This window comes from Bradyrhizobium sp. 172 (genome assembly GCF_023101065.1).
Classification (GTDB): Bacteria; Pseudomonadota; Alphaproteobacteria; order Rhizobiales; family Xanthobacteraceae; genus Bradyrhizobium; species Bradyrhizobium canariense_D.
In genome coordinates, this window is sequence record NZ_CP064701.1 from 7,993,557 (window position 1) to 8,106,830 (window position 113,274).

Annotated in this window: 103 protein-coding genes, 2 tRNA genes and 2 pseudogenes (2 of these 107 running past the window's edge); 57 read left to right on the plus strand and 50 right to left on the minus strand. The window is 64.4% G+C overall.

What is annotated here, in order from left to right; translation table 11 throughout:
• The 8 genes from rimP to pnp all read left to right on the plus strand — a co-directional run.
• Positions 1–596, plus strand: partial view of a ribosome maturation factor RimP gene (rimP, locus tag IVB07_RS37785; RefSeq protein ID WP_018455800.1) — the 3' portion only. It extends 184 nt beyond the left edge of the window; the window shows 596 of its 780 coding nt (coding positions 185–780); the start codon falls outside the window, past its left edge; it ends in the stop codon at positions 594–596.
• 2 nt (positions 597–598) lie between these two features.
• Positions 599–2,209 (plus strand): transcription termination factor NusA, encoded by a 1,611-nt coding sequence (gene nusA / locus IVB07_RS37790; RefSeq protein WP_007603900.1) that lies wholly within the window; start codon positions 599–601, stop codon positions 2,207–2,209.
• A gap of 22 nt (positions 2,210–2,231) precedes the next feature.
• A complete protein-coding gene (locus IVB07_RS37795) occupies positions 2,232–2,915 on the plus strand; it encodes an RNA-binding protein (RefSeq protein WP_018455799.1) in 684 nt (227 codons plus the stop codon).
• 70 nt (positions 2,916–2,985) lie between these two features.
• Positions 2,986–5,688 (plus strand): translation initiation factor IF-2, encoded by a 2,703-nt coding sequence (gene infB / locus IVB07_RS37800; protein ID WP_018455798.1) that lies wholly within the window; start codon positions 2,986–2,988, stop codon positions 5,686–5,688.
• 156 nt (positions 5,689–5,844) lie between these two features.
• Positions 5,845–6,276, plus strand: coding sequence for a 30S ribosome-binding factor RbfA (gene rbfA / locus IVB07_RS37805; RefSeq protein ID WP_026233028.1), 432 nt, complete (start codon positions 5,845–5,847; stop codon positions 6,274–6,276).
• Complete coding sequence (gene truB, locus IVB07_RS37810; RefSeq protein WP_018455796.1) at positions 6,273–7,391, plus strand: tRNA pseudouridine(55) synthase TruB; 1,119 nt, start codon at positions 6,273–6,275, stop codon at positions 7,389–7,391. The genes rbfA and truB overlap by 4 nt, the downstream gene beginning before the upstream one ends.
• Positions 7,392–7,393: 2 nt before the next feature.
• On the plus strand, positions 7,394–7,663 hold the full coding sequence (rpsO, locus tag IVB07_RS37815) for a 30S ribosomal protein S15 (RefSeq protein WP_007598346.1): 270 nt from the start codon (positions 7,394–7,396) through the stop codon (positions 7,661–7,663).
• Between the two features lie 376 nt (positions 7,664–8,039).
• Positions 8,040–10,193, plus strand: coding sequence for a polyribonucleotide nucleotidyltransferase (gene pnp, locus IVB07_RS37820; protein ID WP_018455795.1), 2,154 nt, complete (start codon positions 8,040–8,042; stop codon positions 10,191–10,193).
• A 76-nt stretch (positions 10,194–10,269) separates the two neighbouring features.
• Here pnp and katG read toward each other — a convergent pair whose 3' ends face one another.
• Positions 10,270–12,438 (minus strand): catalase/peroxidase HPI, encoded by a 2,169-nt coding sequence (gene katG, locus IVB07_RS37825; RefSeq protein WP_247767428.1) that lies wholly within the window; start codon positions 12,436–12,438, stop codon positions 10,270–10,272.
• 114 nt (positions 12,439–12,552) lie between these two features.
• Between katG and IVB07_RS37830 the strand changes: the two genes are divergently transcribed.
• The 4 genes from IVB07_RS37830 (at position 12,553) to IVB07_RS37845 (ending at position 15,840) form a co-directional block, all read left to right on the plus strand.
• A complete protein-coding gene (locus tag IVB07_RS37830; RefSeq protein ID WP_018455793.1) occupies positions 12,553–13,479 on the plus strand; it encodes a hydrogen peroxide-inducible genes activator in 927 nt (308 codons plus the stop codon).
• A gap of 7 nt (positions 13,480–13,486) precedes the next feature.
• Complete coding sequence (locus IVB07_RS37835; RefSeq protein WP_018455792.1) at positions 13,487–13,951, plus strand: GNAT family N-acetyltransferase; 465 nt, start codon at positions 13,487–13,489, stop codon at positions 13,949–13,951.
• Positions 13,924–14,880: a hypothetical protein gene (locus IVB07_RS37840; RefSeq protein ID WP_231189580.1), complete on the plus strand. Its 957-nt coding sequence runs from the start codon at positions 13,924–13,926 to the stop codon at positions 14,878–14,880. Before IVB07_RS37835 ends, IVB07_RS37840 begins: the two co-directional genes overlap by 28 nt.
• A 72-nt stretch (positions 14,881–14,952) precedes the next feature.
• Positions 14,953–15,840, plus strand: coding sequence for a hypothetical protein (locus IVB07_RS37845; RefSeq protein ID WP_240550533.1), 888 nt, complete (start codon positions 14,953–14,955; stop codon positions 15,838–15,840).
• 88 nt (positions 15,841–15,928) lie between these two features.
• Here the strand turns inward: IVB07_RS37845 and fabI are convergent, their stop codons facing one another.
• From fabI to fabA, 3 genes are all read right to left on the minus strand, one after another.
• A complete protein-coding gene (gene fabI / locus IVB07_RS37850; protein ID WP_026233026.1) occupies positions 15,929–16,729 on the minus strand; it encodes an enoyl-ACP reductase FabI in 801 nt (266 codons plus the stop codon).
• Between the two features lie 155 nt (positions 16,730–16,884).
• Positions 16,885–18,108: a beta-ketoacyl-ACP synthase I gene (fabB, locus tag IVB07_RS37855; RefSeq protein WP_247767429.1), complete on the minus strand. Its 1,224-nt coding sequence runs from the start codon at positions 18,106–18,108 to the stop codon at positions 16,885–16,887.
• Positions 18,109–18,147: 39 nt separating this feature from the next.
• A complete protein-coding gene (gene fabA / locus IVB07_RS37860; protein WP_007603915.1) occupies positions 18,148–18,669 on the minus strand; it encodes a bifunctional 3-hydroxydecanoyl-ACP dehydratase/trans-2-decenoyl-ACP isomerase in 522 nt (173 codons plus the stop codon).
• Positions 18,670–19,024: 355 nt separating this feature from the next.
• Between fabA and irrA the strand changes: the two genes are divergently transcribed.
• Positions 19,025–19,516 (plus strand): iron response transcriptional regulator IrrA, encoded by a 492-nt coding sequence (gene irrA, locus IVB07_RS37865; protein ID WP_018455787.1) that lies wholly within the window; start codon positions 19,025–19,027, stop codon positions 19,514–19,516.
• A 133-nt stretch (positions 19,517–19,649) separates the two neighbouring features.
• On the opposite strand, the gene IVB07_RS37870 is transcribed toward irrA, so the two are convergent.
• Positions 19,650–20,180, minus strand: a complete 531-nt coding sequence (locus IVB07_RS37870; protein WP_026233024.1) for an SH3 domain-containing protein — start codon at positions 20,178–20,180, stop codon at positions 19,650–19,652.
• A 326-nt stretch (positions 20,181–20,506) separates the two neighbouring features.
• Here IVB07_RS37870 and IVB07_RS37875 point away from each other — a divergent pair, with 326 nt between their 5' ends.
• Positions 20,507–21,508: a D-glycerate dehydrogenase gene (locus tag IVB07_RS37875; RefSeq protein ID WP_018455785.1), complete on the plus strand. Its 1,002-nt coding sequence runs from the start codon at positions 20,507–20,509 to the stop codon at positions 21,506–21,508.
• A 3-nt stretch (positions 21,509–21,511) separates the two neighbouring features.
• Here IVB07_RS37875 and IVB07_RS37880 read toward each other — a convergent pair whose 3' ends face one another.
• Positions 21,512–22,423 carry a LysR family transcriptional regulator gene (locus IVB07_RS37880; RefSeq protein ID WP_247295885.1) on the minus strand — a complete coding sequence of 304 codons (912 nt, stop codon included), beginning with the start codon at positions 22,421–22,423 and terminating at the stop codon, positions 21,512–21,514.
• A gap of 115 nt (positions 22,424–22,538) precedes the next feature.
• Between IVB07_RS37880 and IVB07_RS37885 the strand changes: the two genes are divergently transcribed.
• On the plus strand, positions 22,539–23,546 hold the full coding sequence (locus tag IVB07_RS37885; RefSeq protein WP_018455783.1) for an aldo/keto reductase: 1,008 nt from the start codon (positions 22,539–22,541) through the stop codon (positions 23,544–23,546).
• Positions 23,547–23,555: 9 nt separating this feature from the next.
• Here the strand turns inward: IVB07_RS37885 and moeB are convergent, their stop codons facing one another.
• Positions 23,556–24,359 carry a molybdopterin-synthase adenylyltransferase MoeB gene (moeB, locus tag IVB07_RS37890; RefSeq protein WP_018455782.1) on the minus strand — a complete coding sequence of 268 codons (804 nt, stop codon included), beginning with the start codon at positions 24,357–24,359 and terminating at the stop codon, positions 23,556–23,558.
• A 229-nt stretch (positions 24,360–24,588) separates the two neighbouring features.
• Here moeB and IVB07_RS37895 point away from each other — a divergent pair, with 229 nt between their 5' ends.
• The gene (locus IVB07_RS37895) at positions 24,589–25,947 is read left to right on the plus strand and encodes a serine protease (protein WP_026233023.1); all 1,359 of its coding nucleotides are present in this window, start codon (positions 24,589–24,591) and stop codon (positions 25,945–25,947) included.
• A gap of 77 nt (positions 25,948–26,024) precedes the next feature.
• On the opposite strand, the pseudogene ggt reads toward IVB07_RS37895, so the two are convergent.
• Positions 26,025–27,705: pseudogene (gene ggt, locus IVB07_RS37900) on the minus strand (gamma-glutamyltransferase).
• A 239-nt stretch (positions 27,706–27,944) separates the two neighbouring features.
• Here ggt and IVB07_RS37905 point away from each other — a divergent pair.
• Complete coding sequence (locus IVB07_RS37905) at positions 27,945–28,688, plus strand: ParA family protein (protein ID WP_085362015.1); 744 nt, start codon at positions 27,945–27,947, stop codon at positions 28,686–28,688.
• A gap of 270 nt (positions 28,689–28,958) precedes the next feature.
• Here IVB07_RS37905 and mutM read toward each other — a convergent pair whose 3' ends face one another.
• Positions 28,959–29,864: a bifunctional DNA-formamidopyrimidine glycosylase/DNA-(apurinic or apyrimidinic site) lyase gene (mutM, locus tag IVB07_RS37910; protein WP_018455778.1), complete on the minus strand. Its 906-nt coding sequence runs from the start codon at positions 29,862–29,864 to the stop codon at positions 28,959–28,961.
• A gap of 81 nt (positions 29,865–29,945) precedes the next feature.
• Between mutM and ubiE the strand changes: the two genes are divergently transcribed.
• From ubiE to IVB07_RS37970, 12 genes are all read left to right on the plus strand, one after another.
• A complete protein-coding gene (gene ubiE, locus IVB07_RS37915; RefSeq protein WP_247295877.1) occupies positions 29,946–30,707 on the plus strand; it encodes a bifunctional demethylmenaquinone methyltransferase/2-methoxy-6-polyprenyl-1,4-benzoquinol methylase UbiE in 762 nt (253 codons plus the stop codon).
• The gene (gene ubiB / locus IVB07_RS37920; RefSeq protein ID WP_026233022.1) at positions 30,704–32,278 is read left to right on the plus strand and encodes a 2-polyprenylphenol 6-hydroxylase; all 1,575 of its coding nucleotides are present in this window, start codon (positions 30,704–30,706) and stop codon (positions 32,276–32,278) included. Before ubiE ends, ubiB begins: the two co-directional genes overlap by 4 nt.
• A gap of 56 nt (positions 32,279–32,334) precedes the next feature.
• A complete protein-coding gene (coaBC, locus tag IVB07_RS37925; RefSeq protein WP_018455775.1) occupies positions 32,335–33,795 on the plus strand; it encodes a bifunctional phosphopantothenoylcysteine decarboxylase/phosphopantothenate--cysteine ligase CoaBC in 1,461 nt (486 codons plus the stop codon).
• Positions 33,792–34,250 carry a dUTP diphosphatase gene (gene dut / locus IVB07_RS37930; protein WP_018455774.1) on the plus strand — a complete coding sequence of 153 codons (459 nt, stop codon included), beginning with the start codon at positions 33,792–33,794 and terminating at the stop codon, positions 34,248–34,250. The genes coaBC and dut overlap by 4 nt, the downstream gene beginning before the upstream one ends.
• Before the next feature lie 178 nt (positions 34,251–34,428).
• A complete protein-coding gene (locus IVB07_RS37935; protein ID WP_018455773.1) occupies positions 34,429–36,933 on the plus strand; it encodes a PAS domain-containing sensor histidine kinase in 2,505 nt (834 codons plus the stop codon).
• Positions 36,930–38,474 (plus strand): bifunctional tRNA (adenosine(37)-N6)-threonylcarbamoyltransferase complex ATPase subunit type 1 TsaE/phosphotransferase, encoded by a 1,545-nt coding sequence (locus IVB07_RS37940; protein WP_018455772.1) that lies wholly within the window; start codon positions 36,930–36,932, stop codon positions 38,472–38,474. Before IVB07_RS37935 ends, IVB07_RS37940 begins: the two co-directional genes overlap by 4 nt.
• Positions 38,475–38,603: 129 nt before the next feature.
• Positions 38,604–38,921, plus strand: coding sequence for a PilZ domain-containing protein (locus IVB07_RS37945; protein WP_018455771.1), 318 nt, complete (start codon positions 38,604–38,606; stop codon positions 38,919–38,921).
• Positions 38,922–39,045: 124 nt separating this feature from the next.
• Entirely contained in the window at positions 39,046–39,768 is a 723-nt protein-coding gene (locus tag IVB07_RS37950; RefSeq protein WP_018455770.1) for a nucleotidyltransferase family protein, read from the plus strand.
• 127 nt (positions 39,769–39,895) lie between these two features.
• Entirely contained in the window at positions 39,896–43,042 is a 3,147-nt protein-coding gene (gene addB / locus IVB07_RS37955; RefSeq protein WP_247295872.1) for a double-strand break repair protein AddB, read from the plus strand.
• Positions 43,036–46,545, plus strand: a complete 3,510-nt coding sequence (addA, locus tag IVB07_RS37960) for a double-strand break repair helicase AddA (RefSeq protein WP_247364368.1) — start codon at positions 43,036–43,038, stop codon at positions 46,543–46,545. The genes addB and addA overlap by 7 nt, the downstream gene beginning before the upstream one ends.
• Before the next feature lie 62 nt (positions 46,546–46,607).
• On the plus strand, positions 46,608–46,928 hold the full coding sequence (trxA, locus tag IVB07_RS37965; RefSeq protein ID WP_007598398.1) for a thioredoxin: 321 nt from the start codon (positions 46,608–46,610) through the stop codon (positions 46,926–46,928).
• Positions 46,929–47,073: 145 nt separating this feature from the next.
• Positions 47,074–48,087 (plus strand): ATP-dependent DNA ligase, encoded by a 1,014-nt coding sequence (locus IVB07_RS37970; RefSeq protein ID WP_018455767.1) that lies wholly within the window; start codon positions 47,074–47,076, stop codon positions 48,085–48,087.
• A 9-nt stretch (positions 48,088–48,096) separates the two neighbouring features.
• Here IVB07_RS37970 and IVB07_RS37975 read toward each other — a convergent pair whose 3' ends face one another.
• The 12 genes from IVB07_RS37975 to aroA all read right to left on the minus strand — a co-directional run bounded on the left by IVB07_RS37975 (position 48,097) and on the right by aroA (position 60,208).
• Positions 48,097–48,837: a metallophosphoesterase family protein gene (locus IVB07_RS37975; RefSeq protein WP_083926409.1), complete on the minus strand. Its 741-nt coding sequence runs from the start codon at positions 48,835–48,837 to the stop codon at positions 48,097–48,099.
• Between the two features lie 31 nt (positions 48,838–48,868).
• Positions 48,869–50,212 carry a folylpolyglutamate synthase/dihydrofolate synthase family protein gene (locus IVB07_RS37980; RefSeq protein ID WP_204513029.1) on the minus strand — a complete coding sequence of 448 codons (1,344 nt, stop codon included), beginning with the start codon at positions 50,210–50,212 and terminating at the stop codon, positions 48,869–48,871.
• Positions 50,209–51,150: an acetyl-CoA carboxylase, carboxyltransferase subunit beta gene (gene accD, locus IVB07_RS37985; RefSeq protein WP_018455765.1), complete on the minus strand. Its 942-nt coding sequence runs from the start codon at positions 51,148–51,150 to the stop codon at positions 50,209–50,211. The genes IVB07_RS37980 and accD overlap by 4 nt, the downstream gene beginning before the upstream one ends.
• Before the next feature lie 124 nt (positions 51,151–51,274).
• Positions 51,275–52,111: a tryptophan synthase subunit alpha gene (gene trpA, locus IVB07_RS37990; RefSeq protein ID WP_018455764.1), complete on the minus strand. Its 837-nt coding sequence runs from the start codon at positions 52,109–52,111 to the stop codon at positions 51,275–51,277.
• Entirely contained in the window at positions 52,108–53,325 is a 1,218-nt protein-coding gene (trpB, locus tag IVB07_RS37995; protein WP_018455763.1) for a tryptophan synthase subunit beta, read from the minus strand. Before trpB ends, trpA begins: the two co-directional genes overlap by 4 nt.
• Positions 53,322–53,993: a phosphoribosylanthranilate isomerase gene (locus IVB07_RS38000; protein WP_018455762.1), complete on the minus strand. Its 672-nt coding sequence runs from the start codon at positions 53,991–53,993 to the stop codon at positions 53,322–53,324. The genes trpB and IVB07_RS38000 overlap by 4 nt, the downstream gene beginning before the upstream one ends.
• 82 nt (positions 53,994–54,075) lie before the next feature.
• Entirely contained in the window at positions 54,076–54,468 is a 393-nt protein-coding gene (locus IVB07_RS38005) for a lipopolysaccharide assembly protein LapA domain-containing protein (protein ID WP_204513028.1), read from the minus strand.
• A gap of 71 nt (positions 54,469–54,539) precedes the next feature.
• A complete protein-coding gene (locus IVB07_RS38010) occupies positions 54,540–54,845 on the minus strand; it encodes an integration host factor subunit beta (protein WP_007598410.1) in 306 nt (101 codons plus the stop codon).
• A 172-nt stretch (positions 54,846–55,017) separates the two neighbouring features.
• On the minus strand, positions 55,018–55,998 hold the full coding sequence (gene sppA / locus IVB07_RS38015) for a signal peptide peptidase SppA (RefSeq protein ID WP_018455760.1): 981 nt from the start codon (positions 55,996–55,998) through the stop codon (positions 55,018–55,020).
• Between the two features lie 263 nt (positions 55,999–56,261).
• Complete coding sequence (rpsA, locus tag IVB07_RS38020) at positions 56,262–57,968, minus strand: 30S ribosomal protein S1 (protein ID WP_027566167.1); 1,707 nt, start codon at positions 57,966–57,968, stop codon at positions 56,262–56,264.
• Between the two features lie 267 nt (positions 57,969–58,235).
• Positions 58,236–58,874, minus strand: a complete 639-nt coding sequence (gene cmk, locus IVB07_RS38025; protein ID WP_018455758.1) for a (d)CMP kinase — start codon at positions 58,872–58,874, stop codon at positions 58,236–58,238.
• The gene (aroA, locus tag IVB07_RS38030) at positions 58,871–60,208 is read right to left on the minus strand and encodes a 3-phosphoshikimate 1-carboxyvinyltransferase (RefSeq protein WP_247364369.1); all 1,338 of its coding nucleotides are present in this window, start codon (positions 60,206–60,208) and stop codon (positions 58,871–58,873) included. The genes cmk and aroA overlap by 4 nt, the downstream gene beginning before the upstream one ends.
• Before the next feature lie 172 nt (positions 60,209–60,380).
• Between aroA and IVB07_RS38035 the strand changes: the two genes are divergently transcribed.
• The 3 genes from IVB07_RS38035 (at position 60,381) to IVB07_RS38045 (ending at position 61,311) form a co-directional block, all read left to right on the plus strand.
• Positions 60,381–60,791: a TIGR02300 family protein gene (locus IVB07_RS38035; RefSeq protein ID WP_007598417.1), complete on the plus strand. Its 411-nt coding sequence runs from the start codon at positions 60,381–60,383 to the stop codon at positions 60,789–60,791.
• Between the two features lie 66 nt (positions 60,792–60,857).
• Positions 60,858–60,933 (plus strand) — tRNA-Ala (locus tag IVB07_RS38040).
• Between the two features lie 135 nt (positions 60,934–61,068).
• Positions 61,069–61,311: a GIY-YIG nuclease family protein gene (locus tag IVB07_RS38045; protein WP_018455755.1), complete on the plus strand. Its 243-nt coding sequence runs from the start codon at positions 61,069–61,071 to the stop codon at positions 61,309–61,311.
• Between the two features lie 16 nt (positions 61,312–61,327).
• On the opposite strand, the gene IVB07_RS38050 is transcribed toward IVB07_RS38045, so the two are convergent.
• Positions 61,328–61,789 (minus strand): MarR family transcriptional regulator, encoded by a 462-nt coding sequence (locus IVB07_RS38050; RefSeq protein ID WP_018455754.1) that lies wholly within the window; start codon positions 61,787–61,789, stop codon positions 61,328–61,330.
• A 155-nt stretch (positions 61,790–61,944) separates the two neighbouring features.
• Between IVB07_RS38050 and IVB07_RS38055 the strand changes: the two genes are divergently transcribed.
• The 8 genes from IVB07_RS38055 (at position 61,945) to IVB07_RS38090 (ending at position 69,195) form a co-directional block, all read left to right on the plus strand.
• Complete coding sequence (locus tag IVB07_RS38055; protein WP_007598424.1) at positions 61,945–62,370, plus strand: organic hydroperoxide resistance protein; 426 nt, start codon at positions 61,945–61,947, stop codon at positions 62,368–62,370.
• A gap of 176 nt (positions 62,371–62,546) precedes the next feature.
• Complete coding sequence (locus tag IVB07_RS38060) at positions 62,547–63,764, plus strand: CaiB/BaiF CoA-transferase family protein (protein WP_026233020.1); 1,218 nt, start codon at positions 62,547–62,549, stop codon at positions 63,762–63,764.
• Positions 63,765–63,984: 220 nt separating this feature from the next.
• Complete coding sequence (gene ugpB / locus IVB07_RS38065) at positions 63,985–65,301, plus strand: sn-glycerol-3-phosphate ABC transporter substrate-binding protein UgpB (protein WP_026233019.1); 1,317 nt, start codon at positions 63,985–63,987, stop codon at positions 65,299–65,301.
• Between the two features lie 47 nt (positions 65,302–65,348).
• Positions 65,349–66,230, plus strand: a complete 882-nt coding sequence (ugpA, locus tag IVB07_RS38070) for a sn-glycerol-3-phosphate ABC transporter permease UgpA (RefSeq protein ID WP_018455751.1) — start codon at positions 65,349–65,351, stop codon at positions 66,228–66,230.
• Positions 66,230–67,078, plus strand: a complete 849-nt coding sequence (gene ugpE / locus IVB07_RS38075; RefSeq protein ID WP_018455750.1) for a sn-glycerol-3-phosphate ABC transporter permease UgpE — start codon at positions 66,230–66,232, stop codon at positions 67,076–67,078. The genes ugpA and ugpE overlap by 1 nt, the downstream gene beginning before the upstream one ends.
• Positions 67,079–67,083: 5 nt before the next feature.
• Positions 67,084–68,163 carry a sn-glycerol-3-phosphate import ATP-binding protein UgpC gene (locus IVB07_RS38080; protein ID WP_018455749.1) on the plus strand — a complete coding sequence of 360 codons (1,080 nt, stop codon included), beginning with the start codon at positions 67,084–67,086 and terminating at the stop codon, positions 68,161–68,163.
• 282 nt (positions 68,164–68,445) lie between these two features.
• On the plus strand, positions 68,446–68,871 hold the full coding sequence (locus IVB07_RS38085; RefSeq protein WP_026233018.1) for an Hsp20 family protein: 426 nt from the start codon (positions 68,446–68,448) through the stop codon (positions 68,869–68,871).
• Between the two features lie 51 nt (positions 68,872–68,922).
• Complete coding sequence (locus IVB07_RS38090; RefSeq protein WP_007598581.1) at positions 68,923–69,195, plus strand: DUF1150 domain-containing protein; 273 nt, start codon at positions 68,923–68,925, stop codon at positions 69,193–69,195.
• 165 nt (positions 69,196–69,360) lie between these two features.
• Here the strand turns inward: IVB07_RS38090 and IVB07_RS38095 are convergent, their stop codons facing one another.
• The 10 genes from IVB07_RS38095 to IVB07_RS38140 all read right to left on the minus strand — a co-directional run bounded on the left by IVB07_RS38095 (position 69,361) and on the right by IVB07_RS38140 (position 80,205).
• The gene (locus IVB07_RS38095) at positions 69,361–70,383 is read right to left on the minus strand and encodes a glycoside hydrolase family 5 protein (protein ID WP_247295991.1); all 1,023 of its coding nucleotides are present in this window, start codon (positions 70,381–70,383) and stop codon (positions 69,361–69,363) included.
• Positions 70,380–71,780, minus strand: coding sequence for an O-antigen ligase family protein (locus tag IVB07_RS38100; protein WP_026233017.1), 1,401 nt, complete (start codon positions 71,778–71,780; stop codon positions 70,380–70,382). The genes IVB07_RS38095 and IVB07_RS38100 overlap by 4 nt, the downstream gene beginning before the upstream one ends.
• A gap of 182 nt (positions 71,781–71,962) precedes the next feature.
• Positions 71,963–72,424: a PTS IIA-like nitrogen regulatory protein PtsN gene (gene ptsN / locus IVB07_RS38105; RefSeq protein WP_018455745.1), complete on the minus strand. Its 462-nt coding sequence runs from the start codon at positions 72,422–72,424 to the stop codon at positions 71,963–71,965.
• Between the two features lie 238 nt (positions 72,425–72,662).
• Positions 72,663–73,280, minus strand: coding sequence for a ribosome-associated translation inhibitor RaiA (gene raiA, locus IVB07_RS38110; protein ID WP_026233016.1), 618 nt, complete (start codon positions 73,278–73,280; stop codon positions 72,663–72,665).
• 81 nt (positions 73,281–73,361) lie between these two features.
• Positions 73,362–74,975 (minus strand): RNA polymerase factor sigma-54, encoded by a 1,614-nt coding sequence (gene rpoN / locus IVB07_RS38115; RefSeq protein ID WP_247295847.1) that lies wholly within the window; start codon positions 74,973–74,975, stop codon positions 73,362–73,364.
• A 90-nt stretch (positions 74,976–75,065) separates the two neighbouring features.
• The gene (gene lptB / locus IVB07_RS38120; protein WP_018455742.1) at positions 75,066–76,064 is read right to left on the minus strand and encodes an LPS export ABC transporter ATP-binding protein; all 999 of its coding nucleotides are present in this window, start codon (positions 76,062–76,064) and stop codon (positions 75,066–75,068) included.
• A gap of 266 nt (positions 76,065–76,330) precedes the next feature.
• On the minus strand, positions 76,331–77,041 hold the full coding sequence (locus tag IVB07_RS38125; protein ID WP_026233014.1) for an LptA/OstA family protein: 711 nt from the start codon (positions 77,039–77,041) through the stop codon (positions 76,331–76,333).
• Positions 77,042–77,046: 5 nt separating this feature from the next.
• Positions 77,047–77,775 carry an LPS export ABC transporter periplasmic protein LptC gene (lptC, locus tag IVB07_RS38130; protein WP_018455740.1) on the minus strand — a complete coding sequence of 243 codons (729 nt, stop codon included), beginning with the start codon at positions 77,773–77,775 and terminating at the stop codon, positions 77,047–77,049.
• Positions 77,776–77,919: 144 nt separating this feature from the next.
• Entirely contained in the window at positions 77,920–78,534 is a 615-nt protein-coding gene (locus tag IVB07_RS38135; RefSeq protein WP_007598566.1) for a ribonuclease D, read from the minus strand.
• 147 nt (positions 78,535–78,681) lie between these two features.
• Positions 78,682–80,205 carry a hypothetical protein gene (locus IVB07_RS38140; protein WP_018455739.1) on the minus strand — a complete coding sequence of 508 codons (1,524 nt, stop codon included), beginning with the start codon at positions 80,203–80,205 and terminating at the stop codon, positions 78,682–78,684.
• Positions 80,206–81,073: 868 nt separating this feature from the next.
• Between IVB07_RS38140 and IVB07_RS38145 the strand changes: the two genes are divergently transcribed.
• On the plus strand, positions 81,074–81,466 hold the full coding sequence (locus IVB07_RS38145) for a lysozyme inhibitor LprI family protein (RefSeq protein WP_247767430.1): 393 nt from the start codon (positions 81,074–81,076) through the stop codon (positions 81,464–81,466).
• Here the strand turns inward: IVB07_RS38145 and IVB07_RS38150 are convergent.
• Positions 81,453–81,638: a hypothetical protein gene (locus tag IVB07_RS38150; protein WP_157642950.1), complete on the minus strand. Its 186-nt coding sequence runs from the start codon at positions 81,636–81,638 to the stop codon at positions 81,453–81,455. The genes IVB07_RS38145 and IVB07_RS38150 overlap by 14 nt on opposite strands.
• A gap of 44 nt (positions 81,639–81,682) precedes the next feature.
• Positions 81,683–81,769: transfer RNA gene (locus IVB07_RS38155), tRNA-Leu, on the minus strand.
• A 163-nt stretch (positions 81,770–81,932) separates the two neighbouring features.
• On the opposite strand from IVB07_RS38155, the gene IVB07_RS38160 reads away from it, so the two are divergent.
• Entirely contained in the window at positions 81,933–82,898 is a 966-nt protein-coding gene (locus IVB07_RS38160) for a complex I NDUFA9 subunit family protein (protein WP_018455737.1), read from the plus strand.
• Between the two features lie 33 nt (positions 82,899–82,931).
• Here IVB07_RS38160 and IVB07_RS38165 read toward each other — a convergent pair whose 3' ends face one another.
• Positions 82,932–83,738, minus strand: a complete 807-nt coding sequence (locus IVB07_RS38165; RefSeq protein ID WP_026233013.1) for an undecaprenyl-diphosphate phosphatase — start codon at positions 83,736–83,738, stop codon at positions 82,932–82,934.
• 170 nt (positions 83,739–83,908) lie between these two features.
• Here IVB07_RS38165 and IVB07_RS38170 point away from each other — a divergent pair, with 170 nt between their 5' ends.
• From IVB07_RS38170 to IVB07_RS38180, 3 genes are all read left to right on the plus strand, one after another.
• On the plus strand, positions 83,909–84,601 hold the full coding sequence (locus IVB07_RS38170) for a glutathione S-transferase family protein (protein WP_018455735.1): 693 nt from the start codon (positions 83,909–83,911) through the stop codon (positions 84,599–84,601).
• A complete protein-coding gene (gene queG / locus IVB07_RS38175; RefSeq protein ID WP_247364384.1) occupies positions 84,550–85,740 on the plus strand; it encodes a tRNA epoxyqueuosine(34) reductase QueG in 1,191 nt (396 codons plus the stop codon). Before IVB07_RS38170 ends, queG begins: the two co-directional genes overlap by 52 nt.
• Positions 85,741–85,940: 200 nt before the next feature.
• Positions 85,941–86,738 carry an acyl-CoA thioesterase domain-containing protein gene (locus IVB07_RS38180; protein ID WP_018455733.1) on the plus strand — a complete coding sequence of 266 codons (798 nt, stop codon included), beginning with the start codon at positions 85,941–85,943 and terminating at the stop codon, positions 86,736–86,738.
• Between the two features lie 17 nt (positions 86,739–86,755).
• Here IVB07_RS38180 and IVB07_RS38185 read toward each other — a convergent pair whose 3' ends face one another.
• Together IVB07_RS38185 and IVB07_RS38190 are read right to left on the minus strand one after the other, a co-directional pair.
• Entirely contained in the window at positions 86,756–87,223 is a 468-nt protein-coding gene (locus IVB07_RS38185; RefSeq protein ID WP_018455732.1) for a nuclear transport factor 2 family protein, read from the minus strand.
• Between the two features lie 144 nt (positions 87,224–87,367).
• On the minus strand, positions 87,368–88,180 hold the full coding sequence (locus IVB07_RS38190; protein ID WP_018455731.1) for an alpha/beta hydrolase: 813 nt from the start codon (positions 88,178–88,180) through the stop codon (positions 87,368–87,370).
• A 249-nt stretch (positions 88,181–88,429) separates the two neighbouring features.
• On the opposite strand from IVB07_RS38190, the gene infC reads away from it, so the two are divergent.
• The gene (gene infC, locus IVB07_RS38195; RefSeq protein ID WP_085349942.1) at positions 88,430–88,969 is read left to right on the plus strand and encodes a translation initiation factor IF-3; all 540 of its coding nucleotides are present in this window, start codon (positions 88,430–88,432) and stop codon (positions 88,967–88,969) included.
• A 117-nt stretch (positions 88,970–89,086) separates the two neighbouring features.
• On the opposite strand, the gene IVB07_RS38200 is transcribed toward infC, so the two are convergent.
• Complete coding sequence (locus IVB07_RS38200; RefSeq protein WP_026233012.1) at positions 89,087–89,491, minus strand: hypothetical protein; 405 nt, start codon at positions 89,489–89,491, stop codon at positions 89,087–89,089.
• Between the two features lie 270 nt (positions 89,492–89,761).
• Between IVB07_RS38200 and rpmI the strand changes: the two genes are divergently transcribed.
• Positions 89,762–89,962 (plus strand): 50S ribosomal protein L35, encoded by a 201-nt coding sequence (rpmI, locus tag IVB07_RS38205; RefSeq protein WP_007598540.1) that lies wholly within the window; start codon positions 89,762–89,764, stop codon positions 89,960–89,962.
• Between the two features lie 81 nt (positions 89,963–90,043).
• The gene (gene rplT, locus IVB07_RS38210; protein ID WP_007598538.1) at positions 90,044–90,403 is read left to right on the plus strand and encodes a 50S ribosomal protein L20; all 360 of its coding nucleotides are present in this window, start codon (positions 90,044–90,046) and stop codon (positions 90,401–90,403) included.
• Position 90,404: 1 nt separating this feature from the next.
• Here rplT and IVB07_RS38215 read toward each other — a convergent pair whose 3' ends face one another.
• Positions 90,405–90,815: a hypothetical protein gene (locus IVB07_RS38215; RefSeq protein WP_026233011.1), complete on the minus strand. Its 411-nt coding sequence runs from the start codon at positions 90,813–90,815 to the stop codon at positions 90,405–90,407.
• A gap of 151 nt (positions 90,816–90,966) precedes the next feature.
• Between IVB07_RS38215 and pheS the strand changes: the two genes are divergently transcribed.
• From pheS to IVB07_RS38230, 3 genes are read left to right on the plus strand one after another with little or no spacing between them, the layout of a single operon-like run.
• Positions 90,967–92,049 (plus strand): phenylalanine--tRNA ligase subunit alpha, encoded by a 1,083-nt coding sequence (pheS, locus tag IVB07_RS38220; RefSeq protein WP_026233010.1) that lies wholly within the window; start codon positions 90,967–90,969, stop codon positions 92,047–92,049.
• Complete coding sequence (pheT, locus tag IVB07_RS38225; RefSeq protein WP_018455727.1) at positions 92,046–94,454, plus strand: phenylalanine--tRNA ligase subunit beta; 2,409 nt, start codon at positions 92,046–92,048, stop codon at positions 94,452–94,454. The genes pheS and pheT overlap by 4 nt, the downstream gene beginning before the upstream one ends.
• Before the next feature lie 22 nt (positions 94,455–94,476).
• Complete coding sequence (locus tag IVB07_RS38230) at positions 94,477–95,247, plus strand: sulfite exporter TauE/SafE family protein (protein ID WP_018455726.1); 771 nt, start codon at positions 94,477–94,479, stop codon at positions 95,245–95,247.
• Positions 95,248–95,410: 163 nt separating this feature from the next.
• On the opposite strand, the pseudogene IVB07_RS38235 reads toward IVB07_RS38230, so the two are convergent.
• Positions 95,411–96,271: pseudogene (locus IVB07_RS38235) on the minus strand (IS30 family transposase); the annotation flags it as partial.
• A 158-nt stretch (positions 96,272–96,429) separates the two neighbouring features.
• Positions 96,430–97,818 carry an FAD-dependent oxidoreductase gene (locus tag IVB07_RS38240; protein ID WP_247295839.1) on the minus strand — a complete coding sequence of 463 codons (1,389 nt, stop codon included), beginning with the start codon at positions 97,816–97,818 and terminating at the stop codon, positions 96,430–96,432.
• 192 nt (positions 97,819–98,010) lie between these two features.
• On the opposite strand from IVB07_RS38240, the gene IVB07_RS38245 reads away from it, so the two are divergent.
• A complete protein-coding gene (locus IVB07_RS38245) occupies positions 98,011–98,988 on the plus strand; it encodes a YiiX/YebB-like N1pC/P60 family cysteine hydrolase (protein WP_018459587.1) in 978 nt (325 codons plus the stop codon).
• A 103-nt stretch (positions 98,989–99,091) separates the two neighbouring features.
• Here IVB07_RS38245 and IVB07_RS38250 read toward each other — a convergent pair whose 3' ends face one another.
• Positions 99,092–99,367, minus strand: coding sequence for a metal-sensitive transcriptional regulator (locus IVB07_RS38250; RefSeq protein WP_007598521.1), 276 nt, complete (start codon positions 99,365–99,367; stop codon positions 99,092–99,094).
• A gap of 50 nt (positions 99,368–99,417) precedes the next feature.
• Here IVB07_RS38250 and IVB07_RS38255 point away from each other — a divergent pair, with 50 nt between their 5' ends.
• Positions 99,418–101,853, plus strand: coding sequence for a heavy metal translocating P-type ATPase (locus IVB07_RS38255; RefSeq protein WP_247295837.1), 2,436 nt, complete (start codon positions 99,418–99,420; stop codon positions 101,851–101,853).
• Between the two features lie 300 nt (positions 101,854–102,153).
• Here IVB07_RS38255 and IVB07_RS38260 read toward each other — a convergent pair whose 3' ends face one another.
• Both IVB07_RS38260 and IVB07_RS38265 read right to left on the minus strand, forming a co-directional pair.
• Positions 102,154–103,101 (minus strand): hydroxymethylglutaryl-CoA lyase, encoded by a 948-nt coding sequence (locus tag IVB07_RS38260; protein ID WP_018459589.1) that lies wholly within the window; start codon positions 103,099–103,101, stop codon positions 102,154–102,156.
• Positions 103,098–104,291, minus strand: coding sequence for a CoA transferase (locus IVB07_RS38265; protein ID WP_018459590.1), 1,194 nt, complete (start codon positions 104,289–104,291; stop codon positions 103,098–103,100). The genes IVB07_RS38260 and IVB07_RS38265 overlap by 4 nt, the downstream gene beginning before the upstream one ends.
• A 192-nt stretch (positions 104,292–104,483) precedes the next feature.
• Here IVB07_RS38265 and IVB07_RS38270 point away from each other — a divergent pair, with 192 nt between their 5' ends.
• Positions 104,484–105,224 carry a sulfate transporter family protein gene (locus IVB07_RS38270; protein ID WP_018459591.1) on the plus strand — a complete coding sequence of 247 codons (741 nt, stop codon included), beginning with the start codon at positions 104,484–104,486 and terminating at the stop codon, positions 105,222–105,224.
• 219 nt (positions 105,225–105,443) lie between these two features.
• Positions 105,444–106,235, plus strand: a complete 792-nt coding sequence (locus IVB07_RS38275) for a phytanoyl-CoA dioxygenase family protein (RefSeq protein WP_018459592.1) — start codon at positions 105,444–105,446, stop codon at positions 106,233–106,235.
• Between the two features lie 52 nt (positions 106,236–106,287).
• Here the strand turns inward: IVB07_RS38275 and IVB07_RS38280 are convergent, their stop codons facing one another.
• The 3 genes from IVB07_RS38280 to nth are packed head-to-tail and all read right to left on the minus strand — an operon-like array spanning position 106,288 to position 109,826.
• Positions 106,288–107,916 carry an MFS transporter gene (locus IVB07_RS38280; protein WP_018459593.1) on the minus strand — a complete coding sequence of 543 codons (1,629 nt, stop codon included), beginning with the start codon at positions 107,914–107,916 and terminating at the stop codon, positions 106,288–106,290.
• Positions 107,903–109,039: an HlyD family secretion protein gene (locus IVB07_RS38285; RefSeq protein ID WP_026233848.1), complete on the minus strand. Its 1,137-nt coding sequence runs from the start codon at positions 109,037–109,039 to the stop codon at positions 107,903–107,905. The genes IVB07_RS38280 and IVB07_RS38285 overlap by 14 nt, the downstream gene beginning before the upstream one ends.
• Positions 109,040–109,073: 34 nt before the next feature.
• A complete protein-coding gene (gene nth, locus IVB07_RS38290; RefSeq protein WP_026233849.1) occupies positions 109,074–109,826 on the minus strand; it encodes an endonuclease III in 753 nt (250 codons plus the stop codon).
• Between the two features lie 22 nt (positions 109,827–109,848).
• Between nth and IVB07_RS38295 the strand changes: the two genes are divergently transcribed.
• Both IVB07_RS38295 and IVB07_RS38300 read left to right on the plus strand, forming a co-directional pair.
• On the plus strand, positions 109,849–110,382 hold the full coding sequence (locus tag IVB07_RS38295) for a DUF2244 domain-containing protein (protein WP_018459597.1): 534 nt from the start codon (positions 109,849–109,851) through the stop codon (positions 110,380–110,382).
• Between the two features lie 56 nt (positions 110,383–110,438).
• Positions 110,439–111,335, plus strand: coding sequence for a bifunctional helix-turn-helix domain-containing protein/methylated-DNA--[protein]-cysteine S-methyltransferase (locus IVB07_RS38300; protein ID WP_018459598.1), 897 nt, complete (start codon positions 110,439–110,441; stop codon positions 111,333–111,335).
• A 94-nt stretch (positions 111,336–111,429) separates the two neighbouring features.
• Here the strand turns inward: IVB07_RS38300 and IVB07_RS38305 are convergent, their stop codons facing one another.
• The 3 genes from IVB07_RS38305 to IVB07_RS38315 form a co-directional block, all read right to left on the minus strand.
• Entirely contained in the window at positions 111,430–112,053 is a 624-nt protein-coding gene (locus IVB07_RS38305) for a 2,3-bisphosphoglycerate-dependent phosphoglycerate mutase (protein ID WP_018459599.1), read from the minus strand.
• 81 nt (positions 112,054–112,134) lie between these two features.
• Complete coding sequence (gene dapB, locus IVB07_RS38310) at positions 112,135–112,950, minus strand: 4-hydroxy-tetrahydrodipicolinate reductase (RefSeq protein ID WP_247364388.1); 816 nt, start codon at positions 112,948–112,950, stop codon at positions 112,135–112,137.
• A gap of 258 nt (positions 112,951–113,208) precedes the next feature.
• Positions 113,209–113,274: the 3' portion of a DUF1330 domain-containing protein gene (locus IVB07_RS38315; protein ID WP_018459601.1), read on the minus strand. 246 nt of this gene lie beyond the right edge of the window; 66 of the gene's 312 nt are visible here — the last part of the coding sequence; the start codon falls outside the window, past its right edge; it ends in the stop codon at positions 113,209–113,211.

A 113,274-nucleotide genomic window follows, 5' to 3' on the forward strand; every position in this document is an offset into this window, starting at 1 on the left:
AGCGGCCGGACGGCTCGATGCAGATCGAGGATTGCGAGGCGATCTCGCGGGCACTGTCGCCCGTGCTCGACGTCGCCGATCCCGTCGATCGCGCCTATCGGCTGGAAATCTCCTCACCGGGGATCGACCGCCCGCTGGTGCGCCGCTCCGATTTCGAGCGTTATGCCGGCCATCTGGTGAAGGTCGAAATGGCTGTCGCCCATGAGGGGCGGAAGCGGTTCCGCGGCACGATCGGCCCCGTCGAAGGCGACCGCGTGCATCTGCATCGCGACGACATCAAGGCGGGCGAGGCTGCCGACGTTCTCCTGACGATGGAAGACATCGCCGAGGCACGGCTGGTGCTGACGGACGAGCTGATCGCGGAATCCATGCGCCGCGGCAAGGCCCAGGCCCGCGAAATGCGCCGCAATCTCGGCCTCGAGCCGCCGGCGGCGCCGCACGCCAGCATCAGCGAAAAAACGACCAAGAACACCAAGCCGACTAAGAAACCGACGCCGGCCGCGACGAAGAAGCCGGCTCCGACCAATACCAAGAAACATCGCCTGGCCGCCGAACGCGCGCGACGGGGCGAAATCGATCCTGACGAAGGAGACTAGCCATGGCAGTCAGCGCCAATCGACTTGAATTGCTTCAGATCGCCGACGCCGTTGCGCGCGAGAAATCGATCGACCGCGGCATCGTCATCGCGGCGATGGAGGATGCCATCGCCAAGGCGGCGCGGGCCCGCTACGGCAGCGAGACCGACGTTCACGCCGAGATCGACCCGAAGAAGGGCGAGCTGCGGCTGTCGCGCCACATGCTGGTGGTCGAGACGGTCGAAAACCATTCCAACCAGATTTCGCTGGTGGATGCGCAGCGCGCCAATCCCGGTGCCCAGGTCGGCGACACCATCGCCGACACCCTGCCGCCGCTGGAATATGGCCGCATCGCCGCGCAATCCGCCAAGCAGGTGATCGTGCAAAAGGTGCGCGAAGCCGAGCGCGACCGGCAATATATGGAATTCAAGGACCGCATCGGCGACATCGTCAACGGCGTCGTCAAGCGCGTCGAATATGGCAGTGTGATCGTCGATCTCGGCCGCGGCGAGGCCATCATCCGCCGCGACGAGATGCTGCCGCGCGAAGTGTTCCGCAACGGCGACCGCGTCCGCGCCTACATCTTCGATGTCCGCCGCGAGACCCGCGGGCCGCAGATCTTCCTCTCCCGCACCCATCCGCAGTTCATGGCAAAGCTGTTCGCGCAGGAAGTGCCCGAGATCTATGACGGCATCGTCGAGATCAAGGCGGTCGCCCGCGATCCCGGCTCGCGCGCAAAAATCGGCGTGATTTCTCGTGATTCCTCGGTCGATCCGGTCGGCGCCTGCGTCGGTATGCGCGGTTCGCGCGTGCAGGCGGTGGTGAACGAATTGCAGGGCGAGAAGATCGACATCATCCCCTGGTCGCCCGACATCGCGACCTTCGTGGTCAACGCGCTGGCGCCGGCCGAAGTCTCCAAGGTCGTCATCGACGAAGACCGCGAGCGCATCGAGGTCGTCGTGCCCGACACCAACAACCAGCTCTCGCTGGCGATCGGCCGCCGCGGCCAGAATGTGCGTCTGGCCTCGCAGCTCACCGGCTGGGACATCGACATCCTGACCGAGCAGGAGGAATCGGAGCGCCGCCAGGCCGACTTCGAGAACTCCACCCGCGTCTTCATGGAATCGCTCAATGTCGACGAAGTGGTCGGCCAGTTGCTGGCGTCCGAAGGCTTCACGTCGGTCGAGGAACTCGCGATGGTGGACGTCAAGGAACTCGCCGGCATCGAAGGTTTCGACGAGGAGACCGCGCAGGAACTCCAGAACCGCGCCCGGGAATATCTCGAACAGCTGGAAGCCGAGCTCGAGGCCAGGCGCAAGGAACTCGGCGTCGAGGACGCCGTGAAGGACGTGCCCGGCGTCACCTCGAAGATGCTGGTGAAGTTCGGCGAGAACGACATCAAGACGGTCGACGACCTCGCCGGTTGCGCCACGGACGATCTGGTCGGCTGGACCGAGCGCAAGGAAGGCGGCGAGCAGACCAAATATCCGGGCGCGCTCGATGGCCTGGAGATCTCCCGTGACGATGCTGAAGCGATGATCATGCAGGCCCGCGTCAAGGCCGGATGGATCACCGAGGCCGATCTCGCCAAGCCTGCTGAAGAGGCCGAGGCGACCGAAGATCAGCCGGCTTAGGGCGAAGGAGGATGTCACCCGGATGCTCGCCGATACTGACCCCGAACTCGACCATGGACCGCGGACCGAAAGGTCCGCGACCGTGCGGATGTGTGCGGTCAGCCGCGAGGTCCGGCCGATCGACGAGCTGATCCGCTTCGTCGTCTCGCCGCAAGGGCACATAGTTCCCGATCTCAAGCGCAAGCTGCCCGGACGCGGCATGTGGGTCACCGCCTCGCGCGAGGTGGTTGCGGAAGCCGTTCGGCGTCACCATTTTACGAAAGCCTTCAAGCGCGAGCTGCGCATCCCTCAGACGTTTCCCGCCGACCTCGAGGCGCTCCTGGTCCGGAGCGTGGTCGAAGCCCTTGGGATTGCGGCCAAGGCGCGCCAGATCGTCGCCGGTTTCGGCAAGGTCGAAAGCGCGCTTCGGGAGGGTACGGTCGAGGTCCTGATCCATGCCAGCGACGGGGCCGCGGACGGAATCCGCAAATTGGACATGCTGGCGCGTCAAAATGAGGGAAATCGCGGCGCCAAGCCGGAGATTCCCGTCGTCACTGCACTAAAATCGACAGAATTGGATTTGGCACTTACCCGGTCAAATGTGATACATGCTGCCCTGCTCGCGGGCCCGGCGAGCAAGTCATTCCTGTCACGTAGCCAGATGCTGGTCCGATACCGGATGGCGGACGCTGACAGGACTGCCGAAAAGCCCGGCCAGGATTTCTGAGAGACAACGACCACCCGATAGCACGGTGCGGCAACGCACAAGACAACAAGATCAGGATTAGGACTGCTTAATGGTTGATACCAAGACCCCTGGCGACAAGAAGCTGAGCGTTCCGAGCAAGACGCTATCGCTCAAGCCGCGCGTCGAAACGGGCACCGTGCGCCAGAGCTTCAGTCATGGCCGTAGCAAGCAGGTCGTGGTCGAGAAGCGTGGCAAGCGCCGTGTCGACGGCAGCCCTGAACCGCAGGTGGCCGAAGTGGCGAAGCCCGCGCCGGCCGCCGCGCCCAAGCCTGCCCCGGCACGCCCCGCGCCGCCGCGCAACGCCGGCTCCGGCGTGGTGCTGCGCACGCTGACCGAGGACGAACGTTCCGCCCGCGCCAGCGCGCTGGCCGATGCCAAGGTGCGCGAAGTCGAAGAGCGCCGCCATGCCGAGGAAGAGGCCCAGCGCCGCGCGGTCCGCGAAAGCGCCGAGCGTGCTGATCGTGAGGCCGCCGAAGCCCGCCGCAAGGCCGAGGAGGAGCGTCATCGTCACGAGGAGGAAGCCAAGCGGAAGGCCGAAACCGAGGCCAAGAAGCGTTTTGGCGAAGGCGAGCAGCCGCAATCTGTGGCGCGCCCTGCAACGGGGACCTCGGCCGCTCCTGCAGCGCGGCCCGGAGCGCCGATGGCGCGACCCGGCACAACCACCACGGCACGCCCGGGAACAACGACCGCGCGACCCGGAACGACCACGCAGCGGCCGGGAGGCCCGGTGGGCCGCGCCCCCGCCGTCGCAGCCGGACCGGACGAGGACGACGGTCCGCGCCAGATCCGTCGCGGCCCCGGCGGCGCTGCGCGGCCTGTGGTCGCTCCCAAGCCCACCCACAAGCCCGGCCCGCAGAAGGAGCGCGGCCGCCTGACGGTCGTCACCGCCTTCAATGCCGACGACGTCCGCGAGCGCTCGATCGCCTCGTTCCGCCGCCGCACCCAGCGCCTGAAGGGCCATGCCGCGAACGAGCCGAAGGAAAAGCTCATCCGCGAGGTGGTCATTCCGGAAGCGATCACCATCCAGGAGCTCGCCAACCGCATGTCGGAGCGCGCGGTGGAAATCATCCGCATGCTGATGAAGCAGGGCGCGATCCACAAGATCACCGACGTGATCGATGCCGACACTGCGCAGCTGATCGCCGAGGAGCTTGGTCACACCGTCAAGCGCGTTGCCGCGTCCGACGTTGAAGAAGGCCTGTTCGACGCCATCGACGATTCGACCGACACCGAGCCGCGCTCGCCGGTGGTGACGGTGATGGGTCACGTCGACCACGGCAAGACCTCGCTGCTCGATGCGCTTCGTCATGCCAACGTGGTCTCCGGCGAAGCCGGCGGCATCACCCAGCATATCGGCGCCTATCAGGTGCTGTCGCCCGAAAGCGGCAAGAAGATCACCTTCATCGACACGCCCGGCCACGCCGCGTTCACCGCGATGCGCGCGCGCGGCGCCAAGGTGACCGACATCGTCGTGCTGGTGGTTGCGGCCGACGACGGCGTGATGCCGCAGACGATCGAAGCCATCAACCACGCCAAGGCGGCGCGGGTGCCGATCATTGTTGCCATCAACAAGATCGACAAGCCCGACGCCAAGCCCGAGCGCGTGCGCACCGAGCTGCTCCAGCACGAGGTGCAGGTCGAATCCTTCGGCGGCGAAGTCGTCGATGTCGAAGTGTCGGCGAAGAACAAGACGAATCTCGACAAGCTGCTCGAGATGATCGCGCTCCAGGCCGACATCCTCGACCTCAAGACCAATTCGGATCGTCCGGCCGAAGGCACCGTGATCGAAGCCAAGCTCGATCGTGGCCGCGGTCCGGTCGCGACCGTTCTGGTCCAGCGCGGCACGCTCCGTGTCGGTGACATCATCGTCGCCGGCGCCGAAATGGGCCGCGTCCGCGCGCTGATCTCGGATCAGGGCGAGACGGTGCAGGAGGCAGGTCCATCCGTGCCGGTCGAGGTGCTCGGCTTCAACGGTCCGCCGGAAGCCGGCGATCGTCTCGCCGTGGTCGAGAACGAAGCCCGCGCCCGCCAGGTCACCAGCTACCGCGCGCACCAGAAGCGCGAGAACGCGGCTGCCTCGATCTCCGGCATGCGCGGCTCGCTCGAGCAGATGATGTCGCAGTTGAAGACGGCGGGCCGCAAGGAATTCCCGCTGATCATCAAGGCCGACGTGCAGGGCTCGCTGGAAGCGATCCTCGGCTCGCTGGAGAAGCTCGGCACCGACGAAGTCGCCGCGCGCATCCTGCATGCGGGTGTCGGCGGCATCTCGGAATCGGACGTGACGCTCGCGGAGGGCTTCAACGCCGCGATCATCGGCTTCTCGGTTCGTGCGAACAAGGAGGCCGCTGCGGCCGCCAAGCGCAACGGCATCGAGATCCGCTACTACAACATCATCTACGACCTCGTGGACGACGTGAAGAAGGCCATGAGCGGCCTGCTCGCGCCGACCCTGCGGGAAACCATGCTCGGCAATGCCGCGATCCTGGAGATCTTCAACATCTCCAAGGTCGGCAAGGTCGCCGGCTGCCGCGTCACCGACGGCACCGTGGAACGCGGCGCCAACGTGCGCCTGATCCGCGACAACGTCGTCGTGCACGAAGGCAAGCTGTCGACGCTGAAGCGCTTCAAGGACGAAGTGAAGGAAGTCCAGTCCGGTCAGGAATGCGGCATGGCCTTCGAGAACTATCACGACATGCGCGCCGGTGACGTCATCGAGTGTTACCGCGTGGAGACGATCCAGCGCTCCCTGTAAGTCCAAATCTTACCGAAGCGCCTGGATCTTTTTTGAACTGAATTGCGGGAGTACGATGGCCGGATTTTTTCCGGCCATCCACCCCTCTTCGTTTCAGCAAGACAAATGACAATGCCCGTGTCCCAAAAGCGGGCATGACGAGGTGATTTTCAGACCATGCCCCGCCATCATCAAAAAAAGAGTTCCGCGTCTGGCGGCTCGCAACGTCAGTTGCGGGTCGGCGAGCAGGTTCGCCATGCGATAGCCGAGATTCTGGCGCAAGGCAGCGTGCATGATGCTGACCTCGAAGGTCACATCATCACCGTGCCGGAGGTGCGGATGTCGCCCGACCTGAAGCTCGCAACAGTCTACGTGATGCCGCTCGGTGGCCGCGACACCGAGATCGTCCTCGCTGCGCTCGAGCGCAACAAGAAATTCCTGCGCGGCGAGGTCGCGCGGCGCGTTAACTTGAAATTTGCACCTGACCTTCGCTTCCGCGTCGACGAACGATTCGACGAAGCGGAACGGATCGAGAAGCTTTTGCGAACACCCGCGGTGCAGAAGGACCTGGAACAGGATCCGGATACGGATCGGGAAGAAGAACGATGACGATGGACCCGGCTCACGGCACGATCGGCGGCGAAGAGGCCGATCAGCTCGACGTGCAGAAGAATAATTTTGCGGACATGAGCGGCAATTCTCAGCCCGCTCAAGAGCCGCGCCGCGTCAACAACGATCCGCGCGCCAACAAGCAGAAGGGCAACCAGCCGCGCCGCGACCGTCGCGACGTCCACGGCTGGGTCGTGCTCGACAAGCCGATCGGCATGACCTCGACGCAGGCCGTTGCCGTGCTCAAGCGCCTGTTCAACGCCAAACGCGCCGGCCATGCCGGCACGCTAGATCCGCTGGCCTCCGGCGGCCTGCCGATCGCGCTCGGCGAGGCCACCAAGACCGTCCCCTTCGTCATGGACGGCCGCAAGCGCTACCGGTTCACGGTGTGCTGGGGCGAGGAGCGCGACACCGACGACATCGAGGGCCGGGCGACCGCAACCTCGGACCAGCGCCCGACTCGGGAGGCCATCGAGGCCCTGCTGCCCCGTTTCACCGGGGTGATCCAGCAGATCCCGCCGCGCTATTCCGCGATCAAGGTCCAGGGCGAGCGCGCCTACGACCTCGCCCGCGACGGCGAGATCGTGGAACTGGCCTCGCGCCCGGTCGAGATTCACCGATTAAGCCTTGTAGATCAACCGGATAGCGACCGGGCCGTGTTCGAGGCCGAGTGCGGCAAGGGCACCTATGTCCGCGCGCTGGCCCGCGATATGGGCCGGATTCTCGGCACTTACGGCCATATCTGCGCACTGCGGCGGACCCTGGTCGGCCCATTTGGCGAGAACGACATGATTCCGCTGGATCAGCTGGAGGCTTTGTGCGATAGAGCCGCGTCCGGCGAGGGTAGCCTCGCCGACGCGCTTATGCCCGTTGAGACCGCGCTGGACGACATCCCGGCACTGGCCGTCACTCGGGCTGATGCGGCAAGGCTCCATCGGGGCCAGGCCGTTTTGTTGCGCGGACGGGATGCGCCCACTTGTAGCGGCACAGTCTATGTCACGGTGGCAGGCCGGCTTCTCGCGCTTGCCGAAGTCGGCAATGGCGAAATCATCCCCAAGCGTGTGTTCAACCTGACCGGCCTGACTGCCAGCGCCGATCGCAACGAGAGAAATTGACGATGTCGATTGCCGCAGAACGCAAAGCGGAAGTCATCAAGACGAATGCCAACAAGGCCGGCGATACCGGCTCGCCAGAGGTTCAGGTCGCGATCCTGTCGGAACGCATCGCCAACCTCACCAACCATTTCAAGACCCACGTGAAGGACAATCATTCGCGTCGCGGTCTCTTGAAGCTGGTCTCGACCCGCCGCTCGCTCCTCGACTATGTGAAGAAGAAGGACGAGGCGCGCTACAAGGCGCTGCTCGAGAAGCACAACATTCGTCGTTAAGAGTTCTTGCGCGCGCCAACCGGCGCGCGTTTTCGCGCGTGATTTCGAACGAAAGCGTTTGTTTAAAGGTTTTTCGTCGAGGCTGCGTGCGCGTCGGATGCGAGCCGTTGACGGCGAGCATCCGGGCATGATGGGCGAACACCGCGCTTCGGTGTTCGCGTTCGTGCCGACTGACAGTCCAGCAGCAATCCGGCGGCTGGGCACAACGGGCAAGGCGCCCGTATGACCCGAAGGGATGGACGCCATCCGAAATCCAAAAACCATGGCAGGATCGCAGGACGCTGATCGCCCGCTTCGATCAACGTCCCGCAATCTTGCGCATGGTTTTTGTTTTTCGACCCGTCCTTCTTTCGAGAACCCATGAAAGAAGACCTCTATGTTCAATAAGCATTCAGTCGAGATCGACTGGGGTGGACGCCCTCTCAAGCTTGAAACCGGCAAGATCGCCCGCCAGGCCGACGGCGCCGTCGTCGCGACCTACGGCGAGACCGTGGTGCTCGCCACCGTCGTTGCCGCGAAGTCACCGCGTGAAGGCGTCGACTTCCTGCCACTGACCGTCGACTACCAGGAGAAGACCTACGCAGCCGGCCGCATTCCCGGTGGCTATTTCAAGCGCGAGGGTCGTCCGACCGAGAAGGAAACGCTGGTCTCCCGCCTGATCGACCGTCCGATCCGTCCGCTGTTCGTCGACGGCTGGCGCAACGAGACCCAGGTGATCGTGACCGTGCTCTCGCACGATATGGAGAACGATCCCGATATCGTCGCGCTGGTGGCCTCATCGGCTGCGCTGACCCTGTCGGGCGCTCCCTTCAAGGGCCCGATCGGCGCCGCGCGCGTCGGCTTCGCCAATGACGAGTTCATCCTCAACCCGACGCTCGACGAGATGGTCGACACTCAGCTCGACCTCGTCGTCGCCGGCACTGCGGACGCCGTGCTGATGGTGGAATCGGAAGCCAAGGAGCTGAACGAAGAGATCATGCTCGGCGCCGTGATGTTCGGTCACCGCCACTTCCAGCCGGTGATCAACGCGATCATCGAGCTCGCCGAAAAGGCCGCGAAGGAGCCGCGCGAGGTCACCGCGATCGACAATTCGGCGCTCGAAAAGGAAATGCTCGGCATGGTCGAGCAGGAACTGCGCGCCGCCTACGCCATTCCGGTCAAGCAGGATCGCTACGCCGCGGTCGGCAAGGTCAAGGAAAAGGTGATCGCGCACTACTTCCCGGAAGGCCAAGAGCCGAAATACGACAAGCTGCGCATCGGCGGCGTGTTCAAGGAGCTCGAAGCCAAGATCGTTCGCTGGAACATTCTCGACACCGGCAAGCGCATCGACGGCCGCGATTCCAAGACCGTGCGCAACATCGTCGCCGAAGTCGGCGTGCTGCCCCGCGCCCACGGTTCGGCGCTGTTCACCCGCGGCGAGACCCAGGCGCTGGTCGTGACCACGCTCGGCACCGGCGAGGACGAGCAGTACATCGACGCGCTGTCGGGAACGTACAAAGAGACGTTCCTGCTGCACTACAATTTCCCTCCCTACTCGGTCGGTGAGACCGGCCGCCTCGGCGGTACCAAGCGCCGCGAGATCGGCCACGGCAAGCTCGCCTGGCGTGCGATCCACCCGGTGCTGCCGCCGCACCACGAATTCCCCTACACCACGCGCGTGGTGTCGGAGATCACCGAATCCAACGGCTCCTCGTCGATGGCATCGGTCTGCGGCGCCTCGCTCGCGCTGATGGACGCCGGCGTGCCGTTGAAGCGGCCGACCGCGGGCATCGCAATGGGCCTGATCCTCGAAGACAAGCGCTTCGCGGTTCTCTCGGACATCCTCGGTGACGAGGACCATCTCGGCGACATGGACTTCAAGGTCGCCGGTACCGAGCAGGGCATCACCTCGCTCCAGATGGACATCAAGATCGAGGGCATCACCGAGGAGATCATGAAGGTCGCGCTCGGTCAGGCTAAGGATGGGCGTATCTACATCCTCGGCGAGATGTCGAAGGCGCTCACCAACGCCCGCGCCGAGCTCGGCGAATACGCGCCGCGCATCGAGACCTTCAAGATCGCCACCGACAAGATCCGCGAAGTGATCGGCACCGGCGGCAAGGTGATCCGCGAGATCGTCGAGAAGACCGGCGCCAAGGTCAACATCGAGGACGACGGCACCGTGAAGGTCGCCTCCAGCGACGGCGAGGCGATGAAGGCCGCGATCAAGTGGATCAAGTCGATCGCCTCCGATCCGGAAGTCGGCCAGATCTATGACGGCACCGTCGTCAAGGTGATGGAGTTCGGCGCTTTCGTGAACTTCTTCGGCTCCAAGGACGGCCTTGTCCACATCAGCCAGCTCGCCTCGGCGCGAGTGCAGAAGACCTCCGACGTCGTCAAGGAAGGCGACAAGGTCAAGGTCAAGCTGCTCGGCTTCGACGACCGCGGCAAGACCCGCCTGTCGATGAAGGTGGTCGACCAGGAGACCGGCGAAGACCTCGAGGGCAAGGGCGAGAGCCAGCAGCCCGCGCGCGAAGCGGCCGGCGAGTAAATCTCGCTACCTGCCAGAAACACGAAGGGCGGCCTCGCGGCCGCCCTTTTTGTTTGTCGCTTGCCGAACTTTGGAATCAGGCCGCGATGTCGTAGCGATCGAGGTTCATCACCTTGGTCCAGGCCTTGGCGAAGTCCTTGACGAACTGCTCTTTGGAATCCGACGTGGCATAGACCTCTGCGTAGGCGCGAAGCTGCGAGTGTGCGCCGAAGATCAGGTCGACGCGCGTGCCGGTCCACTTGACCGCGTTGGTCTTGCGGTCGCGGGCCTCATAGGTGCCGTCGGTGCCGGCCGGCGTCCACTGCGTGCTCATGTCGAGCAGGTTGACGAAGAAGTCGTTGCTCAGCGTTCCCACCTTCGAGGTGAGGACGCCGTTCTTCGAACCGTTCGCATTGGCACCGAGCACGCGCAGACCGCCGACGAGCACCGTCATCTCCGGGCCGGTAAGCCGGAGCAGCTGCGCACGATCGACCAGAGCCTCCTCGGGCATCATGAACTGCTGCCGCTTGCCGATGAAGTTGCGGAAGCCATCGGCCCGCGGCTCCAGCGGAGCAAACGAAGCGGCGTCGGTCTGCTCCTGCGAGGCATCCATGCGGCCCGGCGTGAAGCCGACCTTGACGTCGACGCCGGCATCCTTGGCGGCCTTCTCGACCGCGGCGGTGCCGCCGAGCACGATGAGGTCCGCCAGCGAGACCTTCTTCGCACCGGATGACGCGTTGAAGTCCTTCTGGATCGCTTCGAGCTTGCCCAGGACCTTCGAGAGCTGAGCCGGCTCGTTCACTTCCCAATCCTTCTGCGGGGCGAGGCGGATACGCGCGCCGTTGGCGCCGCCGCGCTTGTCCGAGCCGCGGAACGTCGAGGCCGACGCCCAGGCGGTCGAGACCAGCTCCGAGACCGACAGACCCGAGGCCAGGATCTTGGTCTTCAGCGAGGCGATATCCTGCTCGCTGGCCAGCTCGTGATTCACAGCAGGGATCGGATCCTGCCAGATCAGGGTTTCCTTCGGCACCAGCGGACCGAGATAGCGCACCACCGGACCCATGTCGCGATGGGTGAGCTTGAACCAGGCACGGGCGAAGGCGTCCGCGAACTGATCGGGATTCTCGAGGAAGCGGCGCGAGATCTTCTCATAGGCCGGATCCATACGCAGCGAGAGGTCGGTCGTCAGCATCGTCGGCCGATGCTTCTTGGACTTGTCGAAGGCATCGGGAATGATCGCCTCGGCGCCCTTGGCCGTCCACTGCTGCGCACCGCCCGGGCTCTTAGTCAGCTCCCATTCGTACTTGAACAGGTTCTCGAAGAAGTTGTTGCTCCACTTCGTCGGCGTCGTGGTCCAGGTCACCTCGAGACCGCTGGTGATGGAATCGCCGCCAATGCCCGACGCGTGCTTGCTCTTCCAGCCGAGGCCCTGATCTTCGAGCGCGCCCGCTTCCGGCTCCGGTCCGACCAGCGACGGATCGCCGGCGCCGTGGGTCTTGCCGAAGGTGTGGCCGCCGGCGATCAGTGCGACGGTTTCCTCGTCGTTCATCGCCATGCGGAAAAAGGTCTCGCGAATGTCCTTGGCCGCGGCGATCGGATCCGGCTTGCCGTTCGGGCCTTCCGGATTGACGTAGATGAGGCCCATCTGCACCGCGCCGAGCGGCTCGGCGAGCTGGCGTTCGCCGCTGTAGCGCTCATCGCCCAGCCAGGTGCCTTCCGGACCCCAATAGAGCTCTTCCGGCTCCCAGACGTCGACGCGGCCGCCGGCAAAGCCAAAGGTCTTGAAGCCCATCGACTCCAGCGCGACGTTGCCCGCCAGCACCATCAGATCGGCCCAGGAAATCTTGCGGCCGTATTTCTGCTTGATCGGCCAGAGCAGACGGCGTGCCTTGTCGAGATTTGCGTTATCGGGCCAGCTGTTGAGCGGCGCGAAACGCTGCTGTCCGGCGCCGGCGCCACCGCGACCGTCGGTGGTGCGGTAGGTGCCCGCGCTGTGCCAGGCCATGCGGATCATGAGGCCGCCGTAGTGACCGAAGTCGGCGGGCCACCATTCCTGCGATTCCGTCATCAGAGCGGTCAGGTCCTTGGTGACCGCGTTCAGGTCGAGCGACTTGAATTCCTTGGCGTAGTCGAAGTCCTTGTCCATCGGGTCGGACTTGGCGGAATTCTTGTGCAGCATCTCGATGCTGAGCTGGGTCGGCCACCAATCGCGGTTCGCCGGCACACGTTTTCCACCCGAAAACGGGCACTTTGAAGTGTCGTCCATGAATACCTCCTCTGGTGGCGTCGAACTCGCGCCTTTGACCAGGTAGAAACACTCTAAGCTTCACGTTCGATCAGGGGAAGTTGACTTTAATGATCGCAGCGATAAGATTTTCTGATGCTAAACCTCACGCTGCGCCAGCTCCGGTATTTCGACGCCCTGGCCCGTCACAGTCATTTCGGCCGCGCGGCTGAGTCCTGCTCGATCTCGCAGCCTGCCCTGTCGATGCAGATCAAGGAGCTGGAGGAGGCGCTCGGCGGTCTGCTGCTGGAGCGCAGCGCCCGGCAGGTGGCGCTGACCCGATTTGGCGAGGAGCTCGCGCAGCGCGTCCGCGACATCTTGCGCTCGGTCGACGAGCTCGGCGATTTCGCCCGCGCCTCGCAGGACCGGTTCTCCGGACGGCTGCGCATCGGCATGATTCCGACGATCGCGCCCTATCTGCTGCCGACGATCACCAAGAATCTGACGCGCATGCATCCGGAGCTCGACATCCGCGTGCGCGAGACGATGACGCCGCGGCTGATTCAGGAACTGGTGGAGGGTCGGCTCGATACCGCCATCGTGGCGCTGCCGGTGTCCGAGCCCTCGCTCACCGAGGTCGCCCTGTTCGAGGAAAAATTCCTGCTGGTGCGGCCGAGTGCGGATGAGGGAACGCCGGCACCGTCGCGGGAGATGATGCGCGAGATGCGGCTGCTGTTGCTCGAAGAGGGGCACTGCTTCCGCGATCAGGCGCTGTCATTCTGCAACATGCAATCGGCGCCGCCACGCGAGATGCTGGATGCCAATTCGCTGTCGACGCTGGTCCAGATGGTCAGCGCCGGCATCGGCGTCACGTTGATCCCCGAGATGGCGGTGTCAGTTGAGACGCGATCGGCCTCGGTCTCGCTCGCGCGCTTCCGCGACCCGCAGCCGTCGCGCACCATCGGCATGGTCTGGCGCAAGACCAGCCCGCTGGCGCGGCAACTCCTGCAAATCTCCGAGGTGGTGTGCCTGTCGGCGGGCAAGGTGCGCGCACGTCCATCCGTGCGCAGCAAGCCAACCTGAGGCCTCGATGTCGCATCCCATCATTCGCCCAGCCCGCGCGGACGAATACGACGAGATCGGCCGTATCTGGATGGAGAGCTGGGTCTCGACCGGCCTCGGCGAGACGAGCGACTTCCTGCTGGCAAACCTGCGTGCACGGATCCGGCGCGAGACCGAGGACGGCTGGAGCCTGTTCGTCGCCGACGACGACGGCACGATCGCCGCGATGCTGGCGCTGCATTTGCCAAAACTCTATCTCGACATGCTGTTCGTCGCGCCCGCCTATCAGGGCCAATCGCTCGGCCGCCAATTGCTTGGCTTCACGCGCACACAAATGCCCGACGAGATGTCTCTGCGCTGCATCCGCGAGAACGAAAAAGCCTGGCGCTGGTACGAGCGCGAGGGCTTTGTGTTCGAGAAAGAAGAGGTCGAGCCGTCGAACGGATTCATGATGAAGTATTATCGGTGGCGGCGGCAGCGACCCGCCGGATAGGCAGTGGTCGCCTGGTGCAGCTTGCGGTTGTCACGGTTCCAATTTACTGTGGCGTATCCGCCGTCCTCCTGCCCCCTGATCTCCCGGAATCGATGCTTCGAATTGCTGTCTCGCTGATCGCGTTGCTGTCCCTGCTCACCACGGCAGCCGCGCAAACCCCTCCCGCAACCACCGCGCCTCCCGCTCAGACGGCGGCGCCAGCCAAGAAGGCAGTCAAGAAGGCGGCGCCGAAGGCCAAACCGGCTGCACAACAGCCAGTTGCGGCGGAGAGCGGCCCCTGTCAGATCGGCGTCATTTCCGCGATCGGAGACCAGTTCTCGGTGCAACATGTCGGCCTCACGATGTTCGGCAACGAGTATATGGAGGCGCCGATCGAGACGTGGGGTATCGATGATCTGTTCGTCGCGAGGGTTCGCGCCACGGCTCCCGGCACGGCTGTCCGAAAGGTCGCTTACGCAAGCGGAGCCTTCAGGCCGTACTATCATCCGGAAGCGAAACTGTTCCGCAATGACCGCGACGACCTGACGGCGCTGGTGCGGCAGATCGCCGGAGCTGCAAATTGCGAACGCTACGTCGTAGCCACGAAAGCCCGCGTTTCGGTGGATGGCACCAATCAATCAATCGAGGGCCTCGGGGTCTACAAGAATTGGGCGAGCCCTTCCGGGCGCGGCGTCGTGGTTTCCTATTTCCGCATAAACGTTTTTGACGGACGGACTTTCGACATCCATCGGGCGCCTACCCGCAGCTTCGGCGATGTGATTGCTTCGAGTTTCTCCAACAAGAACGACAATATGCAAATCCTCAACAATCTCGAATTTCCCAAGACCCCTGAACAGGTGACCAGCAGTGCATTGCTGCGTGACAGCACACGCAGCCTGCTCACGGCCCAGCTGGACAGGTATCTACCCGCGTATATCAAGGGCGAGTAAGCGCCTTTGCCGAGGGGACGCGACAAAGACTATCGCTCGTCCGCTTCCTGCGGCTGGGCTGCATTTGACGTTTTGGCCCGGCTCGTCGTCCTTGCGGCCGTCGCGTGGTGCTTTTCGACATCTGCTTGGGCGCAGACCAAATTGGTACCACCAGGGGCGGAAACGGCAGGATCAGCCGTCAAGCAAAGCAACAACAAGACGACCACGCGGCGTGAAGCGACGGGCAAACCCGCTCCCGTGGTCGGCGGCCCGTGCGACTTCGGTGTCGTCGTCACCACCGGCGATGAGTTCACCGTGCTGACGACCGGCCTGACCGTATTTCAGCACAAGAAGACGGTCGTCCCGATCCCGGGCTGGGGACTCAATGATCTGATCTTCGCGCGGATTCGCGCCACGATCCCTGCCGGCGTGTCCGTTCTGAGAATCCCCTACAACCCGGCGAAATTTCCTCCCCGCGATGAGTCCAAGGACACATTGAAGGACAGGTTGTTCCGCGATCTCAATGCGGAGCTGGCCCAATACATGCGCGACGTCGTGAAAGGAACGAATTGCCGGCACTACATCCAGATCCTCAATTCAATCAGCCCTTTCGGGTCATCCAACTATACGGTCCGCGGCTTCGGCATCCTCAACCATGATGTGGTGCTCGGGCGTCGCATCTATCTCTACGCCCTGGCGTTTGTCCGCATCTTCGATGGGCGCGACTTCTCCGTTGTCAGACAGAGTTCTGCGCTGATCAACACGCATCATTCCCTTATGGTGCAGAGGCTCCTGGGCGTGCAAATCGGCGGCCCCTATCGCGAACTACCCGCAGAATCGTTTCCAACCCGCCCTGAAGATGCCGCCGACAATCCCGCACTGCGCGACGACGTGCGTGCCATGCTGACGGAAAGCCTCGACAAGACGCTGCCGCTGCTGATCGGGGTTCAACGAGCGGCGCGCAACAGCGACGCGCGCTGATCGACACGTCCTTCGCAGCAGGAACTGGTCTCGATTATTGAGAAATCGTGGGCACGTCGCTTGCGCGCCTTTGCCCACTCTACGAGAGCTAATCCTGCGCCTTCAAATCGTCCGGCCGCGGCATCAGGACGGTGTTGTAGCCGGAATCGACATAGTGGATCTCGCCGGTCACGCCGCCGGAGAGATCCGACAACAGATACAGCGCCGAGCCGCCGAGCTCGTCGAGCGTCACGCCCCGGCGGAGCGGCGAATGTTTTTGCATGAAGGCGAACATCGCGCGCGCCTCGCCGATGCCGGAGCCGGCGAGCGTGCGGATCGGGCCGGCGGAGATCGCGTTGACGCGGATGCCGCGCGGTCCGAAATCCGAGGCGAGATAGCGCACCGAGGCTTCCAGCGCCGCCTTGGCCACGCCCATCACGTTGTAGTTCGGCATCGCGCGTTCCGAGGCGCCGAAGGTCAGCGTGATCATGCTGCCGCCCTCCGTCATCAGCTCGGCGGCGCGTTTTGCCACTTCCGTGAAGGAGAAGCAGGAGATCACCATGGTGCGCGAAAAATTCTCGCGGCTGGTGTCGGCGTAGCGACCCTTGAGCTCGTTCTTGTCGGCGAAGCCGATCGCGTGGATCACGAAATCCAGCCGGCCCCACTTTTCGCGCAAGGCCGTGAATGTGGCGTCGACGCTGGCGATGTCCTCGACGTCGCAGGGCAGCACCATGTCGACGCCAAGCTGCTCCGCCAGCGGCTTAACACGCTTGCCCAGCGCCTCGCCCTGGAAGGTGAAGGCAAGCTCGGCGCCGTGGGCATGCAGCGTCTTCGCCATGCCCCAGGCGATCGAATGATCATTGGCGATGCCCATGATCAGACCGCGCTTGCCTTTCATTAAACCTTCCATTGCCTGATAGCTCCCATTATTCCGGCGTCATCGCCCGCCTTGCGCGCACTTGCGCACTGGGGCAGGCGATCCAGTATTTCGAGGCGATTACTGCAAATCGAGAAGTTGCGGCGTGCTGGATGCCCGCCTTCGCGGGGCATGACAGCGTGCCAAAATTACGCATCCAGCCGGCTGAACACCAGCGTGGCGTTGGTGCCGCCGAAGCCGAAGGAGTTCGACAGCACGGTGCCGATTTTGACGTTGTCGATGCGCTTGCGCACGATCGGCATGTCGGCGAACACGGGGTCGAGCTCCTGGATGTGGGCGCTCTCGCAGATGAAACCATTGTTCATCATCAGCAGCGAATAGATCGCTTCCTGCACGCCGGTTGCGCCCAGGGAGTGACCGGTCAGCGCCTTGGTCGCCGAGATCGGCGGGCACTTCTCGCCGCTTCCGAACACCCTGCGGAGTGCGTCGATCTCCGGCGGATCGCCGGCCGGGGTCGATGTCGCGTGCGGATTGATGTAGTCGACCTTGGTCTTCACGGTCGACATCGCCATGCGCATGCAGCGCTCGGCGCCCTCACCTGATGGTGCGACCATGTCGTGGCCGTCGGACGTCGCGCCATAGCCGACGATCTCGCCGTAAATGCGTGCGCCCCGCGCCTTGGCATGCTCGAGCTCTTCCAGCACCAGCACGCCGGCTCCGCCGGCAATCACGAAGCCGTCGCGGTTGACGTCGTAGGGACGGGAGGCCGTCGCAGGCGTGTCGTTGTACTTCGAGGACATCGCGCCCATGGCGTCGAACAGCACCGACAGCGACCAGTCCAGCTCCTCGCAGCCGCCGGCGAAGATGACGTCCTGCTTGCCGATCTGGATCGTTTCATAGGCATTGCCGACGCAATGGTTCGACGTCGCGCAGGCCGACGAGATAGAATAGTTCACGCCCTTGATCTTGAACCAGGTCGCAAGCGTTGCGGAGGCCGTGGAGGACATCGCCTTCGGCACTGCAAACGGCCCGACACGCTTCGGTCCCTTGGTGCGGGTGATGTCGGCGGCTTCGACGATGGTGCGCGCCGACGGACCGCCGGAGCCCATGATGATGCCGGTGCGAATATTGGAAATTTCGTCGGGCGAAAGACCGGAATCCTGGATCGCCTGTTCCATCGCGACGTGATTCCACGCCGCGCCCTGACCGAGGAAACGCATGGCGCGGCGGTCGACCACCGTCGAAGGATCGAGCGTCGGCGCACCCTGCACCTGGGAGCGGAAGCCGAGCTCGGCATATTTTTCAGCCCGCGAAATGCCCGACTTCGCCTCGTGAAGGCTCGCAAGCACCTCCTGGGTGTTGTTTCCGATGGAGGAGACAATGCCCATCCCGGTGACCACAACCCGCCTCATGACAGCCTCGCCTCAATCGTTGTCTTCGTGGTGATGCGCTCAGCCCAGGCTCGTGCCCTGCTTGAACAGGCCGACCTTCAAATCCTTTGCGCGATAGATAATCTGGTCATCCACCGAAAGCCATCCGTCGGCGATACCGAGCACCAGCTTTGAACGCATCACGCGCTTGATATCGATGTTGTACACAACCTTGCGGGCCTCCGGCAGCACCTGGCCGCTGAACTTCAGCTCGTTCAGGCCAAGCGCGCGACCGCGACCTTCACCGCCGCTCCAGCCCAGATAAAAGCCGACCATTTGCCACAGCGCATCGAGCCCGAGGCAGCCGGGCATCACCGGATCGTTCTTGAAGTGGCAGCCGAAGAACCAGAGGTCGGGCTTCACGTCGAGCTCGGCGCGCACCACCCCCTTGCCGAATTCGCCGCCGGTCTCGCTGATGTCCGTGATGCGGTCGAACATCAGCATCGGCGGCAGCGGCAATTGCGCATTGCCAGGGCCGAACATCTCGCCGCGGGCACATGCCAGCAGATCTTCATATTCGTAACCGTTGCGCCTGTTCAGCATGCGGAAGCCTTTGTGTTCAAACCCCGATTGAGCGGCGTTTCCGGCGAAAATGGGCCCCATCCTGTTCGAAAGGCGACATCTGTTGCCATTGTCAGACGAGAATACCGAAGGACCCTGGATGGATAGCGAGCGGCCCTCAATGCCGGGTCGCGCCAAAATGGGTTAAGCGGAACCGCGGGCTCTCTAACACAGGCCATTTCGGGTAGCAAAGCGCTCTCATGAAGGTAAAATGACGGGCCGCCACCCCGGTTCCCTGCCTGATTAGAACCGCTCTAGTTGCGAGAAACTTGCATCTGCATCTATCTCTCCATATATGTTGGGCAACGACAGTGTTCACGCGTGCCCGAAGCTGGAAATGAACGAAAATAACGCGCCCCATCGCGACGAAGAGGCCCATGCGGCGGCTCTTATGTCCGGCCGCCAGCCGGCGTTGACCGGCTGCCCGTGGCACGACGTCAACGAAATGCTCCAGTCCGCAGGGCTTCGCCCCACGCGCCAGCGCATGGCGCTCGGCTGGCTCCTGTTCGGCAAGGGTGCACGTCACCTCACGGCTGAAATGCTTTACGAGGAAGCGACGCTGGCCAAGGTGCCGGTCTCGCTGGCGACCGTCTACAACACGCTGAACCAGCTCACCGATGCCGGTCTGCTGCGTCAGGTCAGCGTCGACGGCACCAAGACCTATTTCGACACCAACGTCACGACCCACCATCACTACTACCTCGAGAACAGCCATGAGCTGGTCGACATCGAGGATCCGCATCTGGCGCTGTCCAAGATGCCTGAGGTGCCCGCGGGTTACGAGATCGCCCGCATCGACATGGTCGTACGGTTGCGCAAGAAGCGCTGAGATCTATCCTGAACTGCTGATTTGATCGTCATGGCCGGGCTTGTCCCGGCTATCCACGTTATTCGGTCAGGCGTCGAAAAATGCGTGGATGCCCGGGCATGACGGTGGAGCAACAGTTCCGCTCCCGCCCAGATCAATTCACCTGCTCGTCCGAGTAGACGCCCCAGAGGCGCTCCTGCTGGATCCAGCCGTCAAAGCCGTTACCGCTGACGCGGCACCAGTTTGCAGTGCACTTCTTCACCTGGGTGACGACACCGGCCTGGAGCCTGGCCGCAACCGCGCTCTCGGGATCGGCGCGGTCGTAGATCGGCGCGAGCTCGTCCTTGTGCTTCATGGTGACGACAGCAGTACGGCGGCCCGACAGCAGCGAGTGATAGACCCAACCCTCGGCGCCCTCGGAATCGCGGACCCGGCGCCAGTTCTCGAACTCGGCGGTGATTTCGACCGGCAGGCCGGAACGGGTGTAGACCCAGGCGACGTCGTTGTCCTTGGTCGGGCCGGCGCGGACGTTGACGTGATCCGATTTCAGGCTGACGTAGCGCGGCACCGGGAGGCCTGAGGCCGTCTGAGGGGTGTTGTCCTTTGCCGAATGCCCGGGACTGACCGAAGCGCTCAACCAGGTGCAAACGAGCGCCATCACCGAACAAAAACGCCCCAACGCCATCAACCCGTCTCCTGTCGAAGGTCCGGCCGAGCCGGTCCCTCGCCCTAAATTCCCAAACCAGGCCGCTGTCGCCCCTGACCCCGCCCCACGCGGGTGTTCCCGAGCCCTTTACCCGTGGTTCTTGTCTTGGCCCGGCCTTCTGCTAGAGAGGACGGACATCTGAACAACCGGTTTGTCCCGATTTTCCGGCCGGAAATGTCGGGAGAGCTTGAAGGAAACGCCGGGGACGACACGGCAAGCGCAGTGTCGAACAACCGGGTTAATGAGGCCTCAACGGCCGGCCTTTGGCGACAGAGGCGGCTCGCAACGCCTCATGAGGGCAGGACATGTCGGTGAAGAAAAAGCCCCTCGTCGTGGTGACGCGCAAGCTTCCGGATTCGATCGAGACCCGGATGCGCGAGCTGTTCGACGCGCGGATCAATCTCGACGACACGCCGATGTCGCCCGAGCAGATCGCGGAAGCCGCCCGTACCGCCGACGTGCTGGTCCCAACCGTGACCGACCACATCTCCGCCGACATCGTCAACCAGCCCGACTGCAGGTTGAAACTGATCGCGAATTTCGGCAACGGCGTCGACAACATCGATGTCGAGGCCGCGCATGCCCGCGGCATCACCGTCACCAACACGCCGAAAGTTCTGACCGAAGACACCGCCGACATGACCATGGCGCTGATCCTCGCCGTGCCCAGGCGGATGATCGAAGGCGCCTCGATCCTGACGGAAGGAAAACCCTGGCCGGGCTGGTCGCCGACCTGGATGCTCGGCCATCGCATCGGCGGAAAGCGCCTTGGCATCATCGGCATGGGCCGCATCGGCCAGGCGGTCGCACGCCGCGCCCGCGCCTTCGGCTTGCAGATCCACTACCACAATCGTCGGCCGGTGGCGCCGAAGATCGCCGAAGAGCTGGGCGCGACCTATTGGGAAAGCCTCGACCAGATGCTGGCACGGATGGACATCATCTCGGTGAACTGTCCGCACACGCCGGCGACCTACCATCTGCTGTCGGCGCGCCGGCTGAAGCTTATTCGCAAGGACGCCTACATCGTCAACACCGCGCGCGGCGGGGTCACCGACGAGGACACGCTGATCAAGCTGATCGAAGGCGGCGAGATCGGCGGCGCCGGCCTCGATGTCTATGAGCACGAGCCCGCGGTGAACCCGAAGCTGGTGCGGCTCGCCAAGGCCGGCAAGGTGACGTTGCTGCCGCATATGGGCTCGGCCACGATCGAGGGCCGCGTCGAGATGGGCGAGAAGGTGATCATCAACATCCGAACCTTCCTCGATGCGCACAAGCCGCCGGATCGCGTGCTGCCGAGCATGCTGTGAGGTCTATTTGCTGCGTGTTTCGCGCTTGCGCCAGTCGGCAACGAAATCGATAAAGGCCCGCAGCGCCGGCGGCGTTTGTCGCCGGCTTGGATAGTACAGGAACGGCCCGGGAAACGGCTCGCACCAATCCTGAATCAGACTGACGAGCGCGCCGGACTTCAGGGCTTCGCCGACATAACCATCAAGCGTCGCCCAGATGCCGGCGCCGTCGAGCGCGGCGCGCATGGAAAGGCCCATGTTGGTCGAGATCAGCTTTGCCGGCGGATCGACCTTCACCAGCTGGCCGGCCTTCTCGAACTCCCAATCGTGCATGACACCGCTGGAGTAGCGGGCGCGGATGCAATTATGGTCGAGCAGATCCTTCGGATGCTCCGGCTTGCCGCGGCGCGCGAGGTAATCGGGCGAAGCGACTACGACATAGCTCTGCGGGCCGCTGAGCGAGATCGCCACCATGTCCTGCGCGAGATGCTCGCCATAACGTACGCCGGCATCGAAGCCCGCGCTGACGATATCGACAAACCCGCTCTCGGAAACGATCTCGAGGTCGACCTGCGGATAGGCCTTAAGGAACGGCCCGATCATGGGGGCCAGCACGAGATCGACCGCGGGTGGCGGCGCGTTAATGCGCAGCCGGCCCGAGGCCATCTCGCGCAGGCCCCGGACCTGATCGAGGGCCTCGCCGACATCGCGCAGCGCCGGAGCCACGCGCGACAGCAGCAGCTCGCCCGCCTCGGTCAGGGCGACGCTGCGGGTGGTGCGGTTCATCAGGCGGACGCCGAGGCGCTCCTCCAGGTCCCGCAATCGCTGGCTAAGGCTCGACACCGACACGCGAATATCGATCGCCGCGCGCCGGAAATTGCGGGTGCGGGCGACCGCCATGAAGACGTCGAGATCACGCAGGTCGGGCTCAGCCATTGTTCGTTAATGTGAACAAGCCATTCTCGATTGTCCAGCTTATCGGCGCAATCGATCAAGCGCATATCAGGCCTCGTCACGCGGCGCAGTCAGCGCCTTTTCGAGGAGAGCCATCATGGAACAGCGCAAACTCGGTTCGACCGGTCCCACCGTCTCCGCTCTCGGTCTCGGGTGCATGGGCATGTCCGAGGTCTACGGCCCCGCCGATCGCGGCGAGAGCATCGCCACGATCCACGCCGCACTGGATGCCGGCATTACCCTGGTCGACACCGGCGATTTCTACGCCATGGGCCACAATGAAATGCTGGTGCGCGAAGCGCTCAAGGAGGTGCCGCGCGACAAGGTGCAGATCAGTGTCAAGTTCGGTGCGCTGCGCGGTCCTGCCGGCGAATTCACCGGCATGGACACGAGGCCGGCCGCAACGAGGAACTTCCTAGCCTATTCGCTGCAGCGGCTCGGCACCGACTACATCGACGTCTACCGTCCGGCGCGGCTCGATCCCAACATTCCGATCGAGGAGACCATCGGCGGCATCGCCGATCTCGTGAAGGCCGGCTACATCAAACATATCGGCCTGTCCGAGGTCGGCTCCGCCACCATCCGCCGCGCGCATGCCGTGCACCCGATCGCCGATCTCCAGATCGAATATTCGCTGATCGAGCGTGGCATCGAACGCGACATCCTGACGACCTGCCGCGAGCTCGGCATCGGCATCACGGCTTACGGCGTGTTGGCGCGCGGCCTCATCAGCGGCCATTGGTCGAAGGACTCCGGCAAGACAGGCAAGGACTACCGGCTGATGACGCCGCGCTTCCAGGGATCGAATCTCGATGCCAATCTCGCATTGGTGGAGCAGCTGCGCGCCATCTCCGCTGAGATTGGCGCGACGCCGGCACAGGTCGCGATCGCCTGGGTGGCGGCGCAAGGCAAGCAGATCGTGCCGCTGGTCGGCGCCCGCACCCGCAACCGCCTCACCGAAGCACTCGGCGCGGCCAAGGTCACGCTGACGCCGGCTCATCTCGCCGTGCTGGCAACGGCCTTCCCGCCCGATGTCGCTGCCGGCACGCGTTACGCCGCTGAGCAGATGGCGCATCTCGACAGCGAGAAGCCGGCCACAGCATAACGTCTGCAATCAAGTGCGATGGGCGCTGAGATCGGTGATCACAGGCCCATCGCCATTGAGCGGATTGGCGGGATCGCGCGCGTAACGCAGCGTCTCGAAGCGCATCGCGCGCGCATCGATCATCAGGAGGCGGCCGACGAGGCCGTCGCCAAAGCCGACGATCTCGCGGATCGCCTCCAGCGCCATCATCGAGCCCATCACGCCCGCGAGCGCGCCCATGACGCCGGCTTCCGCGCACGCCGGCACGGTCCCGGGCGGCGGCGCTTCCGGGAATAGGCAGCGATAGGTCGGATTGAATTCGCCCTGCTCGTTTGTCTCATGCGCGCGGATGGTGGTCAGCGAGCCATCGAAGGTGCCGAGCGCCGCCGTGATCAGCGGCCTCTTGGCGAAGAAGCAGGCGTCCGAGGCCAGATAGCGGGTCGAGAAATTGTCGGAGCCGTCGAGCACGAGGTCATAGTCCCCGATCAGCGACAGCGCATTGTCGGCATTGAGCCAGGTGGCGTGACCGACGAAGCGGACATGCGGGTTGAGCGCCGAGATCCGTTCGGCCGCGCTCTCGACCTTGTGCCGGCCGATATCGGGCGTGGTGTGAATGACCTGGCGCTGGAGGTTCGACAGCGACACCACGTCGTCATCGACCACGCCGAGCGTACCGATGCCGGCGGCCGCCAGATACATCAAAGCGGGCGCACCGAGCCCGCCGGCGCCGATCACCAGCACGGAGGCCCGCTTCAGCGCAGCCTGGCCGGGGCCACCGACATCGCGCAGCACGATATGGCGGGCATAACGTTCGAGTTCGTCCGGGCTCAGCATCGTTATCCTTCCAGATCCTCTCCTCATGGTGAGGAGGCGCGAAGCGCCGTCTCGAACCATGCAGGCCCCGCTGCGGCTGCACGGCCTTCATCCTTCGAGACGCCGCTTACGCGGCTCCTCAGGATGAGGAGCTAGACCTCTCCTGCCGGTCTGAACCACCGCAACATTGTTCGCGACCAACGAGATGTGCTTCAATGGCATTGCGTTCAATGGGCGGGCTGGATTTGTCATGAGATCGATGCTTGCGGCAACACTGATGTTTGCGGCTGCGACAGGCGCGAACGCCCAGATGACGACACCGCAGCTTCCCGGCACCAAGCCGAAGCCGGTCCAGACCGTTCCGATCCGGCCTCCTGCATTGCAGACGCCGGCTGCGACGGCCGATGCCATGGCGCAGGCGGAGCGGCTGTCGCTGCAGTCCGACCTCGCCTGGGTCGGCCAGTATAACGGCGCCATCACCGGCGACGTCAGCGCGCGCCTGGTCGAGGCCATCAAGGAGTATCAGAAGGCCAAGGGCGGCAAGGCGACCGGCGTGCTCAATCCGCAGGAACGCGCAGCGCTCGCCGAGACCGCGCGCCGCAAACAGGACAGCGTCGGCTGGAAGATCGTGACGGAAATGACCAGCGGCGCGCGGCTCGGCATTCCCTCAAAGCTGGTGCCGCAGCAGGCGACCGACGCCAACGGCTCGAAATGGACCTCGCCCACTGGCACGGTGCAGGTTCTGCTCAGCCGCCGCAAGGAGGCGAACCCGACCACAGCCAAGCTTGCCGAAGCGGAGAAGAAAGAGCCGGGTCGCAAGGTCGACTACACCGTGGTAAAGCCCGACTTCTTCGTGCTGTCGGGTCTGCAGGGCCTGAAGAAATTCTATTTGCGCGGCACCTCCAGGGGTGACGAGGTCCGCATCATGACGATCCTCTACGATCAGGCGACCGAGAACACGGTCGAGCCGGTCGTGATCGCGATGTCGAGCGCCTTCAACGCGTTTCCGTCGGGGCCACAGGCGGGGCCGCCGCCACGCAAGACCGTCGAATATGGCACCGGCATTGTCGTCAGCGACGATGGCGCGATCCTCACGGACCGCCTCGTCACTGATAGCTGCCTCGCGATCACGATCGCCGGCTATGGCAGCGCCGACCGTCTCGCCGAGGACCGGGAACACGACCTCGCGCTGCTGCATATTTACGGCGCCCGCGGCCTGGAGCCCCTCAACCTCGCGGCCGGCGCAGCGAAGACGAGTGTCGATGTCATCGGTATCGCGGATCCGCAGAGCCAGGGCGGAGCCGCGGGTGTGTCGAGCCTCAAGGCTACGCTGGCATCCGTCGGTGGTGGCGATTCCCCACTCTCACCGCCACCGTCTGTCGGCTTCTCCGGCAGCCCCGCCATCGACGGCGACGGCAAGTTCGCCGGCATCGCACTATTGAAGCCGGCGATGGTTGCGGGCCCCGCGACGTCGGTGCCGGCGTCGCAGGCGGTGATGGTCTCCGCGGAGACGGTGCGCGATTTCCTGAAGGCGAACGGTGTCGCGGCGAACGGAACGTCCACAGATGCGAAAGCCGCTGTCGTGCGCGTGATCTGCGTGCGCAAGTAGCTCTCGTGTCCCGGGCGCGGTGCGGCATGAAATGCGCGCCGCTGAAGAAGCGCTGCGCTGCGTCCGGGGCATGAGACCTAGCTCAGCCTGAACCTGATCCCGGCCTTCGCAAGACCACCCGAGATCCCGACCGGCGTGCCGTCCGCACGCCAGCAAGCGGCGCCACTCATGGTGCCGTCGTCGTGGAAGGCGATACCATTCATGCCGCCGGCGACTGCCGCGACAGGCTGCACCTTGTGGCCGAGCTCCGCGAGCTTCGCGCGCACGCTCTCCGGCACCCTCTGCTCGACCTCAAGCGCATTGCCTTCGGTCCAGACCCGCGGCGCCTCGACTGCTTCCTGCAAGCTCATACCGTGGTCGATCAGATTGAGCAGCGCCTGCATCGCGCTCGGGAAGATTCGTTTTCCGCCGGGCAAGCCGAGGCGCATAGCGCAACTTTCCATCACGGAGTGCCATCATCGGCGACATCGAGGTCGTCACCCGCTTGCCCGGCGCCAGCGACAGGGCGTGGCCTGGACGCGGATCGAACAGGTTCATGTAGTTGTTGGCGATGGCGCCCAGGCCCGGGATCATGATCTTGGCGCCGAACAGATTGTTGATGGTCTGCGTGGTCGCAACCACGTTGCCGAACGCATCCGCCGCCGTCATGTGCGTGGTGTGAGCGCCTTCAAGCTGCGACACGCCGGCGCCCCAGCTCTGCGCCCGTGCCGGATCGATCGCAGCGCGGCGCTCCTCGGCGTAGGCCTTCGAGGTCAGCCGCTCCACGGGGACGCCGACATAATCAGGATCGCCGCTGGCCGCGGCGCGGTCGGCGAATGCGATCTTCAGGACCTCGGCAAGATAGTGGATGGTCTCGGGCGTACCGAAGCCGAGGCCTTGGATGTCGTAGCCTTCCAGGATGTTCAGCATCTGTGCGATATGCACGCCGGAAGCCGCGGGCGGCGGCGGGCCAAAGATAGTCCAGCCGCGGTAATCGGCGCGGATCGGCTGCCGTTCGACGGTCTTGTAGCTGGTGAGATCGTTGCGCCGGATGAAGCCGCCGGCCTTTTCCATATAGTCGACCAGGATATCGCCAAGCGGCCCCTCATAGAGCGCCTTTTCGCCGTGGTCGGCGATATGCCGCAACGTCTCGGCATACTCGGCCTGTACCACGCGCTCGCCGACCTTGAGCGGCTCGCCGTCTGGCAGATAGATCGCCGCGATCGGCTTGTCCTTGCGCATCTCGGCGGCGCTCTCGGTGATGCATTCGTGCAGATAGGGTGTCGTCGCATAGCCGCGCGCGGCGTGCTTGATCGCGGGCTGCATGACGTCGGCAAGGCTCATGGTGCCGAAGCAGCGCAGCGTCTCGCACCAGGCTTTCAGCGAGCCCGGCGTGGCGACCGCCTTTGGTCCGTTGAGATTTTCATTGCCGACGGTGTCGAACACATCATGCGCGGAACCCGGCGTGGGGGTGTAGCTGGTGTCAAGCACCGCCGCGGGCACGGTGCTCTGTCCGTCGATGAAACGGTGGCTGCCGTCGGCGAGCCGGATGTGCGCCATGCCACCGCCGATGATGCCCACCATCATCGGCTCGACCACGGTCAGCGTGAACAGGGTCGCTATCGCGGCGTCGATGGCGTTGCCGCCGGCGGCCAGCATCTCCGCGCCGGCGCTGGAGGCCAGTGGATGGTTGCTGACCACCATGCCGCGGCTCGATACCGCCGGCATCTTCTGGCATTCGAAATTCGTCGCCGTCCGGTCGCGCCAGTTTCCGCCCATGCCGCTTGTCCTTATTATTCACGGCTGCAAGCACAGCACACGGACGAGTACGGGTCCAGTAATGGTACGGATTCGTTGGCATTCCCGATTCCGCCATCATCGTGACTGCTGATTCGGACCTCCGCGATCCCCTTTGGATCGGGCCGGCACGTCCTGAGCGAGAAGAGCTCAGCATCGAGATCGATGCACGTTCGCGTGGCGTTTCCCGAGACCCAAGCACTCCAAAGGATTGATCTTCAATGCACACGATCGCACTGGCCACCCAAAAGGGTGGCAGCGGCAAGAGCACGCTCGCCATCGGCCTCGCGCTGGCAGCCAAGCAGGCCGGCTTCACCGTTCGCCTGATCGAAACCGACCCGCAGGGCACACTGTCGAACTGGCAGCGCCGCCGCACCACCGATGATCTCGTCGTCGAGCCGATCTATCACGCCGCCGATATCGAGCCGCGCCTGAAGATGCTCGCCGACGGCGGTCTCCAGATTGCGATCGTCGATACCGCCGCCGGCCTCAGCGCCGCGACCACCGCCGCGATCCGCCATTCCGACCTCTGCCTGATCCCGGCACGCCCGAGCGTCGCCGACATCGAAGCGACCGTTTCGACGCTGAGCGTCGCGCGCGCCTGGAAGCGGCCTTACAGCTTCGTGCTGAACCAAACCCCGATCCGCGGCCAGCGCATCGACAACGCCGCCAACACGCTCGCCGAGGAAGCAGCGCTTGATCTCGCCGAGGTGCTCGCGCGTCCCCTGATCGTGATGCGCAACGATCACCAGGACTCGCTCGCCAGCGGCCTTGCGGTGAGCGAATTCGCGCCGAACGGCAAGTCGACCGAGGAGATCCGCGGCCTCTGGCATTGGATTGAGACCCGGCTCGAGCTCGACGTCACGACCAATGTCTTGATCGACCAGGTCATCGCGGCCGCGGACGGAATGTTGCACGTCGCCGCCGAGCTGGCCGCCGATGAAACTACGATACTGGCGTCCTGAGCGGGGGTATCGCTCGGATGGCAGCCGGACCTTCACCATCCGGAAGGGCCTTAGCGACGAAGCAATCCGGCCACCAGCCCGGCCGGATTGCTTCGCTTCGCGTTTTTGGGAAACTCTATCTCCGCTGTCATTGCGAGGAGCTTTGCGACGAAGCAATCCAGACTGCTTCGTTGGAAAGCTTCTGGATTGCTTCGCTGCGCTCGCAATGACGGTCGTGGTGGGCTCGTCACCGCCGCTGAACTTACGACCTCTCGGATACGAGCCTGATTTTCACTTCTGACATTTCGGACACCAGAAGGTCGACCGGCCGTTCTGCGTAAAACGCTTGACGATGCCGCCACATCGCGGCGTGGTGCATTTCTCGCCCTCGCGATCGTAGACCTTGAACGAGTGCTGGAAATAGCCGAGCTCGCCCGAGGTCTGGCGATGATCGCGCAAGCTGGAGCCGCCGGCCTTGATGGCGTCGTTCAGCACGGTGTGGATCGCGCCGACCAATCGCTTTGCATGGTCGGTCGGCTCGCCCCCGGCAACGCCCTTGCGTTGTCCGGCCTTGGTCGACAACGTCGCGGCGATCCGGCGCGGCGACAGATGCGAACGATGCAGGGCTTCGCAGACATAGATATTGCCGAGCCCGGCGACCACGCGCTGATCGAGCAGCGCGGCTTTCAGGCTCGTGGTCTTGCCGGCGCAGGATCGCGCCAGCATCGCGGCGTCAAATTCGTTGCCAAGCGGCTCGGGCCCGAGCCCGCGCAGCAGCGGCTCCTCGTCGAGCGCGCTGCGCGCGATCACTTTCATGTAACCGAAGCGGCGCGGATCGTTGAAGATGATGTCGGCGCCGGAGGACATCCGAAACAGCACGTGATCGTGCGCGGAGTCCTTGGCTCGCGGATAGTGAAACTCGCCCGGCGCCGCCTCGTTGTCCGGCTTGATGACGCGAAACGAACCCGACATGCCCAGATGCATCAACAGCACGTCGCCGGAGGTGAGATCGGCCATGAGATATTTTGCACGGCGGCCGAGCCCCGTGACGACCTGCCCCTTCAGTCGGGCCACGAAGTCCGGCTGGAAAGGAAAGCGCAAATCAGGCCTGCGGGTCTCCGCGACCAGGATTTTCGCACCCTCCATGACAGGCTGAAGGCCGCGGCGGACGGTCTCGACTTCGGGCAATTCGGGCATGGTCAGGCATTCACCTTATGAGAGCGGTGTGATAGCGCCATTGCGGCGGGCGCGCTATGGTCCGCCTCGTGGAGTAGAGTAATGGATCGGCCGGGCGAAACCACGCATTTTGGCTTCAGGGACGTCCCCCTGGGCGACAAGCAGACGCTGGTGAACGATGTGTTTCACAGCGTGGCGTCGCGCTATGATTTGATGAACGATTTGATGTCCGGTGGCCTGCATCGGGTCTGGAAGGACATCATGATCACCGCGCTCGACCCGCCGCGAGGCGACCGGCGGTTCGCGCTGCTCGACGTTGCCGGCGGCACCGGCGACATCTCGTTCCGCGCCGCCAAGGCCGCAGGCCCCGGCTTCCATGCCACCGTCTGCGACATCAATTCCGGGATGCTGGAGGTAGGCCGCGAGCGCGCCGCAAAGCGGCATCTCAAGACCCAGGTCGATTTCGTCGAGGGCAATGCGGAAGCGCTCTCCTTCGCCGACCGCAGCTTCGACGCATATACGATCGCTTTCGGCATTCGCAACGTGCCTCGGATCGATCTCGCGCTGGCCGAGGCCTATCGCGTGCTCAAGCCAGGCAGCCGCTTCCTCTGTCTGGAATTCTCCACCGTCGAGATGCCCGGACTCGATCGTCTTTATGACCTGTTCTCGTTCAAGGTCATCCCGCCGCTCGGCCGCATGATCACGGGTGACGCCGAGTCCTACCAATATTTGGTCGAGTCGATCCGCAAGTTCCCAAGACCCAACGCCTTCGCCGATATGATCCGTAATGCCGGCTTCGCCCGCGTGAACTGGCAGATATTGTCCGGCGGCATCGTCGCACTGCATTCGGGCTGGCGTTTGTGATCTCTGCCATAACCCATAGTGCGCGCCTGATGCGCGCCGCGTTCGTATTCGCGCGCGAGGGCGTGTTCGGCGCCGTCGATCCCAGCCTGGTGCCGCCGCCCGGACAGCTCGCGCTGAAGCTTGCGCGCATCGTCGAACGGGGCGGCCCTAAGGACGGGCCTCGGCTGTCGCGCGCGCTGACCCGGATGGGCCCGGCCTATCTCAAGCTCGGGCAATTTCTGGCGACGCGCCCCGATGTGGTCGGCGTTGCCATGGCGCGCGATCTGGAAAGCCTGCAGGATCGCCTGCCGCCGTTTTCGCAAGTCGAAGCGGAAGCCGTGATCGCGACGTCGCTGGAGCGTCCGCTGACGGACGTATTCGCGAGCCTCAGTGCGCCGGTCGCAGCGGCCTCGATCGCACAGGTGCATCGCGGCGAAGTCTTGCGCGATGGCATCCGCAAGGCGGTCGCCGTGAAAGTGCTGCGCCCCAACGTGGCCGCACGCTTCCGCCGCGACCTCTCCGACTTCTTCTTCGTCGCATACAAGGCCGAGTCCTATTCGTCCGAGGCGCGGCGCCTGCGTCTCATCGAGGTCATCAACACCATGTCGCGCTCGGTCGCGATGGAGATGGACCTGCGCCTCGAGGCCGCGGCGCTGTCGGAGATGGCGGAGAACACGCGCGACGATCCTGATTTCCGCGTACCGACCGTGGACTGGGACCGCACCACGCACAACGTGCTGACGATGGAGTGGATCGACGGCATCGCGCTGAACGATCACAAGCGCCTGGCCGAGTCGCAGGTCGACCTGCCCGATCTCGGCCGCAAGGTGATTCAGAGTTTCCTGCGCCACGCGCTGCGCGACGGCTTCTTCCACGCCGACATGCATCCGGGCAATCTGTTCCTGGATGACGCCGGTCGCCTCGTCGCGGTTGATTTCGGCATCATGGGCCGGCTCGGCATGAAGGAGCGGCGCTTCCTTGCCGAAATCCTGCTCGGCTTCATCACCCGCGACTATCGTCGTGTCGCGGAAGTGCATTTCGAGGCAGGCTACGTCCCGGCGCATCACTCGGTCGAGAACTTCGCGCAAGCGATCCGCGCCATCGGCGAGCCCATTCATAACCGCACGGCGGAAGAGATCTCGATGGCGCGGCTGCTGACGCTGCTGCTCGAGGTCACCGGCCTGTTCGACATGACCACGCGGCCCGAGCTGATCCTGCTCCAGAAAACAATGGTGGTGGTCGAGGGCGTGGCACGCGGCTTCGATCCCAAGCTCGACATCTGGAAGGTCGCCGACCCCGTGGTGCGGGAATGGATCGAGCGCAATCTCGGTCCGATCGGCCGGGTCCAGGGCGCGATCTCCGGCACCGGCGATCTCGCGCGCATCCTGATGCGCCTGCCTGATATCGCCGCGCGCTCGGTTACGGTGCTCGAACAGCTGGAGACCATGACCCGGGAGGGCATCCGGCTGTCGCCGGAGAGCATCGCGGCGATGGGCCGCAGCGAAGGCCGCAAGAACCGTTGGCGCACCGTGGCGCTCTGGATCATCGCCGCGACCTTCATCGGCATCCTGATCGCCGTCCGGAATCTTTGATTGCAGTGCAATCATGCGAATGATAGCATCGCCATCATTTGTGCTGGAGGGGTGTCATGGCGAGCCTGACCATTCGCAAGCTCGATGAAGGCATCAAAACTTACCTTAGGCTGCGCTCGGCCAGGAACCGCAGGTCGGTCGAGGAAGAGGTCCGGGTCATCCTCGGCGAGCTGATCGAGGGCCGCGAGGAGCCCCTGACGCCGTTCACGGCGCCGCCCGCGGCTTCCGCCACCCCCACGCCCCAGCGCAGCGGCGCCCTCCCCGAGGCCAACGTCACCCTGATCATCGGCGGCGGGATCGCGGCCTACAAATCGCTCGACCTGATCCGCAGGCTCAAGGAGCGGCGGATCGAGGTCCGCTGCGTGCTGACCAAGGCGGCGCAACAATTCGTCACGGCATTGGCCGTGAGCGCGCTCTCGCATGAGCGCGTCCACACCGACCTGTTCGATCCCGAGAGCGAGTTCGACGCCGGTCATATCCGGCTGGCGCGCGAGTGCGACCTGATCGTGGTGGCGCCTGCGACCGCGGATTTGATGGCCAAGATGGCCAACGGCCATGCCGACGATCTCGCCAGCGCCATCCTGCTTGCGACCAACCGCAAGGTCCTGCTCGCGCCGGCGATGAACCCGCTGATGTGGAACAACGCGGCGACGCGGCGCAACGTCGCGCAACTTCAACGCGACGGCGTGATGCTGATCGGGCCGAATTCCGGCGAGATGGCGGAAGCCGGTGAAGCCGGCATCGGTCGCATGTCCGAGGCGATCGAAATTGCGGCTGCCACCGAGCGACTGCTGCGGCCGCCGTTGCCGCGCCCCCTCGCCGGCAAGCGCGTGCTGATCACGGCTGGTCCGACCCACGAGCCGATCGATCCGGTGCGCTACATCGCCAACCGATCCTCCGGTAAGCAGGGCTTTGCGATCGCCGCCGCGGCACAGGCCGCGGGCGCCGAGGTAATCCTGGTCAGCGGCCCGGTCGATCTCAGCGATCCCCAGGGCGTGACAGTCAAGCATGTGGAATCGGCACGGCAGATGCTGGAGCAGGTGCAGGCCGCGCTCCCCGCTGACATCGCGATCTTCGCCGCCGCCGTCGCCGACTGGCGGGTCGCCAATGAAGGCGAGCAGAAGCTGAAGAAGACTTCGGCCGGCATGCCGCCGCTCCAGCTGGTCGAAAACCCCGACATCCTCGCGACGATCTCCAAGCTGACCGACCAGCGGCCGCCACTGGTGATCGGCTTTGCCGCCGAGACCGAGCACCTCATCGACAACGCCAAGTCGAAGCTTGCCCGCAAGGGCTGCGACTGGATTGTCGCCAACGACGTCTCCCCCGCAACCGGGGTGATGGGCGGAGACCGCAACACCGTGCACCTCATCAGCAAGAGCGGTGAGAAGAACGATGAGAAGGATGGCGACATTGCAGTTGATTCCTGGCCGGCGATGACCAAGGAACAGGTCGCCATTCGATTGGTCGCGCATATCGCAAAGAGCGTGACCGGCAAATCCCGGGAGCCCGCATCTTGAGCACCAAAGTCACCGTCGAACTGCAACGCCTGCCCCATGCGGAGGGGCTGCCGCTGCCGGCCTATCAGACCAATGATGCCGCCGGTCTCGACCTGATGGCGGCGGTGCCCGAGAACGAGCCGCTGACGCTCGCGTCCGGCCAATACGCGCTGGTGCCGACGGGACTCGCGATCGCGTTGCCGCCCGGCTACGAGGCGCAGGTGCGGCCGCGCTCCGGGCTTGCGGCCAAGCACGGCGTCACCGTGCTGAACTCACCGGGCACGATCGACGCGGACTATCGCGGCGAGATCAAGGTGATCCTGATCAACCACGGCCAGACCGCCTTCGTGGTCAAGCGCGGCGAGCGCATCGCGCAGATGGTGATTGCGCCAATGGTGCAGGCCGCGCTGGTTCCCGTGTCGACATTGTCCGCGACCGATCGCGGGACCAGCGGATTCGGCTCGACCGGCCGCTAACACACCGAATCACCCGAGGAATTACGCGAATTGGAACACCGCCTTCGGCATTTTTTTGGGACCGCCGTTGCGTTCACGATCTGGACTCTTACCGGTGGAGTCACGGTGAGGGTATTGTCGTTTGATTCGCGCGCGACGGGGGTCGCCGCGCGCAAATTCGTGCGATCTTGGGGCAACTATGTCAGGCGTGATCGTGTCGATGCGTCGGACGCTGCTGTCGTGCACATCGCTGGTGCGCAACGGCTTGTTGGGAAGCGCTCTCGCGGCGCTGCTGCCGGCTGCGCCGGCTGAGGCCGCCGACCTCGTCGACACACTCTCAACGTTGCTGGATTTCAACCGGCAGGAGCTCGCGGTGCTGGCCACCGCGCTGGCCTTGCTCGGCTTCTCGGTGGTCGCCGCGATCCTCCTGATGCGCACGCGCGTGCGCACGGCGAAGAACGAGGCGCGGCTGCGCGCCCGGATCGGGGAACTCCAGCTCCAGGCCGACCGCTTCGGCGCATTGCTGTTCGCCGAGCCGCAGATCCTGATCTCTTGGCCGGCCGGCGACAATCGCGCGCAGATCTCCGGTGACATCTCCATGGTGCTGCCGCGCGACTCCTCTCCGCAGCGCGTGCTCGCGTTTGGAACCTGGTTGCCGCCGGAACCGGCGCTGCAGATGGATCACGCCGTCGATGCGCTGCGCGACCGCGGCGACGGGTTCCAGCTGACGCTCACCACCGCGCATGGCCACACGCTGGAGGCCATCGGCCGCGCCATCGGTGGCCAAGCCATCGTCAGGATTCGCGAACTCTCGGGGCTCCGCCGCGATCTGGCCGAGACCAATCTGCGTTACAAGGCACTTTCCGACGAGACGGAGATGTTGCGCGGCTTCGCGACCGCCGCCCCCTGGCCGATCTGGGCCAAGGGCGAGAACGGCGCGCTGGCTTATGCCAATCCCGCCTATGTCCGTGCGACCGAGGCGGCGAGCATCACCGACGCCCAGGAGCGCAAGCTCGAGCTGCTCGACAGCGCCGACCGCACCGCGATGGAGCGGGGACTGAAGGAAGCGGCCAATTTCACCTCGCGGCTGCCGATCGTGATCGGCGGCGAGCGGCGCATCTATGATGTGCGCGCCGTCAATGTCGGTGGCGGCAATGTCGGCGTTGCCATCGATGCCAGCGAGGCGGATGCCTTGAGCTCGGCGCTGGTGCGGATGGCGGAGGCGCATCGCCGTACGCTGGACCAGCTCTCCTCGGGCGTTGCCGTGTTCGATGGCCAGCGCCGGCTTGCCTTCTACAATGATTCCTACCGCCAGCTGTGGGACCTCGACCGCACCTTTCTCGACGCCAACCCCGATGATTCCAGCGTGCTCGACAAGCTTCGCGCCGCGCGCAAATTGCCGGAGCAGCCGGACTTCCGCGCCTGGAAGGCCAAGCTGCACGAGGCTTATCGGGCGGTCGAGGCCGCCAAGGACACCTGGTATCTGCCCGATGGGCGCGCGCTCTCCGTCGTCACCACGCCGAATCCCGAGGGCGGCGTCACCTATCTGTTCGACGACGTCACCGAGAGCCTGGAGCTCGCCCGCCGCTTCGACGGCATGATCCGGGTCCAGCGTGAGACGCTGGATAGCCTCGCCGAGGGCGTTGCGGTGTTCGGCAGCAATGGCAGGGCGCAGCTGTTCAACCCGGCGTTCGTCCGGATGTGGAAGCTGTCCGCTGACGCCATGCGCGACGAGCCGCACATCCAGACGGTCGAGGGCTGGTGCCATCAGCTGTTCGACGACGCGATCGTTTGGCGGCAGATCCGCGAGGCCGTCACCTCGATCGAGAGCCGCGCCGACATTCCGCTGAAGCTTGAGCGCAAGGACGGCAGCGTGCTCGACGGCATGATCCGGCCGCTGCACGACGGCGCCACGATGCTGACGTTCCAGGACATCACCGACACCGAGAACGTCGAGCGCGCTCTGCGCGAGCGCAACGAGGCGCTGGAGGCGGCCGACCAGATGAAGGTGGATTTCGTCCACCACGTCTCCTACGAGCTGCGCTCGCCGCTCACCACCATCATCGGCTTTGCGCATTTCCTCAGCGATCCCTCGACCGGGCCGCTGACCCCGAAACAGGCCGAATATCTCGACTACGTCACCAAATCGACCAATGCGCTGCTGGCGCTGACCAACAACATCCTGGATCTCGCCACCATCGACGCCGGTGCCATGAAGCTGGAACTCGGCCCGGTCGACGTCAGCAAGACCATCGAGCTCGCCGCCGAGGGTCTTCAGGACCGGCTCGCCACCGACCGCATCCGCCTCAAGGTCGAGATCGCGCCCGATGTCGGCAGCTTCACCGGCGACGAGAAGCGCGTGGTGCAGGTGCTCTATAATCTCCTCGCCAACGCCGTCGGGTTTTCTCCACCGGATTCCACCGTCGGCATCAGCGCCCGCCGCACCGAACGCAGTGTGGTCTTCACTGTGACAGATTCCGGGCCTGGAATACCTGCCGACATGAAGGACAAGGTGTTCAACTGGTTCGAGAGCCGCTCGCAAGGCTCGCGTCATCGCGGCGCCGGGCTCGGCCTGTCGCTGGTGCGCTCCTTCGTCGAGTTGCATGGCGGCAATATCCGGGTGGATTCGATCGTGGGCAGGGGCACGGTCGTGATCTGTGACTTCCCGACCGACCAGGCGGCGCATCGCGACGCCGCCGAATGACTGCGCCAACCACATTCGCCGTCGCGCTCCGCAACGAGACAGCCACTGCGCAACTAGTGGCCGACCTCGCGCTGCTGGTCGGCCCCGGCGATGTCATCACGCTCACCGGCGATCTCGGGGCCGGCAAGACCGCGGCGGCGCGGGCCATGATCCGCTACCTCGCCGGCGACGATGCACTGGAAGTGCCGAGCCCGACCTTCACGCTGGTGCAGGGCTACGAGCTGCCACCGTTCCCGGTGATGCATGCCGACCTCTACCGCGTCGAGGACGAGAGCGAGCTCGAAGAGATCGGGCTGTCGCCGCTGCCGGAAGCAACCCTCGTCCTGATCGAATGGCCGGAGCGCGCGCCGTCGGCGATGCCTCAAGACCGCATCGACATCGCGCTGACGCACCGGCCGGCGCTGGGCTCGAATGCACGCGCCGCCGACATCACCGGCCATGGCAAGGCTGCCGCCATCGTCGCGCGGCTGCAGGCGCTGCGCGAATTCCTCGATGCATCCGGCTACATGGAGGCAACGCGCAAACGCATGGCGGGCGACGCCTCGACGCGCTCCTATGCGCGGCTGCAGCGCGACGACGAGATCGTCATCCTCATGAATTCGCCGCAGCGCCCCGATGGTGCTGCGATGTACAACGGAAAATCCTACAGCGCCGCGGTGCATCTCGCCGAAAACATCAAACCCTTCGTCGCCATCGACGAGGGCCTGCGCGCGCAGGGAATCTCGGCGCCCGCGATCCATCATTCCGACCTCGACCACGGGTTCCTGATCAGCGAAGACTTCGGCACCGAAGGCGTGATCGAGGGCGATCCGCCGCGCCCGATCGCCGAACGCTACGAAGCCGCGGCCGATCTGCTGGCCGTGCTGCACGGCAAGACGCTGCCGCAAACGCTGCCGCTCGGGCGGCAGACCTACGCCATTCCCGTCTTCGATATCGAGGCGCTGCTGATCGAAATCGGCTTGATGCCGGAATGGTACCTGCCTGATCGCAACGCGCCGCTGGACGACGCGAAGCGCGCCGAATTTTTCGCCATGTGGCGCGAGTTGCTGCAGAAGGCGCAGGCCGCGCCGAAGACCTGGATCATCCGCGATTATCACTCGCCGAATCTGATCTGGCTCAGCAATCGCACCGGCATCGAACGCGTCGGCGTGATCGATTTCCAGGACACCGTGCTGGGGCCGCAATCCTACGACGTGGTGTCGCTGCTCCAGGACGCCCGCATCGACGTGCCCGAGGCGATCGAGCTGACGCTGCTGTCGCGCTACATCAAGGCGCGCCGCGCCAGCGAGGCGAGCTTCGATGCGGCCGGCTTCGCCGAGCTCTACGCCATCATGTCGGCGCAGCGGAACACGCGTCTGCTCGGCACCTTTGCCCGCCTCAACCGCCGCGACGGCAAGCCGCATTATCTGCGTCACCAGCCGCGGATCTGGACCTATCTCCAGCGCTCCCTGGCGCATCCCACGCTCGCCCATCTGCGCGACTGGTATCTCGCCAACGTCCCGCCGCCCCAAAGGCAGGCCCAAGGCCCGGCCCAAGGCTGAGGCCCAAGGCGGAAAAGGCTAGTAGGGGCTGAAAAGGCTGATTCAGGGCTCGATTTACCGGCTGTTAGCCAAGACGCCGGTAACCTGGCGGCGGAGCAGCCGGATGATTACGGGGCTGGAGCAGGGCAGATGGCGGTGAAGACGGACCAGCGCGGCAACAGCCGGGTTGTTTTCGAGCGCGGGATCGCGGCCCAGATGATGGGTATCGACGGCACCTGGCGGCGCGATTGCACCATGGAGGACGTCTCCGACAGCGGCGCCAAATTGACCATCGACGGCTCAGTCGAAGGCCTGCATCTGAAGGAGTTTTTTCTGCTGCTGTCGTCCACCGGACTTGCGTACCGACGCTGCGAGCTCGCCTGGGTGAATGGTGACCAGATCGGCGTCAACTTTCTCAAGCTCGGTGACAAGAAGAAAAAGGCGCGGTCAACGTCCATCGGGGCGTAACGGCAACACCTGTCGTACAAGCGTCACGGCAGGTGGTTAAGGCGGTTAAGACGCGGTGCGGTCGGTCGAACCTCATGTTAGGATTGCTGCGAACGCGAGATCAGTAGGTCTGAGAAAGCGAAGGATGCCCGTCAAACCGACCAAAGCCATGGTGCTCGCCGCAGGGTTCGGCCTGCGCATGCGTCCGTTGACGGACAAGATGCCGAAACCGATGGTTCCGGTGGCCGGCCAGCCGCTGCTCGACCATGTGCTCGACAAGCTCGGTCGGGCCGGCGTGAGCGAGGCGGTGGTCAACGTGCATTACCTGCCGGACCAGATCATCGATCACACCGCATCCCGCCAGCATCCGCGCGTGACCATCTCGGACGAGCGCGACCAGGTGCTCGGCACCGGCGGCGGCGTGGTCAAGGCACTGCCGCTGCTCGGGGACGCACCGTTCTTTCACGTCAATTCCGACACGCTGTGGATCGACGGCGTACGCTCCAACCTGACGCGGCTCGCCGAAAACTTTGATCCCGCGCGGATGGACATTTTGCTGCTGATGGCGCCGACGGCGACCAGCATCGGCTATAGCGGCCGCGGCGATTACGGCATGCTGGCCGACGGTGCCCTGCGCAAGCGCAAGGAAAAAGAGGTCGTTCCGTTCGTCTATGCCGGCGCTGCGATTTTGTCGCCGTCGATCTTCGCCGATGCCCCCGCGGGCGAGTTCTCGCTGACCAAGATGTTCGATCGTGCCAACGAGCAGGAGCGGCTGTTCGGCCTTCGCCTCGACGGCGTCTGGATGCATGTCGGCACGCCTGATGCCGTGCACGCGGCGGAAGAGGCGTTTCTGGAGAGCGTGGCGTAGGGCTGCGCCATTGTCCCCTACGGCACCTGTTCTGGTCCGGCAAACAGCGGGGACTATCCCACCTCCGCCCATGACCATTTGACTCCGCCTCCCTATATTGGCGCCTGATTCCCGAATCAGGCAGCTCATGCGCGTTTTCAGCGTTCCCATCTCAGTTCCGTTCCTGCGCACCGTCGTCTCAGGCTTGCTCGACGGCCGGCTGGTCGAGGGCTTTGAGGCACGCAAGGAGCCGGCACGGCTGGCGGATGCCACGCTGTACCTGCCGACACGGCGCGCCATGCGCGTCGTCCGCGAGATCTTCCTCGACGAGATGAAGGCGGAGGCTGTCGTGCTGCCGCGGATCGTCGCGCTCGGCGACATCGACGAGGATGAGCTCGCTTTCGCCGATGAGGGCGAACAGTTTTCCGGCGCAACGCCGCTCGACATTCCGCCGCGGCTCGGCGAGCTCGAACGGCGGCTGACACTGGCGCAACTCGTCGCGGCCTGGGCCAAGGGTCCGGTGCTGTCTCCGCTGGTCGTCGGCGGCCCCGCGTCGACGCTGGCACTGGCGTCCGATCTCGCGCGGCTGATCGACGACATGGTCACGCGCGGCGTCGACTGGAGCGCGCTCGATGGCCTCGTGCCCGATATGCTCGACCGCTACTGGCAGCATTCGCTCGAATTCCTGCGCATCGCGCGCATCGCCTGGCCCGGTCATCTCGCCGAAATCAAACGCATCGAACCCGCTGCCCGCCGCGACCTCCTGATCAATGCCGAAGCCAGGCGGCTGACCGTGCATCGCCATGGCCCCGTGATCGCGGCCGGTTCGACCGGCTCGATGCCGGCCACGGCAAGATTTCTCCACGCAGTCGCTTCGCTGCCGCATGGCGCCGTGGTGCTGCCCGGCCTCGACACTGATCTCGATGACGATGCCTGGCGCAGCATCGGCGGCGTCCGCGATGCGCTCGGCAAGTTCGCGGAGCATCCGGTCTCGAACCATCCGCAATATGCCATGCACGCGCTGCTGGATCGCTTTGGCATCAAGCGCAGCGACGTCGATATCCTCAAGCCTCCGGCGGAAGGCGGTCGCGATCTGCTCGCCTCCGAATCGATGCGGCCATCGGCCAAGACCGAGATCTGGCACGATCGGTTGAAGCAGCCGGATGTGGCCTTAAAGATCACCGGCGGTATGAAGAACCTCGCGGTTGTCGAAGCTCCCAACCCTGAAATGGAAGCGCTCGCCATCGCCATTGCGATGCGCGAGGCGCGGCACCTCGACAAATCCGCCGCACTTGTCACGCCCGATCGCGCCCTGGCGCGGCGGGTGATGGCCGCGCTGACCCGGTGGGATCTCGCATTCGACGATTCCGGCGGCGACGTCCTGATGGAAACCTCCGCCGGCGTCTTTGCCCGACTGACAGCTGAGGCTGCGACCAAGGGACTGGAACCGCCGACGCTGCTCGCAATGTTGAAGCATCCGCTATGCCGGCTCGGCCGGGCCCCTGGCGCATGGAAGGCTGCGATCGAAGGCCTGGAGCTCGCCTTGTTGCGCGGCACGCGCCCGCCTGCAGGCACCGCCGGCCTCTTGCGCGAATTCAATCGCTTTCGCGAGGAGCTGGCCAAGCTGTGGCGCAGCGAAGTCTCCGCGCTGCATAAGGCCGAGCCGCGCGCACGTCTCAAGGCGGAAGACCTCGATCGCATCCAGGCGCTGATCGATGCCTTACGACAAGCCTTGGCGCCGATCGAGAGTCTTGCGTCATCAAAACCGTATGACTTCGCCGAACTCGCGCATCGGCATCGCGAGATCATGATCGAGCTGTCGCGCGACGAGCAGGGCATTTCCGTGGCCTTCGAGGACCGCGAGGGCCTCGCGCTCGCGAGCGCCTTCGACGATCTCCTGCGCGGCGGCACGACCAGCGGACTGATGGTCACGCTGCCCGACTACGCAGACGTGTTCCAGACCGCGTTCAGCGATCGCGCGGTGCGGCGGCGGGACAGGCCAGGCGCGCGGCTCCAGATCTACGGACCGCTGGAATCACGCCTGATGCAGGCCGACCGCATCATCGTCGGCGGGCTGATCGAGGGGGTCTGGCCACCGGCGCCGCGCATCGATCCGTGGCTGAGCCGGCCGATGCGGCACCAGCTGGGCCTCGATCTGCCGGAACGCCGTATCGGCCTCTCCGCGCATGATTTTGCGCAACTGCTGGGCGGCGACGAGGTCATCCTCACCCACTCCGCCAAGGCTGGCGGTGCCCCGGCGGTTGCCTCGCGCTTCCTGCACCGGTTGGAGGCGGTCGCGGGCGATGCGCACTGGAAGGCCGCGATTCGCGCGGGCGAGAAATACGTGCAGTTCGCAGCCGCGCTGGACCAGCCCGACGAGGTGAGGCCGATCAAGCAGCCCGAGCCGCGACCGCCACGCGCGACCCGGCCGCTCAGGATGTCTGTGACTGGGATCGAGGACTGGCTGCGCGATCCCTATACGATCTACGCAAAACACATTTTGCGGCTCGACGCGCTCGATCCCGTCGACATGCCGCTGTCGGCCGCCGACCGCGGCTCGGCGATCCACGATGCGCTCGGAGAGTTCACGGAACGCTACGCCACCGATCTGCCCGACGATCCGGCGCGCGTGCTGCGCGCGATCGGCGAAAAATACTTTGAGCCGCTGATGGAGCGACCCGAGGCGCGGGCGCTGTGGTGGCCGCGCTTCCAGCGCATCGCACGCTGGTTCGGCGAATGGGAGACGGCGCGGCGCGACGCGATCGAGGCGATCGCCGCGGAAACTCGCGGCGAGATCTCGATCCCGCTCGACCATGGGCGCAGCTTCCGTCTCTCCGCGCGCGCCGACCGCATCGAACGGCGCCGGGGCGGCGGCTACGCCATCCTCGACTACAAGACCGGCCAGCCACCGACCGGCAAGCAGGTCCGCATGGGCCTGTCGCCGCAGCTCACGCTGGAAGCCGCGATCCTGCGCGAGGGTGGTTTTCCCGACATCGATGCCGGCGCGTCCGTGAGCCAGCTCGTCTATGTTCGCCTGAGCGGCAACAATCCGCCGGGCGAAGAACGCATTCTCGAACTCAAGTTCAAGCAGGGCGACGAGCCGCAGCCGCCGGACACCGCGGCTGCCGAGGCCAGGGCCAAGCTCGAGGCGCTGATCCGCGCCTTCGAGGACGAGAACCAGCCCTATACCTCGTTGAACCTGCCGATGTGGACCAATCGCTACGGCGCCTATGACGATCTCGCCCGGATCAAGGAATGGTCCGCGGCCGGTGGATTGGGGATCGAGGAATGGTGAAGGCACCGCGCCCCATCCCGGATGAGGTGCGCGCCAGGCAAGCGCGCGCATCGGACCCGTCCGCGTCGGCCTTCGTGTCGGCCAATGCCGGCTCGGGCAAGACGCATGTGCTGGTGCAGCGCGTGATCCGCCTGCTGCTCGCGGGCGTGCCGCCGGAAAAGATCCTCTGCATTACCTTCACCAAGGCGGCTGCCGCCAACATGGCCGAGCGCGTGTTCACCACGCTCGGGCATTGGGTGACGCTCGACGACACGGCACTCGATGCGGCGATCCGCGCGGTCGGCATCCCGCATCCCACTGCAAAATTGCGGCGCGACGCACGAAAGCTGTTCGCCTGTGCGCTGGAGACGCCGGGCGGGCTCAAGGTGCAGACCATCCACGCGCTGTGCACGCGTTTGCTCCAGCAGTTTCCGTTCGAGGCCAATGTCCCCGCGCGCTTCGCCGTGATCGACGAGCGCGACCAGACCGACATGATGGAACGCGCCAATCTGAAGGTGCTGCTGGAGGCCGCGCGCGACCCAGACAGCGTGACCGGCCGCGCGCTGCTGACCGCGATGGCGAGCGCCGCCGATGTCACCTTCAAGGAGGTGGTGCGCGAGGCTTGCCTGAGCCGCGATCACTTCATGGCCTGGACCGATGAAGCCGGCAGCGCGGAGCTGGCTGCCGTGCAGATGGCAGCGGCGCTGGGGGTGGACGCGAACGATCGCATCGAGGACGTCGAGACGGAGATTGTCGACGGTCCGTTCCTGCCGCGATCGCGCTGGAACGAGATCGCCTTTGCGCTGGAGGACGGCAGCAAGTCCGACAACGACCAGGCCTGCCGGCTTCGCGAGGCAAAGGTCTTTTCCGGCGCCGCGCAGGTCGATGCCTATCTCAGCGTTTTCCTCACCGACGAAAAGCTGCCGCGCAAGGCGGTGCTGACCAAGAAGTTTTGCGATCACAACCCGTCCGTCGCCCGCCTGTTCGAGAACGAGGCGCAGCGCGTCGCCGGATTGGTCGAGACGCGCCGTGCGGTGACCATGCGCGACCGCACCGCGGCCCTGCTGCATATCGCGACTGCGGCTGCCGCAAACTACCGCCGCGAGAAGCAGGAGCGCGGGCTGCTTGACTATGACGACCTCATCGACAAGTCGCTGGCGATGCTCGATCGCGTTTCCTCGGGCTGGGTGCATTACAAGCTCGACCGCGGCGTCGATCACGTGCTGATCGACGAAGCCCAGGACACAAGTCCGCGGCAGTGGGACATCGTCGCGCACATCATCTCGGAGTTCACCGCCGGCGAAGGTGCGCGCGAGGGCCTGAACCGCACCGTCTTCGCTGTCGGCGACGAGAAGCAGTCGATCTTCTCGTTCCAGGGCGCCCAGCCCCGGGAATTCGATGCACGCCGGCGCGAACTGCACCGCAAGTTCACGGCGGCCGGACTGAAATTCGATCCGGTCGCCTTCACCTATTCGTTCCGCTCCGGCGCCGCGATCCTGCATTCGGTCGACCACGTCTTCCGCGAGCCCGCGATCTACAAGAGCATCCATTCGCTCGAGACCGGTCATCCCCTGCACAATGCACTCGGCGATGCCGGCCCCAGCGTGATCGAGCTGTGGGACCTTGCGGAAGCCGACGACAGGCAGGAAATCGAGGGCTGGCGCGCGCCGTTCGACGGCGTCGCCGCCACCAGCCCCGAGGTGAAGCTCGCGCGCCGGATCCAAACCGAGATCAAGCGGCTGGTCGAGAGCGGCACGCTGACCGGGCACGAAGGCGAGCGGCGTCCCTTGCGCTATGGCGACATGCTGATCCTGGTGCGCCGGCGCGGCAATGCGTTCGATGCCGTGATCCAGGCGCTGAAGCATGCCAACGTTCCGGTCGCGGGCGCCGATCGGCTCAAGCTCACCGAGCACATCGGAATCATCGACCTGATGAACCTTGCCGATGCGCTGCTGCTGCCGCAGGACGATCTCGCGCTCGCGGTCGCGCTGAAGAGCCCGCTGTTCGGGCTCGATGACGACGATCTGTTCCAGCTGGCCCATGACCGCAAGGGATCGCTGCGCCGCGCGCTTGGCGAGCATGCCACGACAAGCGAGACATTCGCTGCGGCGTTGCGAGGCCTCGAAGCCTGCGAAACGCGGGCGCGCGAGGAGACGCCGTTCGCCTTTTACGCCTGGTTGCTCGGGGGAGACGGCGGACGCGCGCGCATGCTGCGCCGGCTCGGTCATGAGGCCAATGACGCGCTCGATGAGTTCCTGGAGCTGGCGCTGAACTACGAGCGCAAGGCGCCCGCCTCGCTGCAGGGTTTCATGGCCTGGCTGCGCTCGGCCGATACCGAGGTGAAGCGCGACATGGAGATCTCCCGCGATGAGGTGCGGGTGATGACCGTGCACGGCGCCAAGGGCCTGGAGGCCTCGGTCGTGTTCATGGTCGACACTACATCGTCGCCAGCGGATTCGCAGCGGCTGCGGCTGATCCATGTCCCGCGCGGCAATGGCGGCGAGGTGGTGGTCTGGGCCGGACGCAAGGCGGATGATCCCAAACCCGTCGTCGAGGCGCGCAAGGCGATGCTCGAGGAGACCGAGGACGAATATCGCCGCCTGCTCTACGTCGCGATGACGCGCGCCGCCGACCGGCTCATCGTCGGCGGCTGCATGCCCGGCAACATGAAGACGGTTCGCAAGCTGAGCTGGTACGATCTGGTCGACACCGGGCTCGCCGGCTCGGGCCTGACGAAAGAGACGATCGAGACGCCGCTGGGAAAGGCGACGCGCTTCTCCCGACCGGAGGATGTCGTGGCGCTGGGCACGCCCGCGGCCTCGTTGGACCAGGCGACCGCGCTCCCGGACTGGCTGCGGACGCCGGCACCGCGCGACACCATCGACGACGATCCGGTGCGCCCCTCCGGCCAGCCGTCCGGGGACGGCCGCGCCGTGCAGTCGGGCGAATCAGTGCAGTCCCGCGCGCTCGCGCTGCAACGCGGCACGCTGGTGCACCGGCTATTGCAATCGCTCCCCGACATCGCCACTGAGCGCCGACGCGAGGCCGCGCTCGGCTTCATGGCGCGCAACGCGGCGGATTGGGCGGAGGCCGACCGGACCGCGCTGGCCGACAAGGTGCTCGGCTTGATCGCCGAGCCACGGTTTGCGCCCGTGTTTGCGGCCGGCAGCCGGGCGGAGGTCGCGATCGTCGGCCGGCTGGAACGGCCGGGCCACGCCCGGGCGCTGGTGTCGGGGCAGATCGACCGGTTGGTCGTTCGGCCGGATGAGGTCCTGATCGTCGATTTCAAGACCAATCAGGCGGCTCCCAGGAGCGCCGATGCGGCGCCCGCCGCCTATGTCCGGCAGCTTGCGCTCTATCGGGCGGTGCTATCGCGGCTTTATCCCCAAAAGCCTGTCCGCGCCGTCCTGCTTTGGACCGAGGCCCTTGAATATATGGAGATTTCGGCTCCCGCGCTGGACGCGGCGCTGGCATCTCTTCATCTCGGTGTGAGCGTCCTTGACCCGGCAAGGAGCCATTCATAGGTTGACGCCATGATCTTGGCGCGATTCCCGTCGCGCCGTTCTCTCAGGTACGAGGTACTCCCATGGCCGTTGGTAAGGTTTCTGACACCGATTTCGAAGCCGAAGTGCTCAAGGCAAACGGCCCCGTGGTCGTCGATTTCTGGGCCGAATGGTGCGGCCCCTGCCGCATGATCGCACCCGCGCTCGACGAGATCGCCGGCGCGATGGGCGACAAGGTCAAGATCGTGAAGCTCAACGTCGACGAGAGCCCGAAGACCGCGTCGAAATATGGCGTGATGTCGATCCCGACCCTGATGATCTTCAAGGGCGGCGAGATGGCCTCCCGCCAGGTCGGCGCGGCGCCGAAGGCGAAGCTGCAGCAGTGGATCACTTCCGCGGTCTGATCCGCCGCGCGCAAGATTATTTTTGGAAACGGCCGGCGAAAGTCGGCCGTTTCGCGTTGATGGGACATGTCCAGCGTATGATGAGTCCCGCCTGTTGCCTCCTCCTCCCGCAAAACGCGCGCGAAAGTCGGACCCCCTCGTGGCGATGGAGGCGCGCTCGGTCGACGCGATCCCGCGCGGCAAGGAGTGGCAATACGAGCCGAAATGGGATGGCTTTCGTTGCCTGCTCTCGCGCAACGGCGGCAGCATTGATCTGCGCTCGAAATCCGGTGAAGACCTTGCGCGTTATTTCCCCGAGATCGTCGCCGCGGCGCTGAAGCTGAAGGCGGATCGCTTCACCCTCGACGGCGAGATCGTCGTGCCGCACGGCAAGGGGTTTTCCTTCGACGCGCTGCTGCAACGCATTCACCCTGCGGCGAGCCGCGTGAAGAAACTCTCGGAGGAGACGCCGGCGCTCTATCTCGCCTTCGATCTGCTTGCGACGGCCAGGGAGAAGCAGCTTGCCGGGCAACCGCTGAGGGAGCGGCGACCGGCGCTGGAAGCGTTTGCCAAGGCGAATCTGAAAAGCAGCATCTTCCGCCTCTCACCGGCGACGACGAGCTACGCCCTTGCGAAAAAGTGGCTGGCGCAATCCGGCGGCGGCTCGGACGGCGTCATCGCCAAGCGCGTCGACCTGCCCTACCAGGCGGGAAATCGCGACGGCATGCAGAAGATCAAGAAATTCCGCAGCGCCGATTGCGTGGTCGGCGGTTTCCGCTATGCGACCAACAAGATCGCCGGCCGGAGCGTGGTCGGTTCGCTGCTGCTCGGGCTTTACGATGACGATGGTCTCCTGCACCATGTCGGCTTCACCTCGGCGATCAAAGCGGCGGAAAAGCCTGACCTGACCGATCGGCTTGAGGCATTGATCGGCGAGCCCGGCTTCACCGGCAACGCGCCGGGCGGCCCCAGCCGCTGGTCCACCGAGCGCTCGGCGAAGTGGTGTCCGCTCAAGCCGAAGCTGGTGATCGAGGTCTGCTATGACCATTTCAGCGGCGACCGCTTTCGCCACGGCACCTCGATCCTGCGCTGGCGCCTCGACAAGGCCCCGCGGCAATGCAGCTTCGAGCAGCTGAAGCAGAAGGCGGTGGATCCGATGAAGCTGCTAAAACAGCCGTAGCCGTAGCCGCTAGGCAAGCCATCCCGTCGCCAGCGCGTTCGCCAACTCCGGCTGGCCGTTGCGGCGAGCGAGCGTGGCCATCGCCTCGTGATCATAGACCACATGGCGGAACGTGACCTGCCAGGCACCATCGGTTAGCTCAAGGATCGCATAGCGCGCGTGCGGCGTGCCGGCCTCGACGACATGCGGGAACGGATGCTTGTCACGGAAGCCCGGGCCGCCCACGCTGCCGGGATTGACGATCAGCCTTCCGTCGCGAAGTCGCACGGCACGGGCGAGATGGGTGTGGGCGCACAGGATCAGCGATTGCGTGATGCCTTGCGCAAATTTCTCGATGCGATCGAGCGGCGACAGCGCCACCGCGCCGTCGGGATGCACGGTATCGAGCCAATAGACTTCGTCATTGTCGGGCGTCGCGTGGCAGAGGAACACCTGATCGCGAAAGACGCGCGTCATCGGCTGCGCGCGCAGCCAGTCGAGTTGCGCGGCATTGAGCGCGGCATGGGCCGGGCGATCCCACGAGCCCATCTTCTCGGGCGGACGGTCGAGCAGATAGCGGTCATGATTGCCGAGCACGTGCACGGCATCGAGCTGCATCAGGATTTCGATGGTCCGGCGCGCATCGAGCGGGCCGCTCAGCATGTCGCCGAGATTGACGATCTCGGAGACGCCTTGCGCGCGGATGTCGGCGAGCACAGCTTCCAGCGCCAGGTAATTTCCGTGGACGTCGGCAATCGCGGCAAAACGCATGGGTCTTCCCGTAGCTCGGATGGAGCGAAGACTATACAGGAGGCGTGCCGTTGATGGCGAGCACGTGGCCGGCGAGATAGAGCGAGCCGGTGATCAGAATGCGCGGCGGCACTTCGTAGGCGAGCTTCGCCAAGGCGCGCAGTGCGGCCTCCACGCCGGGCGCGGGCTCGACGCGCATGCCGAGGCTGCGGGCGGCATCCGTAAGGCGGTCGACCGGCATCGCGTTGTCGGTGTCGGGAATCGGCACTGCGATGATGTGACGGGTCAGACCGGCGAAATTGGCGAGAAAGCCTTTCGCGTCCTTGTTGGCCATCATGCCCACGATCACGACCAGCGGCCGCGACACCCGCTCTTCGAGATCGCCGAGCGCGGCCGCCGCGACGCGGCCGCCTTCCGCATTGTGGCCGCCGTCGAGCCAGATCTCCGAGCCCTGCGGGCCGAGAGCGAGCAGCTCGCCCGAAGCGATGCGCTGCATCCGCGCCGGCCATTCCGCACCGACGATCCCCGCCTCGAACGCCGCCTGGTTGATCTTGAAGGCGTTGGTGGCCCGCAACGTCGCGATGGCGAGACCGGCATTGTCGAACTGGTGCCGGCCGAACAGGCGCGGCGCTGTGAGATCCATCAAGCCGCGCTCATCGGAATAAACCAGCCGCCCGTTCTCGACATTGACATGCCAGCTCTCGCCCGCGGCAAACAACGGCGCGCGCATGCGCCTGGCCTGCGCCTCGATCACGGCCATCGCCTCAGCCGGCTGCTCGGCGCAAACCACGGGCACGCCACGCTTGATGATCCCAGCCTTTTCGCCCGCGATCGACGTCAAGGTGTCACCGAGGAAATCCATGTGGTCCATGCTGACAGGCGTGATCACGCAGGCCGCCGGCGCGTCAACCACATTGGTTGAATCAAGCCGACCGCCAAGGCCGACCTCCAGCAGAACCACATCGGCCGGGTTCCGCGCGAACAGATGAAATGCAGCCGCCGTCTTGAGCTCGAACACGGTGGCCGGCTCGCCGGCATTGACACGCTCGACCTCTTCCAGTGCCGCGCGCAACTCGTCGTCGCCGACCAGCACGCCGCCCCCGACGCGGCCGAGCCGGAAGCATTCGTTGATGCGAACGAGATAGGGTGAAGTGTAAGCGTGGACGCGCAGGTTAGCTGCCTCCAGCGTCGCGCGCAGATAAGCGAGCGTCGAGCCCTTGCCGTTGGTACCGGCGATGTGGATCACCGGCGGCAGCTTGCGCTCGGGATGACCGAGCCGCTCGAACAGGCGGTGCATCCGCTCCAGCCCGAGATCGATGCGTTTCTGGTGCAGGGCCGACAGCCGCCCGATCAATTCGTCGAGCGGCGGCTTTGCGCGGTCGGAGGAAGCGTTCACGCGTGCGGCGCGGCCGGCGCCGTTTCGGGAGCCGATACAATCTGCGCCGGACTGACGACCGGCTGCACCGGCTTTGACGCGGTCTCAAGCGCCGGCGCCCTGGTCAACAGTCGGCAGAGCCGCGCCAGGGTCGGGCGCAATTCGTGGCGATGCACGACCATGTCGATCATGCCGTGCTCCTTGAGGTATTCGGCGCGCTGAAACCCCTCGGGGAGTTTTTCGCGGATGGTCTGCTCGATCACGCGCGCGCCGGCAAAACCGATCAGCGCACCGGGCTCGGCAATCTGCACGTCGCCGAGCATCGCATAGGACGCAGTGACGCCGCCGGTGGTCGGGTTGGTCAGCACGACGATGTAGGGCTGTTTTGCTTCACGCAGCATCTGCACCGCGACCGTGGTGCGCGGCATCTGCATCAGCGACAAGATGCCTTCCTGCATGCGCGCGCCACCACTGGCGGCGAACACGATGAAGGGTGACTTCTTCTCGACCGCGAGCTCGAGCCCGCGCACGATGGCTTCGCCCGCGGCCATGCCGAGCGAGCCGCCCATGAAGTCGAAATCCTGCACCGCGACGACGACGGCGGCACCTTCGAGCTTGCCGTAGCCGACCTTGATCGCGTCGTTCAGATTGGTCCGCGCGCGGGCATCCTTGATGCGATCGACGTACTTCTTCTCGTCACGGAACTTGAGCGGATCGGGCGTGACGTCAGGCAGCGCGACGTCGTACCAGGTCTCATTGTCGAAAATCGACTTCAGACGCGCCACCGCATTCATGCGCATATGATAGTTCGAGCCGGGGATGACGAACTGGTTGGCCTCGACGTCCTTGTAGAACACGAGCTGTCCGGAATCCGGGCACTTGATCCACAGATTCTCCGGCGTCTCCCGCCGCAGCATGTTGCGGATCTTCGGCCGGACCACATTGGTAAGCCAGTTCATGGTTTGCTCCGATGTGCGATCCCGCCTGGGGACCACCTGAAGGGATATATGGCGGCCGGGACCCGGCCCGGCAAGCCGCCGTATCGTCCGCCTTGCTCGTCGGACTTGGCCGCGGAATTAAGGCCTATTCCGCCGCCTGTTGCGCGCCCTTGACGCCCTGGGCCAGTGCCGCCGTCAGCTCGGCGACGGCGTTGACGGTTTTGGCCGTCGCGCGCCCTTCCGCATCGAGGCTGTTCTTGAGCGCATCGACCAGCGCGGTGCCGACTACCGAGCCATTGGCCTTTTCGGCAATGGCGCGCGCCGCCTCCGGCGTGCGGATGCCGAAACCGACGCATATCGGGAGCTTGGTATGCCGCTTGATGCGCGCGACCGCGTCGCCAACGGCATTGGCGTCCGCCGCCGCTGCGCCGGTGATGCCGGCGATAGAGACATAGTAGACAAAGCCTGACGTGTTCGCGAGCACCGCGGGCAGGCGCTTGTCGTCGGTGGTCGGGGTCGCCAGGCGAATGAAGTTCAGGCCCGCCTTCAGCGCGGGAATGCAGAGCTCCTCGTCTTCCTCGGGTGGCAGATCGACGATGATCAGGCCGTCGACCCCGGCCGTCTTGGCATCAACCAAAAACTTGTCGACGCCGTAGATGTAGATCGGATTGTAATAGCCCATCAGCACCAGCGGCGTGACGTTGTCGTCCTTGCGGAAATCACGCACCAGTTCCAGCGTCTTCTTCAACGTCATGCCGTTCTTGAGCGCGCGCAGACCGGCAGCCTGAATCGAGGGACCATCCGCCATCGGATCGGTGAAGGGAATACCGAGTTCGATCACGTCGGCGCCTGCCTTGGGCAACGCCTTGACGATATTGAGCGACGTCGTGAGATCGGGATCGCCGGCCATCACATAAGTCACGAAGGCCGAGCGGCCGGCTTTCTTCAGCTCGGCGAAACGGGTGTCGATACGCGTGGTCACTTGCTCTTGCCCCTCAGGATGTCGCCGACCTGCGGGACGTCCTTGTCGCCGCGGCCGGAGAGGTTGACGACCATCAGGTGATCTTTGGTCCGCTTCGGCGCGAGCTCCATCACTTTGGCGATGGCATGTGCCGGCTCGAGCGCGGGGATGATGCCTTCCAGCTTTGACAGCAACTGGAACGCTGCGAGGGCCTCGTCGTCGGTCGCGGAGAGATAGTTCACGCGGCCGATCTCGTGCAGCCAGGAGTGCTCGGGGCCGATGCCGGGATAGTCGAGCCCGGCGGAGATCGAATGCGCGTCCTGGATCTGGCCGTCGGCGTCCATCAGGAGATAGGTGCGGTTGCCGTGCAGCACGCCGGGACGACCGCCCGCGATCGACGCCGCATGCAGTTGCGTCAGCCCGTGGCCCGCAGCTTCGACGCCGAAGATCTCGACGGTGGAATCGTCGAGGAACGGATGAAACAGGCCCATCGCGTTGGAGCCGCCGCCGATACAGGCGACCAGCGAATCCGGCAGGCGGCCTTCGATCTCCTGCATCTGCACCTTGGTCTCGTTGCCGATGATCGACTGGAAGTCGCGGACCAGCGTCGGATAGGGATGCGGACCCGCGACCGTGCCGATGCAGTAGAAGGTGTTGTGCACGTTGGTGACCCAGTCGCGCAGCGCCTCGTTCATGGCATCCTTCAGCGTGCGCGTGCCCGACTGCACTGGAATGACCGTTGCGCCCAACATCTCCATGCGGATGACGTTGGGCTGCTGCCGCTCGACGTCGACGGCGCCCATATAGACGATGCATTCCAGGCCGAAGCGCGCACACAGCGTCGCGGTGGCGACACCGTGCTGGCCGGCGCCGGTCTCGGCGATGATGCGCTTCTTGCCCATGCGTCGCGCCAGCATGATCTGGCCGAGCACGTTGTTCACCTTGTGCGAGCCGGTGTGGTTGAGCTCTTCGCGCTTGAGGTAGATCTTGGCGCCGCCCAGATGCTCGGTCAGACGCTCGGCGAAATAGAGCGGCGAGGGCCGGCCGACATAATTCTTGAGATAGCCGTTCATCTCGATCTGGAAGGCCGGGTCGACCTTGGCCTCGGTGTAGGCTTTCTCCAGATCGAGGATCAGCGGCATCAGGGTTTCGGCAACGAAGCGTCCGCCGAAAATGCCGAAATGGCCGCGCTCGTCGGGGCCGCTGCGATAGGAATTGGGTTTTGCAACATTCATCGGACGCTCAACTCTTGACTTGCATCTTGGCTTGCGCGCGCGGCGCGAATGAAGGCCTTGATCATCTCGGGGTCCTTCACGCCCGGGGCGCTCTCGACACCGGAGGAGACGTCGACGCCACCGGCCCGGGTGACGCGAACGGCTTCGGCGACGTTGTCGGCGCTGAGGCCGCCCGAGACCATATACGGCAACGCGAGCTCCAGGTTTCCGAGCAGATGCCAATCGAATGGTGCGCCGAGGCCGCCTGGCCGCGTTGCGTCCTTCGGTGCGCGCGCATCGAACAGGATGCGTTCGGCTATCTCGGCGTAACCGGGCAGCACGGCGAGATCCGCTGACGTTGCGACCGGCACGACCTTCATCACCGGACGACCGACCCGTTGCCTGATGTCGCGCAGCCGGGCCACGCTCTCCGTGCCATGAAGCTGGAAAATGTCCGGCGACAGCGCGTCCATGATGTTGTCGAGCGTGGCATCGTCGGCATCGACGGTGAGCGCGACCTTGAGCGCGCGCCGCTTCACCTGCCGGCCGAGCTCCCGGCCGGCTTCCAGCGACAAATGCCGCGGCGACGGCGGGAAGAACACAAAGCCCACCATGTCGGCACCCGCCTCGAGCGCCGTTTCGAGCGTCTCGGGCGTGGACAGGCCGCAGATTTTGACGAGCAAGGACATGTTCTCGACGGATATGGGCTCAAAGCAAATGGAGGGCCGCGGGTCCGCGGCCGGAAAACGGGCTTTTCGGTTGCGGCCGCTTCTACAACGTCGCGCGCTGCTTGTCTCGCCCGACGGGCCCGTAAAGCCCCACACCGGAGGGAACGGGGAGGCGCTGGGACTCAGGCCTTGCTGCGGCAGACTGGGCCCGCAGATCAGCCAGCTCGCCTCGCGCGGCCCGGGCATCCGCGTCATGCCGGCGCGCCGCACGCCGCCAGTGCCGCTGGCCGAACCAGACGGCACACCCGCCCACGAGGACCCCGAGCGCAGCCACCACGATCAGGAGCAGGAACAGCGGCAGCGTTGCCGAGAATGACGGGTCGTTGGAAACGAAGGGATCGAACGAGACCGTGACGAAATGCCGGTTGGCGACGGCAAAGACCATCAGGACCAGGCCCAGCGGAATCACGACCAGCGCGCTCAGGAATTTTCGCATCTCGGCTCGCTCGCCTTGAATCAAGGTTGCGGCCGCATCACTGGCGACCGCGGGAAACCCTGAGGTGGACCTCAGTCTGGCGCGCCTGGATCCGGATGGTCGCGATTCAGCCGTTCGCGCATTTCCTTGCCGGTCTTGAAGAACGGAACGCTCTTCTGATCGACAGGCACATGGGCGCCGGTGCGCGGATTGCGCCCTGCGCGCGCAGGGCGATGCTTGACCGAGAAGGCACCGAAGCCGCGCAACTCGACGCGATCACCGCGCGCGAGAGCCGCTACGATCTCTTCGAGAATCGCATTCACAATGTTCTCGACATCCCGCTGGTACAGATGCGGGTTGTGCTCGGCGATACGCTGAACAAGTTCGGATTTGATCATCGAGAGATAGGACCCGGGAGCGTGCGGACGACCATTTCCGTGAAAATACCGTGATCTGTCAAGACGCTAAATGAGGGTTGAGCGTCGTGAAAACACGTGACAAATGCCGAAAAAGCGGGCTGGACCTACACGCGCCGAACGGGAAAAACCTCTGTGGCTCGCGCGGTTCCGGTCAGTTCGACGCCGCCGGCTGCCACAAGGCGAGCATTCCATCCATTCCGAGCCGATCGACCGCCTGTGCGACGCCGGTTTGTCCGATTTGATGCGCAATCGAGCCTAAACCCAGTGCTTCCAGCGTTACTGCGGCCGCCGTCTTGAGGAACGGCAGATCGCTGAAGCGCGGCTGCAGCTTGTAATCGCGCACGGAGAGCCCCTTCTTGACGCCCTTCTGCTCGACCAGCCAGGTCACGGCGGTCTTCTCGTCGCCGATCTGATCGATCAGCTTGAGATCGATGGCCTGGCGTCCGGTGAAGACACGGCCATCAACCACTTTCTCGAGCTGCGTGTCATCCATGCCACGCCGTTCCTTCACCAATCCCTTGAACCAGGCATAGGAATCCTTCACCAACGCATCGAGCGCCGCCCGTGCCTCAGGGCTGGTTGGCTCGAAACCGTTGGGCGCGGCCTTCAGCGGCGTGGACTTTACCTCCTCGACCTTGACGCCGACGGTCTTCAACAGCTCCGAGACGTTCGGAAACTGGAACAGCACGCCGATCGAGCCGACCAGCGAGCTCTGCTGGGCGATGATGTGATCGCTGGCGATCGCGGTGATGTAGCCGCCGGAGGCGGCGAGGCCTTCGACGACGACAACGAGCGGCTTCTTTGCCTTCAACCGTACAAGCGAATCATAGAGCTGCTCGGAGCCGGCGGTGGTGCCGCCCGGCGAATTGATGTGAACGATGACGGCGGCGGCCTGCGAATTCTCCAGCCGCTCGAGCGCCTGGGTGCGATCGGAATCGCTGCGGATCAGGCCCTCGATCTGGACCCGCGCGATCGAGCCGGCGGACGCGAACGTGCCGCGCGCACCAGGCGTCGCGACCAGCGCGAAGCCTGCGATCGCCGCGATCGCGATCAGCGCGGCCAATACGCGCCAGAACGTCAGCTTGCGGCGGATCCTGCGGCGATCGACGATGATGTCCGAATCGAGTGACATCTCAATATCTCCAAATGAAAGGCCAGGCGCGTTGTGCCGTCGCAGCGTCGCCATTGGCTTATCTGGATACATCAATTGCGGCGCAATTAGAAGAAAACAAGGCCGGCTGCCGCGTAGCCCGGATGGAGCGCAAGCGTAATCCGGGGTTCTCGCCTCACGGAGAGGCTTTCCCGGATTTCACTTCGCCCCATCCGGGCGACGACCTCACTACAAAAAGCCCCGGCTCGCGCCGGGGCTTTGATGCAGTGAAACCTGCGTTTCGCTTACTTGGTGTCGCGGTTCTTGAGCGCGGTGCCGAGGATGTCGCCGAGCGTTGCTCCCGAATCGGAAGAGCCGTACTGCGCGATGGCTTCCTTCTCTTCGGCGACTTCGAGCGCCTTGATCGACACCTGGACCTTGCGGGCCTTCTTGTCGAACTGGATCACGCGGGCATCGACCTTCTCGCCGACGGCGAAGCGTTCGGCGCGCTGATCGTTGCGGTCACGAGCGAGCTCCGAGCGCTTCACGAACGTGGTGAAGTCGGTACCGGTGATCTTCACCTCGATGCCGCTCTCCTTCACTTCGATCACTTCGCAGGTCACGACCGCGCCCTTCTTGACATCGCCCGGCTCGGCGAAGGGGTCGCCTTCAAGCTGTTTGATTCCAAGAGAAATGCGCTCCTTCTCGACGTCCACATCGAGCACCACGGCCTTCACCATGTCGCCCTTCTTGTAGTTGTCGATCACCTGCTCGCCCGGCTGCTTCCAGTCGAGGTCGGAGAGATGGACCATGCCGTCGACGTCGCCCTCGAGGCCCAGGAACAAACCGAATTCGGTCTTGTTCTTGACCTCGCCCTCGACCGTCGAACCGGTCGGGTGACCTTCGACGAAGACCTCCCACGGGTTGCGCATGGTCTGCTTGAGGCCGAGCGAGATGCGGCGCTTGACGGAATCGACTTCCAGCACCTGCACTTCGACTTCCTGCGAGGTCGAAACGATCTTGCCGGGGTGCATGTTCTTCTTGGTCCACGACATCTCGGAGACGTGGATCAGGCCTTCGATGCCCGGCTCGAGCTCGACGAACGCGCCGTAGTCGGTGATGTTGGTGACGCGACCGGTGAAGCGGGCACCCAGCGGGTACTTGGCTTCGATGCCCTGCCACGGATCGTCCAACAGCTGCTTCATGCCCAGCGAGATGCGGTGCGTCTCGTGGTTGATCTTGATGATCTTGACCTTCACGGTCTGGCCGATCGAGAGCACCTCGGTCGGGTGGTTGACGCGGCGCCACGCGATGTCGGTGACGTGCAGCAGACCGTCGATGCCGCCGAGATCAACGAACGCACCGTAATCGGTGATGTTCTTGACCACGCCGTCGATGACCTGACCCTCTTCGAGGTTCTGCACCAGCTCCTGACGCTGCTCGGCGCGGGTCTCTTCGAGAACCGTGCGGCGGGACACGACGATGTTGCCGCGGCGGCGGTCCATCTTGAGGATCTGGAACGGCTGCGAGTTGTTCATCAGCGGCGCAACGTCGCGGATCGGACGGATGTCGACCTGCGAACGCGGCAGGAAGGCCACGGCACCGTCGAGGTCGACGGTGAAGCCGCCCTTGACCTGGTTGAAGATGACGCCGTTGACCTTCTCGTTGTTCTGGAAGGCCTTCTCGAGCTTGCCCCAGCTCTCTTCGCGGCGCGCCTTGTCACGCGACAGCACGGCTTCGCCGAGGGCGTTCTCGATCCGATCGAGGAACACTTCCACCTCGTCGCCGACCTTGAGCTCGCTGTCACGGCCGGGGCCGGAAAATTCGCGCAGGGCAACGCGGCCCTCCGTCTTCAGGCCGACGTCGATGACGGCCATGTCCTTTTCGATTGCAACAACCTTGCCCTTGATGACTGAGCTTTCCTGCAGGTTGCCGCCTGCGAAGGACTCGTCGAGCATCGCGGCGAAATCGTCGCGCGACGGGCTATAGGTATCAGCAGAAGTCGAAGCCATTTGTTCTCCAGTTGCGGATGTCATGCCGGCCGTTGGGTTCTTGGGCGCACCGTACGCGCAGTGTCGGAAGGTCCGCAGAACCTTCGAGCGACCGCTCGCTGCTCCGACCTGGAGGGCGGAACAGCGGAAGCGGGCCGGCTGAGGCCCGCGCGTTCGATACGTGGAAATCTTTTGTCCGGAACCTGGATCGCGTCGGCCCCGAGCAGGGACCGAGAGTATCGACCTCAAAGAGCGGGAGCGGGCGCTTCCTCCAATGACGGCAGCGGCTTAACCCCGCGACCGGCCCGCTCGGACGGCCTCGATAATGTCGATGGCGGCCCGGACGCCGCCTTCTATATCCAGTTGGGAGTTATCTAGCAAGTAAGCATCCGGAGCCGGCTTCAGGGGGGCGATCGCCCGGTTCTTGTCGCGCTCGTCGCGCTGGATGATATCGGCGAGCACGGCCGCCTCGTCCGCCTCCTCGCCCCGCGCCTTGGCCTCCATGGTCCGGCGGCGGGCACGGACCTTGGGGTCGGCGACGACGAAGATCTTCACGTCGGCATGGGGGCAGATCACGGTTCCAATATCGCGCCCATCGAGCACGGCGCCGGGCGGATCGGCGGCGAATTGCCGCTGAAAGTTGATGAGGGCCTCGCGCACCTTGGGGATCGCCGAGACGATCGAGGCGCCCTCGCCGGCCTTCTGGGTCTTCAGGGCGGGATTGCCGAACTTTTCGGGATCGAGTTCCAGCGCCGCAGCGACCGCCGCCGCCTCGTCCCGGAGATCATGACCGGACTGCATCAGGGAATAGGCCACCGCGCGATAGATTACGCCGGTATCAAGGTGACGGTAGCCGTAATGGTGGGCAAGGCGCTTGCCGAGGGTGCCCTTGCCCGACGCCGCGGGCCCGTCGATGGCAATGATCATGAAAAATCGGCCCCAAGCGAACGCATCATCGGGATGAAATCCGGAAAACTGGTGGCGATGAAGGCGGTGTCATCGACGGTTACCGGCTGATCGGAGGCGCAGCCCATCACCAGCGCGGACATCGCGATGCGATGATCCATGTGGGTGGCCACCACGCCGCCGCCGGGAACGTGGCCGCGGCCTTCGACGATCAAATCGTCGCCGCAGACCTCGACCTTGACACCGTTGACGCGGAGCATGGCGGCGGTGGCCTCCAAACGGTCGGATTCCTTCACGCGCAGCTCCTGGAGGCCGCGCATGATGGTCGTGCCCTCGGCAAAGGCGGCCGCCACCGCCAGCACCAGATATTCGTCGATCATCGACGGTGCACGCTCCGGCGGCACCTCGACACCGCGCAATTTCGAGGCGCGTACCCGCAGCTTTGCCATCGGCTCGCCAGCGTCGCCACGAACTTCGCTTTCCTCGATCGAGGCACCCATTTCGCGCAGCGTGGTGAAAAGACCGGTGCGCAGCGGATTGGTCATGACGTCGGACAGGACGATTTCGGAGCCTTCGACGATCAGCGCAGCAACGATAGGGAACGCCGCCGACGAGGGATCGGCGGGCACGACGACATTGGCGCCATGCAGCTCCGGCTGCCCCACGAGCGTGATACGGCGGCCGTGCTGACCTTCTTGCACTGAGGTGATCTCGGCGCCGAAATGCTTGAGCATCAGTTCGGTGTGGTCGCGACTGGCCTCGGTCTCGATGACGGTCGTGGCGCCCGGCGCGGCCAGGCCCGCGAGCAGCACGGCGGATTTGATCTGGGCCGAGGCCACAGGCGTCTTGTAGGTGATCGGCAGCGGATCGCGCGCACCCTGGACGGTCAGCGGCAGACGGCCGCCCGCGCCGCCGGAGACGACCTTCGCGCCCATCTTTTCCAGGGGATCCAGGATCCGGCGCATGGGCCGGCTGCGCAGTGAGGCATCGCCGTCGAAAACCGCGGAGATCGGACAGCCGGCGACGGCGCCCATGACGAGCCGGCAGCCGGTGCCGGAGTTGCCGAAATCCAGCGGCGCTTTGGGCTCCGCGAAGCCTGCGACACCCACGCCGTTCACCTTCCAGGCGAAATCTCCGGTACGCTCGACCCCGGCGCCGAGCGCCTGTATGGATTTGGCGGTGTTAAGGACGTCCTCGCCCTCCAGGAGGCCCGAAATCCGCGTCTCTCCGACCGCGAGCGCGCCGAGGATGAGGGCACGGTGGGAGATCGACTTGTCTCCGGGCACCCTTACTTTCCCGGTCAGGGGACCGCTGGCGCGCGACTGGAGCGGCGTCGGCTTGTCGGAATCGGTCAAGTTTGTGTCCTTGGGTAGGCCCGAAACGTCCCTGTGGGACTCGCGGGGCAGGTACCACATGGTCTCCCCGCCGTCACGGGCATGTCGTTCTCCCGCAATGCGCTATTGACAGCGGGCCGCCAACTAGCCAAGTGAAGCACCGCTTTTCAGACATTTCCAGGATTCCTCTGCCGTGGCCAAGTCCGAACTCGGAACTAAACGTATTTGCCCGACCACGGGCAAAAAGTTCTATGACCTCAACAAGAATCCGGTGATCTCGCCCTATACCGGTGAAGTCGTGCCGATCGCGCCCATCGCGCCGGCTCGCGCACCCCGCGGTGCCGAAGCCCGTCACGCAGCCGCTGCCGCCGACGCCACGCCAGAGCCGGCGGAGGTCGAGGAGGTCTCGCTCGAGGAGGCCGATGCCGAGGAGAACACCGGCAAGGTCAAGGCCGTCGTGCCCGAATCCGAGGACGACATCGAAGTCGATGAAACTATCGAGGACGATGACGACGATGATTCGACCTTTATCGCCGACGACGAAGAAGGCGATGAGGACGTCACCGACATCATTGGTGATGTCGGCGGTGACGAAGAGACTTGAGATAATTCCAGAACTGTGGTTCTGGGTCTTTCCCGACGCGTCGCCCAAGGCGCGTCGGACGGTTAAGGGGCCATAGCTCAGCTGGGAGAGCGCTTGCATGGCATGCAAGAGGTCGGCGGTTCGATCCCGCCTGGCTCCACCACGCTTCGCCCTTCGGGCTACGCGTGGCGCAGCCGCGCGGAGCTCGAAGGGCGAAGCGTGGTGTCCGGCGAAGCCCGAAGGGCGAAGACGGACTGGTGAGACTCCCACGCAGCGGCTGCCCGGGCGATAATCGTCAATGTGGTACGTCTACATCCTCCGCAGCATCGAATTTCCCGAGCAGGAATACGTTGGGGCTACGGAAGATCTGAAGCGCCGGTTTCCAGAGCACAATGCTGGCAAATCCACCCACACTGCCAAGTTCAAGCCTTGGAAGCTGATCTGGTACTGCGCCTTCCCTGACAAGCACAAAGCGCTCGCTTTTGAAGCCTACCTGAAGTCTCACTCCGGCCGAGCCTTCACAAAGAAGCGGCTGTCCTAAGAGCGCACCTCTAACCCTACTCCCCGATCACCGCATTCAACCGATCGCGCAACGCCACAATCTCGTCCTTCATCGCGACAAGCTCCGAGACCGAGCAGTCCGATGCCGCCAGAATCGATTGCGGCACGGCCCGCGCCTTGTCCTTCAAGGCCTGGCCCTGCGGCGTCAACGCGATCAGCACCTGACGCTCGTCCTCGCTCGAGCGCGTGCGCTTGACGAGGTGGGCCGCCTCGAGCCGCTTGAGCAGCGGTGTCAGCGTGCCCGAATCCAGGTGCAGCTTTTCGCCGATGCTCTTGACCGGCACGTCGTCGCGCTCCCACAGCACCAGCATCACCAGATATTGCGGATAGGTCAGGCCGAGCCGGTCCAGCAGCGGCTTGTAGACGCGGTTGAACGCATGCGCGGCGGAATAGACCGCGAAGCAGATCTGGTTGTCGAGGCGCAGCGGCGCGTCCGCTGCCGAATGTTTCCGGGGCATCGAGAATCTCACAGGACTTGCTCCATTCTGGGGCCGGCCGTCGCTACATTCAATTGCGAACAATTAAATGTGAGACGCTATAATTTCAATTGCGCGCAATCTAATTGCCTGCGATAAAGATGGCGCCCCCACCCCGAAAACACAGGGAGACAAAAATGTCAGTGAACGTCCTCTACAAGACCAGCGCAAAGGCCACCGGCGGCCGCGACGGCCATGCCGCGACCCTCGACGGCGCGCTCGACGTCAAGCTCACCACGCCGAAGGAGCTCGGCGGCGGAGGCGGCGCCGGCAACAATCCCGAGCAGCTGTTTGCTGCGGGCTATGCCGCCTGCTTCATCGGCGCGATGAAGTTCGTGTCCTCGCAGGGCGGCCCCAAGGTTCCGGCCGACGCCTCCGTGACCTCGACCGTCGGCATCGGCCCGCGCGCGGCCGGCGGCTTCGGTCTCGACATCGACCTTGCCGTCTCGCTGCCGGGCCTCGCCCGCGCGGAAGCCGAGGCGCTGGTCGAGAAGGCGCACCAGGTGTGCCCGTATTCCAACGCGACGCGCGGCAATGTCGACGTCCGTCTGACGGTCGTCTGATCGGTTAGCTGAAGCGGCTGGCCCGAGATACCCCTCGGGCCGGCCGCCTCCCTTGATTTGCCATCCCGCGGGATTGCGGCGAGCGGCCTGCATGACGCCCTACGCGCGAAGCCATTGCCGGCTCGGACGAACCTCGTTAGGCCTGTGATCAATACCGACACAGGGGACGCGAAGGCATGACTGAAGCCGCCAGTTCTGGAGCTGCCATGGGTGCAATGAGCGGCCTGCGCGTCATCGATCTGACGCGCGTGCTCGGCGGCCCCTATTGCACCCAGATCCTCGCCGACCATGGCGCCGACGTGATCAAGGTCGAGCCGCCCGCAGGCGACGAGGTACGCGACTGGGGCCCTCCCTTCCACGAGGAAGACGCGGCCTATTTCATCGGCATCAACCGCAACAAGCGCTCGATCGGCCTCGACCTCGCCTCCGAGGGCGGCCGGACCGTGCTGCTCAAGATGCTGGAGAGCGCCGACGTCCTGATCGAGAACTTCAAGCCGGGCACGCTGGAGAAATGGGGCATCGGCAACGAGGTGTTACGCGAGAAATTTCCGCGCCTCGTGCATTGCCGGATCTGCGGCTTCGGCGCCGACGGCCCGCGCGGCGGCAATCCCGGCTATGACGCCATCATCCAGGCCATGACCGGCATGATCGCGGCGACCGGCTCGCCCGAGAGCGGACCGATGCGGATCGGCGTGCCGCTGGTCGACATCGGCACCGGCCTCTATGCGGCGATCGGCATCTTGATGGCGCTGTCGGAGCGGCAGCGCTCGGGCCAGGGCCAGTTCCTGGAGACCACGCTGTACGAGACCGGTCTCGCCATCATGCATCCGCACACCGCGAATTATTTCATGCATGGCAAGCCGCCGTCGCTCACCGGCAACGAGCATCCCAACCTCGTGCCCTATGCGATCTTCCCGACCAAGACCGACGACATCTTCATCGGCGTCGGCAATGACGGCACCTTCCGCAAGCTCGCCAAGGAGATCGGCAAGCCCGAGCTCGGCACCGATCCGCGCTTTGCGCGCAACAAGGATCGCATCGGCAATCGCGAGGCGCTGCGGGCCGAGCTTGCCGCCGTGTTCAGCCAGCACGAGGCCGAGCCGCTGTGCAATCGCCTGCTCGCCGCGGGCCTGCCCGCCGGCCCCGTGCAGAAGATCGACCAGGCATTGACCAACCCGCACACGATCGCGCGCGGCGATATTATCGAGAAGGATTGGTACAAGGGCGTGGCGTCGCCGATCCGGCTCGACCGCAGCAAGCCGAGCCTGCGGCGCCTGCCGCCGAAATTCAGCGAGCACGCCGCCGAGGTCCTGGGCGAATTCGGCTACTCCAGGTCCGAGATCGACGCGATGGTCGAGCAGGGCACTGTCTGCGGCCCCGAGCGCAAGCGCTAGCGCCCTCGCCTTCCACATCCCACGGCAATGCCGCAGTGCGGTGCGGGCGCTCTGTGCACCGCGAACGGAGGACGCTGCGCGCGCGGCATTCGCCTATTTGACGGCTTCCCTTTTCCAGCGCTTGCCGCTTTCGTTTCGGCCGCTTACACAGTCATGTGAACGTCATATGGCGCTGCTAGCGCAAGCGATCATTTTTGACGGCCCAAGGGAGGTTTACTTGATGGCTCTTCGACATTTTGGAGCGGCTGCCGCTATTGCACTCACGGTTGGACTATCGGCCTCGCCGGCCTTGGCCGTGACCGAAATCCAGTGGTGGCACGCGATGACCGGCGCCAACAACGACGTCATCGTCAAGCTCGCCACCGACTTCAACGCGTCGCAGAGCGACTACAAGGTGATCCCGACCTACAAGGGCAACTATCCCGATACGATGAACGCCGGCATCGCGGCGTTCCGCGCCGGCAACGCCCCGCACATCATGCAGGTGTTCGAAGTCGGCACCGCGACCATGATGGCCGCGACCGGCGCCGTGAAGCCCGTCTACAAGCTGATGGCCGACGCCGGCGAGAAGTTCGACCCCAAGATCTACCTGCCCGCCATCACCGGTTATTATTCGACGTCGAAGGGCGAGATGCTGTCCTTCCCTTTCAACTCGTCCTCGACCGTGATGTGGGTGAACCTCGACGAGCTGAAGAAGGCGAACGTAGAGATCCCGAAGACCTGGCCCGAAACGTTCGAGGCCGCCAAGAAGCTGAAGGCTGCCGGTCATGACACCTGCGGCTTCTCGGGCTCCTGGATCACCTGGGTCAATCTCGAGCAGCTCTCGGCGTGGCACAACGTGCCGCTCGCCAGCAAGGCCAACGGCCTCGACGGCTTCGACACCGTGCTCGAGTTCAACGGACCGCTTCAGGTCAAGCATCTCGAAACCCTGGTCGAGCTGCAGAAGACCAAGACCTATGACTACGCCGGCCGCACCAACACCGGCGAAGGCCGCTTCACTTCGGGCGAGTGCCCGATCTACCTGACCTCGTCGGCCTTCTTCGGCAACGTCAAGGCGCAGGCCAAGTTCAACTTCACCGCCGTGCCGATGCCGTATTATCCCGACGTCAAGGGCGCACCGCAGAACTCGATCATCGGCGGCGCTTCGCTGTGGGTGATGGGCGGCAAGTCGGCCGAGGAATACAAGGGCGTCGCGAAATTCCTGACCTTCCTCTCCGACACCGATCGCCAGGTCTACATCCACAAGGCCTCCGGCTACCTGCCGATCACCAAGGCGGCCTACGCCAAGGCGAAGGAAGAAGGCTTCTACAAGGATCAGCCCTATCTCGAGACCCCGCTGCTCGAGCTGACCAACAAGGAGCCGACCGAGAATTCGCGCGGTCTGCGCCTCGGCAACATGGTGCAGCTGCGTGACGTCTGGTCGGAAGAGATTGAGCAAGCGCTGGCCGGCAAGAAGACCGCCAAGCAGGCGCTCGATGCCGCCGTCGAGCGCGGCAACACGATGCTGCGGCAGTTCGAAAAGACCGCCGTCAAGTGAGGCAATGAGCGGCAGGCCGCGACCCGGCCTGCCGCTCTGCTGGCATCATGCAAAAGCAAGCCATCTTCCAGTCAAGACTGTTACCGTACGCGCTGGTTGCGCCGCAGCTCGCGATCGTCCTGATTTTCTTCTATTGGCCGGCCCTGCAGGCGGTGATCCAGTCCTTCCTGCTCCAGGATGCGTTCGGTCTGTCGACCACCTTTGTCTGGTTCGAGAATTACGTCGAGCTGTTCAAGGACGCAGCCTATTTCGAGGCGATCGTCCGGACCTTCTTGTTCTCGTTCGCCATCGCCGTCTCGTCGCTGTCCTTTGCGCTGCTGCTCGCCGTGATGGCGGACAAGCCGCTGCGTGGCTCGATGCTCTACCGCACGCTCCTGATCTGGCCCTATGCGGTGGCACCGCCCGTGGTCGGCGTGCTCTGGATCTTCATGCTGCATCCCTCGCTCGGCGTGCTCTCGCGCTATCTGCGCAATATGGGCGTCGACTGGAATCCGCTGCTCGACGGCGACCAGGCCGCGGCGCTGATCATCCTCGCCGCCGCGTGGAAGCAGATCTCCTATAATTTCCTGTTCTTCCTCGCCGGCCTGCAAGCGATCCCAAAGAGCGTGTTCGAGGCCGCCGCGATCGACGGCGCCCGTCCGATGCGGCGGTTCTGGACCGTGACCTTCCCGTTGCTGTCGCCGACCATCTTCTTCCTGCTGGTGGTCAACATCGTCTACGCCTTCTTCGACACGTTCGGCATCATCGACACGATGACCCGCGGCGGCCCCGGAACGTCGACGGTCACGCTGGTCTACAAGGTCTATTCCGACGGCCTGCTCGGCGGCAATCTCGGCAGCTCGGCGGCGCAGTCGGTGATCCTGATGGTCATGGTCATCGTGCTCACCGGAATCCAGTTCCGGTTCGTCGAACGCAAGGTGACCTACTGATGGTCGAGGAAGAGGGCTTCCGGCGCAACATCGCCCACATCATCCTCTGGATCGGGATCGCGGTCGTCGCCTTCCCCGTCTACATCGCGTTCGTCGCCTCGACCCAGGACAACGCGCTGATCGCCAACGGGCAAATGTCGCTGCTGCCGGGCGGCCATTTCTTCGAGGTCTACTACCAGACCATTTTCGTCGGCACGAGCGGATCGACCCGCGAGCCCGTCGGCAACATGATGCTGAACTCGCTGGTGATGGCGCTGCTGATCGCGGTCGGCAAGATCGCGATCTCGATCATCTCGGCCTACGCGATCGTCTATTTCCGCTTTCCCTTCCGGATGCCGATCTTCTGGATCATCTTCATCACGCTGATGCTGCCGGTCGAGGTGCGCATCTATCCGACCTACAAGATCGTCGCCGATCTGCACATGCTCGACAGCTATGCGGGCCTGTCACTGCCGCTGATCGCCTCCGCCACCGCGACGCTGCTGTTTCGCCAGTTCTTCATGACGGTGCCGGACGAGCTGCTGGAGGCCTCGCGCATCGACGGCGCCGGTCCCCTGCGCTTCTTCTGGGATACGCTGCTGCCGCTGTCGCGCACCAACATGGCGGCGCTGTTCGTGATCCTCTTCATCCTCGGCTGGAATCAATATCTCTGGCCGCTGCTGATCACCACCCGCGACGACATGCAGACCATCCAGGTCGGCATCCGCAAGATGATCACCACCACCGACGCGCTGACCGAATGGCCGATCGTGATGGCGACGGCCGTGCTCGCGATGCTGCCGCCGGTGTTCGTCGTCGTCGTGATGCAGAAACTGTTCGTGCGCGGACTCGTGGAGACGGAAAAGTAAATCCCATGGCTAACGTCACCCTGCGCAACGTCCGCAAAACCTATCCCGGCGGCTTCGAGGCCATCAAGGGCGTCAACGTCGATGTCGGCGACGGCCAGTTCTGCGTGCTGGTCGGGCCCTCCGGCTGCGGCAAGTCGACATTGCTGCGCATGGTCGCAGGCCTCGAAACCGTCACCGGCGGCGAGATCGACATCGGCGGCCGCATCGTCAACCAGATCGAGCCCGCCGACCGCGACATCGCGATGGTGTTCCAGAACTACGCGCTCTATCCGCATATGAGCGTCTTCAACAACATGGCTTACGGCCTGCGCAACCGCGGCATGAAGGAGGCCGAGGTCAAGACCCGCGTCGACGAAGCCGCCCGCGTGCTCGAGCTCACCTCGATGCTGGAGCGCAAGCCGCGCCAGCTCTCCGGCGGCCAGCGCCAGCGCGTCGCCATGGGCCGCGCCATCGTGCGCCAGCCGAAGGTGTTTCTGTTCGACGAGCCGCTCTCCAATCTTGACGCCAAACTCCGCATCGCGATGCGGGTCGAGATCCGCAAATTGCAGCGCCGGCTCAACACCACGTCGATCTACGTCACCCACGACCAGCTCGAGGCGATGACGCTCGCCGACATTCTCGTGGTGATGAATGGCGGCCAGGTCGAGCAGGTCGGCAATCCCTTGGCGATCTACGAGAAGCCGGCGACGACTTTCGTCGCCTCCTTCATCGGCGCGCCACCGATGAATCTGATGTCGATTCGCGCCGACGAGATCAAGTCGCAGCTCGGCAGCACCGACGCCGGCATCCTCGGCATTCGCCCGGAGGATTTCGTCATCACCGACCAGAGCCCGGCCGGCGGCGTCGCCCTTCCGCTCACCGTGGAAGCGATCGAGCGCGTCGGCGCTGAAACCTTCGTTTACGGCACGCGGGCTCAGGACGAGCAGCGCATCGCCGCCAACCCCGGCGAACTGCCGCCCGGCGAGGTCATCGTCCGCATTCCCGGCTCAGAGGCGCCTCCGATCGGCGAGAAGATCCGCGTCGCAGCAATGCGCCAAAAGCTGCATCTGTTCAGCGGCGATGGGCGGACGCGGATCGAGGCCTGATCGGGTTCCGCTGGGCCGTCGATTAAAAAACGCGAAAACAACCCCATGCACAGTAGAAGGGGGTTTGTTTTTGTTGAGAAAAATCACACCGCAATTTCGTCGGGCCGGCTTGTGGCAGGCGTTTCGCGCCATGGCGACAAGTCAGCTTTTGCGGGTGAGCTGCCAGTCCACAGCCCCGGCTACGTCCTTGAACCCACACGCGGATATGCCCATATTGCTGATCAAGGGGTGCCTGTACGGGCCCTGATGCACCAAAGTCGCTTCGAGAGGACTTTGTAAACTATGTCTCGTGTTCCCATGCTTTCCAGTCCCTTCCTTCTGGGCTTCGACGAGATCGAGCGCGTGCTCGATCGGGTTGTCAAAGGCGCCGACGGTTACCCTCCCTACAATATCGAGAGGTGCGACCGGTCGGAGGGCCAGCCCGAGCGTCTGCGGATCACGCTGGCGGTCGCCGGATTCACCCGCGACCAACTCGATGTAACCATTGAGGAAAACCAGCTCGTCATTCGCGGGCGGCAGCAGGACGACAAGACCCGGCAATACATCCATCGCGGCATCGCCGCGCGCCACTTCCAGCGCACTTTCGTGCTGGCGGAGGGGATGCTGGTGCTGGGTGCGGATCTGAAGAACGGATTGCTGGCGATCGATCTTGCCCGGCCGGAACCGGAGAGGATCGTTAAGACAATCGCTATCAATGAGCACGAATAATGGAACGAGTAGCGGACTCGACCGCTTAGTTTCGAGAGAGGAGTCGAGACCATGAGTGAAGGTCACGTTGCGTTCGAATACGAAGCCAAGAACGTCTCGCCGGAAACGCTGGCAACCCTCGGCGAAGGCCATATCGCCTATGTGAAGCAGATCCGCTCTGAGGATGTGCCGGGCCTGTTTCCCGAAGCGCCGAAGATCGCGCCGGGCCTCAAGCTCTTCGCGCTCCACGCCGCCGACGGCACGCCGATCATGCTGACCGACAGCCGCGAAGCCGCAATCGCCAACGCCTGGAGCAACGAGCTGCAAGCGGTGAGCGTGCACTGAGCACGCGCGCGTCGCACGAATAGGGTTTCAAGCGGGCATGCCTTCGCAGGAAGGCGTGCCCGTTTGCTTTGGGGGATCCAGAATCTTTCCGTGGCAAGATTTTGGATTGCTTCGCTCGCTCGCAATGAGGCAGTGTGCGGCGATGGCTCGCGTCCCGGATGCACCTCAACGCCCGGCCGGAAGCAGTGCCCGCAGGATGTCCGGCTTCCAGGCTTGACGCGCGCTGTCGAAGGCCGCGAAATCATGATCGAACTGCCAATAGGCCCAAGCCCAGCCAAGCCGCTCTGCGCTCCGCGCCACGAATGACAGATATCTGGTCCGTGCTTCGGCTGGAGCGGCCTCGTACACGCCGAACTCGCCGAGATAGATCGGGCGCTTTTCTCTTTGGGACCAGGACCGAATCTTCTCGAAATCGGCGCGGGCCTTCTGTTTATCCTCCGGGGTACCCCAGTCGAGCGGGCCGATTCGCGAGAATGTGGGCGACCACGGTGCGCCCTGATGGGTGAAACGGATCGGCGCGTAATAGTGAAACGTGACGATCAGATTCCGGTCATCCGACGGCAGGACCAGGTCCTCGACCGGCATCTCGTCGACGTTGAGAACCGAAGCGATGACCGTCCGCCGGGGATTGGTGGCGCGGATGATGCTGAGGCACTCGTTCAGAAGGCCGTTCCAGCCGGTGGACGACATCTGCCCGCCCGGCTCGTTGAGGACCTCGAAGACAAGTGCTGGATATTTCCCGGCGTAGCGCGCGGCGATTTGGGTCCAGAACGATTTCAGCTTGTCTGTGCACTCGGAGATGTCGCGCTGACAAACATGGGTATCGTGCTCGTCCAGGATGGGGATGAGATTTCGGGCGAGCACTTCCTCGATGACGCCATCGAGCCGCCTCAAGACGACTTCATCCATTACCTTCTCCGGATTCATGAATCTAAAGCCGAAGAAATTTATCCGAACGTGCGAGAACCCGGCGCGTCTGATCGCAGTGAGGTTGTCCAGACGAAATGGCGCGTTTCGGCCTCCCTCCCAGACGCCGTCGTAGCCGAGGATGTTGATGCCGCGCCCCAATTTTGGAGCAGGGGGCGTGTTGGCCTGTCCGGCTGCCTCGGTCCGGAAGCAGATCGGAAGCACGGATAGTGCCAAGACAAGACGAAAGGCTATCGTCCAGCGGACGCGGATGGCATTCATCCTGTTTGCCCCGTCATTGCTGCAGGCCCCTGCTGGGGCACCGGCCTGCACACTGCGAAGAAGAATGCGACGAGCAGCACCGACGTGAACATTGTCGAGCGAAGAAACATCGTCTCCGTGAAGTTCGATTGAAAGCTCAGGACGACGAAGCCGATGATCAGCGCGCAGTGATACCGATCGATCGACCGGGTGGCGATCAAATAGAGGACCTTTTCCGAGAACAGATAAACGCTCGTGACGAACAGCAAATATCCCAGAAATCCAGTTTCAATCGCGACCGCGATGTAACCGCTATGATAATTGTCGAGCACCCAGCCATGATTCTGGTTGAAATAGTCGTAGATCGCGGGGCGCGTCCAGAATCCGTTGATGCCGAAGCCCAGCAGCGGCGCATCGTTGAAATGGCCGATGGCGTACTGCCAAATGAAGGTCCGCTCGGTCAAATCGACGGTCGCCTCGCCGAGATGGATGGAATCGTACCCCGTCACGTAAAAATACAGCATCAGCAGAGCGGCCAGGATGCACATGATGAATGGCAACACCGCATAGATTTTCATGCAGCGGATCGACCACATGGAAGTCACGAGCAGCCCGCCCGCCGCGAATGCGACAGCGCCGGCACCACGCGACTCCGAGGCGATGACGCAGGTCGATGCCAGAACAAGCGACACGAGGAATGCAATCCATCCCTGCCCCGTGATCTTCTGATAACAGGCAAAGAACATCAGATATGCGCTGATAAAGCCGAGCGTCTGCTTCGATTCGTAGATTCCTTGCCACTGGCCGTTGTGCATCCAGCTCTGGTCGACGCCGATCTCGGGCACGAAGACGGCGCACAACGCCGAGGCGGCGACCAGAACGAACAGCCCAAGCGCCGTGGATCCGACGATCTCGTCGATGTCGATACGCGTGATGAGGCAATACGCACCGAAAGTCGTCACCACAAGTGCAACGCTCTTCATGATCGCTGCGATGGAAAGCGTGGTCCAGAGAACGGAAACGGCCGCGAGGGCATAAAATGTGACCAACGCGATGAGATCTGGATTGGGCTGGATCCGGACCCGCGGCCGTACGAAGACACTGGCATAGATCGAGACGATCCACATCAGCAGCGCGACCGCCTGCTGCACATAGCTCCACTCTGAAGGTAGTAATGCGGGGTGAAGAACACCCATTGATGCGACCACGTTGAGGGTGATCGAGCTGCGGATCACGTTTCTGGCCAGCCGTTCCACGCCGGCGCTTGGCGCTTTCCAGATCGCGCTTTCATATGCATCGGAGTCCGCTGCGGTATGCAGTCCGGCGCCAAGCTGACCACCCTGAAGCACGGCCGCGGGCCGCTCTTCCGCCCCGGCACCGATGTGCAGCGGCGCCCTTCCATTCCCAGTCACGTGCACTCAGTCCACAACGGCGAACGGCCCTTAACGATGTGAGGGCCGCCCCTATGCCCTACGTCTCAAACGGGAAGATATTCGCGTCTTCTACCTTCGAGATCAAGATGAGCATGACGAGATTGCTGCGCGCCGCGCAATCCAGGTGCCAGAATCGATCGGGCCTTATCCTGCAAGAAGGAGGGGAGTTACGCCGCGGTCGCCGGCGGCAGCGCGAGCACCGAATAGATCGCCTGGGCATCGCGCGAGGCGCGGAGCTTCTTGGCGATGTCCTGGTCGCGGAGCAGGCGGGCGATGCGGGCCAGCGCCTTGAGGTGATCGGCACCGGCGCCTTCGGGGGCGAGCAGCAGGAAGACGAGATCGACCGGCTGGCCGTCCATCGATTCGAAATCGATCGGGCGATCGAGGCGGGCGAACATGCCGAAGATCTTTTCCAGCTTGGGCAGCTTGCCGTGGGGAATGGCGACGCCGTAGCCGACCGCAGTGGTGCCGAGCTTCTCGCGTTGCAGGAGTACCTCGAACACGGAACGCTCGTTCTGCCCGGTCAACTCGGCGGCCTTGGCCGCGAGTTCCTGAAGCGCCTGCTTCTTGCTGTTGACCTTCAATGCCGGGAGAATCGCCTCGGGCGCGACCAGATCGGTAATCGGCATGGAAGTTTTCCGAGGTGAATGAAAACGTCAGGTTCCGAATTGGCCAGCCTGGACAAAGAACCTGGGCGGGCCGACGTCAAGAAGATGAAGCAGGAGGCGGACTTAGCTCGCCCCTGATGTGGGGGGCTTCTACTCCAACGCAATCCCGGTGCCAACTCCCGCGTGCAGCTTTGCCCCGGTCATTGTTAAGGCGGAAAGGGGCCCCGGCGCGGGGCCCCCAGAGCGTCGCCCGACGGCCTCACGCCTTGCCACCCACCTTGCCGTCCGTCTTGACCCCCGGGGGGTCTATCCAGCCGACATTGCCGTCGGCCCGGCGGTAAATGATGTTCACCCGGCCGGAGGAGCCGTGCTGAAACACCAGGCAGGGCGCCCCGCTGAGGTCGAGTTCCATGACCGCTTCGCTCACGGACAGCGGCTTCAGCGAGGTGGTGGCCTCGGCGATGATGACGGGGCTGTAGCCGGTGATCTCGTCCTCATCCTCACCCTCGCCCGGTGCCTCCAGCACGTAGCTGGTGGCATCCATCGCGGCCAGCGCCGCGGAGGCGACATGGGCCTTGCGGGCGGAGCGATCCTTGAGCCGGCTCTTGTAGCGCTTGAGCCGCTTCTCGATCATCACCAGCGCCTGGTCGGCACTGGCATAGGCGTCCGGTGCGTTGGAATCGGCCTCGAGCGTGATTCCCGAATCAAGATGCAGCGCACAGTCGGTGCGGAAGCCGAAGCCGTCCTTGCTCAGCGTGATGTGACCAGAGTAATTGCCGTCGAAATATTTGCGCAGGACCTCTTCAGTCCGGTCGTTGACGCGGCCGCGCAGGGCCTCGCCGACGTTGACGCTCTTTCCCGAGATGCGGAGAGTCATGTGAACCTCACTTGGTTCGTGCCTGGCCTGGATTTGGGCCCGATAGCAGATCGAGAGTAGCGCGATTTCGCGCCGGCGCAATCAGGCCGGTTCGGGATTGCGGGAGCGATCGGCCATGGCGGTGGAGACGACGTTACCAAGAGCGCTCTGCTTGTCGCGACGGCGTTGCACCGAGGAAGGAATGCGCATGGCTTCGCGGTACTTCGCGACCGTGCGGCGGGCGATATCAATGCCCGAGCCGCGCAAGCGTTCCACGATGGTGTCGTCGGACAGGATCGAGGAGGGCGCCTCCGCATCGATCAGCTGCTTGATGTGGTGGCGCACGGCTTCGGCCGAATGAGCCTCGCCGCCATCGGCCGATGCAATCGAGGCCGTGAAGAAATATTTCAGCTCAAACGTGCCGCGATTGGTCGCCATGTATTTGTTGGCGGTGACGCGCGACACCGTGGATTCATGCATCTGAATGGCGTCGGCGACGGCCTTCAGATTCAGCGGTCGCAGATGCGCCACACCATGGATGAAGAAGCCGTCCTGCTGGCGCACGATTTCGGTTGCGACTTTCAGGATGGTGCGGGCGCGCTGGTCGAGCGCACGCACCAGCCAGGTCGCGTTCTGAAGCGCATCGGTGAAATACGATTTGTCGCCGTCCTTGCCGATCTTCTTCGAGAGCTGCGAATAGTAGGTCTGGTTGACCAGCACGCGCGGCAAGGTGTCGCTGTTGAGCTCGACATGCCAGCCGCCATCGGGTCCCGGGCGGACATAGACATCGGGCACCATGGTCTGGAGCCGGGCCGTGCCGAACTTCATGCCGGGCTTGGGATTGAGCCGGCGGATCTCGCCGATCATGTCGGCGATGTCCTCATCGTCGACGCCGCAAACCTTGCGCAAGGCTCCGATGTCGCGCTTGGCGAGGAGGTCGAGATGCTCGACCAGGGCCTGCATCGCGGGATCGTAACGGTCGAGCTCGCGGAGCTGGATCGCCAGGCATTCGCTCAAATTGCGCGCGCAGACGCCGGGCGGATCGAATTTCTGCAGTACGGCAAGAACGTTCTCGACGTCCTGTTGCGATGCGCCCAGCCGTTCGGCGGCCTGCCCGAGATCCGGCGGCAGGTAGCCGGCTTCGTCGACGAGGTCGATCAGATACTGGCCGATCATGCGCTGCGCGGCCCCGGTGAAGGCAACCGAGAGCTGCTCGGCGAGATGGTCGCCGAGCGTGGTCTCCGCGGCGACAAAGGCTTCGAGATTGTAGTCCTCGTCACCGGAGGCGCCGCCGCCCCATTCGGTGTAGGTGGTCGGCGCCGCATCCTGGGCGTTGCGCGCGGCCGCCTCGGCCGGTTCCTCGGAGAAGACGTTGTCCAGCCCGGTGTCCATGGTCTGCTCGATCTCGGCGCGGGTGCCGAGATCCTTGCTCATCCACTCTTCCTGGCCGGGCTCGAAGGCTTCGCCCGGGCCGCCGCCCGGCTCGTCGTTGTGGCCGCCGTCGCTGTCATTGAACTGGCCGGTCTCGGCCGGGCCCTCGCCCGCGGGCGGCTCGTCATTGGCCCGTTCCAGCAGGGGATTACGCTCGAGTTCCTCTTCGACGAACGTCGTGAGATCGAGATTGGACAATTGCAGCAGCTTGATCGCCTGCATCAACTGCGGCGTCATGACCAGCGACTGCGATTGCCGGAACTCTAATCTCTGCGAAAGCGCCATGAAGCAAGAACCGATCCCAAAAGTTGGTCCGATTTTTGCTTATCCTAGTCCAAGCCCGATGTACACGTCTTGACGAATTGGAAAAACGGGCTAGAGGCGGAATTCCTCGCCAAGGTAAAGGCGGCGCACGTCCGGATCGGCGACGATCTCATCCGGGCTCCCCTCGGTCAGGATCTCACCGGCATAGACGATGTAGGCGCGATCGGTGAGGCCGAGCGTCTCGCGCACATTGTGGTCGGTGATCAGCACGCCGATGCCGCGGTTGGTGAGATGGCGGACGAGGTCCTGGATGTCGCCGACCGCGATCGGATCGATGCCGGCAAAGGGCTCGTCGAGCAGCATGTAGTTCGGACGCGTCGCCAGTGCGCGCGCGATCTCGACGCGGCGCCGCTCACCGCCGGACAACGCAATCGACGGCGATTTCCTTAGGCGCGTGATGTTGAATTCGTCGAGCAGCGAGTCGAGCTGCTGCTCGCGCTTCTTGCGCGACGGCTCGACCACTTCGAGCACGGCGCGGATGTTCTGCTCGACGGTGAGACCGCGGAAGATCGAGGCCTCCTGCGGCAGATAGCCGATCCCGAGCCGCGCGCGCTGATACATCGGCAGCTTGGTGACGTCGTGGCCGTCGAGCTCGATCGCGCCGCGATCGGCCTTGATCAGGCCGGTGATCATGTAGAACACGGTGGTCTTGCCGGCGCCGTTGGGGCCGAGCAGGCCGACCGCTTCGCCACGGCGCACATAGATGCTGACGCCGCGCACGACCTGGCGGCTGCCAAAACTCTTTTCCACGCTATGCACAGCCAGGAAGCCCGGCCGCTTCAAGAGCTGAGGCCCGCCGGAACCGTTGGGCCTGCCGGCAGCCCTCACGGGATGAACCGCCTGGGCCCGGGGCTGCTCGGCTTGATAGTCCCCTTGGAACTGATCGGGTGCGTGCATCGGCTGGTTACGGGCGATCGGCGGCGCGTCCCTGACAGGGCTGGCCACGAGGCCGCCGACGCTGTCAGCGAGCGCGGTGATGTCCTGGCGCGCAAATCCTGGCCGGCCGCGTTTGGCGGGGCGCCGACGGAACATGCTGAAGAGATCGACCATCCCCGCCTTCTAGCCTTTCGCGACGATCCTGCGCGGTCTTCGCGCGATCTGCCACGCCGGCTTCAGGATTCGCCGACGCAGCATGAATGAAGGGATGTCTCATGCCCAGTGAAACACGCCCGAAAAGCGGCGAACCCCGCTTCGAAAGCCCTTCGCGCTAGATACAGTCTCGGCGCGCAAGCTTCAACCTCGGATCGGCGATGATCGACCCAAGCGTCTGAAATCATTCTTCAAATTTACTTTGACGGGCTTGGGTCTACGCTGACTTATTTGGGTTTAGTTGCGCCAGGCAATTGCAGAGGTCCCGCGCCGGGCTTGCCCGCGCCTCCGGATCCGCAATCATTGCCGCCGCCCTGCGGCAGCAGCGCCTGCACCCGGCCGCTATCGGATTCCACACGCGACACGCCCGTGGTCATGTCGACCGCCAGCCGGTCGCCGCGCAGCACGTTCTTGCACTGCGTCAAGACGACGCCCCCGAGCATGGTGATGAGGTTGGTGCGGGTGTCGAACACGGCGGTCTCGCCCGTGACCACCTGGTCCTTCTGGGTGACGACGACATTGCCGCGCGCCTCCAGTCGCTTGATCGAGGAGTTGCCGCCCGGTCCCGGCGTCGCCGACTGCATGGGCGCCCCCTTGGTCGCCTTTGCCGCAGGCTGTGGCGCGGCCGGCTTGTCGCCGCCCGAATCGTAAAACACCACCAGCGTCTTCGAGGTCATGGTGGTGTCGCCCTGAATGACCTTCACATTGCCGGAAAACGTCGCTTCCTTCTTCTTGTCGCGCATCTCGAGCGAGGCGGCCTCGATCTGGATCGGCTGATCGCGGTTCTGCGAGAAGCCCTGCATCGCGTTGGGCACGCCTTGCATCGTGCTCTGCGCGATCGCCGCACCCGTTGCGACCAGTGCGATGCCGACGGCGAGCGCGGCCGCACCCGGGATGACGCGCCGCTTGCCGTCGTTGCGCGGAAAAAACCTGATCATGAAAATCACTTTGAATTGGCGGACTTGTTCTGGGGCGTACGTGTCTTCGCAGCCGGCGCGGGTTCAGTCGGCGCGGGCTGAGTGGCGGCAGGATCGTCCAGCTTGTCGAGGTGCATCACCACATTCCCTTCGAAGCGGATGACGTCGCCGCCTTCCGTGATCCGCAGCCGATCGGCCGTCAGCGTTCCGTTGGTCAGCTTGACGTCGACATGCTCGTCCGAGGAGACCGTGCCCTTGCCCATGTCGACGAAGGCCGAGTTCAGCCGCGCCTCGTAGCCGGTCGAGGTGCGCAGGAAGATGTCCTTGTGCAGGTCGAGCTGCTGCTGCTTGTTGTCGAACCGTCCAGTGCGGGCATCGAGGAACAGGGTCGATTGGTCTTCCATCAGCACCTTCGCGCGCAAATCATGGAGATCGACATGATCGGGATCGGTGATGTCCTGGGTCGCGGTCTTGGCCCAGAGCTCGTAGGGCCGCTGGTCCGGCGTGAAGCCGGACATGTGCGGCGATTCCATCGTGATCTTCGTGCCAGTGACCACGAGATTTCCGGAGTCGAGCTTCACGGGGATCTGGAACGGGTTGAAAATGGTCGAGATGAGGACGAGCAGACCCATGGCCGCGGCCACTGTCGTCGGCACCGCGATGCGCAGAATCCGCACCAGGCGGCTGTGGCGCGCCGCGCTGGCGAACTTCGCCGCGAGCGCGGCGTCGTAGGTGACATTGTGGGCCGAATTCACCTGGGCTCCTGAGGTGTCGCTCGCCTTGTCCGGCTGGCGGGCGCCCCATTGTAGCCGGCAACGCCAAAATATGCAGCCCGCGACAGGCCGTTACGAAAGTGTCTGAAACGGGGCGACCGCCCAGCTTGGCCGCCGCGCTAAACTCTAGGAATGCGCGAAAATGTCCTCTTCGGCCCAGCCCTGGAGATCGAGCAAAGCGCGGGTCGGCAGGAAGTCGAAACAGGCTTTGGCCAGCGCCGTGCGGCCTTCCCGCGCCAGCATGGCATCGAGCCGCTCGCGCAAGCCGTGCAGATGCAGCACGTCGGAGGCGGCGTAGGCGAGCTGCGGCTCGGTCAGGCTGTCGGAACCCCAATCGCTCGATTGCTGCTGCTTGGAGAGGTCGACATTGAGCACCTCGCGCACGAGGTCCTTGAGGCCATGGCGGTCGGTATAGGTGCGGATCAGGCGGGAGGCGATCTTGGTGCAGTAGATCGGCCCGGTCATGACACCAAACGTCTGGTACAGCACCGCGACGTCGAACCGCGCAAAGTGGAAGATTTTCGTGTTCGCGGGATTGGCCAAAAGCGCCTTCAAGTTCGGCGCGTCGGTATGACCTTTGGGGATCTGCACCACGTCCGCGCTGCCGTCGCCGGGTGAGAGCTGCACCACGCAGAGCCGGTCGCGATGCGGGTTCAGGCCCATGGTCTCGGTGTCGATCGCCACCGCTCCGGTATAGCGGGACAGATCGGGCAGGTCGCCGCGGTGCAGGCGTACGGTCATGGCGTTTCAAACCTCAATCGAATCGGTGCGCTTTGCAGGCTAATCCCCGGCACAGACGCTGGCGAGGGCCGGCCGCGATGTATCCGCTGGCAGCCGCCGGCGCAAGCATCAGGCGCGGCTGGTCATACAGAGCCGCGGCGCTGGTCGTCATTGTCTTTTGGCTTCGCCGGCGAAACCGGATTGCGGCCTGACGTAAACGGTCTCGTAAGCGCCGGTGTATTGCTCGCGCCAGCCTCGCCGCTCCACCAGAAATCGCCGCAGCTGTTCGTGCGCCTTGACCCACAGCACGGCGTCGATCCGGTATTTGTCGAGCACCATGTCCCACGCGGCTTCGTCGATCTCCCAGCTCACCAGCTTGAAATAGTCGCGCAGCAAATCGTCCGGATAGGCGGTCGCGGCGCGACCGTCGACGAATGGGGGGACGGTGCCGTGCGTCGCGAAGATCAGGTAGCCGCCGACGTTCCAATTGTTCAGGACCCGCCGACCTGCGAGATGCTTTCGCAGATAGCCGGCATCTTCACTCGACAGCATCGGCGGAAGTGCGAGCGCCGGTGCAACGTTCAAATAGGCCATCGGCAGGGTGCCGAGACCGACGATGCCGGCGGCCAGCAACGCTCCCCTCACGTCCCGACCGGTGAGACGCTCAGGCAGCAAGCGGCTGAGGTGAAGCGCCATCGGCGCGGTCGAGAAAATGAAGAAGAAAGCGATGTACCTGAACTGATACAGTCCCAGAATCAGAAACAGCCAGGACATCAATCTCGGCTCGAGCGGGATCGGTCTGGAGTTTCTGTAGCGAAGCTCGAGCGCGACGAAGGCCAGCATGTACAGGATGCCGGGAATGCTGCCCGGCATTTCCATGTTGTGATAGTAGGACAGCCATTCGCCGATATTGCCCTGGACGAAGTGCCCCATCGTCGCGGCGGCACCGGCATAGATATTCCAGCCGAGCGGATTGATGGAGGTCGCGGCAAGGCACCCGATCCCCGCGAGAGCAAGGATCCGGAGCTCGGCCCAGGCCCCTCTGAGCACGGCGCCGCCGCAGAAGACGCCGATCACGAAAAAGCCGAGCAGAAAACCGCCATGCAGATTGGCCCAGAGCACCATCAACACGGGAAGCACGAACCATCGCGTTCGTCGCAGGCATTCGCGATAGAAGACGACGCAAAACAACATCGTGCATGTATTCGGCGAGACCGCGAGATACATGTTCGGCGAAGCTTCGTAAGCGGGATAGAGCAGGCAGGCCAAGAAGACCGAGACGCAGACCGCGATCGCCGACGCGCCGTAGCCGAGAGAGATCGCGGTCAGGATGCCGACGATCGCTGCGCCGCAGGCCACCGTCAGCAGGACGAGGCTGCCAAAGCCTGCGTATTGAAACGTCGCACTGGCAAGCGCGTCCCAGAGCCAGGACAGATTGAGCCATGGCTTGTCGCCGTGGGTGAACGACCAGGGGTCGTGGAGCGGGATGGCGTTGCGCTCCCGGATGATATCTCCGGCCGCCAGATGCCAGCCCAGATCGTAATGGCCGAGCAGAAGCGGCGCGTTCAAGACGTAGAACAGGCAGATGAACGAGATCAGGAACAGATAAATTCCCGATCTCAGGAGAAACGGGCTGATCGCGTTCGCAGCCTTGTCGAATGCCGGCTCGTGCCAGACCTGATGCTGATCCACCGCTTCCCCCACGATAAAGCGAGCCCGATGGCTCCGCGCTCGCCGACGGCCGGATGCGAGCCTGCCCGCTGACTAAGAGCTAGTTTGTCTAAAGCGGGGTAAATTCGGACGATGCAACCGAGGGGGGATTGGCGGAATGAAATTCCGCTCAACGGCGGGCTTCCGAGGTCTCCCAAGCAGCTGTTTACACTTGGAAATCTTCGAAGCGGACCTGCATCGTCTCATCCCCGAGCTGTTATTAATGGCATTGCTGGAAAATGCCCGAAATCGCTTCAGCTACCGGTTTCGGCAGCGGCGGCGGCGCAGTCACCGGCTTCGGGGGCGGAGGTGGTCTCACCGGCGGGAGCGATTCAACGACCTGGGTTGGGTGTGGTGCCCAGGAAAAGACTCGATCGTCACCTTCAGTTGTCCAAATGGAGGCCCGCGAGACCGCGACCGCGCAGCGTGGAGATCGCCAGTGCGTGCCTTAAGCGGTCCCGCCGTCATTATTCGTCAGCGTAGCTCCTGTTCCACATTCAGGTGAACCAACGCTGGGCCTTCGATGACCAAAGTTGCATGTATCACCTATTGGTCGAAAATCCCGTAAGTCAGGTCAAGGCACATCAAAGGCATTGATTGGAGAGGGCGTAGCCGAAGCCGCATACCCCCTCGTTTTCCCTTCGCACTCGCCGTCCGGCCCTTCCGCCACATCCGCCGGTCTACCGTCTCGCTGAGCTTCATGCGCTCGCAGTGGTGTTCTGTTCCATATTTTCGATGCGTCGAACGGAGATCTCCAATGAAGCTCAAACTTGCCGTCGCGATGCTCGCCGCAAGCCTCCCGATCGCATCGATGGCTTTCGCCCAAGGCATCGCGCCAGCCGAACTTGCGGTGATCGATGGCTGCCTGAAGACCGCGGAGAAAACCGGCGGTTTCGGCGGCGCGTGCGTTGGGCTCGTCGCCGACCCCTGCATCAAAGCGGCAGAGGGCGCGAATGACGATGTCGCCAAATGGAAAGCCTGCGCGGCGCGCGAACTCGCCATTTGGACGCAGAAAACCAATGAGGCGCTAAAGAAGGTTCAGGCCGGCGGGTTCGCCGACGCGATCAAGGCGGTCAATGACTCGCAGAAAACTTTCGCCGCGTCGCGTGATGGCTTCTGCGCGGTCTTCGACAAGGTCGATCCCGGCATGTACCGGGGCAACGCGAGCTACTGCCGCCTGCGCGAGACCGCGAACCGCTCGCTGAGCCTGATCAAGCTCGGCGCCGCGGTCAACGAGCATTGAGACCTCTTAGGCGCTTGGGGTCATCAGCTTTGCCGACCTTTTCCCACATAGCGATGACGGCTTCGGCCGCGAGCGCGGTGGACGTCGGCGCGTAGCGCTTGCCTGAACGACTGAAGCCAGCCTCCAGATCGCCTGCGATCGCCGTGCCTCGGTTTTGAGTACCGGTCAGCAACTCAAATTCCCTGCAAAAGCGATTTCAATCGCTTGAGTAGGAGATGGTGCCCAGGAAAGGACTCGAACCTTCACGGCCGTTAAGCCACTGGCACCTGAAGCCAGCGCGTCTACCAATTCCACCACCTGGGCATGCCGGTTAGGCACGGAGGCGGTTACTACGGTTCGGTGACGCGGTTGTCAATTCATGCTTGAACCCCGCTTCGGGATGCGGATTGCGCATCGCAAACCGGCCCGATACAAGCCTGACGAGACGCACTCTTCCCGCAGGATATGGACCCCAGGAATGGATCCCATGGCATCGAATCTGGACACGCTCGTCACGGTTTTCGGCGGATCGGGGTTTTTGGGCCGGAATGTCGTCCGCGCGCTGTGCCGGCGCGACTACCGGGTCCGGGTCGCGGTGCGGCGGCCGGAGCTGGCCGGGTACCTCCAGCCCTCCGGCAAGGTCGGGCAGGTCCACACCGTGCAGGCGAATGTCCGTTATCCGGCCTCGATTGAGGCGGCACTGCGTGATTCGCAGATCGTGATCAATCTGGTCGGCATCCTCGCCGAGGGTGGCGCGCAGAGTTTTGACGCCGTCCAGGCCAAGGGCGCCGAGACCATCGCCAAGGCGGCCGCGGCCGCGGGGGCACAGCTGATCCATGTCTCGGCGATCGGCGCCGACGCGGAATCGCCCTCGCGCTATGCCAGGGCCAAGGCGGCCGGAGAAGCCGCGGTCCTGGCCGCGGTGCCGTCGGCGACGATCTTCCGCCCCTCCGTGATGTTCGGCCCCGAGGACCAATTCACCAACCGCTTCGCGGCGCTGGCGCGGATGTCGCCGGTGCTGCCGCTGATCGGCGGCGACACGAAGATGCAGCCGGTCTATGTCGGCGACGTCGCCACCGCGGTCGCGGATGCCGTCGACGGCAAGGCCAAGGCGGGCGCGACCTACGAGCTCGGCGGCCCGGAAGTCCTGACCATGCGCGAGATCATCGAGGCCATTCTCGCGATTGCCGATCGCAAGCCGATGCTGATGCCGCTGCCGTTTGGCCTCGCCCGCTTCAAGGCCAACTTCCTGCAATTCGCGCCGGGCGCGCTGAAGCTGACGCCGGACCAGGTCACGCTGCTCGCGCGCGACAATGTCGTGTCGGACGCGGCGAAGGCCGCTGGGCTAACGCTGGAAGGCCTCGGCATCGCGCCCGACTCGCTTGAAGCGATCGCCCCGCAATATCTCTGGCGTTTCCGCGCCGCCGGGCAATTCCAGCGCAAGAGCGCGTAACCATCCCCGCAGTCAATTGTTTGAAGTTCGGGGTTACCGCCCCAGTGCCAGCGCGATCAGGCCGAGGGTGCCGACGATCACGCGCCACCAGGCGAACACCACGAAGCCGTGGCGGGTGACGTATTCCAGGAACGTCTTCACCACGATGATGGCGGTGACGAACGACACCACGAAGCCGATCGCGACGATGCCCATGTGGTCCATCGTCATCTCGGAGCGGTTCTTGTAGAAATCGTAGGCGAACGCGCCGATCATGGTGGGAATGGCGAGGAAGAACGAGAACTCCGCCGCCGCGCGCTTATCGGCCCCGAGCAGCATGGCGGAGACAATGGTTGCACCGGAGCGCGACACGCCCGGGATCATCGCCAGACACTGCGCGATACCGATGTAAAGATACATCAGCAGCGGAAACCGGGTGGCGTCATGCTCGCGCGCCTTGAGATCGAGCTTGTCGACCCAGAGCAGGATGGCGCCGCCGACGATCAGCGAGAAGCACACCACCCAGGGATTGAACAGCAGACTCTTGATGTATTTGCCGCCGACGAGACCGACGATGACGGCGGGAAGGAACGCCACCAGCACGCCGATCACGAAGCGGCGTGCATAGACGTCACCCGTGAACATCCCGATCGCGACGTCCCACAATTTCTTGAAGTACAACACGACGATCGCGAGGATCGCGCCGAGCTGGATCAGGACCGTAAACGAATCCCAGAACGCGCCTTCGCCGAGATGGAAAAAGCGCTCAGCAAGCAGCAAATGGCCGGTCGAGGACACGGGAAGGAACTCGGTCACACCCTCGATGATGCCGAGGATCACTGCCCGTATTGCATCTGACATATTTACGGTCCATTTCGGCTGGAAAAGCGGGGCTCTTCTCGCCCATCCGCTCCCTTGCTGCAATCGCAAAATGCAGCGTCGCGCCCTTGCTTCGCGGTTTTGAATGACTAGTGTGGCGCCGCACAAAACATTGATGGATTCTTAAGCACCATCACATAGTCAAAGGCTTCATGTTTACGCTGTTTCATCATCCGTTCTGTCCGCATTCGCGGTTCATCCGCCTGATCGCGGGAGAATACGGGCTTGAGCTGAAGCTGATCGAAGAGCGCAGCTGGGAGCGGCGCGAAGCATTTCTGCTGCTCAATGCGGCGGGCACGACGCCCGTCCTGGTGGACGACGAGCAGCCGCCGATCCCGGGCGCGGCGATCGTCGCCGAATATGTCGACGAGGCCTATGGCTCTGAGATGGGACTTAAGCGCCTGATGCCGGACACGATCGGCGAGCGCGTCGAGGTCCGCCGGCTGATGGCCTGGTTCAACGAAAAGTTTTTCGAGGAAGTCTCCCACCCGCTCGTCACCGAGCGCATCTACAAGCGCTTCATGAGCGAGGACAACGGCGGGGGCCCGCCCTCGGCCGACGTGATGCGCGCCGCCAAGGCAAACGTGCGCTATCATCTGGCCTATATCGGCTGGCTGGCGCAGACGCGTAATTTCCTCGCCGGCGACCGGCTCACCTACGCGGATCTCGCCGCCGCGGCGCACCTCTCGGCGATCGACTATCTGGGCGACGTGCCATGGAGCGAGGACGACGCGGCAAAGGCCTGGTACGCACGGGTGAAATCCCGCCCGTCGTTCCGTCCGCTGTTGAGCGAATGGCTGGCGGGCGTGCCGGCGTCGCGGACCTACGTGGACCTGGACTTCTGAACTCCGATCCGACCGAACTGAAGACGGCGCTGGCAAACGAAGCACGTGCGCTCGGCTTCGACTGCATCGGCATTACGGAGCCCGGCACGATCGAAAGCGCCGGAAAACACTTTCTCGAATTCATCGCATCCGGCGGCCATGGCGACATGGACTGGCTCGCCGCGCAGCCGGAGCGCCGGGTCGATCCCCGCGGGCTGTGGCAGGACGTGCGCAGCGTCATCATGCTCGGCGTCAATTACGGCCCCGACCAGGATCCGCTCGCGATCCTGCAACAGCGCACGCGCGCGGCGATCTCGGTCTATGCGCAGGGCGACGACTATCACGACCTCATCAAGAAGCGCCTGAAGGCACTGGCGCGATGGCTGGTCGCGACCGCAACTTGTGAGGTGAAGCCTTGTGAAGTGAAAGTATTCGTCGACACTGCGGCCATGATGGAGAAACCGCTGGCGCAAGCCGCGCATCTGGGCTGGCAGGGCAAGCATACCAATCTGGTCTCGCGCGAATTCGGCTCATGGCTGTTTCTCGGCGCGATCTACACCACGCTGGAACTGCCGCGCGACGACGCCGAGATCGATCATTGCGGCTCGTGCCGGGCGTGCCTCGACATCTGCCCGACCGCGGCCTTTCCCGCGCCCTACAGGCTCGATGCGCGGCGCTGCATCTCGTATCTCACCATCGAGAACAAGGGCCCGATCCCGCGCGAATTTCGTAAAAGCATCGGCAACCGCATCTATGGTTGCGACGATTGCCTCGCCGCCTGTCCCTGGAACAAGTTCGCGCAGGAGGGCCGTGAGGCCAAGCTCGCCGCACGTGACGCTTTGCGCGCGCCAGGTCTTGCCGAGCTCGCACGGCTCGACGACGCTGCGTTTCGCGCGCTGTTCACCAAATCGCCGGTGAAACGCATCGGCCGCGACCGCTTTTTGCGCAACGTGCTGATCGCGATCGGCAACTCCGGTGATGCGGCACTGGCGGACGAGGCGCGGCGATTGCTGGAGGATGAGAGCGCGCTGGTACGCGGGGCTGCGGTATGGGCGCTGGGGCAGTTGGTGCCGCGGGATGAGTTCGAAACGATGAGAGCAACCGCCATAGCGCGCGAGCGTGATGACGGCGTGCGCGAGGAGTGGGAGCTCGCTTCCTAATCCTCGGTGTCATGCCCCGGCTTGACCGGGGCATCCAGTACGCCGCGGCCTATCGATTCAATCACGAGCGCCGCGGAGTACTGGATCGCCCGGTCAAGCCGGACGATGACACCGTTGTTGTGGTAAGAGCGCTTCGCGCCTCCTCACCACGAGGATTGAGCATCTTGATTTCCCCGCACGTTCCTCCAAGCTCGCGCGTCATGACAAACATGCCTTTCTTCACCCGCGACGGCGACACATTCCACCCGACGGAAGTCGCCAATGGGCCGTGGGATCCGACATCGCTGCACGGACGCGTCATCGTCGGCCTGCTCGGCTTCGCCATCGAGGAGCGCCATTCCGGTCCTGAATTCGTGCCGGCGCGGCTGACCGTCGATATGTTTCGGCTGCCCACCATCGACAAGCCGATCGAGGTGACGACACGGCTGGTGCGCGACGGGATGCGCATCCGCGTCGTGGAAGCAGAGTTCTTTTCCGGCGGCATCGGCATGGCGCGCGCCTCGTGCCAGCTGTTACGGCGAACGCAGAATCCCGACGGCAATGTCTGGTCGCCGCCGAACTGGGACGTGCCGAAGCCGGCCGACATTCCCAAGCCGACCGATCCCAGGCTCGGCATGAACGGCAAATGGACCACGCGACCGATCGTCGGTCACATGGGCTCGCTCGGGCCACGAAAGCTCTGGATGAGCGAGGTGCGCGAGCTGGTCGCGGGCGTGCCGATGACGCCGTTCGTCCATGTCGCCATCGGCGCGGACTTCGCCAGTCCGTTCGCGAACGCCGGCGACAAGGGGCTCGGCTACATCAACAGCGACGTCACGATCTATCTGCACCGCCTGCCGGTGACGAACTGGATCGGCTTCGAGGTGGTGAACCACCAGGCCACCGACGGTGTGGCGATCGGCGAATGCTGGCTCTATGACGAGCAGGGCCCGATCGGCACCGCCACTGTCGCGGCGCTGGCGCAGCGCAAGCCGATGGTAAATCCGTCGAAGCGGTAGGTGCGCAAGAACGACGGCTAACCCAAATGTCGCTTCATCTCCGGCCGCGCCTTGAGCTCCGCGCCCTGTCTGGCGACGATCTTCGCAATCCGTTCCGGCGCAAACTTCAAATCGACAAACGCCGGCGCGGTGTTGGCGACCTCGTGATAGCTGACGATCCTTCCGTCCCGGAGCGTCATGATCGCCACGCCCTCGAACATCGCCCGCGCGCCATCAGCCTCCGGCAAGATCGAGCGATAGCTGAACGTGTAGCGCGCATAGAGCGTGGTGCCGTTCGACACCGGGTCGTGCATGTCCCAGCGAAAGTCGGTCGCCGTGCGATAGAACCAGTCGTCGATCATCGCGGCGATCTTCTCGCGGCCGGCGAAGGCGCCATAGAACACGTCGTGATAGACGCCGTCCTCGGTGAAGAGATCCGCAAAGGCTTTTCCGTTGCGTTGTTCGACGGCGTCGCAGAAGGCGCGCAGCATGGCGGTGGTGGTCATCGGCGATTCTCCCCTCCCATTCTCAGTCATGCCCCGACCGGGGCATCCAGTACGCCGCGGCTTCTCGGCTTGAGCACGAGCGCCTCTGGAATACTGCATCGCCCGATCAAGTCGGGCGATGACACCGAGTGCTAGGTGACGATTTCACCCGATCTCGGCCACGGCGGCAAGAATGCGGGCGATGTCCTGCGGGCGCGAGAGGCGGTGATCGCCGTCCTGGATCATGGTCAGCACGACGTCGTCGGCCGGCAGGCGATGGGTCAGGGCGAACGCGTGCTGCCAGGGCACGTCAGGATCCTGCGCACCTTGCAGGATGCGGACGGGACAGCCGAGATCGATGGCGCTGCCGAGCAGGAGGTGGTTGCGTCCCTCCTCGATTAGATTCCGCGTGATCGGATAGGGCAAGCCGTCGCCATAGTTCGACGGTCTCAGCCAGACGCCTTTGGTCTCGATTTCTTTCTTCACCGCGGCCGGAAAATTCTTCCACATCAGCTCCTCGGTGAAATCGGGCGCCGGCGCGATCAGCACCAGGCCCGCCAGCGAGGCTTTGGCTTGCAGTTTCTTTTGCCGCTTTTTGATCTCGCGCGCGAGCAGCAGCGCCATCCAGCCGCCCATGGACGAGCCGATCAGGATTTGCGGGCCGTCGCAGAACCGCTCGAATACCGCGACGCTTTCCTCGAGCCAGCGCCCGATGGTTCCGTCGACGAAATCGCCACCGGATTCGCCGTGGCCGGAATAATCGAACCGGACCACGGCGCGGCCGTGATCCCGGGCCCATTCGTCCAGCGCCACGGCCTTGCTGCCCTGCATGTCCGACTTGAAACCGCCGAGCCAGACCAGCCCAGGTCCTTGACTTGATTCTTGGGCCGCGCGGCGGCGCACCGCGATCCGGCGTGTGGACGGGCCTTCGCCCACATCGATGAAGTCGAGCACGGCATCGGGAATTGGGTGATTCATGGAACGTTTACTCTGGCTGTGCGGTTTGAGCTGTCCGGACGTGCTCCGCAGCGCAGCCGGACGTCGGCATTGGCCCTTTGGGACGCTTGCGGAACAGAAGCAAGGTGTCTATGTCCCTCTGCGTGCCCCGCCGTGGCCAAAATGCCTCGCATTTGAGGCTTTTTCGACCGCCGCACGAGCGATTGCTTGCCGGCAACCGTATCTTCCTGCAAAATAGCCGCCTCTTTTCATAACTTTGGAGAACCACCCATTCGCCGTCCAAATAAAGCCCCGCCCACTGCCGCCAAAGACGGGCCGCGCATCAATGACGATATTCGCAATGCGCAGATCCAGCTGATCGATCAGACCGGTGACAACAAGGGCACCATCGAGACCGTCGCGGCTATCCGCTTGGCCCAGGAAGCCGGCATGGATTTGGTCGAGATCTCGCCGAACGTCAGCCCTCCCGTCTGCAAGATCATGGACTACGGGAAGTATAAGTATTCCGCGCAGAAAAAAGCCGCCGAAGCCCGCAAGCGGCAGAAGATCGTCGAGATCAAGGAGATCAAGCTCCGCCCGATGATCGACGACCACGATTACGAAGTGAAGATGCGCGCCATGCAGCGGTTCTTCGAAGAAGGCGACAAGGTCAAGATCACCCTGCGCTATCGTGGCCGCGAAATGGCGCACCAGGAGATCGGCACCAAGCTGCTCGACAAGATCAAGACCGACGTCGCCGAGCTCGCCAAGGTGGAGCAGGACGCGCGGTTCGAGGGCCGTCAGGTCGTCATGGTGCTGGCGCCGCGCTGACGCTGGTTCTTTAGGCTGAAGAATTCAACGGCCCGTCCGGATCTCCGGCGGGCCGTTTTGTTTTTTTGCCTCTCCCGCTTGCGCAAGAGAGAGCGCACCGTCCTCTGGAGGCGATAATTACGTCCTCGTCGCATGCCAGGTGCCGCTGCACTGATCGCCGGAGATGATACCCCTCCACGAACCGGCGCCGTTCACGCCAGCGAGGCGGCCGCCGCCGCTGGCATGGGAGGCCCCGACCGAGACCTGGACCGCGACGGTACCGCTGCGATTGACCCTGCCGGAGACCCGACCGCCGCCGGCGGACGACACTCGGCTGCCGGTGACGGTGAAGGGGACGCTGTAGCCCGAGCTGCAATTGCCGCGGGTGGTGGCGAAGGTGACGTTCCAGACGCCGTCATAGCCGCGGATGCGCGCATTGGCACTCGACGGAAACGCGGCCATGGCGAGCACGGCCAACAGCGCCAGGCAGCGCGGACGAGCGACATCAGTCAAGGACGACAGCGTTTGGGAAAAAGGGGGCATTCTGGTCCTGCTCCGGGTCACACGGCTCGGACATGAGGTTAGCAATTCCGGATAGTCGCCGGCTAGGTTCCACCGGTTCATCGTTGCCAATTCGCCCGTCCTCTGTCATAAGCCCAGCCTTCATTGCCCGGCTGATTAAGGGCTGCCGTGGCGGTGTCCGTGCGGGTTTCGCGCTTGTTCGTAAAACCTGAGCACAATCAACGCTCTAACGAGCATTTTGACGGCCAGCCGCCTTTGCGGGCGGATTTCTATGGCCATTAGGAGAGCCAAATGCCCAAGCTGAAGACCAAATCGGGCGCTAAAAAGCGCTTCAAGGTGACTGCCACCGGCAAAGTGATGTTCGCTCATCGCAGCAAGCGTCACGGCATGATCAAGCGGACGAAGAAGCAGATCCGGCAGCTGCGCGGCACCGCCGTGCTGTTCAAGACCGACGGCGACAACGTCAAGAAGTACTTCTTGCCGAACGCCTGATCGCGTCCACGATCATTGCCACCCGCGCCGCAGCTTTCGCGGCGATCCGAACATCAAGTCATCTTTCGAAGGATTTTTGTCATGGCTCGCGTCAAACGCGGTGTGACCGCCCACGCCAAGCACAAGAAAGTCTACAAGGCCGCCAAGGGTTTCCGCGGCCGCCGCAAGAACACGATCCGCACCGCCAAGCCGGCGGTCGAGAAGGCTCTCGTCTATGCCTTCCGTGATCGCAAGCGCAAGAAGCGGACGTTCCGCGCGCTCTGGATCCAGCGCATCAACGCCGCCGTGCGTCCGTTCGGCCTGACCTACAGCCGCTTTATCGATGGCATGGCCAAGTCCGGGATCACCGTGGACCGCAAGGTGCTGTCGGATCTCGCGATCAACGAGCCCGCGTCGTTCCAGGCGATCGCCGAGAAGGCCAAGGCCGCTCTGGCGGCCTGAGCTAGCGGCCGGCTCCGCCGGCCTTCAGCGCGCGTTGCGAGTAGCGCCGGGCGACCTCCGCCCGGCAGAATGCCGTGAACGACAGATACATGGTGCCGGATTTATTCCGGTACTTCCGGTCACACACGCGCATCTCGCGTTGGTAAGCCTGTTTCCGCGCCATGTTGAGGCCGGGCATGAAGTCCGCCTCGCATTTCTTCTCGACGGCGGCGCCGAGCTGGACATCGCCGCTCGCGGTCAATTGGCAATCCTGAAACACCTTGATCGCGCTTTCGCAGCCCTTCTGAGCAGCGATGGTGTCGACGACCTCGTCCAGCGTCATGGATTTCTCCATGCACACCATGGCGCGCGCCGGGTTGCCGGCGACCAAGAGAACGGCGGCGACAGCAGCCAGACCGGATCTTGAGAGCATCGCGAAAGCCTCCTCGTATCCCCCTTGGTGCCAGGCCCCCGCGCGAGGTTCAACCCAGCCGCTCGTCAGCCCGAAATGACCGGCTTTTCGCTTGACGTTACAGCCTTCGGGCGGCGACAACCCAGCCGAATTTGGCAGCAGGGATTTGACCGTGTCCGACCTCGCAATGCTCGAAACATCCATCCTCGACCACATCGCCGCAGCCGGCGATGAGGCCGCCCTCGAAGCGGTGCGCGTCGCAGCCCTCGGCAAGAAGGGTTCGATCTCGGCGCTTCTTGCCACGCTCGGAAAAATGTCCCCGGACGAGCGCAAGACGCAAGGCGCCGCGATCAACCAGGCCAAGGACAAGGTCACTGAGGCGCTCGCGGCGCGGCGCGACGTCTTGAAATCGGCGGCGCTCGACGCGCGGCTTGCGTCGGAAACCATCGACGTCACCCTGCCGCTGCGCGATGCGCCCGCCGAGGCCGGCCGCATCCATCCGCTGAGCCAGGTCTGGGACGAGCTGACCACGATCTTCGCCGACATGGGATTCTCGGTTGCCGAAGGCCCCGATATCGAAACCGACGACTACAACTTCACCAAGCTGAATTTTCCGGAAGGCCATCCCGCGCGCGAGATGCACGACACCTTCTTCTTCCACCCGAAGGAGGACGGCTCCCGCATGCTGTTGCGCACCCACACCTCGCCGGTGCAGGTGCGCACCATGCTGAGCCAGAAGCCGCCGATCCGCGTGATCTGCCCGGGCCGCACCTATCGCATCGATTCGGACGCGACCCACACGCCGCAATTCCACCAGGTCGAAGGCCTCGTCATCGACAAGCACTCCCATCTCGGCCATCTCAAATGGATCCTGCACGAGTTCTGCAAGGCGTTCTTCGAGGTGGACCACATCAACATGCGCTTTCGGCCCTCGTTCTTCCCGTTCACGGAGCCGTCGCTGGAAGTCGACATCCAGTGCCGCCGCGACAAGGGCGAGATCCGCTTCGGCGAGGGCGAGGACTGGCTCGAGATTCTCGGCTGCGGCATGGTGCATCCGAACGTGCTGCGCGCCTGCGGCATCGATCCCGACGAGTACCAGGGCTTTGCCTGGGGCATGGGCATCGACCGCATCGCCATGCTGAAATACGGCATCGCCGATTTGCGCCAGCTGTTCGACAGCGACGTCCGCTGGCTGTCCCATTACGGCTTCAAGCCGCTCGAAGTACCGACCCTCGCGGGAGGGCTGAGCTCGTGAAATTCACTCTCTCCTGGCTGAAGGAACATCTCGACACCGACGAGCCCTTGGACAAGCTCGCCGAGAAGCTCACCATGATCGGGCTCGAGGTCGAGAACATCGAGGACAAGGCGAAGGCGCTGAAGCCTTTCACCATCGCGAAGGTGATATCCGCCGAGCAGCATCCGAATGCGGATCGGCTGCGCGTCTGCATGGTCGACACCGGTGATGGCGGCGCACCCGTGCAGGTGGTGTGCGGCGCGCCGAATGCGCGTGCGGGTCTCGTCAGCGTGTTCTCCCCGCCCGGCACCTACATTCCCGGCAAGGACATCACGCTCGGTGTCGGCACCATCCGCGGCGTCGAGAGCCGCGGCATGCTGTGCTCGGCGGCTGAGTTGCAGATTTCCAACGACCATGACGGCATCATGGAATTGCCCGCGGATGCGCCGATCGGCGCTGCCTACGCCGCATGGGCCGGCCTCGGCGATCCCGTAGTCGAGATCAACCTGACGCCGAACCGGCAGGACTGCACCGGCGTGCACGGCATCGCGCGCGACCTTGCCGCCGCCGACATGGGCAAGTTCAAGGACCCCACAATCAAGCCGATCAAGGGCGAATTCCCCTGCCCGGTGAAGGTCACGGTCGAGGACGCGGCGCTGTGCCCAGGCTTCGCGCTGCGGCTCGTGCGTGGCGTGAAGAACGGGCCGTCGCCGGAATGGCTGCAGAAGCGACTGACCGCGATCGGGCTGCGCCCGATCAACGCGCTGGTCGACATCACCAACTTCATGACCTACGACCGCGCACGGCCATTGCACGTGTTCGACGCGAAGAAAGTGAAGGGCAATCTCGTGGTGCGCCGCGCCCGCGACGGCGAGACGCTGCTCGCGCTTGACGGCCGCAGCTACAATCTCGATCCCGCGATTTGCGTCATCGCGGACGAGCACGGCGTCGAATCGCTTGCCGGCATCATGGGCGGCGAGGCCTCGGGCTGCGACGAGACTACCACCGACGTGCTGATCGAATCGGCGCTGTGGAACGAGATCAACATCGCCCAGACCGGCCGCAAGCTCGGCATCAATTCGGACGCGCGCTACCGCTTCGAGCGCGGTGTCGATCCGGCTTTCATGGTGCCGGGGCTGGAGCTCGCGACAAAACTCGTGCTGGAGATGTGCGGCGGCACGCCGTCCGAGAACGTCGTGGTCGGCAAGAGCTTCGGCGACGACCGCGTGATCGATTTTCCGGTGACCGAGGTCAAGCGCCTCTCGGGCATCGAGGTGCCGATGCCGGAGATGAAGCGCATCCTGACTCATCTCGGCTTCATGATGGCGGGCCCGGGGCCCGTCGTGAAGGTCGCGGTGCCGTCATGGCGGACCGACGTGCACGGCAAGGCCGACATCGTCGAGGAAGTCGTCCGCATCTACGGCGTCGACAAGGTGCCGATGACGCCGTTCGAGCGCGGCGAGGACGCACGCAAATCCGTGCTGACCCCGCTCCAGCTCCGCACCCGCCGCGCCAGGCGCGCGCTGGCGAGCCGCGGCATCATCGAAGCGGTGACCTGGTCCTTCATCACCAAGTCAGCCGCAGAGCTGTTCGGCGGCGGCCAGCGCGAACTCGAGGTCGCCAACCCGATCGCGTCGGATTTGTCCGACATGCGCCCGACCCTGTTGGCCGGCCTGATCGCGGCGGCGCAGGCCAATGCCGATCGCGGCTTGAGCGATGTCGCGCTATTCGAGGTAGGGCAGGTGTTCAAGGGCGATCGCCCGCAGGATCAGTTCATGGCGGCAAGCGGCCTCCGCCGCGGCTTTGCGTCGTCGCAAGGTCTGGGACGACACTGGTCGGGTTCGGCGCAGGCTGACGTGTTCGATGCCAAGGCCGATGCGCTCGCGGTACTCGCCGCCGCCGGCGCACCAATGCAGGCCCTTCAGATCGTCGCGGGCGGCCCGTCCTGGCTGCATCCCGGGCGCTCCGGTACGATCCAGATCGGGCCGCAAAACGTGCTCGGCTATTTCGGCGAGATGAATCCGCGCGCGCTCGAGGCGCTCGGTGCCGGCGGCCCGCTGATGGTGTTCGAGGTGATCCTCGACCGCATCCCCGAGGCGAAGAAAAAGCCGACCCGTGCCAAGCCCGTGATCGAGCTGTCGGCATTCCAGCCTGTGTCGCGTGACTTCGCCTTTATCGTCGACCGCACCGTGAAGGGCGGCGACATCGTGCGCGCGGCTCAGAGCGTCGACAAGAAGCTGATCACCGCTGTGAACGTGTTCGACGTCTACGAAGGTAAGGGCATCGACGACGGCAAGAAGTCGATCGCGATCGCGGTGACGATTCAGCCGCGCGAAAAGACCCTGACCGACCAGGAGATCGAGGCCGTCGCCGCGAAAATCGTGGCGGAGGTGACGAAGAAGACCGGCGGCACTTTGAGAGCATGATCATGCTCGAGAATCATAGAGCATGAATCTCACTGACTTTCTTCCAAAGGACGTCAGCCTCACCATTGCGATGGCGCTCTGCGCCGTCGCTTTCGTTTCGGGCACCGCGCGCGGCTTCTCCGGCTTCGGCTCGGCGCTGATCTTCATGCCGTTGGCGAGCAGCATCGCGGCGCCGCGTCTGGTTGCCGCGCTGCTCCTCGTGATCGATTTCGTCGCGGCCGCGCCGCTGCTGCCTGACGCCTGGCGCAAGGCCGACCGCAAGGCCACCGCCGTGATCGTGCTGGGCGCGCTGGTCGGCGTGCCCGTCGGCACCTATTTCCTCAGCGTGCTCGAACCCGTTACGACGCGGTGGATCATCTCCTGCTTCGTCGCCGCGCTGTTGCTCTTGCTGCTGTCGGGCTGGCGCTATCGCGGCAAGGACCACGCGTGGCTCTCGGTCGGCATCGGCAGCCTCTCCGGCTTCTGTAGCGGCCTCGCCCAGACCGGCGGCCCGCCGATCGTCGGCTACTGGCTCGGCCGCCCGGTCGCATCGATCGTCGCGCGCGCCAACATCTTGCTGTTCTTCGGCGCGTCGGATTTCTTCTCGATGATCAGTTACGCGACCACAGGCCTGATCTCACGCGAATCGCTTGTGCTATCGCTCATCGTCGGGCCGGTCTATGCGATCGGCGTCGCCTTCGGTGCGTCGCTGTTCGGCCGTGCCAGCGAGAAAGTGTTTCGCGCCATCTGCTACGCGCTGATCGCGCTCGCGGTGATCGCGGGACTGCCGCTGCTGGACGGGGTGTTACGGTAAGTCTCTCCGCGAGTCGTCCTGGCGAAAGCCAGGAGGTGGATTCACACTCGAAGTGCAACAGTTGAGAGGAGAAGGCCTCTGCCGGGGTTCTGAAGTCAAGGCATTTGCGCGGGGTGTTGTTGTAGGCGGCAATGGACTGACGGAAGCGCCTGGTTGGGAGCTTTTCAAGGTCGGTCTTTCGGGGGATGAAGCGGCGCAAGCGGCCGATGGCGTTCTCGATGCCGCCCTTTTGCCACGGCGCGTGCGGGTCGCAGAAGAAGGTCTTCATCAAGAGGCTCTGCAAGGAAAGGTGGGCGGCGAACTCGGTGCCGTTGTCGAAGGTGACGGTACGGCGCAGTGCCTCCGGTACGGCTTTGAACAGGCGTACGAGATGGCTAGCGATACCGGCGGCGAACTTGCGTTCGATGGGAACGGCGAGCAGCAGGCGCGAGGTTCGCTCGTGGACGGCCAGGATGGCCTGCCGGTATTTGGAGAACATCATCAGATCGGCTTCCCAGTGGCCCGGGACTTTGCGATCGGCGACCTCGGCAGGCCGTTCTGCCAGCGAAACACGGCCTTCGATGAAGCTTGCGGGGCTCCCGCCTCGTTTGCCGCGGTGGCCTCGCTTGCTCTTGCCTCGAGGCAGATAGCGCCGCCAGGTGAAGTCCGTCGTGCGTGTGATCTGGGCGTAGATGAAGCGGTAGATGCTCTCGCAGGAGATCACCCTACGGCCACGTTCCCGGGCCAACCTGCCTGCGACCTGTTCGGGTGACCAACCGCGGCTCAAGCCTGCCAAGACCTCGCGGCGCAAGCTGGCGTCCCGCTCGAGGCGAGAGCCCTTCCAGCGCCGCGCCCGGGTCTGCTGCTGAGCATAGCTTGGCTTGTAGCCGACTTGCCTGCCACGGTTCCGCCTCAGCTCCCGAGAGATCGTTGATGGCGGCCGATCCAAAGCTGCCGCGATTTGCCCGACCGAGCCGCCATTGGCCGAAAGGCGGGCAATCTTGCATCGATCGTCAAGGGAGAGCTGTTTGTAAGTCCGCCCCATGGCAACACCTCCAGATGGAAGTGTTGCACTTCGTTTGTGAACTCAGGGGACCCATTACCCCAGCGTTTGTAGCGCGAGCTGGCCACCACAAGTCTTCGCCAAACGACTTCTGGGGTCATGGGTCCTGGATCTGCGCTGCGCTTGTCCAGGTCAATTGCCTATTGCCGCGGCGCTCGCCGCTTCTTCGTGGACTGCGTCGGGACGTCGGCCGGCTCGTCCTTGAGCGCGCCGATCTTGCGCAAGGCCGCGTCCGCGGCGCGCTCGCCGCTTTCCCAGGCGCCGTCGACGGTGCCCCAGAGCGTCTCGTGCGTGGCTTCGCCGGCGAGGAACATGTTGCCGATCGGCTCGGCGAGGATTCTTCGCGAGAACTGACCGCCGGGCGAGGCCGCCGACATCGCACCCATCACGAACGGCGAGGCGTTCCAGCGCGTCACGCTGGCTTTCTGCACGGCTGCGGCGACCTCGCTGCCGAACAGCTTCGTGATCCATTCTCTGGCGAAGGCCGTCATCGCCTTCTCGCCTTGCTGGGTGAGATCACGGCCGAACGAGCCGCCGACATCGATCGAGCACAGCGAGGAGCCGCCGATATTGGCGAACATCAGCGCCGTGCGCGTCGAGTTGCTCTGCTCGATCAGGATGTCGTCGCGCGACAGGCCGAGCGGATTGCCCGGTAGCTGCAGCACGATGTGATCGTAGCTCCCGAGCGTGAGCTTTGATGCGGCATCGAGCGTGCGCTTCGGAATGTCAGGCCCGAACTTGATCGCGCCCGAGGTCAGGACATTAGTCGAGACCGTAATGATGGCCGCGCGGGCGGCGATCCTGCCGGCCTGTGTCTCCACGCTGACGTCGCGATTGCTCCAGACGATCCGGCTCGCCGGTGTCGACAGTGCGACCGGCGCCTGCTCACCCAGTTTGGTGATCAGGGTCCCCAGGCCCTGGCGGCAGGCGATCGCGGCGTTGCGATCCTGTGCACGCGCCTTGTCGATCACAGACAGCTCCTTCAGGTCCTTGCCGGCGAAGCTCGCACCCAACATGAACTCGGCCGCCCCGGCCCAGTCGCCGAGATCCTTCGGCAGCACCGAGGCGCAGGCGGTATCGAGCTTGCCGCGCGCGGCCTCGTCGATGGCGCGGTTGGCCCGGACCAACGCCGCCAGGAACTCCTCGGTCTCGCCGGCCCGTGCGTTGCGGCGGCCGATGCGCATCTTCTGGCCTGAGGGCGCCGGCAGAACGTCGAGCCCGGCACTGCGCGCCAGCCGGATCATCGGATTGGTGTCGGGATTGTGCATCCAGCGCGCGCCGCGATCGAACGGCGTGTCGAAGGTGGTCGTATCCGTGATGCAGCGGCCGCCGATCTGCGACGCAGCCTCCACCACCACGACCTTGCGATTGGCCGCCATGATACGCCGCGCCGCGGCAATTCCCGCCGCGCCCGCGCCGATCACGACAATGTCAGCCTCGCGCGGCAGGGTCGCGGCGGTTGCGCGCAGGACCGGCATCGCGGCAAGGCCCGCCGACGCCGATAGGAAGCTGCGGCGCGTGATTGTCATGTCATGGTTTCCGGAGACTTGCGGCAAACGGGAACAGCTAGCGAACCTTGCCGTATCTGATGTTGCGCGGCAACCATCATGGTGAATCAATCGTGCTTGATGTCACAAATCGATGAACCGAATTGCAACACGTTCCGACCATGGTAGAGAAGAGAAAAAGACGGCCGGAAAAGGCCGTGGGGGAGTTTTGAAATGGGGACGGTCCTGGACTCAGTCGGCAAGCTGATTGCCGCGTACCTCTCGAAGGAGGTGCCGGGCTATGAGCCGTTCACGCCGAGCGACCCGGAGCATCTGCGCGGCGTCATCGAGCCCGGCGACGTGCTGCTGGTCGAGGGCAACAACCGCATCTCTGGCATCATCAAATATCTGACGCAGTCGACCTGGTCCCACGGCGCACTCTATGTCGGCCCGATCGAGGGTGCGGAAGAGCCCGACGGCGAGCCGCACGTGCTGATCGAGGCCAATATCGGCGAAGGCGTCACCTCCGCGCCGCTGTCGAAATATTTTCCCTATCACACCCGCGTCTGCCGCCCGGTCGGGCTGTCCTATGAGGACCGCACCACGGTCTGCCGCTATGCAATCAACCGCATCGGCTTCGGCTACGACACCAAGAACATCGTCGACCTGATGCGCTTTCTGTTTCCGCTGCCGATCCCGCAGCGCTGGCGGCGGCGCATGATCTCGATCGGCTCGGGCGATCCCACCAAGATCATCTGCTCGGCCCTGATCGCGCAAGCGTTCGACGCCGTGCGTTACCCGATCCTGCCCAAGATCACCAAGGCCGGCAGCCGTGCTGCCCGCCGCGAGATCCTGCACATCCGCGATTCCTCGCTCTACATGCCCCGCGACTTCGACATCTCGCCCTATTTCGAAGTCGTCAAACCCACCATCGTGCACGGCTTCGACTACACCGCCTTGCACTGGGCCGACAAGCAGAAGCCGCTCGAGGAGGTAGCCGGCACCTTCGGTGTGTTTCCAGAAACGTTCCGTGCGCCGCCGCTCGTTCCTGAAACGATTGACGAAGAGGCGCCGATTCCGGCTGAAGAAGTGAGCGCGCACCCAGCGGAGACGGTCGATCGCGTCACCGTCTCGGAGCGCTTCCGGCGGCTGAAGAAGCTGGCCATGGACCGCCCAAGGCGGCGCGGTCGGGCGCGCGAACGGGCGGCGTAGCCGTCGCTCCACTATCGTCATTGCGAGCGCAGCGAAGCAATCCAGGTCTCTGCCTGAGCAGTCTGGATTGCTTCGTCGCTACGCTCCTCACAATGACGGCGATCTACCGCTCCGCCCGCCCAATCACCGCCATCAGCTCCGCGATCTTCTCGCGCTGGTCCGCCTTGTCGCCGCTCGCGATCGCATGCTCGACGCAATGGGCGACGTGATCTTTCAGAACCTCTTCCTCGACCCGGCGCAGCGCGGCGCGCACCGCCGAGATCTGCGTGACGATGTCGATGCAATAGCGGTCTTCCTCGACCATTTTCGAGAGGCCGCGAACCTGCCCCTCGATCCGGCCGAGACGTTTTCCGACGGATGCCTTGATGTCCTTGCGCATGCGGACTATATACCCCCCTAGGGTATCACTTGCAAGGCCGGAGCGTGGCAATGAACGACGCCGAACACGAGCACCATCGCAAGCCGGAAACACATTCCGGCTGCGGCTGTTCCAGTAAGGCTGTCCCGGTCGAGAAGCCCGCGGCTGCCTCATGCTGCGGCGCGCACGGCTATCACGCGCATGACCACCGCGCCGCGGCAAAAGTCCGCGATCCCGTCTGCGGCATGACGGTCGATCCCGCGACGTCCAAGCACCGCTTCGATCATCACGGCGCGACCTTCCATTTCTGCTCGGCCGGCTGCCGCAGCAAATTCGCCGCCGACCCCGCAAAATATCTCGCCAAGGACAAGACACCCGAGCCCGAGATGCCCGCAGGCACGATCTACACCTGCCCGATGCATCCGCAGATCCGCCAGGCCGGACCCGGCACCTGCCCGATCTGCGGCATGGCGCTGGAGCCGGAAGTGGCGAGCCTGGAGACCGGTCCCAATCCCGAGCTTGCCGACATGACGCGGCGGTTCTGGATCGGCGGCGCGCTGGCGCTGCCGGCCGTCGTGCTGGAGATGGGCGGCCATCTCGCGGGCCCGCACAATTGGATCGATGCGACGCTGTCGAATCGGATCCAGCTCGTCTTTGCAACGCCAGTGGTGCTGTGGGCCGGCTGGCCGTTCTTCGTCCGCGGCTGGCAGTCGCTGCTGACGCGCAACCTCAACATGTTCACGCTGATCGCGATGGGCACGGGCGTCGCCTATGTCTACAGCCTGATCGGCACCATCACGCCGCAGATTTTCCCGGCCACCTTCCGCGGCCATGAAGGCGCGGTCGCGGTTTATTTCGAGGCCGCGGCGGTCATCACCGTGCTGGTGCTGCTCGGGCAGGTGCTGGAGCTGCGCGCACGCGACGCGACCTCAGGTGCGATCAAGGCGCTGCTGCAGCTCGCTCCGAAGACCGCGCGCCGCGTCGATGCCGACGGTAGCGAGCATGAGGTCGAAATCGACGCCCTTCATGCCGGTGATAGCCTGCGCGTGCGGCCGGGCGAAAAAGTGCCGGTCGACGGCGTCATTCTGGAAGGCCGCTCCTCGCTCGACGAGTCGCTGGTAACAGGCGAATCCATGCCGGTCACCAAGGAGACGGGCGCGAAGGTGATCGCCGGCACGCTCAACCAGTCCGGCAGCTTCATCATGCGCGCCGAGAAGGTCGGGCGTGAGACGCTGCTGTCGCAGATCGTGCAGATGGTCGCGGACGCGCAGCGCTCGCGCGCGCCGATCCAGCGTCTCGCCGACCAGGTCGCGGGCTGGTTCGTGCCGGCGGTGATCGCCGTTGCCGTCATCGCGTTCGCAGCCTGGGCCTGGTTCGGACCGGAGCCGCGGCTGGCCTTCGGCCTCGTCGCCGCCGTCAGCGTGCTGATCATCGCCTGCCCCTGCGCGCTTGGCCTGGCGACTCCGATGTCGATCATGGTCGGCGTCGGCCGCGGCGCGCAGGCAGGCGTGCTGATCAAGAACGCCGAGGCGTTGGAACGGATGGAGAAGATCGACACGCTGGTGGTCGACAAGACCGGCACGCTGACCGAGGGCAAGCCGAAGGTGGTCGCGATCGTGCCGGCGGCCGGCTTTGCGGAAGATGACATCCTCCGCTTGGCCGCCAGCGTGGAGCGCGCCAGCGAGCATCCTCTGGCCGACGCGATCATGCGCGCGGCGAAGGAGAAGCAGCTCGCGCTGGGCCAGGTCGAGCAATTCGATTCGCCGACAGGCAAGGGCGCCACCGGCAAGGTCGACGCCAAAACCATCGTGCTCGGCAATGCCAAATATCTGATGTCGATCGGCATCGACACCAAAACGCTCGATGGCGAGGCCGAACGGCTGCGCGGCGATGGCGCGACCGTGATCAACATGGCCGTCGACGGCCGGCTCGCCGGCCTGTTCGCGATCGCCGATCCGGTCAAGGCTTCCACGCCGGAGGCGCTGAAGGCACTCGCGGCCGAAGGCATCAAGGTCATCATGCTGACCGGCGACAACCGCACGACGGCGGAGGCTGTCGCGCGCAGGCTCGGCATCGCCGATGTCGAGGCCGAGGTGCTGCCGGATCAGAAGAGCGCGGTGGTGACAAAGCTGCAGAAGGCCGGCCGCAGCGTCGCGATGGCTGGCGACGGCGTCAACGACGCGCCAGCGCTGGCCGCAGCCGAAGTCGGCATCGCCATGGGCACCGGCACGGACGTGGCGATGGAGAGCGCCGGCGTCACCTTGCTGAAGGGCGATCTGACCGGCATCGTGCGTGCGCGAAAATTGTCGCAGGCGACGATGAGCAACATCCGGCAAAACCTGTTCTTTGCCTTCATCTACAACGCCGCAGGCATTCCGATCGCGGCCGGAATCCTTTATCCAACGTTCGGCGTGCTGCTGTCGCCGATCATCGCCGCGGCCGCGATGGCGCTGTCCTCGGTCAGCGTCGTTGGAAACGCGCTGCGGCTACGGGCAACGCGGCTGTGAGCGAGCGCCTTCTCTCTCGCACCGTTCACGAAACGCGGTAAGATGCGCGTAGCCTGGACGAAGCGGAGCCGACGAAGGCACGCCAGCACGCGCACCGGCATGAGTAGATTTGCCGCGCAGGCGGTGCGTTCCCCTCTCCCCTTGTGAGAAAGGGTGGCTCGCCGCGAAGCGGCGAGACGGGTGAGGGGTATGTCTCCGCGACTACTTTCCTTCGAGCTTGCGGAGAGAGACCCCTCATCCGGCGCTTCGCGCCACCTTCTCCCGCAAGGGGGAGAAGGGAAGGGCGTTCCGCTTGCGGATTTAAGCCGCCTTCGCCGCGCTCCCACCCGGCAATCCCGCCCGAGCGAGGCCGCCGTAGAGCTGCTCGTTCGGCATCTCCTCGCGCAGGATCCTGCGCACCGTGATCAGCTTCTCCAAATCGATGCCGGTCGCAAAGCCCTTGCTCTCGCACAGGAACACGAGATCCTCGAACACGACATTGCCGGTCGCACCGGGGGCGAAGGGGCAGCCACCGAGGCCGCCGAGCGAGCCGTCGAGGATCCGCGCGCCTTCGTCGAGCGCCGCGGCCGCGTTCGCGATGCCCATGCCGCGGGTATCGTGTAGATGGATGCAGATCGGCTTCGACCCTGCGAGCTTCACCGCGGCGCGCGTCAGCTCCGCCACCTGCTTCGGCCCGGCATAGCCCACGGTGTCGGCGATGCCGACGAAATCGACACCGGCTTCGAGGCATTTGTCGACCAGCCGCAGCACTTCTGCAGGGTCGACCGCCCCGGTGATCGAGCAGCCCAGCGCCATCGAGATCGCCGCGTTGACGAGCGGCTTGTGGCTGGTGGCATCGCGCATCTCGCACAGGCGTTTCAGATTGGCGATGGCGGACTCGCGCGAGCGGTGCGCATTGGCCTGGCTGTGCTCTTCCGTCGCAGAGACCACGGAGGCGATTTCGCCGACGCCGGATTCCAGCGCCTCGTTCACGCCGCGTTCGTTGAGCGCAAGCGCGATGCCATGCGCGCCGGACAATGAAGCGACGGTCGCGACGACATCACGAACATCGACGAATTGCGGAAAAGTCTTCGCCGGCAGGAACGAGCCGACCTCGAAATGCCGCACGCCAGCGGCATATTCCTCGCGCACCCAGCGTTGCTTGGCGTCGGTGGACGGAATTTTCTTCACGAGCTGGAGCCCGTCGCGCAGGCCGACTTCGCGCAGGCTGACGCGTTCTGCGGGGTAAATCTCCTGAATCCGGCTCATCCGCGCCTCCCTGTTGTTTTTGACGTGACATCTTCATTTTCATTGTCGATCTCGGCGCGAACGGCCGCAGTGTCGGCGCCGAGCGGCGCGACCCTCAGGCCTTCGCCGATATGGCTGCCGTTCCATTCGATCGGCAGCGCCGGCACCCGGAACGGCTTGCCGTCGGCGGTGACATTGTTGACGAGCCCGCCCGGCCGCAGCACATGCGGATCGGTGAAGAGATCCTCGGGCCGGTTGATCGGCGAAAAGCAGATGTTGAGCGCATCGAGCCTCTCGGACAGTCTTGCCACGTCCCACTGCCTGATGATCCCGGCCGCGCGCGGAATGATCCGGCCACGCGCCAGGATGCGATCGGTCGTGGTGCGCAAGGCGGGATCATCGAGGAATTCAGTCAGGCCGAACTCGCGGCAAAAGCTCTGCCAATGGCCTTCGGTGACGACGCCGATGAAGATGCGCTCGCCGCCGGCGGTCTCGAAGATGTCATAGATTGGCCAGGCATGCTCGCGCTCCGGCATCGAGCGCGGCTTGTTCCCGGTCATCTCGTATTCGACCATGTGCTGGGCAACCAGAAACAGGCAGTTCTCGAACAGGCCGATGCGGATGTCGGCGCCGTCGCGTTTTCCTCCGCGCTTCTGATAGAGCGCCGCGAGGATCGCGATCACACCGAACATGCCGCCCATGATGTCGTTGGCGGACGAGCCGACGCGCTGGGGCTTTTCGCTGGTGCCGGTCATGGCGGCAAGGCCCGCCATCATCTGCACCACCTCGTCGAGCGCGGGGCGGTGCTCGTAGGGACCGGAGAGGAATCCCTTGTGGCCGGCAATGATCAGACCCGGATGCCGGCGGCGCAATTCGTCCGCGCCAAGCCCCTGCTTACCGAGCTGGCCGTCGCGAAAATTCTCAAGGAACACGTCGGCGGTCGCCAGCAGCCGGTGCATGGTGTCGCGATCCTCAGTCTTCTCGAAATCCAGCACCACGCTGCGCTTGCCGCGGTTGAACAATGGGAAAAAGGCGGTCCCCATGCCCCCCAAGCTCCGGGTCTTGTCGCCCGCAGGCGGCTCGACCTTGATCACGTCGGCTCCGAGCTGCGCCAGGATCATGCCGCAGGTCGGGCCCATGACCATGTGGGTCATCTCGACCACGCGCACGCCTGCAAGCGGCAATCCGTCCGCCGATTCTTCCATCGCCATATGCGCCTGTTCCTTTGCCGCGCTGGTTCCGCTTGTTGTCAAGCGGGTTGGTGGAGCAACGGTCTTGCCGAATTCATCGTGGCTTCGTTGATGCCAGCGGTCAATCCGGCCATAAGCGGTGCCGCCGATCTCCCTTGCCGAAGTGGCCCGGGGTGTCTACCTCTCGCGGGTGATTTCGTGAGAGGAACTCCCATGCTGGATGCCGCCGTCAAGGCGCTGTCACAAATGATCTCGCCGCCGATGCGCTCGATCCTGTGGCGGTCGATCGGCGTCGCACTGGTGCTGATCATCGTGCTGGCGATCGGCTTGCAGCGGCTGCTGAGCTGGTTTGCGACCTATGGCGAGGCGTGGCTGGAAGGCCTGCTCGGTCCGGGTTGGCACTCATCGCTCGAGGTGTTGTCCTGGATCATTTCGATCGCCGCGGGCCTCGGCGTCGTGTTCGGGGCTGTGTTCCTGATGCCCGCGATCACCTCCCTGGTTGCGAGCGTGTTCGTCGACGACGTCGCCGACATCGTCGAGCGCGAGCACTATCCGGCGGAGCGGCCGGGGATCGCGCTGCCGTTCAGCCAGGCGATCTACGAGGGCGTCAAGACCGCGCTGCTGACGATCCTGGTCTATCTGGTCGCATTACCGCTGGTGCTTTTCGCCGGCGCCGGTTTCCTGGTCTTCTTCCTCGCCACGGCCTGGCTGCTCGGCCGCGAATATTTCGAGCTCGCGGCGATGCGGTTTCGCTCGCCGGAGGAAGCCAAGGCGATGCGGCGCGACAACGCCGCCACCATCTTCACCGCGGGCCTGTTCATCGCAGCCTTCGTCTCGATCCCGATCGTCAATCTGGCGACGCCGATCTTCGCCATGGCCTTCATGGTTCACATGCACAAGCGGCTGTCAGGTCCGCGGCCCGAGCTGATCGAGCCGGCGCGGCAGATGCGGTAGGTCAAGCGGACTTGGCGGCGCGCTCGTACGACGCCCCCTCGTAGAGGCGCTCTGCGTCCCGCTTGTCTTGATTTTGCTCTCCGCCGCCGTAAGGTACGCAGCATGATTTTCATGTCCACATTCTTCCCGCTGATCTGAGCGACCAAGTCGTTCCGGCGTATCGCGCCAATCAGATCAAGACGGCTGCGCTGACGCGGTGGCCGAACGGAGAAATGTGCAATGCCCAAAACCGAGCGCATCGGCGTGACCTCTCATCGGGTCCTAAACTTCATCGACGACGGTTTCATCAAGATCGAGAACGCCTTCAGCACGCACCTTGCGGAACAATGCAGGGACGAATTGTGGGCGGATATTGGTCTATCGCCACACGAGCCCGAAAGCTGGACCCAGCCGGTCATTCGGGTGGGATCCAAGACCTCGCCACCATTCATTGAAGCCGCCAACACGCCGATCCTGCACGAAGCCTATGACCAACTCGCGGGTGACCGCCGCTGGATCGCGCCCAATGCGCTCGGAACTTTTCCGGTCCGCTTTCCCTCACCGGAATCCCCTGGTGATGATGGCTGGCATGTGGACATGAGTTTCGGCTTCGATAATCCGGATTTCATGCAGTGGCGCGTCAATGTGAAGAGCAGCGGACGCGCATTGCTAATGCTCTTCCTGTTCTCGGGCGTAGGCCCTGAGGATGCGCCAACGAAGATACGGAAAGGTTCGCACGCCACCATCGCCCGGGAGCTGCTGCCCTATGGCGATGCAGGCGCAACGCTGGAGCAGATCTCTGCCAACGGTTACGCTTCTACGGAAGATTGCGACGTTGAACTGGCAATCGGTGCGGCAGGGACCGTTTATCTCTGCCATCCATTCCTGGTTCACGCCGCGCAACCTCACCGGGGGAAGCGCCCGCGTTTCATGGCACAGCCGCCGCTGCTGCCAACAGGCGAGTTCGACCCGGCGTTGCCACCCTCGCCGGTTCAGATCGCCATCCGTCGGGCTTGTGGTCTGACGTTATAGTCAGAGCCAACCCGGACCGTCGCTCGGCGCGTGGGTCGTCTGGATCCTGAACCTACGTCAGGGGCACTCCGCATCTGCGCAACAGCATCCTGGCGAAGCCGAACGGCGCCGGCGTGAACGGGCCGGGCGGGGCACGGGTGACTAGGGCGACGACGCCGAGCGCCGCCATCGCGACCCAGAAGCACAGCCAGAAGCCGTCGATATAGGCGAGCACATTGGCCTCGCGCTGGACGAGGCCGGCGAGCGTACCGACCGCGCGTGCCTGTGCCGAGCCGGCACCATGGGCCGCAAAATGGTCGGCGAGCTGTTTCAGCATGCGGACCACGTCGACGTCGCCGACACCGAGATTCTGGCCGAGATAGAAGGAATGGATCTGCTCGCGGACGCGCAGCCACGTCCCCATCAACGCGACGCCGATCTCGGCGCCACCGAGCCGCATGATCTGGATATAGGCGGCAAACGAGGTCGCACGGCTCGGATCGGAGTTGGACAGCAGCGTGATGATCAGCGGCAGCAAGGTCAGCGACTGCCCGATCGCCTGGAGCAGCACGATGCCCGCGAAATCCTCGCGCGCCCAATCATGGCTGAGCTGCGTGCCCCAGAGATTGGCGGCGGCGAAACAGGCAAATCCCACGACCACCACCGTGCGCGTATCGAAATGCCGCAGCAGCCAGATCGAGAGCGGCACCAGCACGAACATTGGCAAGGCGCCATAGGTGAGCAGCAGCAAGCCACTCTGCTCCGGCCTGAGCAGGGCGATGGTGGCGAGGAAATTCGGCACCAGCGACGCGTTGGAGAGGCTGGTCAGCGTGTAGAGCAGGATCAGGACCAGCCCCAGGCCGATATTGCGCGAGAACAAGACGTTCACATGCGCCCAGGGCTGCCGCACCAGGGACTCGTTGACGAGGAAGCCCGCGACCAGCACCGCGCCGGCAATGATCAACGCCATCACAGTCCCCGACCCCAGCCAGTCCAGACGGTTGCCCTGGTCGAGCCCGGCATAGATCATCGAGACGCCGGCGCCGAGCAGCAGCATGCCGCCCCAATCGGCGTCGCGCAGCAAAGCGCGATTCACCGGCTCGTTCGGCGTGCCCCAATAGACCATCAGGCCCATCAGCGGCGCGATCAGGACGCTCTGCCAGTACAGCCATTGCCAGCCGAGATGGTCGACATAGAAGCCGACCAGCGAGCTCGATGTATCGAGCGCGAAGCCGACGCGGATCGAATAGATCGAGATCGCCGGAAGCCACCAGCGGATCGGTAAATTGCGGAACACGATCATCAGCGTCGCCGGCACGAAGGTGCCGAGCAGGAGGCCATGCACGACGCTGAGCGCGAGCAATGTCGGATAGTCGTGCACGAACGGGATGATCAGCGAGACCGCGGCATAGACGAGGCTGGGGATACCCAGCACGCGACGCAGGCCGAATACGGTGGCAAGCCAGGCCACCGCGGGCGCGATGAAGATCTGCGAGCCGATGCCCGCCGTGGAGAGCCATGCGCCTTCGTCGAACGAGAGCGAGAACGCGCCGCGCAGGTCCGGCAGGCCAATCGTGGTCAGCCGGCTGTCAAAATTGGCGAGGAACGAGCCGAGCAGCACCGCCGCCACCGCAAACAGCGGCTGCGGGGCGACGCCGCCGCGCGAGAGCGGTCCGCGACTGGAATCGTCATTTTCCGCCATTGCCGGCCTTGGTGTCGATGCTGGTGACGACCGACATGCCCGGCACCAGCCGCGCCAGCAGCGGCTGGTTGTCGTCGAACTGGATGCGCACGGGAATGCGCTGCACGACTTTGGTGAAGTTGCCGGTTGCGTTGTCCGGTGGCAGCAGCGCGACCTGCGCGCCGGTCGCGGGCGCAATGCGCTCGACCCGGCCGCGCAGCTTCTCGCGCGGGAAACTGTCGACGGTGATCTCGACCGGCTGACCCGGTGCGACGTGGGTAAGCTGGGTCTCCTTGTAATTCGCGATCACATAGACCTTCGGCAACGGCACGACGTTGATGAGGTTGGTGCCGATGTTGACGTAGTCGCCGGGCTGGACCTGTCGCTCGCCGACGACGCCATCGAACGGCGCGGATATCTTGGTGTAGCCGAGCTTTAGCTTCGCGCTCGCCAGCGTCGCCTTGGTCGCTTCGAGATCGGCCGCGCGCTGCTTCCTGGTGCCTTGCAGGACTTCGAGCTGATGCTGCTGGGCCGCGATCACGGCGCGGCTCGCGCGCACGTCGGCCTGCGCCTTGGCATAGCCTGCGACCGCCTGTTCGAAGCGCTGCCGCGTACCGGATTCGGTCTGCGACAGCGACTGCTGACGCTCCTGCTCCTGCCGCGCCTCGACCTCCACGGCTTCGGCCGAGAGCCGCGCGGCTTGCGCCTGCGCGATCGTCGCATATTGCAGCTCGATCTGGTTCGCCAGATTGTCGAGCACGGCCTGCGCAGCGGCGACCGCCGCTTCGGCCTGCGCGACTTGCGTCTCATAGTCGGCAGGATCGATCTGGATCAGGAGATCGCCGGCCTTGACGCGCTGGAAGTCGGTGACCCCGACGGTCAGCACTTCGCCGGAGACGCGACTGGCGAGCCGCGTCAGCTCGGCGCGCACATAGGCGTCGTTGGTGGTCTGGACCACCGAATTGCCGACCCATTCGTCGAAGCGCTGCGTTGCAAGCGCGACGAAGCCGAGCGCGACGATCACCGCGAACAGCGGAATCGCGAGCCGGCTCCAGAGCGAACTCGCCGGTGGCTGCGTTGGCTTCGGTGGCGGCGGCGGTGTAGCAGGAGGTGGCGATGGCGAGATTTGTTCCTGCTGACTCACGCTAGACTCCAAACCACTTTCCCGAACGCTATTTTCAGACCGTCTTTTCCGGCCACCGGCAGAGATCGTTGATCAGGCAAACCTCGCAGCGCGGCTTGCGCGCGAGGCAAGTATAGCGGCCATGCAGGATCAGCCAATGATGGGCATGCAGCATGAACTCGGCCGGGATCACCTTTTCGAGACCGAGCTCGACCTCCAGCGGCGTCTTGCCGGGCGCAAGTCCGGTCCGGTTGCCGACGCGGAAGACATGCGTATCGACCGCCATGGTGTGCTCGCCGAAGGCCATGTTGAGCACGACATTGGCGGTCTTGCGCCCGGCGCCGGGCAACGACTCGATCCCGACGCGCGTGCGCGGCACCTCGCCGCCGAACTCGCTGAGCAGCTTCGCCGACAGCGCGATGACGTTTCTGGCCTTGGTGCGATAGAGCCCGATGGTCTTGATGTACTCGCGCAGGCGTTCCTCGCCGAGGTCAAGCATCTTCTGGGGCGTGTCGGCGACCGCAAACAGCGCGCGCGTCGCCTTGTTGACGCCGGCGTCAGTCGCCTGTGCCGACAGCACCACGGCAACCAGCAGCGTGAACGGATTGACGTGCTCGAGCTCCCCCTTTGGCTCCGGGTTAGCCTTGCGGAAACGGCTGAAGGCCTCGCGGACTTCGGGCGGCGTCCAGGGTTTCATGGCTTTGAGAGATTTCTTGCCGGGGGCCTTGGGCTTCGCGGCGGCCACCTTCGCCTTTTTCTTCGGCACGGACGTTTTGCGGGGGGCCGGCGTGCGGGTGATTTTCGCCATGATCGGGATATACTGAGGGACGATGAGCACAGGCAATGAAATTGAGCGCGAACGATCTGCAAGCGAGGCTGAGCCTCAGATCTTTTCCGCGCGCCTGACGCCGCACCGCTCGCTGAACCGCACCGGCTTCCTCGCCGTGATGCTGTTCCTGAGCGCCGTCAGCTTCGTCACCGGCCTCGTCTTCCTGATGATGGGCGCCTGGCCGGTGTTCGGCTTTTTCGGCCTCGACGTGCTGGTGATCTGGTGGGCTTTCAAGGCCAATTTCCGTGCGGCGCGGGCCAGCGAGGAGATCGTGGTCACGCCATCTGAATTGCGCGTGCGGCGCGTCAGCCAGCATGGCCAGGTCGTCGAATGGACCTTCAATCCGCTCTGGGTTCGACTCGACATGGAAATCGACGAGGATTTTGGCATCGAGCACCTCTATCTGATCTCGCGAGGTCACCAGATCCAGATCGCCCGCTTCCTGGGGCCGGACGAAAAGGCAAGTTTCTACAAGGGTTTGGTTGAGGCCTTAAATGCCGCCAGGCGCGGTCCGACCTACAATCCGGTGACCTGATTTGCGGATCGGAAATCGGGTGGTTTCGTACCCCGCCCCCTCCTACATTTCCAGGCATGATGACACTCGCGATACATGACCAGCGCCTGGCCGGGCCGGGCTCCCAGAACGCCGCGATGCGCGACTATGATTCCGTGCGCCGGGCGATCGCCTTCATCTCCGAAAAATGGCGCACGCAGCCGACCATCGAGGCGATGGCGGATGCGGCCGGCGTCACCCCGGACGAGCTGCACCATCTGTTCCGCCGCTGGGCCTCGATCACGCCGAAGGCTTTTATGCAGGCGCTCACGCTCGATCACGCCAAGGGCTTGCTCAGGGATTCGGCGAGTATCCTCGACGCCGCGCTTGACTCCGGTTTGTCGGGTCCGGGCCGGCTGCACGATCTCTTCGTCACCCATGAGGCGATGTCGCCGGGCGAATGGAAGAACGGCGGCGCCGGCCTCACCTTGCGCTACGGCTTCCATCACTCACCGTTCGGCACCGCGATCGTGATCGCGACCGATCGCGGATTGTCGGGACTCGCTTTCGCCGATCCCGGTGAGGAACAGGTGGCGCTTGCCGATATGACGCGGCGATGGCGGAACGCAACTTACGTCGAGGATCACGAAGGTACCGCACCATTGGCGCAGCGCATCTTCGACACAAAACTCTGGCGGCCGGACCAGCCGCTGCGCGTGGTGATGATCGGTACCGATTTCGAGGTGCGGGTGTGGGAGACCTTGCTGAAGATCCCGATGGGCCGCGCGGTGTCCTATTCGGACATCGCCTGCAACATCAACAGCCCGAAAGCGTCACGCGCCGTCGGCGCCGCCGTCGGCAAGAACCCGGTGTCCTTCGTCGTGCCCTGCCACCGCGCGCTCGGCAAGAGCGGCACGCTCACCGGCTACCACTGGGGCATCACTCGCAAGCAGGCGATGCTGGGCTGGGAGGCCGGGCAGCTGGGGCTGCAGTAAGAGTTGCCACGCGTAAACTGCCCCACTTAGTCGTCCTGGCGAAAGCCAGGACGACACCGAGTGCTTGGCGGGACTCAGTCGCGCGCGAACGTCTTTATCCCGCCAGATCCAGCTTCGATGCCACCGTCGAATCCGCATTGAGCCGGTAGATGATCGGCACGCCGGTGGCGAGCTCGCGCTTCAAAATGCCTTCGGGCGAGAGCTTTTCCAGCACCATGATCAGCGCGCGCAGCGAATTGCCGTGAGCCGCGACCAATGTGCGCTTGCCGTTGAGCACGCCGGGCAGGATCTCCTGCACGTAATACGGCAGCGCGCGCGCCAGCGTGTCCTTCAGGCTTTCGCCACCGGGCGGCGGCACGTCGTAGGAGCGGCGCCAGATCAGCACCTGGTCCTCGCCCCATTTCTTGCGGGCGTCATCCTTGTTGAGACCGGAGAGATCGCCATAGTCGCGCTCGTTCAGCGCGAGGTTCTTCGTCGTCGACAGGCCCTTCTGGTCGAGCTCGCCGAGAATGAGATCGAGCGTGTGCTGTGCGCGCGTCAAGACCGAGGTGTATGCAACGTCGAACACGAGACCCTGCGCCTTCAGCTTGCGGCCGGCTTCCGAGGCTTCCTTGACGCCGAGCTCGGTGAGATCAGGATCCTTCCAGCCCGTGAAGAGGTTCTTCAGATTCCATTCGCTCTGGCCGTGCCGCACCAGCACGAGAAGACGTTCGCTCATCGACTGCTTTTCCGTTTCGTTCGTTGTTTAAGCATGATCTTGTCGGAAAACCGCTTCACACTTTTCCGGATCATGCTTCGTTCAGATGTCGGACAGGCCGAGTACGTCGGCCATGGAGTAGTGCCCCGGCTTCTTGCCATGCGCCCAGAGCGCGGCTTTCAGCGCGCCGTGGGCGAACAGCATGCGATCCTCCGCGTGATGCGACAGCGTCAGGCGCTCGAACGCGCCGAGGAAGCTCACGCTGTGATCGCCGGCCGCGGTGCCGCCGCGCAACGACGCAAAGCCGATGTCGCCGGGCTTGCGTGCGCCGGTGATGCCGTCGCGGCCGCGGTCTGCATGCTCGTCGAGCGCGATGCCGCGGCCGCTAGCTGCGGCCTGGCCCAGCATCAGTGCCGTGCCCGAGGGCGCGTCGATCTTCATGCGGTGATGGGTCTCGACGATCTCGATGTCGAAGCTCTCGTCGAGCGCCTTGGCGACTCGCTTGACCAGAGCGGCAAGCAGATTGACACCCAGGCTCATATTGCCGGACTGCACCACGACGGCGCGGTTGGTGACGCTCTTGATCACGGCGTTGTCGGAGCCCGACAGGCCGGTCGTTCCGACCACGTGCACGAGGCCGCGCTCGGCGGCGATCGCGACATTGGCGAGGGTCGCCGCGGGCACGGTGAAATCCAGAATGCCGTCGGCGTCCTTCGACATCGCCCAGAGATCGCCGGAGAGTTTGATGCCATTGGCCGGCAGACCTGCCAGCACGCCGGCATCCTTGCCGAGCAGCTCCGAGCCCGGCGCCTCCAGCGCGCCGGCCAGCACCGCGCCTTTGGTCTCGGCAATCGCCCGCGTCAGCGCCCGGCCCATCCGGCCGCCGGCTCCAGCAACGATCAAGCGCATATCGGACATGGTGCGATCCTCTCACGGCCGTTGTAGCGGGGGGATGCAGTTCCGGCAACCGAGGGGGATTAGGGGCAGGTCGCCTGCGGCCATCCTTCGAGACGCCCGCCTGTGGCGGCCCTCAGGATGAGGTCGCGTCTTGCGGCAAGATATCAGACCCTCATGGTGAGGAGCCCGCAAGGCGGGCGTTCCGGACGATGCTCTGCATCGCCGGGCGAACCATGCAGGCCGAGCATTTCGGCAAGAGTAATAAGAGGAGTTCGCGCCTCAGCCGTCTGACGGTTGCGGGCCGTCATAGCCCTCGATGACGATGAGGTCGGCGACGGAGTGCGG

Excerpts from the sequence above, each read along its gene's own strand:
- rpsO (WP_007598346.1), top strand. The coding sequence starts at position 7,394 with ATGTCGATTGCCGCAGAACGCAAAGCGGAAGTCATCAAGACGAATGCC.
- cmk (WP_018455758.1), bottom strand. The coding sequence starts at position 58,874 with ATGATCATTGCCATCGACGGGCCCGCGGCGTCGGGCAAGGGCACCCTC.
- IVB07_RS38090 (WP_007598581.1), top strand. The coding sequence starts at position 68,923 with ATGAGTGAAGGTCACGTTGCGTTCGAATACGAAGCCAAGAACGTCTCG.
- IVB07_RS38305 (WP_018459599.1), bottom strand. The coding sequence starts at position 112,053 with ATGAGCGAACGTCTTCTCGTGCTGGTGCGGCACGGCCAGAGCGAATGG.
- IVB07_RS38270 (WP_018459591.1), top strand. The coding sequence starts at position 104,484 with ATGCTGGATGCCGCCGTCAAGGCGCTGTCACAAATGATCTCGCCGCCG.
- IVB07_RS37880 (WP_247295885.1), bottom strand. The coding sequence starts at position 22,423 with ATGGCTGAGCCCGACCTGCGTGATCTCGACGTCTTCATGGCGGTCGCC.
- IVB07_RS37975 (WP_083926409.1), bottom strand. The coding sequence starts at position 48,837 with ATGCGTTTTGCCGCGATTGCCGACGTCCACGGAAATTACCTGGCGCTG.
- katG (WP_247767428.1), bottom strand. The coding sequence starts at position 12,438 with ATGGACGACACTTCAAAGTGCCCGTTTTCGGGTGGAAAACGTGTGCCG.
- IVB07_RS37935 (WP_018455773.1), top strand. The coding sequence starts at position 34,429 with ATGTCAGGCGTGATCGTGTCGATGCGTCGGACGCTGCTGTCGTGCACA.
- IVB07_RS37970 (WP_018455767.1), top strand. The coding sequence starts at position 47,074 with ATGGAGGCGCGCTCGGTCGACGCGATCCCGCGCGGCAAGGAGTGGCAA.
- IVB07_RS38185 (WP_018455732.1), bottom strand. The coding sequence starts at position 87,223 with ATGACCACCACCGCCATGCTGCGCGCCTTCTGCGACGCCGTCGAACAA.
- IVB07_RS38240 (WP_247295839.1), bottom strand. The coding sequence starts at position 97,818 with ATGACAATCACGCGCCGCAGCTTCCTATCGGCGTCGGCGGGCCTTGCC.
- IVB07_RS38180 (WP_018455733.1), top strand. The coding sequence starts at position 85,941 with ATGACAAACATGCCTTTCTTCACCCGCGACGGCGACACATTCCACCCG.
- IVB07_RS38135 (WP_007598566.1), bottom strand. The coding sequence starts at position 78,534 with ATGACCGTACGCCTGCACCGCGGCGACCTGCCCGATCTGTCCCGCTAT.
- IVB07_RS38125 (WP_026233014.1), bottom strand. The coding sequence starts at position 77,041 with ATGATCAGGTTTTTTCCGCGCAACGACGGCAAGCGGCGCGTCATCCCG.
- IVB07_RS38300 (WP_018459598.1), top strand. The coding sequence starts at position 110,439 with ATGATGACACTCGCGATACATGACCAGCGCCTGGCCGGGCCGGGCTCC.
- IVB07_RS38170 (WP_018455735.1), top strand. The coding sequence starts at position 83,909 with ATGTTTACGCTGTTTCATCATCCGTTCTGTCCGCATTCGCGGTTCATC.
- ubiE (WP_247295877.1), top strand. The coding sequence starts at position 29,946 with ATGGATCGGCCGGGCGAAACCACGCATTTTGGCTTCAGGGACGTCCCC.
- sppA (WP_018455760.1), bottom strand. The coding sequence starts at position 55,998 with ATGTCACTCGATTCGGACATCATCGTCGATCGCCGCAGGATCCGCCGC.
- IVB07_RS37830 (WP_018455793.1), top strand. The coding sequence starts at position 12,553 with ATGCTAAACCTCACGCTGCGCCAGCTCCGGTATTTCGACGCCCTGGCC.
- IVB07_RS38005 (WP_204513028.1), bottom strand. The coding sequence starts at position 54,468 with ATGCGAAAATTCCTGAGCGCGCTGGTCGTGATTCCGCTGGGCCTGGTC.
- IVB07_RS38230 (WP_018455726.1), top strand. The coding sequence starts at position 94,477 with ATGAATCTCACTGACTTTCTTCCAAAGGACGTCAGCCTCACCATTGCG.
- IVB07_RS38055 (WP_007598424.1), top strand. The coding sequence starts at position 61,945 with ATGTCAGTGAACGTCCTCTACAAGACCAGCGCAAAGGCCACCGGCGGC.
- IVB07_RS37950 (WP_018455770.1), top strand. The coding sequence starts at position 39,046 with ATGCCCGTCAAACCGACCAAAGCCATGGTGCTCGCCGCAGGGTTCGGC.
- IVB07_RS38085 (WP_026233018.1), top strand. The coding sequence starts at position 68,446 with ATGTCTCGTGTTCCCATGCTTTCCAGTCCCTTCCTTCTGGGCTTCGAC.
- dapB (WP_247364388.1), bottom strand. The coding sequence starts at position 112,950 with ATGTCCGATATGCGCTTGATCGTTGCTGGAGCCGGCGGCCGGATGGGC.
- IVB07_RS38245 (WP_018459587.1), top strand. The coding sequence starts at position 98,011 with ATGGGGACGGTCCTGGACTCAGTCGGCAAGCTGATTGCCGCGTACCTC.
- raiA (WP_026233016.1), bottom strand. The coding sequence starts at position 73,280 with ATGACTCTCCGCATCTCGGGAAAGAGCGTCAACGTCGGCGAGGCCCTG.
- addA (WP_247364368.1), top strand. The coding sequence starts at position 43,036 with ATGGTGAAGGCACCGCGCCCCATCCCGGATGAGGTGCGCGCCAGGCAA.
- irrA (WP_018455787.1), top strand. The coding sequence starts at position 19,025 with ATGAACGAAAATAACGCGCCCCATCGCGACGAAGAGGCCCATGCGGCG.
- IVB07_RS38255 (WP_247295837.1), top strand. The coding sequence starts at position 99,418 with ATGAACGACGCCGAACACGAGCACCATCGCAAGCCGGAAACACATTCC.
- nusA (WP_007603900.1), top strand. The coding sequence starts at position 599 with ATGGCAGTCAGCGCCAATCGACTTGAATTGCTTCAGATCGCCGACGCC.
- IVB07_RS37940 (WP_018455772.1), top strand. The coding sequence starts at position 36,930 with ATGACTGCGCCAACCACATTCGCCGTCGCGCTCCGCAACGAGACAGCC.
- IVB07_RS38200 (WP_026233012.1), bottom strand. The coding sequence starts at position 89,491 with ATGCCCCCTTTTTCCCAAACGCTGTCGTCCTTGACTGATGTCGCTCGT.
- fabB (WP_247767429.1), bottom strand. The coding sequence starts at position 18,108 with ATGAGGCGGGTTGTGGTCACCGGGATGGGCATTGTCTCCTCCATCGGA.
- rpsA (WP_027566167.1), bottom strand. The coding sequence starts at position 57,968 with ATGGCTTCGACTTCTGCTGATACCTATAGCCCGTCGCGCGACGATTTC.
- nth (WP_026233849.1), bottom strand. The coding sequence starts at position 109,826 with ATGGCGAAAATCACCCGCACGCCGGCCCCCCGCAAAACGTCCGTGCCG.
- moeB (WP_018455782.1), bottom strand. The coding sequence starts at position 24,359 with ATGCTGAGCCCGGACGAACTCGAACGTTATGCCCGCCATATCGTGCTG.
- IVB07_RS38215 (WP_026233011.1), bottom strand. The coding sequence starts at position 90,815 with ATGCTCTCAAGATCCGGTCTGGCTGCTGTCGCCGCCGTTCTCTTGGTC.
- IVB07_RS38000 (WP_018455762.1), bottom strand. The coding sequence starts at position 53,993 with ATGTCCTTGCTCGTCAAAATCTGCGGCCTGTCCACGCCCGAGACGCTC.
- IVB07_RS38280 (WP_018459593.1), bottom strand. The coding sequence starts at position 107,916 with ATGGCGGAAAATGACGATTCCAGTCGCGGACCGCTCTCGCGCGGCGGC.
- IVB07_RS38160 (WP_018455737.1), top strand. The coding sequence starts at position 81,933 with ATGGCATCGAATCTGGACACGCTCGTCACGGTTTTCGGCGGATCGGGG.
- ugpE (WP_018455750.1), top strand. The coding sequence starts at position 66,230 with ATGGTCGAGGAAGAGGGCTTCCGGCGCAACATCGCCCACATCATCCTC.
- IVB07_RS37875 (WP_018455785.1), top strand. The coding sequence starts at position 20,507 with ATGTCGGTGAAGAAAAAGCCCCTCGTCGTGGTGACGCGCAAGCTTCCG.
- fabI (WP_026233026.1), bottom strand. The coding sequence starts at position 16,729 with ATGGAAGGTTTAATGAAAGGCAAGCGCGGTCTGATCATGGGCATCGCC.
- IVB07_RS38060 (WP_026233020.1), top strand. The coding sequence starts at position 62,547 with ATGACTGAAGCCGCCAGTTCTGGAGCTGCCATGGGTGCAATGAGCGGC.
- fabA (WP_007603915.1), bottom strand. The coding sequence starts at position 18,669 with ATGCTGAACAGGCGCAACGGTTACGAATATGAAGATCTGCTGGCATGT.
- lptB (WP_018455742.1), bottom strand. The coding sequence starts at position 76,064 with ATGGTCGATCTCTTCAGCATGTTCCGTCGGCGCCCCGCCAAACGCGGC.
- IVB07_RS38095 (WP_247295991.1), bottom strand. The coding sequence starts at position 70,383 with ATGAATGCCATCCGCGTCCGCTGGACGATAGCCTTTCGTCTTGTCTTG.
- IVB07_RS38190 (WP_018455731.1), bottom strand. The coding sequence starts at position 88,180 with ATGAATCACCCAATTCCCGATGCCGTGCTCGACTTCATCGATGTGGGC.
- IVB07_RS37870 (WP_026233024.1), bottom strand. The coding sequence starts at position 20,180 with ATGGCGTTGGGGCGTTTTTGTTCGGTGATGGCGCTCGTTTGCACCTGG.
- IVB07_RS38165 (WP_026233013.1), bottom strand. The coding sequence starts at position 83,738 with ATGTCAGATGCAATACGGGCAGTGATCCTCGGCATCATCGAGGGTGTG.
- rpoN (WP_247295847.1), bottom strand. The coding sequence starts at position 74,975 with ATGGCGCTTTCGCAGAGATTAGAGTTCCGGCAATCGCAGTCGCTGGTC.
- IVB07_RS38275 (WP_018459592.1), top strand. The coding sequence starts at position 105,444 with ATGCCCAAAACCGAGCGCATCGGCGTGACCTCTCATCGGGTCCTAAAC.
- rbfA (WP_026233028.1), top strand. The coding sequence starts at position 5,845 with ATGCCCCGCCATCATCAAAAAAAGAGTTCCGCGTCTGGCGGCTCGCAA.
- IVB07_RS37795 (WP_018455799.1), top strand. The coding sequence starts at position 2,232 with ATGCTCGCCGATACTGACCCCGAACTCGACCATGGACCGCGGACCGAA.
- IVB07_RS38045 (WP_018455755.1), top strand. The coding sequence starts at position 61,069 with ATGTGGTACGTCTACATCCTCCGCAGCATCGAATTTCCCGAGCAGGAA.
- IVB07_RS37895 (WP_026233023.1), top strand. The coding sequence starts at position 24,589 with ATGAGATCGATGCTTGCGGCAACACTGATGTTTGCGGCTGCGACAGGC.
- queG (WP_247364384.1), top strand. The coding sequence starts at position 84,550 with ATGGCTGGCGGGCGTGCCGGCGTCGCGGACCTACGTGGACCTGGACTT.
- IVB07_RS37945 (WP_018455771.1), top strand. The coding sequence starts at position 38,604 with ATGGCGGTGAAGACGGACCAGCGCGGCAACAGCCGGGTTGTTTTCGAG.
- ugpA (WP_018455751.1), top strand. The coding sequence starts at position 65,349 with ATGCAAAAGCAAGCCATCTTCCAGTCAAGACTGTTACCGTACGCGCTG.
- IVB07_RS38295 (WP_018459597.1), top strand. The coding sequence starts at position 109,849 with ATGAGCACAGGCAATGAAATTGAGCGCGAACGATCTGCAAGCGAGGCT.
- IVB07_RS38250 (WP_007598521.1), bottom strand. The coding sequence starts at position 99,367 with ATGCGCAAGGACATCAAGGCATCCGTCGGAAAACGTCTCGGCCGGATC.
- truB (WP_018455796.1), top strand. The coding sequence starts at position 6,273 with ATGACGATGGACCCGGCTCACGGCACGATCGGCGGCGAAGAGGCCGAT.
- rpmI (WP_007598540.1), top strand. The coding sequence starts at position 89,762 with ATGCCCAAGCTGAAGACCAAATCGGGCGCTAAAAAGCGCTTCAAGGTG.
- IVB07_RS38050 (WP_018455754.1), bottom strand. The coding sequence starts at position 61,789 with ATGCCCCGGAAACATTCGGCAGCGGACGCGCCGCTGCGCCTCGACAAC.
- infB (WP_018455798.1), top strand. The coding sequence starts at position 2,986 with ATGGTTGATACCAAGACCCCTGGCGACAAGAAGCTGAGCGTTCCGAGC.
- IVB07_RS38010 (WP_007598410.1), bottom strand. The coding sequence starts at position 54,845 with ATGATCAAATCCGAACTTGTTCAGCGTATCGCCGAGCACAACCCGCAT.
- trxA (WP_007598398.1), top strand. The coding sequence starts at position 46,608 with ATGGCCGTTGGTAAGGTTTCTGACACCGATTTCGAAGCCGAAGTGCTC.
- IVB07_RS37835 (WP_018455792.1), top strand. The coding sequence starts at position 13,487 with ATGTCGCATCCCATCATTCGCCCAGCCCGCGCGGACGAATACGACGAG.
- addB (WP_247295872.1), top strand. The coding sequence starts at position 39,896 with ATGCGCGTTTTCAGCGTTCCCATCTCAGTTCCGTTCCTGCGCACCGTC.
- IVB07_RS38080 (WP_018455749.1), top strand. The coding sequence starts at position 67,084 with ATGGCTAACGTCACCCTGCGCAACGTCCGCAAAACCTATCCCGGCGGC.
- accD (WP_018455765.1), bottom strand. The coding sequence starts at position 51,150 with ATGAACTGGCTTACCAATGTGGTCCGGCCGAAGATCCGCAACATGCTG.
- pnp (WP_018455795.1), top strand. The coding sequence starts at position 8,040 with ATGTTCAATAAGCATTCAGTCGAGATCGACTGGGGTGGACGCCCTCTC.
- trpB (WP_018455763.1), bottom strand. The coding sequence starts at position 53,325 with ATGAATGTTGCAAAACCCAATTCCTATCGCAGCGGCCCCGACGAGCGC.
- mutM (WP_018455778.1), bottom strand. The coding sequence starts at position 29,864 with ATGCCCGAATTGCCCGAAGTCGAGACCGTCCGCCGCGGCCTTCAGCCT.
- ptsN (WP_018455745.1), bottom strand. The coding sequence starts at position 72,424 with ATGCCGATTACCGATCTGGTCGCGCCCGAGGCGATTCTCCCGGCATTG.
- coaBC (WP_018455775.1), top strand. The coding sequence starts at position 32,335 with ATGGCGAGCCTGACCATTCGCAAGCTCGATGAAGGCATCAAAACTTAC.
- IVB07_RS37905 (WP_085362015.1), top strand. The coding sequence starts at position 27,945 with ATGCACACGATCGCACTGGCCACCCAAAAGGGTGGCAGCGGCAAGAGC.
- IVB07_RS37885 (WP_018455783.1), top strand. The coding sequence starts at position 22,539 with ATGGAACAGCGCAAACTCGGTTCGACCGGTCCCACCGTCTCCGCTCTC.
- rplT (WP_007598538.1), top strand. The coding sequence starts at position 90,044 with ATGGCTCGCGTCAAACGCGGTGTGACCGCCCACGCCAAGCACAAGAAA.
- IVB07_RS38260 (WP_018459589.1), bottom strand. The coding sequence starts at position 103,101 with ATGAGCCGGATTCAGGAGATTTACCCCGCAGAACGCGTCAGCCTGCGC.
- ugpB (WP_026233019.1), top strand. The coding sequence starts at position 63,985 with ATGGCTCTTCGACATTTTGGAGCGGCTGCCGCTATTGCACTCACGGTT.
- IVB07_RS38265 (WP_018459590.1), bottom strand. The coding sequence starts at position 104,291 with ATGGCGATGGAAGAATCGGCGGACGGATTGCCGCTTGCAGGCGTGCGC.